Raw genomic sequence first — 82828 nt, forward strand, 5'->3', positions numbered from 1 at the left:
CCACTCAACCACTGCGTCTTGCTCGACAATGCAAAGACAATTGAGAAGCTAGGACTTTTGTCCCAGCCTCAATCATAAAAAGCGGACAAAACTAGTTTTCTGATAAACAGAATCTGGTCTTGTTCGCTTTTTTATGGGATTGATAATGAATCATGAAAAAAACCAGCGATTCAATCACTGGTTGTTATACTCAATGAAAATCAAAGAGCAAACTAGGAAGCTAGCCCGTAGGTTGCTCAAAACACTGTTTTGAGGTTGTGGATAGAACTGACGAAGGCAGTAACAAATATACGGTAAGACGAAGCTGACGTGGTTTGAAGAGATTTTTGAAGAGTATTAGATAGTTCTTTTAGGAAGCTCCATTAGTAGTAGACGTTTTTGTATCTGTTGTTTGAGCGCTAGAAGAAGGAACAGTCGGTTGTTCTTGTTTACTACTAGTCTCTTCTTTCTTGCTATCTTCACTGCTACTAGATTGAGTTGTTGTTTCTTCTTGTGTGTTGTCCTTTGTAGAAGTATTATCCTTGTTGGGAGTAGTGTTCTCTTGAGGGGATTCCTTTTGAATCTCTTTTATGACAGTTGTCTGGGTTGTCGTAGTTTCTTTTTTAGAGTTATTATTGTTGTTATTCATAGCATTCATAATGGTGATGCTTGCAGTAATCAGCCCTAGAATACTACCGATAGTAGCAATTGTTTTTTGAAAGACGGTAAAGCCTTTTTTGATATGTTCAGTTTTAGGTTTTGATTTTCTACGATAGTTAGACATAATTTCTCTCCTTTCCATGATTCATTATACCCAAAATCTTTAAAAAAAACTTAAATGAACCTGAACGGCATTTCTTGTCGCCTGAACTGTTTCGTGTTACAATAGAAGGAGTGATTTTAGAAAGTGTGAGAAACAATGATTTACTTTGATAATTCGGCTACGACCAAGCCTTATCCTGAAGTACTTGAAACTTACATGCAGGTGTCTGCAAAAATTATTGGTAACCCATCTAGCCTTCATCGTTTGGGTGATCAGTCTACCAGAATTTTAGAAGCTTCTCGTCAGCAGATCGCAGATTTAATTGGCAAGAAAAGTGAAGAAATCTTCTTTACCTCTGGTGGTACCGAAGGAGATAACTGGGTTATCAAAGGTGTCGCTTTTGAAAAAGCTCAGTTTGGTAAACACATCATCGTGTCAGAAATTGAGCATCCAGCGGTTAAGGAGTCTGCTCTTTGGCTTCAGACTCAAGGATTCGAGGTGGATTTTGCACCAGTTGATGAGCAAGGTTTTGTGGATTTGGAGGTATTAAAAAGTCTAATACGACCTGATACCACACTTATTTCTATTATGGCTGTTAACAATGAAATCGGGTCAATCCAACCTATTCAAGCTATCTCAGAACTATTAGCAGATAAACCAACGATTTCCTTCCATGTTGATGCTGTTCAAGCTTTAGCTAAGATTCCGACAGAAAAGTATTTGACTGACCGAGTGGATTTTGCGACCTTCTCTAGTCATAAATTTCACGGAGTTCGTGGTGTTGGATTTGTCTATATCAAGTCTGGCAAGAAAATCACCCCCCTATTAACTGGTGGTGGCCAAGAGCGTGACTATCGTTCAACTACTGAGAATGTAGCAGGAATTGCAGCAACAGCCAAGGCACTGCGTCTAGCTATGGAAAGATTGGAATTGTTTACAAGAAAAACAAGTCAGATGAAGGCAGTCATCCGTCAAGCTCTACTCGAATATCCAGATATTTTTGTTTTCTCAGGTGAGGATGACTTTGCTCCTCATATTCTGACCTTTGGGATTAAGGGTGTCCGTGGTGAAGTCATCGTTCATGCATTTGAAGACTATGATATTTTCATTTCCACAACCTCTGCTTGCTCGTCCAAGGCAGGAAAACCTGCTGGAACCTTGATTGCTATGGGCATCGAAAAGGATAAAGCCCAGTCAGCAGTTCGTCTCAGTCTGGATTTAGAAAATGACATGAGTCAAGTGGAGCAGTTCTTGACCAAGTTGAAATTAATCTACAATCAAACTAAAAAAGTAAGATAGGAGTATTCATGCAGTATTCAGAAATTATGATTCGCTATGGTGAGCTTTCAACCAAAGGCAAAAACCGTATGCGTTTCATCAATAAACTACGTAATAATATCTCAGACGTTTTATCCATCTATCCTCAAGTCAAAGTTACAGCAGACCGTGATCGTGCCCACGCTTATCTGAATGGGGCAGATTACGAACCAGTAGCTGAGTCTCTCAAACAGGTTTTCGGGATTCAAAACTTTTCTCCAGTATATAAGGTTGAAAAATCTGTAGAAGTTCTTAAATCTGCTGTCCAAGAGATTATGCGGGACATCTATAAGGAAGGCATGACCTTTAAGATCTCTAGCAAACGTAGTGATCACAACTTTGAACTAGATAGTCGGGAACTCAACCAGACACTTGGTGGAGCAGTATTTGAAGCTATTCCAAATGTCCAAGCACAAATGAAAAATCCTGACATTAATCTTCAGGTGGAGATTCGTGAGGAAGCGGCCTACCTTTCTTATGAAACTATTCGTGGTGCGGGTGGTTTGCCAGTTGGAACTTCTGGGAAAGGCATGCTTATGTTGTCAGGGGGAATTGATTCGCCAGTAGCTGGTTACCTAGCCCTGAAACGTGGGGTGGATATCGAGGCTGTTCACTTTGCTAGCCCTCCATACACAAGTCCAGGTGCTCTTAAGAAGGCCCAAGACTTGACTCGTAAATTGACTAAGTTCGGAGGAAATATCCAATTTATCGAGGTTCCCTTCACGGAGATTCAAGAAGAGATTAAAGCCAAGGCTCCAGAAGCCTACCTCATGACTCTGACTCGCCGCTTTATGATGCGGATTACCGACCGAATCCGTGAAGTGAGAAAAGGTTTGGTCATCATCAATGGTGAAAGTCTTGGTCAGGTGGCAAGCCAAACCCTAGAAAGTATGCAGGCTATCAATGCCGTAACCAATACACCGATTATCCGACCAGTTGTAACCATGGATAAGTTGGAAATCATTGACATTGCGCAGGAAATTGATACCTTTGAAATTTCTATCCAACCCTTTGAAGACTGTTGTACGATTTTTGCACCTGATCGTCCTAAAACAAATCCAAAGATTAAGAATGCGGAGCAGTATGAAGCCTGTATGGATGTTGAAGGATTGGTTGAGCGAGCAGTGGCAGGAATTATGATTACTGAAATTACCCCTCAAGCTGAGAAAGATGCGGTTGATGAGTTAATTGATAACCTCCTTTAATCAGAAAAACCAGAGGAAAAAATAAAATAAGTAAAAAAAGTTAGTTTATTGTCCTAAATTTGGACGGAAACTGACTTTTTTTCTATTTTTATGATATAATTAGGTAAAATTTTGAATATAGAGAGTTTTCTGACAATGAATCAATCCTACTTTTACCTGAAAATGCGAGAACATAAACTCAAGGTTCCATACACAGGCAAGGAGCGCCGTGTACGTGTTCTCCTCCCGAAGAACTACGAGAAAGACACGGATCGAACTTATCCAGTTGTCTATTTCCATGATGGTCAAAATGTCTTTTACAGTAAAGAATCTTACGTTGGACATTCCTGGAAGATTATCCCAGCCATCAAGCGAAATCCAGATATCAGCCGTATGATTGTTGTGGCTATTGACAATGATGGTCTTGGTCGAATGAACGAGTATGCGGCATGGAAATTCCAAGAGTCCAACATTCCTGGCCAACAATTTGGTGGTAAGGGAGTCGAGTACGCTGAGTTTGTCATGGAAGTGGTCAAACCCTTTATCGACGAAAACTATCGTACAAAGTCTGACCGCAAGCACACTGCTATGGTTGGATCTTCTCTAGGTGGCAATATTACCCAGTTTATTGGCTTGGAGTATCAGGATCAAATTGGATGTTTGGGAGTTTTCTCATCAGCTAACTGGCTTCACCAAGAGGCCTTTGATCGCTATATCGAGCGAAAAAAACTACTGTCTGACCAGCGTGTCTTTATCTATGTTGGTACGGAAGAAGCAGACGACACAGACAAGACTCTCATGGCTGGCAATATTAAGCAGGCCTATATCGACTCTTCCCTTCGCTATTATCATGATTTGATAGCGGGAGGAGTGCAGTTGGAGAATCTTTCACTTAAGGTTCAGGCTGGAGCCATTCACCATGAAGTGCCATGGTCAGAAAATCTCCCAGCTTGCCTACGCTTTTTTGCAGAAAATTGGTAAATAGTATAAAGGAGACAGGATATGAATATTGAACATCTTAGCCACTGGAGTGGTCATCTAAATCGTGAAATGTACGTCAATCGTTACGGACATGCAGGTATCCCAGTTGTTGTCTTTGCGTCCTCAGGTGGTAGCCACAATGAATATTATGATTTTGGCATGATTGATGCATGTGCATCTTTTATTGAGGAGGGCCGTGTTCAGTTCTTTACACTTTCAAGTGTTGATAGTGAAAGTTGGCTTGCGACATGGAAAAACGGTCATGACCAAGCTGAAATGCACCGTGCCTATGAACGATATGTTATTGAAGAAGCCATTCCTTTTATCAAGCATAAGACGGGCTGGTTCGATGGCATGATGACGACAGGTTGCTCTATGGGAGCTTACCATGCTCTCAACTTCTTCTTGCAACATCCGGATGTCTTCACCAAAGTAATTGCTCTTAGTGGTGTCTACGATGCACGTTTTTTTGTCGGTGATTACTACAATGATGATGCCATCTATCAAAATTCACCAGTAGACTATATTTGGAATCAAAATGACGGTTGGTTTATCGACCGTTACCGTCAAGCTGAAATTGTGGTTTGTACGGGACTAGGTGCTTGGGAACATGATGGCCTACCTTCTTACTACAAGCTCAAAGAAGCCTTCGACCAAAAACAAATTCCTGCTTGGTTTGCAGAATGGGGACACGATGTTGCCCACGATTGGGAATGGTGGCGCAAACAAATGCCTTATTTCCTCGGTCACATGAGTCTATAAAAGGAGTCGCTTATGAATTATCTTGTAATTTCACCCTATTACCCACAAAATTTCCAACAGTTTAGTATTGAGTTGGCTAATAAAGGAATCACCGTTCTAGGGATTGGGCAAGAACCCTATGAACAACTAGATGAACCATTGCGCAATAGCTTGACTGAGTATTTCCGAGTTGATAATCTTGAAAATATCGATGAGGTTAAACGTGCAGTTGCTTTTCTTTTCTACAAACATGGTCCAATTGATCGCATCGAATCACACAATGAATACTGGCTAGAGTTGGATGCTGCTCTTCGTGAACAATTTAATGTTTTTGGTGCCAAACCAGACGACCTCAAGAAGACCAAGTTCAAGTCTGAAATGAAGAAACTCTTCAAGAAAGCTGGAGTTCCCGTTGTGCCAGGTGCTGTTATTGAAACAGAAGCAGATGTGGATAAGGCAGTAAAAGAAATTGGACTTCCCATGATTGCCAAACCTGACAATGGAGTAGGAGCTGCCGCAACCTTCAAACTTGAAACAGAAGATGATGTCAATCACTTTAAGGCTGAATGGGATCACTCAACCGTTTATTTCTTTGAAAAATTTGTCACCTCTAGTGAAATCTGTACCTTTGATGGTTTGGTAGATAGAGATGGAAATATCGTCTTTTCTACGACCTTTGACTATGCACATACACCCCTTGATCTCATGATTTACAAGATGGACAATTCTTATTATGTTCTTAAAGATATGGATCCAAAATTGCGTAAATATGGTGAGGCTATTGTCAAGGAATTTGGCATGAAAGAACGTTTCTTCCATATCGAGTTCTTCCGTGAAGGTGATGATTATATTGCCATTGAGTACAATAACCGTCCAGCGGGTGGGTTCACCATTGATGTTTATAACTATGCCCATTCTTTTGATTTGTACAAGGGCTATGCAGCGATCGTTGCGGGTGAGCCATTCCCTGCTTCACAATTCGAGCCCCTGTATTGCTTGGCAACATCTCGTCGTGCCAACGCTAACTATGTTTATTCAGAAGAAGACTTGCTCGCCAAATACGGTCAGCAATTTAAGGTTAAGAAAATCATGCCTGCAGCCTTTGCTGAATTGCAAGGAGACTTTCTCTATATGCTAACGACACCAAGTCGTGAAGAAATGGATCAGATGATTAAGGACTTTGGTCAGCGTCAAGAATAATCAAAATTTTGACTTAACAAACTAGGTTTGTTAGGTCTTTTTTTAAGAACTAAAATAAAAGCGTTTTCCCGCAGTATTCTTTTAGAAAATCTGTTGCTAAAAGGCTTAAAAATTGATAGAATAGGGATTGTCTAAAAAATATTAAGGAGAATCTATCAATGGATTTCGCATGGGCAGTCAAATATGCCACTGAATTTTTGGGAACAGCCATCTTGATCATCTTGGGAAATGGTGCAGTTGCCAACGTTGAACTTAAAGGTACGAAAGGTCACCAAAGTGGCTGGCTCGTTATCGCTGTTGGCTACGGTATGGGGGTTATGATCCCTGCCTTGATGTTTGGTAATGTTTCTGGTAACCACATCAACCCAGCCTTCACTCTTGGTCTAGCAGTTAGCGGACTTTTCCCTTGGGCACAAGTAGTACCATACATCGTTGCACAAGTCTTGGGAGCAATCTTCGGACAAGCCTTGGTTGTTGCAACTCACCGTCCTTACTACTTGCAAACTGAAAAAGCAAACAATATCTTGGGAACATTCTCAACAATTTCAAGTATTGACCAAGGTACAAAAGAATCACGCTTTGCAGCAACAGTTAACGGTTTTATCAACGAGTTTGTTGGTTCATTCGTTCTCTTCTTTGCAGCACTTGGTATGACAAAGAACTTCTTTGGAGCTGAAGTCCTCCAATACATGAAACAAATGGCAACTCAAGCTGGTCAAAATGTTGACTTCTCTGATTTGGCAATTAAAGCTCAAGTAGCGCCTCATACAGCATCAGGCCTTGCTGTTGGTCACTTGGCACTTGGTTTCCTAGTAATGGCTTTGGTTACTTCACTTGGAGGACCTACAGGACCTGGTTTGAACCCAGCTCGTGACTTTGGACCACGTCTCCTTCATGCCTTCCTTCCAAAATCAATCCTTGGTCAACACAAGGGTGATTCAAAATGGTGGTATGCTTGGGTACCAGTAGTTGCACCGATTGCAGCTGGTATTGCAGCAGTAGCACTTTTCAAATTACTTTACCTATAATCACTCAAAACTGGGAAACCCCAGTTTTTTCTTGTCTACAAAAGTCGAATTTTTAGATAGAGATTCTTATACTCAATGAAAATCAAAGAGCAAACTAGGAAGCGAGCCGCAGGCTGCTCAAAGCACTGCTTTGAGGTTGTAGATAAAACTGACGAAGTCAGTCACATATATAATCTAAGACGAAGCTGACGTGGTTTGAATTTGATTTTTGAAGAGTATTAAATCGTCAGATTTTTTTCATTTTAATACTAAAGGTGAAAATGTGGCGAAAATATGGTAGAATAGAGTATTAAGTAATCGTTGAAAAAGGAAGATTATGCGTAAAGAAATTGCACCCGAATTATATAATTACAATAAATTCCCTGGTCCCGAATTTCAACTGACTGGAAACAGAGTGGAAGCTGAAGATTTTGTTTTTACTCTAGTTGAAAATAGCAAGGATGCTTTTGATGCAACAGCTTTTACTCAACGCTTTTCAGAAGTACTAACCAAGTTTGATTATATTGTTGGAGACTGGAGTAATGAGCAGTTACGCTTACGGGGATTTTATAAGAATGAACGAGCTGAAGAGTCTTTAGAAAAAATTAGTCGCTTGCAAGACTACCTACTAGAGTATTGTAGCTATGGTTGTGCCTATTTTGTTCTAGAAAATGAAGCTCCTAAACGAGCACCATTTGACCAAAAGATGCGCAAAAAAGAGGAAGAAAAGGACTCTCGCAAAGGGAAAAAGACTTCTCAAAGTAAGAAAAAAAATCATACGGATAAGAAAAATAGACGCCGTTCAAAAGAACAGAAATCTCAGAAAGAAGACAAGGGGCAGCGTCATTTCGTCATCCGTAAGAAGGACTAGAAAATAAGGAGAAAAGATGAAACCGTCAATTTATAGTTTAACACGCCAAGGCATGCAAGAGTGGGTCTTGGAGCAGGGAGAAAAGAAATTCCGTGCGGATCAAATCTGGGAATGGCTTTACCGTAAACGTGTTCAATCATTTGAAGAAATGACCAACTTGTCTAAGGATTTGATTACCAAACTCAACGACCAGTTTGTAGTCAATCCCTTAAAACAACGTATCGTTCAAGAATCAGCTGATGGAACAGTTAAGTACCTTTTTGAGTTGCCAGATGGTATGCTGATTGAAACGGTACTGATGCGTCAGCACTATGGTTTATCAGTCTGTGTAACCACTCAGGTAGGCTGCAATATTGGTTGTACCTTCTGTGCGTCAGGTTTGATCAAGAAGCAACGTGACCTCAATAACGGTGAAATCGTTGCTCAGATTATGTTGGTTCAAAAGTATTTTGACGAACGTGGACAAGATGAACGTGTTAGTCATATCGTTGTTATGGGGATTGGAGAACCATTTGATAACTACAATAATGTCTTGAACTTCATCCGTACTATCAATGATGATAAGGGAATGGCAATCGGTGCTCGTCATATCACAGTATCAACTTCTGGCTTGGCTCACAAGATTCGTGAGTTTGCCAATGAAGGAGTACAGGTTAACCTTGCTGTTTCTCTTCATGCTCCAAACAATGAACTGCGTTCAAGCATTATGAAGATTAACCGTGCCTTTCCAATTGAAAAACTCTTTGCAGCTATCGAGTATTACATCGAAACAACCAATCGCCGTGTAACTTTTGAGTATATCATGCTAAATGAAGTCAATGACGGAGTAGAACAAGCACTTGAGTTGGCAGAATTGCTTAAGAACATTAAGAAATTGTCATATGTTAACTTGATTCCTTACAACCCAGTTAGTGAGCATGACCAATACAGTCGCAGTCCTAAGGAGCGCGTGATGGCCTTCTACGATACGCTCAAGAAAAAAGGTGTCAACTGTGTTGTTCGTCAGGAACATGGTACTGATATCGATGCGGCTTGTGGACAATTGCGTTCAAATACCATGAAGCGTGATCGCCAAAAAGCAGTAGCAGAAGTAAATCCATAAGATGAAACGAAAAAAAATACTTAGCTTGGGAGTTCTTCTATACAGTTTTTGTATCGTCTGCTTTTGTTTTACTCCCCAGCCTCAACTTCCTACAGGAGTGGAAACTCCAGGTATTCAAACTTTTGGACGCCTGGTTTTTCTTTTGACGCCTTTTAACTCCCTATGGAAACTGGGAGAAGTAACAAGCCTTCTGCAGCTATTTTGGATATTTTTGCAAAATGCCTTAAATATTCTCTTGCTTTTCCCATTGATTTTCCAGCTTCTCTATCTCATCCCTAGTCTAAGAAAAACCAAGAGAGTGATTTTGTTTAGCTTTTTACTAAGCTTGAGCATCGAGTGCACACAGCTAGTGTTAGATTTTTTCTTTGATTTTAATCGGGTATTTGAGATTGATGATTTGTGGACCAACACACTAGGTGGCTACTTAGCCTGGGTCCTTTACAAACTACTACATAAAAACAAGATAAGGAATTAAAATGAGTATCTTAGAAGTAAAAAATTTAAGTCACGGTTTTGGTGACCGTGCGATTTTTGAAGACGTATCCTTCCGTCTCCTCAAGGGTGAACACATCGGACTAGTTGGTGCTAACGGTGAAGGAAAATCAACCTTCATGAGCATCGTAACTGGTAAAATGTTACCTGATGAAGGTAAGGTGGAATGGTCTAAATATGTGACAGCTGGCTACCTAGATCAGCATGCGGTGCTTAAAGAAGGCCAAACTGTTCGTGACGTTCTTCGTACAGCTTTTGACGAATTATTCAAAGCCGAAGCACGTATCAATGAACTCTACATGGAAATGGCAGAAGAGGGCGCTGATATTGATGCATTGATGGAAGAAGTTGGAGAACTCCAAGACCGTTTGGAAAGTCGTGACTTCTATACCTTGGATGCCAAGATTGATGAGGTAGCGCGTGCCCTTGGTGTCATGGACTTTGGGATGGATACAGATGTAACAGCCTTGTCAGGTGGACAAAGAACCAAGGTATTATTAGCGAAACTCCTCCTTGAAAAGCCAGATATCTTGCTTCTGGATGAGCCAACCAACTATCTCGATGCTGAGCATATCGACTGGCTCAAACGCTATCTCCAGAACTATGAGAATGCCTTTGTTCTTATTTCACACGATATTCCTTTCCTCAACGACGTTATCAATATCGTCTATCATGTAGAAAATCAGCAGTTGACACGCTACTCTGGAGATTACTACCAGTTCCAAGAAGTCTATGCCATGAAGAAATCGCAATTGGAAGCAGCCTATGAACGTCAACAGAAAGAAATTGCGGATCTCAAGGATTTTGTGGCTCGAAACAAGGCGCGTGTTGCAACACGAAACATGGCCATGTCTCGCCAAAAGAAATTAGACAAGATGGATATCATCGAACTCCAAAGCGAAAAGCCAAAGCCATCCTTTGAATTCAAAACAGCTCGTACACCTGGTCGCTTTATCTTCCAAGCTAAGGACTTGCAGATTGGTTATGATCGTCCTCTTACTAAACCCTTAAACCTCACCTTTGAGCGCAATCAAAAGGTTGCTATCATCGGTGCCAATGGTATCGGGAAAACAACCCTCTTGAAGAGTCTTTTGGGGATTATTCCACCTATTGCTGGGGAAGTTGAGCGTGGTGACTACCTAGAACTTGGCTACTTTGAGCAGGAAGTAGAAGGAGGCAATCGTCAGACACCACTGGAAGCAGTTTGGAATGCCTTTCCAGCCCTTAACCAAGCAGAAGTCCGTGCAGCCCTTGCTCGTTGTGGTCTGACGACTAAACATATCGAGAGTCAAATCCAAGTATTGTCAGGTGGAGAGCAAGCTAAGGTTCGTTTCTGTCTCTTGATGAACCGCGAGAATAATGTCCTTGTTCTTGACGAACCTACCAACCACTTGGATGTGGATGCCAAGGACGAACTCAAACGTGCTCTGAAAGAATACAAGGGTTCTATCCTCATGGTTTGTCACGAACCAGACTTTTACGAAGGCTGGATGGATCAAATCTGGGACTTCAATCAGCTGACATAAATAGTCATAAAAAAGCCAAGTCTGGGTGACTTGGCTTTTTGACTAGTAATTCAAATAGGTCTCAATATCAGATTTTTGGATTTCTTTCCCGTAGTGACAAATCGGGCAAGAGACGAAATAAGTTTTTCCGTAAGGAAAGAGTGGAATCCAGTAAAGGGTAAACTTACGTCCAGTTTCTGAAATTTCCCAAGTGTCGGTATTGTTACAGTGACCACACTCGATAGTGGTTTGAGTATGTCCTAAGACCTTTTGGTAACCTTTCGAACCCCAGAATAAAATCATTTTCACATCTCCTTATTTTAGGGTCATCCTATTTTTTACTGAAATCGTAGTCCTTAACAATTTCAATGCTGTCGATAGTGATAGCAGTGGTTGGTTTGTCTTTTTCGTCTTTTTCAGCCTTGGCAATCTTGTCCACAACATCCATACCGTCGATGACTTGACCAAAGACAGGGTGCTTACCGTCTAGACTAGGATTTCCACCTTCTTTGTAGGCTTCGATAATTTTCTTTGGATAACTACTTGTAGGAAGTTTGGCAGAAATGTCTGTCGTATTTTGGTTGATGAAGAACTGGCTACCATTTGAATTTGGTTGACCAGTATTGGCCATAGAGAGAGAACCACGAATGTTATAGAGGTAAGGAGAGATTTCGCTCTTGAAACCAGTTCCCTGGTCTTTAGTCTTGTCCTTATCATGCCAGATGGATTCACCACCAGTACCATCCCCTTTTGGATCACCAGTCTGGACCATGAAGCCATCGATCACTCGGTGGAAGGTAACGCCATTGTAGTAGCCTTCTTTTGCGTGAGTTAGGAAATTTTCAACCGCAAGTGGAGCTAGCTTTGGAAAGAGTTTGATGCGGATATCTCCTTGACTGGTGTGGAGAATGACTTCAGCTTCGTCTTCAGCAACTTCCTTAGAGAGTTGTGGGAAGTTAGCATTCTCATTTGTCAAGGCGTCTTTGAGATCCTTGGCAGATTGGGCAGCTGCTTTGGAACTTTCTTCAGCAGCCAAGCTAGAATCTACATAGTCATCCCCTCGCAGACTACGTTGGATACTGCTACATCCAGCAAGGGCAAAAGTTGAGATTAATAGAAGTGTTGCTATTTTTTTCATGGTAATCCTTTCAAAAATCATTTCTACCATTGTACCCTAATTGAAAGTGGATTTCAAATATTCAATTGTGATCATTCCGATAGTACATACAATTTTATGGCCTTACTTACCCCATTTTGATCATTAGAATCTGTTACTTTATTTGCACATACTTTAACATCTGTAGGAGCATTTCCCATTGCAACACCAAGTCCAGCGGTCTCAATCATTGGAATGTCGTTATAATTATCTCCAATACTCATAATTTCAGTGAGTGATAGTTGATAATAGTTGGCTAATTCTAACAGAGCTTGTTTTTTTGAGACTTGATTATGTGTGACTTCAAGATAGTTATCCTTCGAGAGGTAAAAGTCAGTTTGAGGGAAATCCATGGTTGCTAATGTCTCTTTAAGTTTCTGGATAGTAGCTGCGTTATCTATTAGTAAAAGTTTATGAATAAGATTCTTTTCTTCCTGAAGAAAATCTGCTAGTGAAGTAACTTTGGGGCTCTCTCCAGTAATCTGTGCTTCAATTTCTACCCATTTATCTAAAGTATTTACGTACCAATATTTTCCAGAATAAACATTAATTGAAACTGTCGGAAATTCTTTTGTTAAAAAATCATGTAGTAAGAGTAATTCTTTTTTATTAATAGTATGCTGACTCAGAATTTTATCTCCTGTACCAATGAGAGCACCATTATAACTTGCAATTGGAAAATCTGTGATTCCAAGTTCTTTCGAAATTGGAGCTATACCAAGAGGAGAGCGAGCAGAAGCTAGAACAAAAGGAATTTCACTTTGTTTCAAAAGTGGCATAAGCTCTAGTAAATGAGAGTCTAATTGGTGATTTTGGTCTAAAATGGTACCATCGATATCACTCATGATTAACTTTATTACTGACATATGTTTCTCCTTTTTAAAATAGAATAGTTGTTTTACCATCTAAAGATTGTTGAATTTCTATGTCGGGTTCTTTGTCTGTAATCCAATAATCAAAATCAGTAAGTTCGGAAAGAATATAATGAGAGTGTTTGTTTATCTTGCTGGTTTCAGCTAACAAGACGCGAATTTTACTGGTTTTAAATGCTCTTTTTTTCATTAGAACATCTTCTTGATCTTCAAAACTAACTTGTCCGTCTGAAAGACTAGCTGCACCAAAAAATGCTAAGTCAAATTTAATTCTATTCAAAGATTCGGATTCTTCTAATGAGTAATAGAAACGATTCTTTTTATGAAATCGTCCACCGATAATGTGAAAATCGACATTTTCATTTTCTCCTAAGACAAGTGCATTATCCAATGAATGGCTAAAAATAGTAACTTTTTTATCTGTTATTTTTGCTAACTCAAGTACAGTTGTTGAAACATCATAGAAAATTAATTGTGAATCAGAAATAAGTTGGGTAGCTAAATGAGCAATTTTCTCTTTTTCTTTAGAAGATTGTTCTGCTCGACCTTTATAACCAAGAATCCGTTGCTTTTGAATTGGCAATAAACCTCCATGAGTTCTTTTTGCTCGTTTCTCCTTTGCAAGAATGGAAAAATCTCTCCGGATGGTATCCTTGGATACTTGGAAATAGTCAACCATTTCTCTTGCCGATAGACTTCCTCTCTCTTCTAAAAGTTTTATGATTTCTTCTAATCGTTGTTCTTGGTACATAGGAATTCCCCCTTTTAATACTAATATACCTCTTTTGTAAGCGATTGTCAATAAATGTAATGATTTATAAGTGTTTCTAAATGATTTACAAAAAAATCAACCTGACTTGGTTGATTAAAAATTCTTCTTTGGATGGCGGTCAATGATTGCCTGATGGTCCTTGAGAGCCTGTTCTCCTTTTGGAGTTAGTTTATAACCGCGAATCGAAAAGAGACTAGCTAATTCCTCTTCTGAAAAATGGTCATGAAGGGTTTGATTCAAGTCAGAAGCCTTCATCTTGGAAAGTCCAGTAACTCCCTTCTTCTTCAGGATATTCTTTTTCATGGTACTATTTAGATGGTCAAGCGAGTCAAAAGCAGTTTCGACAAGAGCATATCCTTTTTCAATAAGTTTTTCTAAATGTTTTGGTGCATCAATTCCATAAGTATACTCGAAGTATTTCGGAAATCATGTTTCGGTGGTGAATGTTCTAAAGTTGATTCTCCAGAGGAGGATAATATCACCTGCTAGGAGACTGTCTTCTAATAATTCCATATTTCGTTTTGGGACAGGCTTGGGATTTAGTAGCCAAGTCTCGATATCACGATCAGGAGAGATGTAAGGCTTAACCTGATGGTCTTTGTAAATGTTCTCTATAGTAGTATTCATAAAGTTTCTCTTTCTAATTTATCCCTATTAGTCTAAAAAATTTAAAAATTTTAAAGTCTGTCAAGTTTTTTTCTTGACACCTGTTAGAAATCTGCTATAATGGAACATGTGGTAAATAGCCTAGCTATTTGACCGAACAAAAAAATAAAAGAAAAGAGATATTAAAAATGGCAGTAAAAATCCGTTTGACTCGTATGGGTTCTAAGAAAAAACCTTTCTACCGTATTAACGTTGCAGATTCACGTTCACCACGTGATGGACGTTTCATCGAAACAGTTGGAACTTACAACCCACTTGTTGAAGAAAACCAAGTAACTTTGAAAGAAGACCGCGTTCTTGCATGGTTGGCTGATGGAGCTCAACCTTCAGATACAGTTCGCAACATCCTTTCAAAAGAAGGCGTATTGAAAAAATTCCACGATTCTAAATTCTCTAAATAAGTTTAAAGTAGGTTGACAGATGGATACGATTGAAAATCTCATTATTGCAATTGTGAAACCTTTGATTTCACAACCAGATGCCTTAACTATCAAGATTGAAGATACACCGGAATTTTTGGAATATCATTTGGATCTTGACCAGAGCGATGTGGGTCGTGTAATCGGTCGTAAGGGTCGCACTATCTCTGCGATAAGAACGATTGTCTACTCTGTCCCAACTGAAGACAAAAAAGTAAGAATCGTTATTGATGAAAAATAAGAAAAGCGGGACGAGGTCTCGCTTTTTTTGCAAGGAGAAGGAATGAGAGATTTAACAGTTAGACAACTAGAGGAATACTTACTTGATCATTACCAACAATCTAGAACAGAAGAAGGACTTTTTATCAAACTAGTGGAAGAAGTTGGAGAAGTCGCTGAGGTTTTAAATGGACGTTCAGGTAGAAAAGAGGGTGTCCAAGATTCAAACGAGGAATTGGCAAAGGAGTTGGCAGATATCATTCACTACACAGTGGCAATTGCAGCTATCAACCATATCGACCTAACGAAGACCATTTTTGAAAAAGACAAAAAGGCAGCCATCAAGTATCAACATGAACAAGATTTGGAAGGCTTCTTAGCAGGAAACCATCCATAGTTGCTCTTTTCTCCAACTTGTGAAAATCCCTGGAACGTGATAAAATAAAGGGTAAGGGTATATAATAAATCATTGTATAGAATGAGTGGTTTCTTTATGAAGAGGTTTGAAGTATCTACAGAAATTGGTAGTCTCTCTGTTACTTATCAAAAGCAAAAGAAAGTGCTAGTTTGTTTAAGTGGCGCAGGTTTGCTACCTAGTTATGAAAATTTTTCACTTATACTTGAAAAACTTCCTCCCACAATTGGTTATTTGACAATTGATTTTCCAAACACAGGTAGGAGTCTGATTTATAACCAAGCTGGAAAAAATCTAGATAATCTTACAGATGCGGTTTATGAAGTACTTGAAGAGTTGGAGATTTCTGAATATATACTTTGTGTACATAGTTTGAGTGGAATTGTAGCTTGCAAATTACTCAACAAACCAATTAAGTGTCGGGCCTTAGTAGCGATTGAACCAACAACTAAAAAAGTAATGTTTGCTGATTTTTCAGAAAATCCTTATCCAGAAATGGAAGAGCAGACGAGACTGATTGAAGAATTCGGTCCTGAACTTTATTTTAAGAACTTAATTCAAGCCACATTTAGCCCTGAAACTAACAAAGAAATTTGGAAATTAATGCAAGAAAAAGGCTCAGAGTTGGAACATCAAGATCCAGAGTTTCAGGTATCTGTTGAGATCACCGAGGAAGATTTTGAGGATATGTCAATAGCAGATCGTATCCCTGTATTTATTTTTTGTCAGGCTTATAGAGAAAAAGAGTACAGAGAATCAGAATATTGGACTTCCAGTACCAAACTCATTTTAGGAGGGAATCACCATTATTTACAGTGGTCTGAATCAGAGAAAATTGTAGATATTATTAAAAAATTGTAAGAAGAAAATGGAGATAAGGAAATTACAGGAGATCAAATGAACTATTTTAACGTTGGGAAAATTGTCAATACCCAAGGCTTGCAAGGTGAGATGCGAGTCTTGTCAGTGACAGATTTTACTGAAGAACGCTTTAAAAAAGGGGCAGAGCTTGCCTTATTTGATGAAAAAGATCAATTTGTGCGAACAGTGGTCATTGCAAGCCACCGTAAACATAAAAACTTTGATATCATCAAGTTTAAAGATATGTACCATATCAATGACATCGAAAAATACAAGGGTCACAGTTTGAAGGTTGCTGAGGAAAATCTCAATGACCTCGATGATGGTGAGTTTTATTACCACGAGATTATCGGTTTAGAAGTCTATGAGGGAGATAACTTGATTGGAACTATCAAGGAAATCCTTCAGCCTGGAGCCAATGATGTTTGGGTAGTCAAACGCAAAGGCAAACGAGACCTACTCTTACCTTATATCCCGCCTGTAGTTCTCAATATAGATATTCCGAATAATCGTGTGGACGTTGAACTCTTAGAAGGGTTAGACGATGAAGATTGATATTTTAACCCTCTTTCCAGAAATGTTTTCACCCCTAGAACATTCCATCGTTGGAAAGGCTCGAGAAAAGGGTCTCTTAGATATCCACTATCATAATTTTCGTGACTACGCTGAAAAGGCCCGCCATGTGGATGACGAACCCTATGGCGGTGGTCAAGGGATGCTCCTACGAGCGCAACCCATCTTTGATGCCTTTGATGCGATTGAAAAAAAGAATCCGCGCGTGATCCTCTTAGATCCAGCTGGAAAACAGTTTGACCAATCTTATGCTGAGGATTTGGCGCAAGAAGAAGAGCTTATCTTTATCTGTGGTCACTATGAGGGCTATGACGAGCGGATTAAGGCCTTAGTAACTGATGAAATTTCTCTAGGAGATTATGTCCTTACTGGTGGAGAACTTGCAGCAATGACTATGATTGATGCGACGGTTCGCTTGATTCCAGAAGTTATCGGCAAGGAAGCTAGTCACCAGGATGATAGCTTTTCATCTGGGCTCCTTGAATATCCTCAGTACACTCGTCCCTATGATTATCGAGGTATGGTGGTTCCAGAAGTGCTTATGAGTGGACACCATGAAAACATACGTCAATGGCGACTCTATGAGAGTCTTAAGAAAACCTACCAACGTAGACCTGATTTGCTGGAAGAGTATGAACTGACAGCAGAAGAAGAGAAAATGTTAGCAGAAATTAAAGAAAATAACAATTAAAAGGAGAAAACTATGCAAGTAATTAAACGTGATGGACAAGTCGCTGATTTTGATCCAGATAAAATCTACCAAGCTATCCTTAAGGCGGCTCAGACAGTCTATGTTTTGACTGACGATTTGCGCCAAAACCTAGCTCAAGTTACTAAAAAAGTTGTGTTGGATTTAGAAGAAGCAAAAGTAGAACGTGCGACTATCAGTATGATTCAATCAATGGTTGAGCACCGCTTACTTGGTGCTGGCTACATTACAATCGCAGAACACTATATCTCTTACCGTTTGCAGCGGGATTTAGAGAGAAGTGGTTACGGAGAACATATTGCTGTTCACCTTCATTTTGAACAAATCCGTTAATAGAAAAGAGTGAGATGAAGAAAACTCATCTCACTCTTTCTTAAATCGATTTTTTTGGGCAGTTTGGACAGTTGAGGGAACAAAACTTATTTTTTGAATATCTGGGATTCGAATAATGCGGGTCACATTTTTTGCAAAATTTTTAACGATAATTTGCTGGCGGTCAGTATCATACTTGATAATATCGCCTGTAAAACTTGACTCAGCAAAAATAATGTGTACAGCTGTTTTTTTAGCTAGGGCTTCTTCAAGTCTAGCAATTAGGGGATCGCTTTTTTCAGGAATGGAATCTTCATGTCCATTAATAAAATCATGAACTTTTTGCAAAGCCTGTTTTAATAAATCTTTCATTCCGGCCTCCCTTCTTTTAATCATTATATAAAAATTTTATGAAATCTACAAGATTTTTCGAATAATCAATTGAGAACAAAAAGGAGAAAAACATGGCAGAATTTACATTTGAAATTGAAGAACATTTGCTAACTCTATCTGAAAATGAAAAAGGATGGACCAAAGAAATCAATCGTGTCAGCTTTAATGGTGCACCAGCGAAGTTTGACATTCGTAGCTGGAGTCCTGACCACACCAAGATGGGGAAAGGAATTACCCTCTCAAATGAAGAATTTCAAATCATGGTGGATGCTTTTAAGAATCAATAAACTTTCATCTAAGATTAATTAAAAAGAGGTTAGGGAAAATCCCTGCCTCTTTTATTTGCTTGAAAAATAAGCTTGTGTACGAAGACGTTGGAGTAGTGGTCGGCTGATGAAGCTAATGGCTACAATTTTGGCAAGATCAGGTATGATAAAGGGAATAACACCGACAGCCAGTGCTTTATCAAAAGGCATTCCAGCTAAGAAGTGGAGACTGAGAATACCACCAACAAAAACAAGTGAATCTCCCAAGAGATTTGCAAAGAAAATACGTAGGACACCACTATTGGTGTGAATGAGATAGGAAGCAAGCCCTGCATAGACAAGGTCGAACCAAAGATAACCAGCGCTTGGTCCAACTAAAACATGAAATCCAGCTCCACCGTTAGCAAATACCGGAAGACCAATAGCTCCAAGTAAGAGATAGAGTCCGACAGAGAGAACAGCTTCCCTTGGTCTAAAAACAGTAGCGATGAGTCCAATAGCAAAGTTTTGCAGAGTGAAAGGAACTGGACCAATCGGCATACTAATTTGGGCCAATACTGCAATAAGAGCCGCTCCAATAGCAGGAATAGCGTAAATGTGTGCTTTTTTCAAAATAGTTAACCTCTTCTATAAATTATAGTAACTATTATACTAAATGAGATATGAATGTCAACCTATTTTAAAATAAAAGGTTACAAATTTGTAACGGCCGATTTAGAGTAAAAAAGAGACCAAGGGGTCTCTCTTTTCTTTTAACGCATGGTCACAAATTCTTCTGAGCCAGTTGGGTGGATAGCGACAGTAGCATCAAAGTCAGCTTTTGTAGCTCCCATCTTGATAGCAACTGCGAAACCTTGAATCATTTCGTCAACGCCATAGCCGATTCCATGAAGGCCAACTACTTTTTCGTCTGCACCAGCTGTTACGAGCTTGAAGCGAGCTTCTTGGCGGTGACTAGTAACGGCAGAATACATAGATGCAAATTTTGAAGTATAGACTTTAACGTTTTCTTGGCCGTACTCTTTGATAGCTTCTTCCTCAGTCAGACCGACTGTTCCGATTGCTGGGTGTGAGAAAACTACAGTCGGAATAGTCGTGTAGTCCATTTTAGCATTGGTTTTACCGTTGAAAAGTCTTTCGGATAGGGTACGACCAGCCTTTATAGCGACAGGAGTCAGTTCCTTTTCACCTGTGACATCTCCAAGAGCGTAGATACCTTCAACGATAGTATTTTGGTATTCATCAACCTGGATAAAGCCGCGTTCATTGAGGGTAACACCAGCTTTTTCGAGTTGAAGTCCTTCAACATTTGGACGGCGACCAGTTGCCCAGATAACTTGACTGGCAGTATGAGAGCTGCCATCTTCGAAATGAATGGTAATACCTTGTTCAGTTTCTTCAAGTTTAGCAGGAACCTTATGGGTGTGGAGGTTTAGTCCTGTATTTTCCATTTCTTGAACTAGACTCTCAACGATATAGCCATCAAATCCACGTAGCGGACGTTCACGACGGACAAATAAATCTGTCTTTACACCAAGTGTATGGAGTACACCAGCTAATTCTACAGCAATGTAACCAGCACCTAGAATAGCTACCGATTCAGGTAACTCTTCCCAGGCGAAGATATCATCTGAGCTACCACCTAGTTCAGCACCAGGAATAGCAGGGATATGAGGATGAGCTCCAGTCGCAATTACAATATGCTTAGCACGGATCAATTCGCCATTAACACTGACAGTATGAGCATCAACGAACTCAGCACGTCCTTCAATCAAATCAACCCCGTTGCGCTTGAAGCTTCCATCGTAAGACGAGCGAGCACGATCAATATAAGCTTCACGATTCTTACGAAGTGTTGCGTAATCAAATTCGTTGTCAGTGCTTGTGAAACCATAGTCAGGTCCATATTTGTGGATACTCTCTGCAATTTGGGCTCCATACCACATGATTTTTTTAGGGACACAGCCGAGATTGACACAAGTTCCCCCTAATTTCTTTTCCTCAATAACTGCGGCTTTAGCACCATGTTCGCCAGCACGATTCATGGTAGCAATACCCCCGCTACCTCCTCCGATGGCGATAATATCATATTTTCTCATTGAAAGCTCCTTTACTTGTTTTCTAGTCATATTCTATCTTTTTTTGAAAGTCAATGCAAAAATCTGCTACGCTTAAATTTCTTAAGAAAATGCTTGCAAAAATAAAAAAGAAGTTGTATTATATAACTAACACAACAATAAAAGATTTGGCAATTATTTTTGGATGGGCAGAAAGCAATTGTCCAATTTTATGACTTGTGCTATAATCTTAATATATGTTTATAAAAGAGGTATGGATATGAAAAAGAAGTCAAAAGCTAAAAAATGGCCCCTATTTACAGCTATAGGAGTTACGTCAGTTCTTGTAGTAGGAGCAGCTGCTGTTCTTCTATTGAGACAACCAAATCAAGCTGCAACACAAGACGAAACTGCAAAAATCGTTCTTGCCAAAGAGGGATCAGTGGCTTCAACAGTTCTCTTATCTGGTACCGTAACAGCTCAAAATGAACAATATGTTTATTATGATGCTAGTAAAGGTGACTTGGATGAGGTTTCGGTCTCTGTCGGAGATAAGGTAAGTGAAGGCCAAGCTCTTGCTAAGTATAGTAGTACAGAAGCCCAGGCTGCCTATGATGCTGCCAGTCGTGCTGTGGCTAAGGCTGACCGTCATATCAATGAACTGAATGAGTCTCGAAATACCGCCGCAGCAACACCTAGCCTTCCACAAGCAGGTTTAGAAGGAGCAACTGGACAAGCACCAGCTCAGTCATCCGGTTCTGCCACAGCTGCTATTGATTCTCAAATCAGCGATGCTCGTGATGTGCGTGCAGATGCAGAAGCGCAACTCGAAAAAGCTCAAGCCCAGTTGAATTCTGCTACGGTATTGAGTACTGTAGAGGGAACAGTTGTCGAAGTCAATCGCAATGTTTCAAAATCTCCAACAGGAAATAGCCAAGTATTGGTACATATCGTTAGTAACGACAACTTGCAGGTCAAGGGAGAACTTTCTGAGTACAACCTTGCTAATCTATCTGTCGGCCAAGAGGTTACCTTTACTTCAAAGGTTTATCCAGATAAAACTTGGAATGGTAAGATTAGCTATATTTCAAATTATCCAAAGAACAGTAGTGAAGCAAGTAGTAGCTTAGCTGGTTCAAACACAGGTTCTAAATACCCATATACGGTCGATGTAACTAGTGAAATTGGTGATCTGAAACAAGGTTTTACTGTCAGTGTCGAAGTGAAAAGCATGAGTAAAGCATTGCTTGTTCCTATTACAAGTATCGTCATGGAAGAAGATAAAAACTATGTTTGGATTCTTGATGAAAATCAAAAGGCCAAAAAAGTTGAAGTTGGATTGGGCAATGCAGATGCAGAAAACCAAGAAATCACATCTGGTCTGACAGATGGAGCAAAAGTCATCAGTAATCCGACAGCTTCCTTGCAAGAAGGAAAAGAGGTGAAGACTGATGAAGCAACTAATTAGCCTCAAAAATATCTGCCGTAGTTATCGAAATGGTGATCAAGAGCTTCAAGTTCTCAAAGACATTAACCTTGAAGTTCACGAGGGAGAATTCGTGGCTATCATGGGACCATCTGGTTCTGGTAAGTCCACCCTCATGAATACCATCGGTATGTTGGATACCCCTACAAGTGGTCAGTATTTTCTAGATGGAAAAGAAGTAGCTGGTTTGGGTGAAAAACAATTAGCCAAGGTGCGAAATCAAGAGATTGGCTTTGTCTTTCAGCAATTCTTTCTCTTGTCCAAAATGAATGCTCTCCAGAATGTCGAACTTCCCTTGATTTATGCGGGAGTTTCAGCTTCAAAACGTCGCAAATTAGCAGAAGAGTATCTGGAAAAGGTTGAACTGACTGAGCGTAGCCATCACTTGCCATCGGAGTTGTCTGGGGGGCAGAAACAAAGGGTTGCCATTGCACGAGCTCTTGTCAACAATCCATCTATTATCTTGGCTGATGAGCCAACTGGAGCTCTGGATACCAAAACGGGTAATCAGATCATGCAACTCTTAGTTGAATTGAACAAAGAAGGAAAAACCATCATTATGGTAACGCATGAGCCTGAAATTGCCGCCTATGCCAAGCGTCAGATTGTCATCCGTGACGGTATCATTTCGTCTGACAGTGCTCAAGTAGAAAAGGAGGAAAACTAAGATGCAGAATCTGAAATTTGCCTTTTCATCCATTTTGGCCCACAAGATGCGTTCCTTCCTGACCATGATTGGGATTATCATCGGTGTTTCCTCAGTTGTCGTGATCATGGCCTTGGGTGACTCTATGTCTCGTCAGGTCAATAAAAACATGACCAAGTCTCAAAAAGACATCCATGTCTTTTTCTCACCTACCAAGAGTAAGGACGGTTCCTTTACACAAAGACAATCTGCACTGACCTTGTCTGGCGGTCAAGAAGATTTTGTTGAACCACCAAAACCTCAAGAATCTTGGGTTAAAGAAGCTGCCAAACTAAAAGGTGTGGACAGCTACTATGTAACCAACTCAGCCAATGTGACCTTGACTTATAAGGATAAAAAGGTCGAACACGCTAACATGACGGGTGGGAATGTCACCTATATGGATGCGGTCGAAAATGAAATTATTGCAGGTCGTGGACTTAAAGCACAAGATTATAAAGATTTTGCAAGTGTGATCATTTTAGATGAAGAGCTTGCCAATAGCCTTTTTGGTTCTGCAAAAGAAGCCCTCAACCAAATTGTTGAAGTAAATGAAATCAGTTACCGTGTTATTGGTGTTTACGCAAGTAAGGAAGCCAAGGCAGCCAAAGCATTTGGTGTTGGAGGACTACCAATCACTACCAATATTTCCTTGGCAGCTAATTTTAACACAGACGAGATTTCAAATATTGTCTTCCGTGTTAACGATACGAGCTTGACTCAGACTTTGGGTCCAGAGTTGGCAAGAAGAATGACAGAGATTGCAGGTCTTCAACAAGGGGAATATCAAGTTGCAGATGCGTCTGCTGCCTTCCAAGAAGTTCAACAACTCTTTGGCTTCATAACAACGATTATTAGTGCTATTGCAGGGATTTCCCTCTTTGTTGGTGGTACTGGTGTTATGAACATTATGCTTGTTTCTGTGACAGAGCGTACCCGTGAGATTGGTTTACGGAAAGCACTAGGAGCAACTCGGGGTAATATCCTAGTTCAGTTTTTGATTGAATCCATGATTTTAACCTTATTAGGTGGATTCGTTGGTCTACTGCTTGCTGCAGGGGTGACTATGCTTGCAGGGGTTCTTCTTCAAAACTTGATTGCAGGAATCGAAGTTGGTGTATCCATCCCAATCGCTCTCTTTAGTTTAGCTGTCTCAGCTAGTATCGGTATGATATTCGGTGTTCTACCAGCCAACAAAGCCTCTAAGCTTGATCCAATCGAAGCTCTTCGCTATGAATAATTTAAAAGATAAAAAAACGAGATAGACATTTGTCTGTCTTGTTTTTGTATGGATTTCTCTATCGAAAATCACTAAAAATGTGGTATAATGAAGTGTTAGAAAAACAGGTTTCATTAGCCTGGAAAGGAAATATTATGTCTGAAAAGAATTTTTATATTACAACACCGATTTACTATCCATCTGGTAAACTTCATATCGGTTCTGCCTACACAACTATCGCATGTGATGTCCTAGCACGTTACAAACGCCTGATGGGCTACGATGTCTTTTATCTGACTGGTCTTGATGAGCATGGTCAAAAGATTCAACAAAAAGCAGAAGAAGCTGGCATCACGCCTCAAGCCTATGTTGACGGAATGGCAGTTGGAGTTAAAGAACTCTGGAAATTGCTTGATATCTCATACGATAAATTCATCCGTACCACAGATGATTACCATGAAAAAGTAGTAGCACAAGTTTTTGAACGCTTGCTAGCTCAAGATGACATCTACTTAGGTGAATACTCTGGCTGGTACTCAGTATCCGATGAGGAATTCTTTACAGAAAGCCAACTTGCGGAAGTTTTCCGTGATGAAGATGGAAATGTGACGGGTGGTATCGCTCCATCAGGTCACGAGGTTGAATGGGTTTCAGAAGAGTCTTATTTCCTTCGCCTCAGCAAATACCAAGATCGCTTGGTCGAATTTTTCAAATCACATCCTGACTTCATCACTCCAGATGGTCGCCTTAATGAAATGTTGCGTAACTTCATTGAGCCAGGTTTGGAAGACTTAGCAGTATCTCGTACAACCTTTACCTGGGGTGTACCAGTCCCATCAAATCCGAAACACGTCGTCTACGTTTGGATCGATGCACTTCTTAACTATGCGACAGCTCTTGGTTATGGTCAAGATGAACATGGTAACTTTGATAAGTTCTGGAATGGAACAGTCTTCCATATGGTTGGGAAAGACATCCTTCGTTTCCACTCCATCTACTGGCCAATCCTTCTTATGATGTTGGATGTTAAATTGCCTGACCGTTTGATTGCCCACGGTTGGTTTGTCATGAAAGACGGCAAGATGTCTAAGTCTAAAGGGAATGTCGTTTATCCTGAAATGTTGGTAGAGCGCTATGGTCTCGATCCACTTCGTTACTACCTCATGCGTAGCCTTCCAGTTGGTTCAGATGGCACCTTCACTCCAGAGGACTATGTAGGTCGTATCAACTATGAATTGGCAAACGACCTTGGAAACCTCCTCAACCGTACGGTTTCAATGATTAACAAGTACTTTGATGGTCAAATCCCTGCCTATGTAGAAGGTGTAACAGACTTTGACAATGAACTTGCTCAAGTGGCAGAACAATCAATTGCTGACTACAATACCTACATGGAAGCAGTTGACTATCCACGTGCACTTGAAGCAGTCTGGACTCTTATCTCACGTACTAATAAATACATCGATGAGACAGCTCCATGGGTACTGGCTAAGGATGAAGCTCACCGTGACCAATTGGCAAGTGTGATGAGTCACTTGGCAGCTAGCCTTCGTGTCGTAGCTCACTTGATTGAGCCATTTATGATGGAAACCAGTCGTGCAGTCTTGACACAACTTGGTCTAGCAGAAGTTTCTAGCCTTGAGAACTTGAGCTTGGCTGATTTCCCTGCAGGTGTATCCGTAGTTGCCAAAGGAACACCAATCTTCCCACGTCTCGATATGGAAGAAGAAATCGCTTATATCAAGGAACAAATGGAAGGCAACAAGCCAGCAGTCGAAAAAGAATGGAATCCAGATGAAGTCGAACTCAAACTAAACAAGGAAGAAATCAAGTTTGAAGACTTTGACAAGGTTGAAATTCGTGTTGCTGAAGTAAAAGAAGTTTCTAAAGTAGAAGGTTCTGATAAGTTGCTTCAATTCCGCTTGGATGCTGGAGATGGTGAAGACCGTCAAATCCTTTCTGGTATTGCAAAATACTATCAAAACGAACAAGAATTGGTCGGTAAGAAAGTACAAATCGTTGCCAACCTCAAACCACGTAAAATGATGAAAAAATATGTCAGCCAAGGGATGATTCTCTCAGCTGAACATGATGGAAAATTAACCCTTCTAACAGTTGATCAAGCTGTACCAAACGGAAGTGTGATTGGCTAAGATTTAAAAAGAACCAGTTTAAACTGGTTCTTTTCTTTTGTAAGGTATCAGTTGATAAAAGTGGCATTCTACTTTATAATGAAGAAAAACGGAGGAAATTGCCATGAAATATATTCCATTTGGTCAAGAGAAAAGAGAATTGTCCGAAATCGTTCTAGGCATGATGCGAATCAGTGACAAGTCGGTTAAAGAGGTTGAGGAGTTGGTTGAAACAGCCCTATCTGTAGGAATCAATGCCTTTGACTTGGCAGATATCTACGGTGGAGGTCGTTGCGAAGAATTACTGGGTCAAGTGTTAAAGCATCGTCCTGACCTGCGAGAAAAGATGTGGATCCAGTCCAAGTGTGGCATTCGCATAGAAGAATTTACCTATTTTGATTTTTCAAAAGATTATATTTTAGAATCAGTAGACGGGATTCTAAAAAGATTGCAGGTTGATTATCTAGATAGCTTGCTTCTCCATCGTCCAGATGCTTTGATGGAAGCTGATCAAGTGGCCCAAGCCTTTGAAATTCTACACAAATCAGGTAAAGTTCGAGACTTCGGTGTGTCCAATCAAAATCCTATGATGATGGAATTACTGAAGAAAGAGGTCAAACAACCTTTATCTATCAATCAATTACAACTAAGCGCAGCTTTCACGCCAGGATTTGAATCAGGTTTCCATGTCAATATGGAAGGTGACAAGGCAGCTTTGCGTGATGGTAGCGTCTTTGAATACTGCAAATTAAATGACATGGTTATTCAGGCCTGGTCAGTCTTGCAGTTCGGATATTTCAAAGGGAATTTTGTCGGCAATGAGAAGTTTCAACAACTAAACCAAGTCCTAAATCGATTAGCCTTAAAATACGGTGTGAGCCCTTCAGCTATTGCTATCGCTTGGGTGTTACGCTATCCAGCTAAGATGCAGGCAGTAGTAGGAACAACTAACCCTAAACATTTGATAGAAGCAAGCCAAGCAAGTAATGTCAACCTAACTCGAAAAGAATGGTATGAGATTTACCTAGCAGCAGGGAATGATTTGCCATAGGAAAAAATGCATTTTAAGAAATCACAGTCAAAAAGCCGTTGAAAAACGGTTTTTTGTTATAATGAAATTAAGATTTATAGATAACAAAGGAAAAAAACATGACATTTGAAGAAATCTTGCCTGGACTGAAGGCAAAAAAGAAATATGTGCGTACGGGTTGGGGCGGAGCAGAGAACTATGTCCAGCTTTTCGATACCATAGAGCAAAATGGAGTGGCTCTAGAAGTGACGCCTTATTTTCTCATTAACGTATCTGGTGAAGGCGAAGGCTTTTCCATGTGGAGTCCAACTCCTTGTGATGTCCTAGCGACGGATTGGGTGGAAGTCCATGACTAAACGTGTCCTTGTTACAGGGGTTAGCTCAGGGATTGGTTTGGCTCAAGCTCGTCTATTTTTAGAAAAAGGTTATCAGGTTTATGGTGTGGATCAAGGAGAAAATCCAGTCTTAGATGGTGATTTCCACTTTTTACAACGTGATTTAACCCTTGACTTGGAACCAATTTTTGACTGGTGCCCGCAGGTTGATATTCTCTGCAATACGGCTGGAGTTTTGGATGATTACAAACCTTTACTAGAACAATCTGCCCAGGAAATCCAAGAGATTTTTGAAATCAACTATGTGACTCCAGTAGAGTTGACCCGCTATTATTTAACGCAAATGCTGGAGAATAAAAAAGGAATCATTATCAATATGTGTTCCATTGCCTCAAGTCTAGCAGGCGGGGGTGGTCACGCCTATACCTCGTCTAAACACGCCTTGGCAGGATTTACCAAGCAGTTGGCACTAGACTATGCTGAAGCTGGGATTCAGGTCTTTGGCATCGCTCCTGGTGCAGTTAAGACGGGTATGACCGCAGCTGACTTTGAGCCAGGTGGATTGGCAGATTGGGTTGCTAGTGAAACACCTATCAAACGCTGGATTGAGCCAGAAGAAGTGGCTGAAGTCAGTCTCTTTTTGGCCAGTGGGAAGGCATCTGCCATGCAAGGGCAAATTATGACAATTGACGGTGGATGGTCTTTGAAGTAGCATAGTTGGTATTCTGTGAATATCTGGAGGTAAGCTATGAAAAGAGATGAGTTTGGATTTGTTTTGCCCAATCTCTACTATCAGTTTTTAACGGACTGGAAAGAGATTGACCCCTATGAAATTGGAGATACAGGTATCTGTTTGTATGCCAAGGAGGATCTAGAGGAGCGTAATGAGACTTATCAGATTGAGGAAGTAGAGCCAGATTATTTTATGATTGGACAGGAAGGAGATTTGGCCTACTTTATCAAGAAAAATGCTGATGATTGCATTTATGAAAATGACTTGGGCGCTTTAGGATCCTTAGAAATGCAAAAAGTAGCTACAAACGTCTATGACTTTATTGATAAGGTATTGGAAGAAGAATTGTAAAAAAGGAAGAAATTAATCATGTTTAGAGTACTAGATGCAGATTCACCGATTTCAAAAGAAGATTTTTTACAATTTGAGGAGATTCTTGGGAAGAAATTACCGGAAGCCATGAAGGATTTTTACCTTAAGTACAACGGTGGTCAACCCCAAGTAAGGGGTGTCCACGATGAACATCATCTCTTTCCATTCAATTCCTTTGATTCACTTGATGAGATGAGGAAGGCTCTTACATGGTTTGACGATGAGGCGGTGCCTGCAGGATTTAAGGCAACAGACCTTCTTCATTTCGCCTATGATCCTGGTTCTGGCAACTATGCTCTTTCGCTAAGGGCAGAGGATTATGGCAAGATTTACTTCTATGTTCTAGAAGAAAAAGCTGAGTTGTATGGGCAATGGCCATCTTTTGAGAATTTTTTGAATTCCTTTGTTGAAGAGTGAGACTAAAAAGGAGAAGGGATGCGGAAATACCAAGAACTTTCACTAGAGCAGATAATCGAGCAGGTGCGCGTGAACGAGTATTCTTCAGATGATTTTTGCCTCTATGGCAAGGAGGATGGAGAACTGGCACTAGATAGGCTCTATTGGGTGTCAGATTATCCGGATGTCGTGGAAGACCGTGATATTTACCCTGCTGATGTAGTGGAGCAAGATCTCCAGCTAGTCTACTATGGAGAGCAATTGATTGATGTTCTTTCGGTTGCACTTGAAGAAAAACCAGAGGCTAGTCCCCAAGACTTGGTCGAGGCTTTAAATTATTATCAGCAGCATGATAGTTTTATGCCCTTTGAACCCTAGTTACAAAGCTAGAATGTTGCAGTTCCATTGACAATAAAAAAAGGAGTTAAGAAATGATAGATTACGAAAACATAAATGAAAAAATTGCCCCTTTTAGCCTGCTTGTATATGATGAGGATCCTAAAAATGTTCGAGGGTCGCTCATTTATTACCCTGATGGAGAATACAGACAGGAAGTGTTTGACACTCGAGAAGACGAAGGGTTCGAAGGAAATGGCTACGATTGGGCATCGCTAGCTTTGGTATTTTTGGAGGAAAAAATGCCTGAATTAAGCGATGCTATTGACTTTGATCCTGAAGGAAGTATGTTTTGTGCCTATTCTTCCAAGGTGGACGCCTTGGCTAAATTCGCTTTAGGATTTAAAGAATTTTGTGATGATATCGAATCTATGAAAGACTTGTTCAGTAGAGCAGAGTTGGATTAGTTGACTAAAATCTCTTTAAATTATTTTAAAAAAGAATAGAAAGGATTTCAGATGAAGCTATCAGAAGTAGTTGAGCTAGTGGAAAATCATCCAGACCTACATCCCTATTTAGATAAAATATTAAAAAAGAATAAGAAGACCCAAGTTAGTTATCTCGAATCACTGAATCATCTGGCCTATTTACTTTATCTGGATGGTCAAGAGGAAATGGCTAAGGAATTATTAGATCGTATCATACAAGTTCCATTTGAAGGGAATTATAACACTTGGACCTTTGTTGATAGCTCTCTGGGTTTATTGGCCTATCTGGAAAGAGAAAAAGAAAATCAGGTATTCGTCTATAAAAAACTCCTTTTATCTCCATTAGAACAAGGGGAGAAATCAACTCAAAAAATAAGAAGGAGAGTTCATCAGAGATTTTTGAATGGTGATAGCTTGGAGCAAAAGCTCGCAAAAATCAAGCAAGCTTCAAGTCCTGAATCAGAAATGGAACGTCGTCTGCTATACCTGACTGATTTATTAAAAATTCACCTCTTTATTGCTGATTCAACTTGTGAAGAGACAGATATTCAGACAAAAATCGAAGAGAATATGGAGATACTAAAGAAGTATATCAAGGAGCATGAAATCTATAGCCTCTTTCCTTTTAAGGGATAAGGTAAGTTATTGATCTTGGATTGTTAGAAAGAGTGGAAAATGGAAATCAAAAATCACTTTGGTGTATACGGAATCTGTCTTCAAGACGGGAAATTGCTTTGCATTGAGAAAACGAGAGGGCCTTATCAGCATCGTTTTGATTTACCTGGTGGTAGTCAGGAACTCGGTGAGGGGTTGACAGAAACCCTCAAGAGAGAAGTTCTGGAAGAGACAGGATATACACTTAACAGTTACTCAAATCCTAGGGTTTATGACGTACTGGTTCAAGAAGAGGGGAAAGATTTCGCTGTACATCATATCATGGCATTTTATGATATTGTACTTGATTTAGAACGTTCTCAAAAATCCCTTCCTCAGGAGGTTCTTGATGGAAGCAATGATTCAGCAAAGGCAATTTGGCTTCCTCTTGAGCAGATTACCGAAGAAAATGCCTCTCCCTTAGTATTAAAGGCTAAGGCAGAGTTACGAGGATTTCCAGAATTGGACAAGACCTCTTACATGAATTGGAAGGTGAAAGATGAGAAACCAACTGGCTCTTAGTGGAGAACAAATTGTTGAAAAGGTTTATCCTCAACTATTTCACCATATCGGTATGATTCGTGGCGAATACTTGTTGAGAGAGCTCAATCAAAACATCCTGTTAGCAAGTTGTCAGCAATTTGTAAAAGATTATCTAGACACTATTTGCCATTTATACTCAGATGAAGAAGTCTGGTATCGCTTTTCAGAGTTAACAAATGCAGAAGCAAATAGTCTAGACGGGACTAAAGAGTATTTTGACGAACGCCACCCCTTATTTGGATATAGAGGAACTAGGCGTTTACTGGCGTGTTTGGATGAATTTCAGGCTGAGGCACATGTCGTTACAGAAGTTTATCAAACCAATACCAATCTGTCTCTTATTTTTCCTTTTGTCAATGACGCTGAACAGTTAAAACAAGCTATTAGAGTATTGCGCCAGCATGGTTTTACCGGGAAAGTCGGCACGATGGTTGAATTACCGTCAGCGTATTTTGACTTGGATAGAATACTGGAAATTGGCATTTCAAAGATTGTAGTGGGAATGAATGATTTGACTTCTTTTGTTTTTGCAACTGTGAGAAATAGTCAATGGCATGATATGGAAAGTCCCATTATGTTAGAAATGCTGAGACAGATGCAGGATAAAGCAAGGATGAAAAAGATAGATTTCGCTGTAGCAGGTTATCTGAATCCTTCTTTCATACAAAAAATGAATCAGATGGGGATTGAGTGCATTATCCATTACAGTTCTATTCCGGAGATTTTTAATTTAGAGATTGACCATCCAGATCATCTCAAACGTGTAAAAGAAGAAAGTAAAAAAATACAAAGGAGCAACCTATGACACCTCAAGAAATGTGGAATGTCTACAAGAAAATCAATCCCTTGATCGGAGATGAAATCGACGCTTGGGCTTTTGGAGTAGAAGCCGATCTCTTGGCAGGCTTGGTTTTAAAAGGTGAAAAGACGGCAACCGCCTCAGCTTACGACCTTTACGCAGTAGAGGATGAACCTCTTCCACGAGAAGGGACCTTTGATGTCATTTTGGACAGTCAAAATCGGGCTATCTGCATTATCGAAATTACAAAGGTTTCCGTTCAGCCTTTTCATCAAGTGTCAGCTGATCATGCCTTCAAAGAAGGGGAAGGTGACAAATCTCTCGCCTATTGGCGTCAGGTTCATGAAGACTTTTTCAAAGACTGGTTAGGAGAAGCAGGTCTGACTTTTACACCTGACAGCAAGGTTGTTTTGGAAGAATTTCGCAAGGTCTACCCTTTGTAGACTATTAGAAGGAAGAAAGTTATGGAAATCACTGTCCAAAGCTTTTTTCTGACTTAAAATATGATAAAATAGGTATGTTTGAACTAGAGCATTTGCTCAGAAATATAGAATAGGAGAAAATGATGCAAGCAGTAGAACATTATATCGATACATTTGTTCCTGAACATTATGATTTGTTTTTAGACTTGAGTCGTGAGACTAAGACGTTTTCAGGAAAAGTAACCATTACTGGTCAAGCTAAAAGTGACCGTATTTCCCTCCACCAAAAAGACTTGGAAATCGCTTCAGTTGAAGTTGCAGGTCAAGATCGTCCATTTACAGTTGATAATGAAAACGAAGCTCTTCATATCGAATTGGCTGAGGCTGGTCAAGTTGAATTGGTTCTTGCCTTTTCTGGTAAAATCACAGATAACATGACAGGGATTTATCCTTCATACTACACAGTTGATGGTGTCAAGAAGGAAGTCTTGTCAACACAATTCGAGAGCCACTTTGCTCGTGAAGCCTTCCCATGTGTGGATGAGCCAGAAGCCAAAGCAACCTTTGACCTAGCTCTTCGATTTGACCAAGCGGAAGGCGAACTTGCCTTGTCTAACATGCCAGAGATTGACGTTGAAAACCGCAAGGAAACTGGTATCTGGAAATTTGAAACAACTCCACGTATGTCTTCGTACTTGCTGGCTTTCGTTGCTGGTGATTTGCAAGGGGTAACTGCTAAAACTAAAAACGGTACGCTGGTAGGTGTCTACTCAACAAAGGCACATCCACTTTCAAACCTTGATTTCTCACTAGATATCGCTGTTCGCTCAATCGAGTTTTACGAAGACTACTATGGGGTTAAATACCCAATTCCTCAATCTCTCCACATCGCCCTTCCTGACTTCTCAGCAGGTGCTATGGAAAACTGGGGTCTGGTAACTTATCGTGAAGTTTACTTGGTTGTGGATGAAAACTCAACCTTTGCCAGCCGTCAACAAGTTGCTCTAGTCATTGCCCATGAGCTTGCTCACCAATGGTTCGGTAACCTAGTAACTATGAAATGGTGGGATGACCTCTGGCTCAATGAAAGTTTCGCTAACATGATGGAATATGTCTGTGTGGATGCCATCGAACCAAGCTGGAATATTTTTGAGGACTTCCAAACAGGTGGAGTACCTCTTGCTCTTGAACGCGATGCGACGGATGGTGTTCAATCTGTTCACGTTGAAGTCAAACACCCAGATGAAATCAATACGCTCTTTGATGGAGCTATCGTCTATGCCAAAGGTAGCCGCCTTATGCACATGCTTCGTCGTTGGCTAGGAGATGCTGATTTTGCTAAAGGATTGCACGCTTACTTTGAAAAGCATCAATACGGAAACACCATTGGTCGTGACCTTTGGGATGCCCTTGGTCAAGCATCAGGCCGTGATGTGGCAGCCTTCATGGATTCTTGGTTGGAGCAACCTGGTTATCCAGTCCTTACTGCTACAGTTGAAAATGATGTGTTGAAGATTTCACAAAAACAATTCTTTATCGGTGAGCACGAAGACAAGAACCGTCTTTGGGTAGTGCCCCTTAACAGTAATTGGAAAGGAGTACCAGATACTCTCGAAACTGAAAGTATCGAAATCCCTGGCTATGCAGCACTTCTTGCTGAAAACAAGACAGCCCTTCGTCTTAACACTGAAAATACAGCCCACTACATTACTGACTATCAAGGTCAATTACTTGATGCTGTGCTTGCAGACCTAGTAGAACTTGATAACACAAGTAAACTTCAAATCGTCCAAGAACGTCGTTTACTTGCTGAAGCAGGGCACATTTCGTACGCAGACTTGCTTCCAGTAGTGGATCAATTGGCTAAAGAAGAATCTTATCTTGTTGTTTCAGCAGTTTCACAAGTTATCGGAGCGCTTGATCGCTTTATCGATGAAGGAACTGAGACAGAAAAAGCCTTTAAAACCCTTATTGCTAAACTGGCTCGTTATAACTATGACCGTCTTGGCTTTGAAGCTAAAGAGGGTGAATCTGATGAAGATGAATTGGTTCGTCAATTGACAATTTCCATGATGATTCGTTCAAATGACGAGGAAGCCAGTCAAGTTGCTAGCCAAATTTTCGCAGCCCACAAGGATAATCTTTCAGGACTTCCAGCAGCTATTCGTTCACAAGTTCTCATCAATGAAATGAAACACCATGAGACTAAGGAATTGGTCGCAACTTATCTCGATCTTTATACTCATGCGACAGATGCCGCCTTTAAACGCCAATTGGCAGCTGCTCTTGCCTACAGTACAGATGCGGATAATATCCAAACCTTGATTGCTTCTTGGAAGGACAAATTTGTGGTAAAACCACAAGACTTATCAGCTTGGTACTTCCAGTTCTTAGGTCATCAAGCAACCCAGGAAACAGCGTGGTCTTGGGCGCGTGAAAACTGGGCTTGGATTAAGGCGGCCCTTGGAGGAGATATGAGCTTTGATAGCTTTGTTATCCTTCCTGCCCATGTATTCAAGACAGAGCAACGCTTGGCGGAATACAAGGAATTCTTTGAGCCACAACTTTCTGACCTAGCTCTTAGCCGTAACATCGGTATGGGAATCAAGGAAATTGCAGCTCGCGTTGAATTGATTAAGTGTGAAAAAGCAGCAGTTGAAGCAGTTGTTGCTCAATATGGAAATGCTTAAAATTCAAAGGTTATAAAAGCTATAAAAACTCAACTTTCTCTTGGAAAAACAAGGGAAGTTGAGTTTTTTTTAAGATATTTTTGCTATAATAGGTATAATAAGGAGGAATTTTTGATGATCAAAATTCTATTAGTGGAAGATGACCTAGGCCTATCAAATTCAGTCTTTGATTTTTTGGATGATTTTGCGGATGTCATGCAGGTTTTTGATGGCGAAGAAGGTCTTTATGAGGCCGAAAGTGGTGTTTATGACTTGATTTTATTGGACTTGATGTTACCTGAGAAAAATGGGTTCCAAGTTTTAAAAGAATTGCGTGAAAAAGGGATTTCGACTCCTGTTCTGATCATGACAGCCAAGGAAAGTCTTGATGATAAGGGACATGGATTTGAGCTTGGGGCAGATGATTATCTAACAAAACCATTTTATCTAGAAGAGCTCAAGATGCGTATCCAAGCACTGCTCAAACGTTCTGGTAAGTTCAATGAAAATACCCTTTCCTATGGTGATTTGACTGTCAATCTCTCTACTAATGAGGTTAAAGTCAATGAGACTGCTGTTGAATTATTGGGTAAAGAATTTGATATCTTGGTTTATTTCCTCCAAAATCAAAATGTAATCTTACCCAAAACCCAGATTTTTGACCGTTTGTGGGGATTTGACAGTGACACAACCATCTCCGTGGTAGAAGTCTATGTATCAAAAGTTCGTAAGAAATTAAAGGGCTCAGTCTTTGCTGAAAACCTCCAGACCTTGCGTAGTGTTGGGTATATTTTAAAACATGTTTAAAAAAATTAAAAAGAATTGGTATGCGGAGGATTTTAGTTATTTTATCCGTAATTTTGGAGTATTTACTCTGATTTTCTCTGCTATGACCTTGATTATCTTGCAGGTTATGCACTCCAGTCTCTACACATCGGTGGATGAAAAACTCTTATCACTGAGCAAAAATCCTCAGGACGTTATTCAATTGGCGGTCAATCGTGCAACTGAGGACGTTAAGGATTTAGGTAGTGCCAATGTTGCTCCAGCTTCTGATAAAAAACCAACGGTTAGTTCCAATACGGAAGTGATATTGCTAGATTCAAATTTGAATCAATTAGTGACTGGCAACCGCTTTTTAGGTCTTGATAAGATTACTTTTAATAAAAAGGATTTGAATCATATTCGACAACTTCATGTTCAGAATAGTTATGGTCAGGACGAGATTTACCGAGTGATTCTATCTGAAATAAATATCGATTCTGTCTCGACCAATATTAAGTATGCAGCGGTTTTGATAAATACCAGTCAGATAGAGCAAATTAGTCAAAATCATGAGCAATTAATCGTGGTAGTCATGGCTAGCTTCTGGATTTTATCCATTATTGCCAGCCTTTATCTTGCGCGTGTCAGTGTTAAACCTTTACTTGAAAGCATGCAAAAGCAACAGAGTTTTGTGGAAAATGCCAGTCATGAGCTACGAACTCCATTAGCTGTTCTGCAAAATCGTCTAGAAACTCTTTTCAGAAAACCTGAGGCAACTATTATGGAGTCAAGTGAGAGTATTGCTTCCAGTCTAGAAGAAGTTCGGAATATGCGCTTTTTAACGACTAATCTTCTTAATTTAGCTCGTCGTGATGACGGCATTAAACCGGAATTAGGAGAGGTAGAGCCAGACTTCTTTAACACAACTTTTACCAACTATGAAATGATTGCGTCTGAAAATAACCGTGCTTTTCATTTTGAAAATCGCATCCATCGGACCATCATAACAGATAAGCTTCTTCTTAAACAACTGATGACTATCTTGTTTGACAATGCTGTCAAGTACACAGAAGAAGAAGGAGAAATTCATTTTGTAATCGCTGCGACAGAGCGTACCCTCTATTTGTCAGTGGCTGATGATGGAATCGGTATTTCTTCAGTAGATAAAAAGAAAATTTTTGATCGTTTTTACAGGGTTGATAAGGCTCGTACTCGGCAAAAAGGTGGTTTTGGGTTAGGCTTATCCTTAGCCAAACAGATTGTCGATGCTCTTAAAGGAACCATCAGTGTCAAAGATAACAAACCTCATGGTACTATTTTTGAAGTAAAAATTGCCATTCAAACACCATCCAAGCGTAAAAATAAATAAGAAAAGGCTGTGACTTAGAAAGCGGTAGACCAAGTATCGCTTTTCTAGTCGCAGCTCTTTAGCTATCGTAGAAAAAATAGGTAGGGACAAAAATCCCGACCTTTTGAATCTAATATAATTTCTTCTTAATTATCGAACGTTGAATGTTTGATGCTGCTAAACTCAAGGCAATTGCTAGGCTAAAAGCCAGAACTGTATTGAACTTGAGGGCTAAAAAGATAAAGCTAAACAAGGCTAAAAAGACGCAAAAACAAGCAATGTTTACAAAGAAAAGGACTTCCTTCAAACTAGCAACGGAAGTGGTTTCTGGAACATAGTCTTGGTATAGCGTTGTTTGAGTTTCCTCTTCTTCAAACTCATACGATTGATATTTTCTTACGGGCATGATTCTCTCCTTAACAGTACTCTTTCATTTTACCATTTTTCAAGAAAAAAATTATTACAGTAAGGTTACAAAAATAATAAGTAAATTTATCATTTTAGGGAATAGCTGATTCTTCAGAAATGTGGTATAATTTTTCTTATGGAAAAGATTATTATTACAGCAACTGCTGAAAGCATTGAACAAGTAAAAGAATTACTAGAAGCGGGAGTTGACCGCATCTATGTCGGTGAGAAAGATTTTGGACTTCGTTTGCCAAAGACTTTTTCTTATGATGAACTGAGAACCATCGCTGGTCTGGTTCATGATGCAGGTAAGGAACTGATTGTAGCGGCTAATGCCCTCATGCACCAAGATATGATGGATCGTATCAAACCCTTTCTTGATTTCTTGGAAGAAATTAAAACAGACTACATTACTGTTGGGGATGCGGGTGTCTTTTATGTTGTCAATCGTGATGGTTATTCTTTTAAAACTATCTATGATGCCTCAACGATGGTAACTAGCAGCCGTCAGATCAATTTCTGGGGGCAAAAGGCTGGCGCTTCTGAGGCAGTATTGGCTCGTGAAATTCCATCAGCTGAACTCTTTAAAATGCCTGAAATTTTGGAAATTCCTGCTGAAGTTTTGGTCTATGGAGCAAGTGTTATCCACCACTCTAAGCGTCCACTCTTGCAGAATTACTATAATTTTACTCAGATTGATGATGAAAAAACACGTCAACGCGACCTCTTCTTAGCAGAGCCTAGTGATCCAGATAGTCACTACTCAATTTTTGAAGATAATCATGGAACTCACATTTTTGCCAATAACGACCTTGATTTGATGACCAAATTGCCAGAGTTGGTAGAGCATGGTTTCACTCATTGGAAACTAGAAGGACTTTATACTCCAGGTCAAGATTTTGTTGAGATTGCAAAGCTCTTCATCCAAGCACGTAGCTTGATTCAAGAGGGAAGCTTTACGCATGACCAAGCCTTCTTGTTGGATGAGGAAGTCCGTAAACTTCATCCCAAAAATCGTTTCCTTGACACAGGATTTTATGACTACGATCCTGACATGGTTAAATAAGAATCAGAAACCCGAAATAAAATGTTCGGGTTTTTCTAGTGCAAGGATGAATTTAAAGCGTATTCATGTTATAATAGAAGTAACTTTTTGTTTGGAGGTGTTTAAGTGGAAAATCTGAAAAAAATAGCAGGCATCAAGGCTGCTGAGTTCGTAACCGATGGAATGGTTGTAGGACTTGGAACAGGCTCGACTGCCTATTATTTCGTAGAGGAGATTGGTCGTAGAATCAAGGAGGAAGGACTTCAAATTACAGCCGTAACGACTTCAAGTGTAACGACAAAACAGGCAAAAGGATTGAATATACCGCTTAAGTCTATTGATGATGTGGATGAAGTTGATGTGACTGTTGATGGAGCTGATGAGGTGGATCGTCAGTTTAATGGTATCAAAGGAGGCGGTGGCGCACTTCTAATGGAAAAAGTAGTTGCGACACCAACTAAACAGTATATCTGGGTGGTAGATGAGAGCAAGATGGTTGAGAAACTGGGCGCTTTCAAACTACCTGTCGAAGTTGTCCAATACGGAGCAGAACAGGTTTTCCGTCGTTTTGAAAAAGCTGGTTATAAGCCAAGTTTTCGTGAAAAAAATGGCCAACGCTTTGTGACGGATATGAAAAATTTCATCATTGACCTTGATTTAGGTGTTATTGAAGATCCGATCGCTTTTGGTCGTCAATTGGATCTTCAGGTTGGTGTTGTTGAGCACGGTTTATTTAATCAAATGGTTGATAAAGTGATCGTTGCAGGACAAGCTGGCGTTCAGGTTTTAACTTCAACAAAAGGGAAATAAAGGAGGCAAATGATGTCAAAATTTAAACGTATTCACTTGGTGGTACTCGATTCTGTAGGAATCGGTGCAGCACCAGATGCTAATAACTTTGTCAATGCAGGGGTTCCAGATGGAGCATCTGATACATTAGGACACATCTCTAAATCAGTTGGTTTGAATGTACCGAATATGGCTAAGATTGGTCTTGGGAACATCGAGCGTGAGACAGCACTAAAAACTGTTCCCGCAGAAGCAAATCCTAGTGGTTACTACACTAAACTTGAGGAAGTGTCATTAGGTAAAGACACCATGACAGGTCACTGGGAAATCATGGGCCTCAATATCACTGAACCTTTCGATACTTTCTGGAATGGATTCCCAGAAGAAATCCTTACAAAGATTGAAGAATTTTCAGGTCGTAAAGTAATCCGTGAAGCAAACAAACCTTACTCAGGAACTGCTGTTATCGATGATTTTGGACCACGTCAAATGGAAACAGGCGAGTTGATCATCTATACATCAGCTGACCCGGTTCTTCAAATAGCTGCTCACGAAGATATTATTCCTTTGGATGAACTTTACCGTATCTGTGAGTACGCTCGTTCGATTACATTGGAACGTCCATCTCTTCTAGGTCGTATCATTGCACGTCCTTATGTTGGGGAGCCTGGAAACTTCACACGTACTGCAAATCGTCGTGACTTGGCTGTATCACCATTTGCTCCAACAGTTTTGGACAAACTCAACGAAGCAGGTATTGATACTTACTCAGTAGGTAAGATTAGCGATATCTTTAATGGTGCTGGGGTGAACCATGATATGGGCCACAATAAGTCAAATAGCCATGGAATTGATACGCTTTTGACAACAATGGGACTTGCTGAGTTTGAAAAAGGATTTTCATTTACTAACTTGGTCGACTTTGATGCACTTTACGGTCACCGCCGTGATCCACATGGTTACCGCGACTGCTTGCACGAGTTTGATGAACGATTGCCAGAGCTTATCGCTGCTATGAGAGAAGATGATTTACTCATGATTACTGCTGATCATGGTAATGACCCTACTTATGCAGGTACAGACCATACTCGTGAATACATTCCACTTTTGGCCTACAGCCCATCACTAAAAGGAAATGGACACCTACCAATCGGTCATTTTGCTGATATTTCTGCGACAATCGCTGATAACTTTGGCGTAGATAAGGCTATGATTGGTGAAAGTTTCTTAGATAAATTGGTTTAAGATGACTCGCTTGGCATTACTGGTTAGAGGGATCAATGTCGGTGGAAAACATAAGGTGGTCATGGCCCAGATTCGGCAAGAATTGACAGAGTTGGGATTAGAAACTGTTGAAACCTACATCAATAGTGGCAATATTTTCTTTGACACAAGTATCTCGAAGACTCAACTAGTGGAGATCTTACAGGCTTTCTTTGACAAGCATTATCCATTTATCCAACATTTTTCCTTGTTAAGTCAAGAAGATTATGAAGAGGAGCTTAGAACTCTTCCGGAATGGTGGTTACAAGAAATGGCTCGAAAGGATGTTCTCTTTTATACTGAGGGACTGGATACCAAGCAAGTCATTGAGAAAGTCGAAAGTATGGAACTGGTAGATGAAGTGCTTCATTTCGGGAAACTGGGAATCTTCTGGGGCAAATTCTCAGAAGAAACCTATAGCAAAACAGCCTATCACAAGTACCTGCTAAAGATGCCTTTTTATCGTAATATTACGATTCGAAATGCAAAAACCTTTGACAAAATCGGTCAATTTTTAAAAGATTATGAAGGAGACAGACAATGACATTATTAGCAAAAATCAATGAAACAGCTGCTTTCTTAAAAGAAAAGGGAGTAGAAGCACCAGAGTTTGGCTTGATTCTTGGATCAGGACTGGGAGAACTTGCTGAAGAAATTGAAAATCCAGTTGTGGTAGACTATGCTGAGATTCCAAACTGGGGACGTTCGACTGTTGTTGGACACGCTGGAAAATTGGTGTACGGTGAACTTGCAGGACGTAAAGTCTTGGCCCTTCAAGGACGTTTCCATTTCTATGAAGGAAATCCGCTGGAAGTTGTTACTTTCCCAGTTCGTGTTATGAAAGTTTTGGGCTGTGAAGGTGTGATTGTTACCAATGCTGCTGGTGGTATCGGCTTTGGTCCTGGTACTTTGATGGCTATCACTGACCACATCAATATGACAGGCCAAAACCCTCTAATCGGTGAAAACTTAGATGACTTCGGTCCACGTTTCCCAGACATGTCAAAAGCCTACACTCCAGAATACCGTGCTACAGCTCATGCAGTTGCTGAAAAGCTTGGTGTTAAACTTGATGACGGTGTTTATATCGGTGTAACTGGTCCAACTTATGAAACTCCAGCTGAAATCCGTGCTTATAAGACACTTGGTGCAGACGCTGTCGGAATGTCAACCGTTCCTGAAGTTATCGTTGCAGTACACTCTGGCTTGAAGGTTCTTGGTATTTCATGTATTACCAACTTTGCGGCTGGTTTCCAAGAGGAACTTAACCACGAAGAAGTAGTAGAAGTTACCGAACGTGTCAAAGGAGACTTTAAAGGATTGCTTAAAGCTATTCTTGCAGAATTGTAAGACTATGAGAGTACGACTCCAAAGTATGCCCTATGGACTGAGAGTGCTTCTAGCCACTTTATCATTAGGAATAGGGACGGGTCTGGTCGGAATTGCCTGTCATTATCTACTAGAAGGGGTGCAAGGGCTGGCTTTTGGCCAAGATGAGTCGGATTTAATCCAGCAATTTCAAGAAGCTGGAGGTCTCCGTAGATTTTTGGTCTTATGTGTGACTGGGTGCTTGGCAGCTGGTTTTTGGTATGTCTTGCAAAAGCGTTATAAGATTCTGTCTATTCGCCAGCAAATTGACTTAGCTGGAGACAGGGAACCAGCGCTCTTAGTCCACCTCTTTCATGCAGGGATGCAGGTTGCGATTGTCGGAGCAGGTGCATCGGTCGGAAAAGAAGGAGCACCACGTGAGGTCGGGGCTCTTCTAGCTGGTCGCTTGGCGAAAGGTTTTTCTCTAGCCCTCAAAGAGCGAAAAGTCTTGGTCGCATGTGGTGCTGGAGCTGGTTTAGCTGCGGTCTATCAAGTTCCCTTTGCCAGTAGCTTGTTTGTCTTTGAGACCTTAGGGTTGGCCTATCACTGGAAAAATGTCTTACTGGTTTTGTCCAGTACTTATCTAGCGGCCTGGGTCGCTCAGTCCATCATTGGTCAGGAGGCTATTTATCACCTGTCCGCAGTCTCATGGTCGGCTAGCAGTTTCTTTCAGGCTATTGTGATTGCTTTCTTGGTTACTCCCTTGGCTCTGGTCTTTGCTTTCCTCGCCAAGCGGGCTAGTCACAAACGGCGGAAGGATGGGACGATTCTTTGGGCTCTTCCTCTAGCCTTTCTAGTGCTGGGGAGCCTAGTAGCCTTTTTCCCTATCTTTATGGGGAATGGCCAGGTACTAGCGCAAGCCCTCTTGTCTAGCCAGTCAATTCCTTATCTTCCACTGGCTCTTGCAGTGAAGGGGATTCTGGTTTATCTCCTCTTGCGCAATGGTGCTTATGGGGGAACTTTAACACCATCATTTGCCTTAGGTATTGGCTCTGGCTATCTAGTGACCTTGCTTTTGACAGCAGTTGGGATTCATCTAGATCCTGCTCTAGGGATGTTACTAGGAGCGACCGTCTTTTTGGGGGCGACCTTAAAAGCTCCTCTGACAGCCATTGCCCTGAGCCTTGGATTTACAGGCCAAACTTGAAGTTTGACAATTCCGCTTGTACTTGCGGCTGGTCTGTCTTACGTGATTCGAAAGAGATGGGAGAAGAAACGATGAAGGTACATTTTGTACTGCATGAAACCTTTGAAGTGCCGGGCGCTTATCTAAAATGGGCGCAGGAGCGTGGCCATCAAGTGACCACGACCAAAGTCTATGAGAATGAAGCATTACCAGAGACAGTGGATGAGATCGACTTTTTGATCGTAATGGGAGGACCTCAATCGCCAGATGAAGATCGGGAAACTTTTCCATACTACGATCCTCAGGCAGAGATTGAGCTGATTCAAAAGGCTATGAAGGCAGATCGTTATATTGTTGGTGTCTGTCTTGGTGCTCAACTCTTGTCTGTTGCTTATGGCGCAGAGTATGAACATAGTCCAGAACGTGAGATTGGTGTTTTTCCAATAACGCTAACTGAAGCTGGATTAAAAGACAATCATGTCAAAGTTTTTGGACCAACTCTAATTACTGGTCACTGGCATGGCGATATGCCAGGATTGACAGAGGATGCTATCGTCCTTGCGACCAGTCAAGGTTGTCCACGTCAGATTATTCGCTTCAGTCCTAAACATTATGCCTTCCAAGCTCATTTGGAATTTGATCCAGAAACAGTAGAGCTCTTAATTGCTGCGGATGGCGAAGAAGTTTTGGAAGAACAAAGCAAAAAATTGACTTATGTTCAAAAGCCTGAAGCTATTCGTAACTATGCTTATCGAGAAATGAATGCAAAACTCTTTGCATTTTTGGATTCATTAACAAATTAAAAATAATAGAAAGGTAGAGCATGTGTTCAGATTTGAACACGAGCGGAAAACTTTTCTAATTACTCAATTAAAAAAGAAAGGATGGGTTAACCGTATTAGTTGAACTGAATACGGGAGGAGAACTGTGTAAAAAAGATAAAATGTCTAGCATTTACAATGCGTCGCCAGTTTCCTATTTTTACTTTGTTCTCTGTCGCCTGTCTTGTATATCAAAAAGAAAGGTAGAGCGTGTGTTCAGATTTGAACACGAGCGGAAAGCTCGGAAAATAGATAATCTGACTGTGAAATCAGGATTTCTCGTCAGATTCCTAATTTTCAGTCGCTTTCTGGTCGCTCTTTGTATCATAAACTATGTCTATCCATATTGCTGCTAAGCAGGGTGAAATTGCTGATAAAATTCTTCTTCCTGGGGATCCTCTTCGTGCGAAGTTTATCGCTGAGAATTTTCTTGAAGACGCTGTATGCTTCAATGAAGTCCGTAACATGTTTGGTTACACTGGAACTTACAAGGGCCATCGTGTATCTGTCATGGGAACAGGGATGGGAATGCCATCAATCTCCATCTATGCGCGTGAATTGATTGTCGATTACGGTGTGAAGAAATTGATCCGTGTCGGAACTGCTGGTTCTTTGAATGAGGATGTTCATGTCCGTGAATTGGTCTTGGCGCAAGCAGCTGCAACCAACTCAAACATCATCCGCAATGACTGGCCTCAATATGATTTTCCACAAATCGCTAGCTTTGATTTACTTGATAAAGCCTACCATATTGCCAAAGACCTTGGCATGACCACTCACGTTGGTAATGTCTTGTCTTCAGATGTTTTCTACTCAAACTACTTTGAAAAAAATATCGAACTTGGTAAATGGGGAGTCAAGGCTGTAGAAATGGAAGCAGCGGCGCTGTACTATCTTGCTGCCCAACACCATGTTGATGCTCTTGCTATCATGACTATTTCAGATAGTTTGGTTAATCCAGATGAAGATACAACTGCAGAAGAGCGCCAAAATACTTTCACAGATATGATGAAAGTTGGTCTAGAAACCTTGATTGCAGACTAAAGTTAGATTCCATTCATGTGATTACTCTTGTTCTCAAAATGATAAGCATGTTCATTGCTTCAATCTTCTAATAGATGAGAATAAGGACTTTGAAGAAAGTCAAATTATGTCAAAGGACCAAAAGTAGTCAGTTTAACATTTAAATCATGATCAAATAAAGTTGAAAGCCTGGTTGACAATAGCTAGAGGTTTTCAACTTTTTTAGAACAAAAAACTTAAGGAGGGGTAAAATGGATAAGATTGAACAATTACAGGAACTGATAGATAAAAGTCAAAGGATTGTCTTTTTCGGTGGTGCGGGGGTTTCTACAGAGTCTAATATTCCAGATTTTCGAAGTTCTGATGGTGTTTATAGTCTTAAGTTGGGGCGCCATTTTACTGCCGAGCAATTGGTTTCACGCACGATGTTTGAACGCTATCCAGAGGATTTTTTTGATTTCTACAAAAAGTATCTCGTCTATCCAGATGCCAAGCCAAATTTAGCACATGATTATCTAGCGTCGTTAGAAAAAACAGGTAAATTAAAGGCGATTGTGACGCAAAATATTGATAGCTTGCATGAAATGGCGGGGTCTCAGAAAGTTTTGAAACTGCACGGTAGTGCAGATCGTAATTACTGTTTGGGCTGTCATCGATTTTATGATTTGAATGCATTTTTGGCACTTGAAGGTCCAGTTCCTCACTGCTTAGATTGTGGCAATGTGGTTAAACCTGACGTAACTCTTTATGAGGAATCGCTAGATATGGACGTATTTAGTCGAGCAGCCCGAGTCATTCAGCAAGCAGATTTGTTGATCATTGGTGGAACTTCCTTAGTCGTTTATCCTGCAGCTAGCCTCATCAATTATTTTTCAGGGTCAAATCTTGTCGTTATCAACAAGTCCAGCACTCCTCAAGACAGCCAAGCTGATTTAGTTATCGAAGGTAAGATTGGAGAAGTGTTTTCTAAATTGAGACAATAAAAAACTGAAAGAAGTAGGACTATACTTCCTTCAGTTTTTTGTATCACTAACTCAGAAACTATGAACACGATTCTCTTCATTTCTAGGGGAATATTATAGTGGATTGAAATAAGATGTGAACAGAGAGATTAGAAAAGTCAAACTAATTTCTAGAAATATTTTTAGCAGTTGTAGTGTACTGTTCTAGATTCAATCTATTATATTGTTGATTTATAAATTGCTCGAGTTATTTTTAATTGTTGAATAAAAGGAAAAAAGGAAGATTTTCTGGATGAAAATCTTCCTTTTTTAGTCAATCAGTACATGCTGATTTTAATGAAATGCTACTATATTGTTTACTTTTTTAAAGATCGCAAAAAACAATCAATCTCTGCTTGAGAATGGAGAATACGCATCTTTTCTGGGTAAGTATTGTTTAAGTATTGGTATCTATCCTTAGCATTTTTTGTTCGTCCATCCCAGAGAATCCAACGGATAAATTCCCAGTTGAATTGCTCGGGGCATCCTGCTGCCATACTTTCTCTGACTTTGCCTCTGTATTTTAAATAGCGCTTAAAGGCTCTTAGCAAACAAGTCCACGATGAGAAGTTTAAAAAGATGATCTGGTCAGCTTGCTCCATTCTTTCCTCATAGCAACACCAAGAGTAGTTGCCATCAATGACCCAATTTTTGTTTTGGGATAAAAAGTCCTTCATTTCCTTAAGCATCCAGTCACGGTCACTGTCCTGCCAACCAGGTTGAAATTGGAGAGTATCCATATGAAGTTTGGGGATGGAGTAGTGCTTAGCAAGTTTTTCTGCCAGAGTAGATTTACCTGATCCTGAATATCCGATGATAGCTATTTTCATAATGACCTCCAGAAAAATGTGCACAAAAAAAGCTCCGAAGAGCTCATTTTGTATGCAGTTAAAGATTAACCAAGTTTAGCTGCAAGACGTGCTTTATCACGGCTAGCTTTGTTTTTGTGGATCAAACCTTTAGTTTCTGCTTTATCGATAGCTGAGCTGGCAGCACGGTAAAGTTCTTCAGATGGGTTTGCTTCAAAAGCTTTGATAGCAGTACGCATAGCTGATTTTTGAGCTGAGTTCTTTTCGTTTTGTTTAACGTTCAATTCAGCGCGTTTGATAGCTGATTTAATGTTTGCCAATGTTCTTACCTCCATTTTTACTAACTATACCATTATATCTGAAAACTTACGTTTTGACAAGGGAAAATTATTTTTTTAAGTAAATTTCATCAATTTCGTGATTTTTAGATTTATGGAGAATGACCTCGGCACGATTTCGTGTCGGTTCAATGTAATTTTGGAGATTGGTGAGGTTGATACTGGTCCAAACTTGGTGAGCAAAATCCTTCACTTCGCTAAGAGGAAGTTGAGTGAAACGGTAGTAGTAGTTGCCTGGATCATCTTGAGCAAAGCTAAGGAGTTTTAAGAATCGATCCAAATACCAACTTTCAATGTCTTCGACAGCGGCATCGACATAGATTGAAAAGTCAAAGAAATCAGTAATATATAGACGACCATTATGAGGGTTTTGGAAAACATTGATTCCCTCAACAATGACAAAATCAGCAGCTTCTACTCGTTGTTTTTGACCCGGCACGATATCATAAATTTCATGGGAATAAACAGGTATATCAACATACTGACCATTTTTGAGTTGGTCTAGAAAATTAAGCAAAGCTTCCATATCGTAGCTCTCAGGAAAACCCTTGCGGTTAAGGATATCTTGCTCAATTAAGACACTATTTGAGTATAGAAAACCATCCGTAGTAACTAGTTCAACACTTGCTCCAGGAACGATACGAGACAGCAAAATTTGCAAGAGCCGACTAGTAGTTGATTTACCGACAGCGACACTTCCTGAAACTCCAATAATAAAGGGCTGTTTTTTGCTCTCTCTTTGAAGGAAAATGCCTTTTGAGAAGGCAAGGTCTTCTTTGGAACGTTTGTAAATCTGAATCAGATGTGCCAGTGGCAGATAGATATCTGTAACGTCTTGAAGGCTAATCTGGTCATTGAAACTCTTAATAGAATCTAACTCTTCCTCGGTCAAGGGAGGAGTTGTTTTGCGATGCAAGGATTGCCAAGTTTCGCGGTTTATCTTTTCAAAATGTAAAAATTCGTTGGTCATACTATATCCTCGTTTGATATCTTAGTATACCATATTTTAGAAAGAATAACCATCTGACCAATTGAGAAAAAGCGCTTTCTTTGTTAAAATATAATGGGGAAAACCTATAAAGGAGGTGTTAAGATGAAAGCTAGATTAAGAGAAAAGGCGCTGGTTTTTATCAGTCTATTTGTAGTTGTTTTATGGTTATCACCAAACTGGGTGAATTTCTCCTTTACGATAGGAACTCAGAACCATAACTGGACCACTTTTGTTCTGTTTATCTTATTGCCCCTCATAGGTCTTAGCTACCTTGTGCTCGCTTTCTTTAAAAGAAAGTGCTGGCTCTTCTTTTTTGGTCTTGCTTGCATTTTTGCTTTTCCGATTACCATGGCAGTAGGGAGCTTTTTACTAGGTCCCTAATGTTAATCCGAATTTATATTATTTTTGAGAAAATACAATGTGATTTAAGGGCTTGATACCTTTGTAAACGATTTACAAATAACTTATTTTTATGGTAAAATAGTATCATGAGTAAAATGTATTATGCAGAAAATCCAGATGCAGCCCATGATGTTCATGAGCTTAGAGTTGAGCTACTTGGGCAAAAGATGACCTTTTTGACAGATGCTGGTGTCTTTAGTAAAAAAATGATTGACTTTGGAAGTCAGTTGTTGTTAAGATGTTTAGATATTGAAAAAGGTGAAAAAATTCTTGATGTTGGTTGTGGCTATGGTCCGATAGGTTTGTCTTTGGTTAAAGCATATGGTGCCCAAGCAACTATGGTGGATATCAATAATCGTGCCCTGGATTTAGCCCAGCAAAATGCAATGAAAAACAAGGTTCAAGCGACTATCTTCCAGTCTAATATTTATGAGCAGGTAGAGGGACAATTTAACCATGTCATTTCGAATCCTCCTATACGTGCTGGTAAGCAAGTAGTCCACGAAATCATCGAAAAAAGTATAGACTTTTTAGTAGACGGTGGAGATTTGACTATTGTCATCCAAAAGAAACAAGGAGCCCCAAGTGCCAAAAGTAAGATGGAAGACGTATTTGGCAATTGTGAGGTTGTAAAGAAAGATAAGGGATATTACATCCTTAGAAGTGTAAAAGAATGAGAGCAGTAGATCTAATCCAGAAAAAAAGAGACGGGCAAGAACTCAGTTCGAACGAAATCCAATGGTTGATTGAAGGCTATGTCGCAGGAACTGTTCCTGACTACCAGATGTCAGCATTTGCCATGGCAGTTTACTTCCAAGGAATGACCACGAGAGAAATTTCTGATTTAACTATGAATATGGTTAAGACAGGTCAGGAGTTTGATTTGTCAGCTATAGATGGTGTCAAGGTTGATAAACACTCTACGGGTGGTGTCGGTGACAAGGTAACTTTAATCCTAGCACCCTTGGTAGCCAGTTTTGATGTCCCAGTGGCTAAGATGAGCGGTAGGGGCTTAGGCCACACGGGTGGTACTATCGATAAATTAGAATCCATCAAAGGTTTTCAGATTGAACGAAGTCAGGATGAATTTATCAAACAAGTTCAAGATATTGGTGTTTCAGTTATTGGGCAATCCGATCAACTGGTTAAGGCTGACAAACTTCTCTATGCCCTTCGTGATGTGACGGCAACAGTGGATACCATTCCCTTGATTGCTAGTTCGGTCATGAGTAAAAAAATTGCAGCTGGAGCTGATGCTATCTTACTTGATGTAACAGTGGGTGAAGGTGCCTTTATGAAGACAGTTGATGAGGCACGCCAACTGGCTCAAACCATGGTAAACCTTGGTAAGGCTGTAGGTCGTAAGACAGTAGCAGTTATTACTGATATGAGTCAACCTTTGGGACGTGCCATTGGTAATCGTTTAGAAATCCTAGAAGCTCTGGAAATTCTTCAAGGTAAAGGCCGTCAAGATATTAGCCACTTTATCTGTGAGTTGGCCCAGATTATGTTATCATTAGCAAATGTTGAAAAAACTATTGAGGAAGTAAGGCAACATCTTGAAAATGGTAAGGCTCTCAAGAAATTTGAAGAGATGGTTCTAGCTCAGGGTGGAGATCTAGAAGACCTCTATCGTCCAGTAAAAGTTGACCATGTAGTTGATATTCCTGCTCAAGAAGACGGACTTATCGCAGAACTTCCAGCCATGGAGTTTGGTCTTTTTGCTATGAGATTGGGTGCTGGTCGTGCCGTTAAAACAGATGCTCTCGACTATGAGACAGGGATTGTTTTTGAGAAGAAAGTTGGAGAATCAGTCAAAAAGGGTGAAATTGTTGCAAAAGTATATGCAAATGGCAAAATTTCTCCGGAACTAGTTACAGATTTCCAAAATTATGTTAAAATTAAGATAAGTGATGAAGCGATCAAAACGCGTGAAATCATAGAAATTATCTCCTAATTTAAGGAAAAACCGAAATGAAATTAAATAAATACATTGATCATACGCTTTTAAAGCAAGATGCTACTGAACAGCAAATCGATCGTTTGCTATCTGAAGCTAAAGACTATGATTTTGCTAGTGTTTGTGTCAATCCTTGCTGGGTTTCGCATGCAAAAACTGCACTCGTAGATACTGATGTCAAGGTTTGTACAGTAGTAGGATTCCCTCTTGGAGCTACAACTTCAGCTGTCAAAGCTTATGAAACCAAAGAAGCTATCCAAAATGGTGCTGACGAAATTGATATGGTTATCAATGTTGGTGCACTCAAGTCTGGGAATGCTGATTTAATTGAGTCAGATATTCGAGCTGTTGTTGAAGCAAGCGGAGACAAACTGGTTAAGGTTATTATCGAGACTTGTTTGTTAACTGATGAAGAAAAAGTTCTAGCTTGTCAGCTAGCTCAGAAAGCAGGAGCAGACTTTGTCAAGACGTCAACAGGTTTCTCAACAGGTGGTGCAACCCTACCGGATGTTCAATTAATGCGTCAGACAGTTGGTCCTGATATGGGGGTTAAGGCTGCTGGTGGAGCTCGTTCTTATGCAGATGCAGTTGCCTTTGTTGAAGCAGGAGCTACTCGTATCGGAACATCTGCTGGTGTAGTAATCTTAAAAGGAGAGTTAGCAGATGGCGACTACTGAGTTGATTGACTTAGCGATTGAGACTAGTAAAAATGCCTATGTTCCTTATTCACATTTTCCGATTGGTGCTGTTTTGGTTGCCAAGGACGGCAGTGTTTATACAGGATGCAATATTGAAAATGCTAGCTACCCCTTGACCAACTGTGGTGAGAGAACAGCTATTTTTAAAGCTATCTCCGAAGGACAACGTGAGTTTTCAGAGTTGATTGTTTATGGTCAAACTGAGAAACCAATTTCGCCTTGCGGTGCTTGTCGCCAAGTTATGGTCGAATTTTTTGAACAAGATCTAAAGGTGACTCTAGTTGCCAAAGATAAATCGACGGTCGAGATGACGGTCGGGGAATTACTTCCATACTCATTTACAGACTTGCAATAGTCTGTGTCACTCTTTGAGTGACAAGGGTCCTTGTGGCCAATCAATCCATACTTGCAACTTCGTTGCGCATCTTATTTAGGAGGTTCAGTAATGAACAAGAAACAATGGCTAGGCCTTGGTCTAGTTGCAGTAGCAGCATTTGGACTTGCTGCATGTGGTAATCGCTCTTCTCGTAACGCAGCTTCATCTTCTTCTGATGTGAAGACTAAAGCAGCTATCGTTACAGATACTGGTGGTGTTGACGACAAATCATTCAACCAGTCAGCTTGGGAAGGTCTTCAAGCTTGGGGTAAAGAGCACAATCTTGCAAAAGATAAAGGATACACATACTTCCAATCAACAAGTGAAGCTGACTACGCTAACAACTTGAACCAAGCAGCAGGAAGCTACAACTTGATCTTCGGTGTTGGTTTTGCCCTTCACAATGCAGTTGAAGAAGCAGCGAAAGAACATGCAGATTTGAACTATGTTTTGATCGACGATGTGATTAAAGATCAAAAGAACGTAGCAAGCGTAACATTTGCTGATAACGAAGCAGCTTACCTTGCAGGTGTAGCAGCAGCTAAAACTACTAAAACAAAACAAGTTGGTTTTGTAGGTGGTATGGAATCTGAAGTTATTTCTCGTTTCGCAGCTGGTTTCAAAGCTGGTGTTGAGTCAGTTGACCCATCTATCAAAGTACAAGTAGACTATGCTGGTTCATTTGGTGATGCCGCTAAAGGTAAAACAATCGCTGCAGCTCAATACGCTGCAGGTGCAGACGTAATCTACCAAGCAGCTGGTGGTACTGGTGCAGGTGTCTTCTCAGAAGCTAAATCTTTGAATGAAAGCAAAAACGAAGGCGAAAAAGTTTGGGTTATCGGTGTAGACCGTGACCAAGTTGACGAAGGTAAATATACTTCTAAAGACGGTAAAGAAGCAAACTTCGTACTTGCTTCTACTTTGAAACAAGTCGGAACAACAGTTCAAGATATCGCAAACAAAGCTGAAAAAGGTGAATTCCCTGGCGGTCAAGTGATCGTTTACTCACTGAAGGATAAAGGGGTTGATCTAGTAACAACTAACCTTTCTGAAGAAGGTAAAAAAGCTGTTGAAGATGCAAAAGCTAAAATCCTAGATGGCAGCATCAAAGTTCCTGAAAAATAATAGATAAAAGTCATTTCTTAGGGGAGCGGCCTGTGGCCGCTTCTTTAAGAATTGAGACAAATTGTTTTGTCTCAATAGAGCTTGCTAAATCTCTTTAGCAGGTTTTATTGAAATAAAATAAAACTCTGAAAGGAAGAGCACATGGCACACGAAAATGTCATTGAGATGCGTGAAATTACCAAAGTTTTCGGTGAATTTGTCGCTAACGACAAGATTAACCTTGAACTTCGTAAAGGTGAAATTCATGCACTTTTAGGAGAAAATGGAGCTGGGAAGTCCACTCTTATGAACATGCTAGCAGGGCTTCTAGAACCAACTAGTGGTGAAATTGTGGTCAACGGTCAAGTTGTAAAACTAGACTCGCCATCAAAAGCAGCTAGCTTAGGAATCGGGATGGTTCACCAGCACTTTATGTTGGTTGAAGCTTTCACAGTTGCTGAAAATATCATTTTGGGAAGTGAATTGACCAAAAATGGTGTCCTAGATATTGCTCGAGCAACTCGAGAAATTAACGAACTATCGGAGCGTTATGGTCTTGCTGTGGATCCTTCAGCCAAAGTAGCAGATATCTCTGTTGGTGCTCAACAACGTGTTGAAATCCTAAAGACACTTTATCGTGGTGCCGATATTCTTATCTTTGACGAACCAACGGCCGTTTTGACGCCATCAGAAATCGATGAGTTGATGGCCATCATGAAGAACCTGGTCAAAGAAGGTAAATCAATTATCTTGATTACCCATAAGTTGGATGAGATTCGCGCAGTATCTGATCGTGTTACAGTTATCCGTCGTGGTAAATCTATCGAAACAGTTGAGATTGCTGGTGCGACTAACGCTGACTTGGCAGAAATGATGGTAGGGCGTTCAGTTTCCTTCAAAACTGTGAAGCAGGCACCTCAACCAAAAGAAGTTGTACTGTCCATTAAAGACTTGGTTGTTAATGAAAACCGTGGCGTTCCTGCTGTTAAAAATCTCTCACTCGATGTTCGAGCTGGTGAAATTGTCGGAATTGCCGGTATTGATGGGAATGGTCAGTCTGAATTGATTCAAGCTATCACAGGACTTCGTAAGATTGAATCTGGTAGCGTAGAGTTGAAAGGCCAATCTATTGTAGGTTTGCATCCTCGCCAAATCACTGAACTAAGCGTAGGTCACGTTCCAGAAGACCGTCATCGTGATGGTTTGGTTTTGGAAATGATGATCTCTGAAAATATCGCTCTTCAAACCTACTATAAGGAACCTCTTAGCAAAAAGGGAATTTTAAATTATACGAATATCATTGACTATGCAAAAAAATTGATGCAAGAGTTTGATGTTCGCGCTGCTAACGAGATTGTTCCAGCTTCAGCCCTTTCTGGAGGAAATCAACAAAAAGCAATCATCGCTCGGGAGATTGATCGAAATCCGGATCTCCTCATCGTCAGCCAACCGACTCGTGGTTTGGACGTCGGTGCCATTGAGTACATTCACAAACGCTTGATTCAAGAACGTGATAATGGAAAAGCTGTCCTTGTAGTCAGCTTTGAACTAGACGAGATTCTAAATGTCTCAGATAGAATCGCTGTTATTCATGATGGTAAGATTCAAGGGATCGTAACACCAGAAACAACCAACAAGCAAGAACTTGGTGTCTTGATGGCTGGTGGTGAATTGGAAAAAGGAGAAGAGTGATGTCTAAAAAATTACAACAAATTTCGGTTCCCTTGATTTCTGTTATCCTTGGAATCTTGCTTGGAGCCATCGTCATGTGGATTTTTGGCTACGATGCTATTTGGGGTTATGAAGAGTTGTTCTACACAGCCTTCGGTAGTGTGCGTGGAATCGGTGAAATTTTCCGTGCCATGGGGCCATTAGTCTTGATTGCTCTTGGATTTGCAGTTGCCAGTCGTGCAGGCTTCTTTAACGTTGGTCTTCCAGGACAAGCACTCGCTGGTTGGGTTATGAGTGGCTGGTTCGCTCTTTCAAATCCAGATTTACCACGTCCATTGTTGATTCTTGCGACAGTTGTCATTGCGCTGGTTGCTGGAGGAATTGTTGGTGCCATTCCTGGTATTTTAAGAGCCTATCTTGGAACATCTGAAGTTATCGTAACCATCATGATGAACTACATTGTTCTCTATACAAGTAATGCCTTTATCCACTCTTTCCCTAAAGATATTATGCAAAGTACAGACTCATCAATCCGAGTAAGTGCAAACGCAACTTATCAAACACCTTGGCTTGCTGAGTTAACAGGAAACTCTCGTATGAATATTGGGATTTTCTTTGCCATCATTGCAGTTGCAGTTATCTGGTTCTTGCTTAAGAAGACAACTCTCGGTTTTGAAATCCGTGCAGTTGGTCTCAATCCAAATGCTTCTGAATACGCAGGTATTTCAGCTAAACGCACCATCATCCTATCAATGATTATCTCAGGTGCCCTTGCAGGTCTAGGTGGAGCAGTAGAAGGACTTGGGACCTTCCAAAACGTTTATGTCCAAGGTTCATCATTGGCGATTGGCTTTAACGGAATGGCGGTTAGTCTACTTGCTGCAAACTCACCAATTGGAATTCTCTTTGCAGCCTTCTTGTTCGGAGTGCTTCAAGTTGGAGCCCCTGGTATGAATGCAGCACAAGTACCATCAGAGCTTGTAAGTATCGTTACAGCCTCAATTATCTTCTTTGTCAGCGTTCACTACATCATCGAGCGCTTTGTCAAACCAAGAAAACAACTTAAAGGAGGTAAATAAGGATGTCGATTACAACAATGTTAACCCTTATGGTTTCTTCAATGTTGATTTATTCAGCACCACTTATTTTCACAAGTATCGGAGGCGTTTTCTCTGAACGTGGGGGAGTTGTTAACGTTGGACTTGAAGGAATCATGGTTATGGGTGCCTTTTCTGGAGTTGTGTTTAATCTTGAATTTGCACAGGATTTGGGAGCATTAACTCCTTGGTTGGCTTTGCTAGTTGGTGGATTAGTTGGAGCTATCTTCTCTCTCATTCACGCAGTGGCTACAGTTCATTTCCGTGCTGACCATGTTGTCAGTGGTACCGTACTTAACTTGATGGCGCCAGCCTTGGCTGTTTTCTTAGTCAAAGTGCTTTATAACAAGGGACAAACGGATAACTTAACGCAAACTTTTGGACGTTTTGATTTCCCTCTTTTGGCTAATATCCCAGTTATCGGAGATATCTTCTTCAAGTCAACAAGTTTACTTGGTTACCTAGCAATTGCCTTTTCATTCTTAGCGTGGTTTGTCCTTTTTAAAACTCGCTTTGGACTTCGCCTCCGTTCAGTTGGTGAACACCCACAAGCAGCAGATACTTTGGGGATTAATGTCTACAAGATGAGATATCTTGGAGTTGTGATTTCAGGTTTCCTTGGAGGAATCGGTGGAGCTATCTACGCTCAGTCAATTTCCGTTAACTTCTCAGTTACTACCATCGTTGGACCTGGATTTATCGCACTTGCTGCTATGATTTTCGGTAAGTGGAATCCTGTTGGAGCTATGCTTTCAAGTCTCTTCTTCGGACTATCACAAAGTTTGGCGGTTATCGGTTCTCAACTTCCTTTCTTGCAAGGAGTTCCAGCCGTTTACTTGCAAATTGCACCATATCTCTTGACCATCGTCGTCCTAGCAGCCTTCTTTGGTAAAGCAGTTGCACCGAAGGCAGATGGTATCAACTATATCAAATCTAAATAAACAAAAAAGCGTCAGTTTGAAACTGACGTTTTATTGTTTAGGTTCTTGGTGTGTGAGGTTTAAGCCCCAGGGAACAAGATTTTCTGTTTTATTACGAATACGATTGATATTATCTTTGTGGCGGATAATAATTAAACCTGCGAGAGCTAGGATAATCGCTACGAATAATAAATCGTAACTTGGCAGTAGGAAACCGATAAGCGGAAAGAGGATCACCCCAAGTACAGCTGCGAGAGCAGCAGTAACACTAGAGAGAGAAATCATGCTTCCTAGATATAGAGTTCCAAAGAAGACAACTGCTAGATAGAGGCAAAATAGAGGAGCAAATCCGAAAATGACTCCAGCACTAGTTGCGACAGCCTTTCCTCCTTTAAATCCTGCAAATACCGGGAAGGTATGCCCAATCACAGCTAAAAGGCCAAAGACTAGAGGTGAAACACCTTGAACATGAAAGATAAGTGGAAGCAAGGTTGCGATGGTTCCTTTGAAAAAGTCAATCACGAAGGTTGCCATACCCGCTTTCTTACCTAAAATACGAAAGGTATTGGTCGTTCCAGTATTACCTGAACCATGTTCTCTTAGATTGATCTTAAAGAAGATTTGCCCAATCCACAGTCCTGAAGGGATAGAACCCAATAAATAAGCTAAAATTAATAATACTATTGTCATCATGCTTCTATTATACCATGAAATATAAGAGAAACGGAAAGGAATCTTTTCTCAAATTGTGACATCTGATACTTTATGTAAGTAGATAAATTTTCTCATGAACACTATTGTTCGGAAATTAAGGCTAAAGTTTTAAAAATTCATGGTAACTTCTGAAAATCCTTGATTTTGTGTTTATTTATGCTATAATAGGAACAATTATTTTTAGGAGGTGGAATATGTCTTATTTATTCGAGATATTACCAAGTTTATTGAGCGGTGCTACAATGACTATACAAGTTTTTGCACTGGTCTTGCTCTTTTCAATCCCTTTAGGTATTTTGATTGCCTTTTGCTTACAGGTCCATTGGAAACCCCTCCATTACATAATTGATGTTTATATCTGGGTGATGCGTGGGACACCCTTACTTTTGCAACTAATTTTTATTTATTATGTCCTACCAAGTATCGGAATTCGATTGGACCGGGTGCCAGCAGCTATTATTGCTTTTACGCTTAATTATGCAGCCTACTTTGCAGAAATATTCCGTGGAGGAATTGCAACGATTCCTCAGGGGCAATACGAAGCAGCCAAGGTTTTGAAATTTAATCCTATCGATACCGTTCGCTATATCATCTTGCCACAGGTGACCAAGATTGTCTTACCAAGTGTATTTAACGAGGTTATGAGTTTGGTTAAGGATACTTCTCTGGTCTATGCACTCGGTATTTCAGATTTAATCCTAGCCAGTCGTACTGCAGCCAATCGTGATGCTAGCTTGATTCCAATGTTTCTAGCAGGAGCTATTTATCTGCTTATGATTGGTATCGTTACAATCCTAGCTAAGAAACTTGAGAAGAAGTTCAGCTACTATAGATAGGAGGTTAACCATGTTAGAGTTAAGAAATATCAGCAAAAAATTTGGAAAAAAAGAAATTTTATCCAATTTCAGTTTAACAATTCCTGAAAAGCAAATTTTGGCCATTGTTGGCCCTTCTGGTGGTGGGAAGACTACCTTGCTTAGAATGTTAGCTGGACTTGAGACCATTGATTCAGGAGAGATTTTTTATAATGGAGAATCCCTACCTTTGGATGAACTTGAAAAGCGCCACTTGTTAGGTTTTGTTTTTCAAGACTTTCAACTTTTTCCTCACTTATCCGTTATGGAGAACTTGATTTTGTCACCTATCAAGACTATGGGGATGTCTGAAGCAGATGCAAAGAAGAAGGCGGTCGACTTATTAACTCGTCTGGGACTCGAAGCTCATGCAGATGCCTATCCTTATTCCTTATCTGGTGGTCAAAAGCAACGGGTTGCCTTAGCACGTGCTATGATGATAGATCCTGAAGTGATTGGTTATGACGAACCAACTTCAGCCCTTGACCCAGAGTTGCGTCTCGAAGTTGAAAAACTGATCCTACAAAATCGAGAATTAGGCATGACTCAAATTGTCGTGACTCACGATCTCCAGTTTGCAGAGAATATTGCTGATCAGATTCTCAAAGTAGAGCCCAAGTAGGAGGTGTCTATGAATCTAAAGAAAATCAGTCTTGTTTTGGTATTCTTTCTGGCTTTTTTCCTAGTAGGATGTACGCAAAAAGCTAGTGATCCCAAAGTCGATAATTGGGACAAATACCAACAACAAGGAAGCATTACTATTGGATTTGACAATACCTTTGTTCCTATGGGGTTTGAAGAAAAGAATGGCCAATATGTCGGATTTGATATTGACTTAGCCCAGGCTGTTTCTGAGAAATTGGGGTTCAAGGTACAGTTTCAACCTATTGATTGGGATATGAAGGAAACAGAACTTCAAAACGGCACTATTGATGCTATCTGGAATGGATATTCAGCGACTGATGAACGCCGTGAAAAGGTTGCTTTTACCATTCCCTACATGGAGAATCAGCAGGTTCTAGTCTCAAAAAAATCGCAAAATATCCAGTCGGTTTCGGATATGAAAAATAAGATTTTGGGAGCCCAAGCAGGTTCTTCTGGTTATCTAGATTTTGAAGCTCAGCCTGAACTTCTAAAGAATATTGTTAAGGACCAAAGGCTAATCAGTATCAAAGTTTTAATGAAGCCTTGATTGACTTGCAAAATGATCGGATTGATGCCCTTTTGATTGACCGTGTTTACGCTAATTATTATCTTAAAACGGAAGGGATTATAGACCAGTATGAGATTTTCCCAGCTGGTTTTGAGAGTGAGTCTTTTGCAGTTGGAGTAAGACCAGCAGATAAGACCTTGTTAGCAAATTTAAATCAAGCTTTTGTGGAACTCTATCAAGAAGGTAAATTCCAAGAAATTAGCCAAAAATGGTTTGGTGAAGATATAGCAACAAGCCAAGTTAAAGGAAAAGAAAACTGAGACTCGCGTCTTGGTTTCTTTTTTTAGGGTGGAAATGAGTGCTTTTTTTACTAAAAAGAACTTGTGAATAGGCTTTTTAACTTGAAAATTTTGCAAAATCCCTAGAAAACCTGTAAAATAGTAAAGATGAACAAATAGGAGGTTCCTTGTGTCAAAAAAGGAAATCAATATTAACAATTATAATGATGACGCCATTCAGGTGCTAGAAGGGTTGGATGCGGTTCGGAAACGTCCAGGTATGTATATCGGATCGACTGACGGTGCTGGACTACATCACCTTGTTTGGGAAATAGTCGATAATGCGGTCGATGAGGCCTTATCTGGGTTTGGTGATCGTATTGATGTGACCATTAATAAAAACGGAAGTTTAACGGTTCAAGACCACGGACGTGGAATGCCGACTGGAATGCACGCTATGGGAATTCCAACGGTTGAGGTTATCTTTACTATCCTTCACGCCGGAGGGAAATTCGGTCAGGGTGGTTATAAGACATCAGGAGGTCTCCACGGGGTTGGATCTTCTGTCGTCAATGCCCTCTCTAGTTGGTTAGAGGTAGAAATTACTCGTGATGGTGCAGTCTACAAGCAGCGTTTTGAAAATGGTGGGAAGCCAGTAACAACTCTTGAAAAGGTTGGTACAGCACCTAAGTCTAAAACAGGTACCAAAGTGACCTTCATGCCGGATGCTAGTATCTTTTCCACGACAGACTTTAAGTACCATACCATTTCAGAGCGTCTCAATGAGTCAGCCTTTCTTCTGAAAAATGTAACCTTGTCATTAACGGATAAGCGAACAGACGAAGCAATTGAATTCCATTATGAGAATGGTGTGCAGGATTTTGTTTCTTATCTCAATGAAGACAAGGAAACCTTGACGCCAGTTCTTTACTTTGAAGGTGAAGACAACGGTTTCCAAGTGGAAGTAGCCCTCCAGTACAATGATGGATTTTCAGATAACATCTTGTCCTTTGTCAATAACGTCCGTACCAAAGATGGTGGAACGCATGAGACAGGACTTAAGTCTGCTATTACCAAAGTCATGAATGACTATGCGCGAAAAACTGGCCTTCTCAAAGAAAAAGATAAAAACCTAGAAGGTTCGGATTACCGTGAAGGATTAGCGGCAGTTCTTTCCATCCTTGTTCCTGAAGAACATTTGCAATTTGAAGGACAGACTAAGGACAAACTGGGAAGTCCACTAGCTCGTCCCGTTGTAGATGGGATTGTAGCTGATAAGTTGACCTTCTTCCTCATGGAAAATGGGGAGTTGGCTTCAAATCTGATTCGTAAAGCTATCAAGGCTCGTGATGCCCGTGAAGCAGCACGTAAAGCGCGTGACGAGAGCCGAAATGGCAAAAAGAATAAGAAAGATAAGGGCTTGCTTTCTGGTAAATTGACCCCAGCCCAGTCTAAAAATCCAGCTAAGAATGAACTCTATCTGGTCGAGGGGGACTCTGCCGGTGGCTCTGCCAAACAAGGTCGTGACCGCAAGTTCCAGGCTATCTTGCCTCTTCGTGGTAAGGTCATCAATACAGCCAAGGCCAAGATGGCAGATATCCTCAAAAACGAAGAAATCAACACCATGATTTATACCATCGGTGCTGGTGTTGGGGCAGATTTCTCCCTTGAAGATGCCAACTATGACAAGATCATTATTATGACCGATGCGGACACCGATGGTGCCCACATTCAAACCCTTCTCTTAACCTTCTTTTATCGCTACATGCGTCCACTAGTCGAGGCGGGACATGTGTATATCGCCCTTCCGCCTCTTTACAAGATGTCCAAAGGTAAAGGAAAGAAAGAAGAAGTGGCTTATGCTTGGACAGACGGAGAACTGGAAGAACTCCGTAAGCAGTTTGGCAAAGGAGCTACCCTCCAACGCTACAAGGGGCTTGGTGAGATGAATGCGGACCAACTCTGGGAGACAACCATGAATCCAGAAACTCGAACCCTCATTCGTGTCACGATTGAAGACTTAGCACGCGCAGAACGTCGCGTCAATGTCCTTATGGGTGACAAGGTTGAACCACGTCGTAAGTGGATCGAAGACAATGTCAAGTTTACGCTGGAAGAAGCGACAGTGTTTTAAAAACTGTCAAGAAATACAAATGGAGGACAAGATATGTCTGAAAATCTAAGTGAAGAGCAAGTGAAAGAAGCTCTTGAAAGTGGTTATGCGCAATCTGAGGCCCTATTAAACGATAAAGATGAATTAGATGATTTTTTGTACCGTTTGGAGCAAAAAATTAAAGAGATGCCATTGGTTGGTAAGAAATTTACAATGATCCCAGTCATGATTTCTTTAGTGAAAAATTATGCTCAAGGGAAATACACAACGGTTCCTTATGGAACTATTTTAGCCGTTTTAAGCGCACTTATTTATTTCCTTTCCCCAATTGACATTATTCCAGATTTTATTCCGTTAGCAGGCTACTTGGATGATATGGCTGTTGTAGGACTTTGTATGAATATGGTCAAAACAGACATTGAAACCTATGATAAATGGCGTCAGTCTCAAGGATTGATCTGAAAAATCGTCTATATTTCTTAATTTTAGCTCTCTAAAAGAGGTATAAATCATGATCAGTTTATTGTTTGATAGTTCATTTCTTTTCATAGTCTTAGCTTTAGGTGCAATTATGTATATAGTTGCCAAACAAGGTAAACCTGAGCAAAGTCGCTTTCTTGAATTTTTACTACTAACCATAGTAACAACAGGTGTCTTTTTATTTGATAATCCTTTAAGGTCTAATCCTTATGCAGGATTGCTCTTCTATGTTTTTGACTTCTATATTTTCACACCAGTGAGCCTTGCTTTTGGATTCACAGCTATTTATAAAAGCAATAAACATCTCAAGCATTATCCTAATAGTTACTCAAAACTTCTTAGGATAAATGCCTGGTTTTTAGCAATATTTTCGATTATTAACTTCCTCTTTTTAATGCTGACTCAAGAAATGGGAATTATTTTATTACTACCACTTTTTGGAATCAGTTCAATTATCCAATTTATAGTCGGAGAGCTTGAAAGAAAAAGAGTTCAGAAACTGCTTAAGCAAAGAAATGAAGATGTTGTTATTCAGAACATAGAGGCAACTGAGGATGAACCGCATGAGAACTGACCAAGAGATGCTTGACCAGATTTTACAAACAGCTAATGCTTTGAATGTGAATGCTGTGGCTCTATCTGGTTCAAGAGCAGAGGATCGAGCTCCAAAAGATGAATTTCAAGACTATGATGTTGTTTATCTTGTTGAGAACTTTGAAGAACTAATTTCAGATTTATCTTGGTTGGATCAGTTCGGCAAACGTATCATTGTGCAAGAGGTTACTCTGGGACATCGCCGTCTTTATCTCATGCTTTTTGAAGATGGGAATCGCATTGATCTAACCCTCTGTTCCAAAGACCACATGCAAGAATGGGTGGATAGTGAGGCAGGCTTCACAGTTTTAGAAGATAAGAAGGGGATTTTTGAGACTTATTCTCCAAATCCAGAGCGTTTTTGGATACATCCAGCTAGTGAGACGGATTTTGAAAAATCTTGTAATGAATTTTGGTGGGTGTCAGCTTACGTGGTTAAAGGGATTTATCGAAAACAAGTCATCTATGCGACCGACTGAGCTCAAGGGCAAGGCTCCCAGCCAGAATAAGACCGTCCGCCTCAAGCTGTAGGAAATCTATGATTTCCTTGTGAACTTTACTGCCATCGGTGCTTATGCTTATCCCGAAAGAACTCACATGGTCAATCTTCGCGACGACCTCAACACCATCCGCAGCCACTATAAAAAACGCAAGCCACCTAAGAAGACGAGGGAAGAAGCGACGGAGAGCAACTAGAATATAACTAAATTTGAGTTGAAAAATTGTTAGTGGTCGCATCGGATTTGAAAGGAGTAGAGAATGATAATCAGACCTGCAAGCACAAAAGATTGTCAAGCTATTTATGCCCTTTATCAAAATGAAAAATGGATTTCTTTTACAGAGGAAAAAGTGACATCATTATTTTCAACAAATCTGTCCCATTACTTGGTAGTTGAAGAGAACCAGAAAATCCTTGGTTTTGCCCGCTACTTGACAGATGAAGTGATGACGACCTTTTTAGCTGAGATAATTATTGATAAATCCCACCGTAGAAAAAGACTGGGACAGCAGCTGATTGAGGAGATCCACAAAAAATATCCTTTGACACGGATTGAATTAATATCTGAAGCAGATGGATTTTATCGGTCAATAAGTTTTAAGCCTGTTGGTACAGGATTTAGAAAATCTGAATGAAAGGAGACAGCCAATGACGCTTGACAACAAACTGGGTCTGACAGATTCGCTTGAACTAGCCAAGATGGTTATGCGAAGGAGGCTGCCCAAGCCTGTCTAGACTTTGCTTTTCAGCAAGCTGGCTTGTCAGAAGTTTACTCTTTTACATCCTTACTCAATCAACTTTCGCAAAAAGTCATGCAAAAACTGAGCATGGAATTTGTCAAAGAATTTGATAATGAAAAAGTTCCAGCAGACAGTCCGCTTTATAGACATGTCCTCTACAGAATCAAGAGTTTCCACTAAAAAGGCAGGTATTCCCATGAGAACTGAAACCGAGATGTTTGATGTGATTTTGCAAACCGCAAAAGTGCTACAGGTCGATGCAGTCGCCATGTCCGGCTCGCGGACAAATCCAAAGGCTCCCAAGGACGAGTTCCAAGACTATGATGTTGTCTATGTCGTGGATGATTTAGACACTCTAACAAGAGATCTTGCTTGGTTGAACCAGTTTGGCACACGTAACATTGAGCAACATAATATCCTAGGCAACCGTCGTCTCTACCTCATGCTTTTCGAAGATGGGAATCGCATTGATCTAACCCTCTGTCCTAAAGATCACATCAACGAATGGGTGGATAGTGAGGCAGGATTCACAGTTTTAGTAGATGAGAAGGGTTTGTTTGAGTCTTATTCTCCAAGTCCAGAGCGTTTCTGGATACATCCAGCTAGTAATTCGGATTTTGAAAAAACTTGCAATGAATTTTGGTGGGTGTCAACTTACGTGGTTAAAGGGATATGTCGCAAGCAACTTTTCTATGCCACTGACCATCTCTACGGCATTTGTCAGCAAGAACTCTTGAAAATCTTAGCTTGGCAGGTCGCAGGTGATCGAGGGACAGTCGATATCGGCAAGAACTACAAATATCTTTTCCAGTATTTACCTACAGAGAAAGAGAAGGAATTCTCTGCTCTACTTGATTTCGCAAGTTTAGACAAAATCACTCAGTCTTTATTGGCTACCATGCAACTTTTCCACCAAGAAGCTCAATATCTTGCTCAAAAGATGGGATTTAAGTATGAAAAAGGAGTGGCTGAGAAGATGATTGAGTATGCTAAGGAAAAACTTCCTGATCACTAAGTAAATAAAGAACACAATTTAAAAGATTAAACTACGGAAAGGGCCGTTTGGTTACTGAAGGTAACTAAATTCCTTTATTCTGTAAAATCTACTCTACATTTTTTGAAAGGAGTTGAACACGCCCTAAATGCTGTGTGAAAAAGATAAATTCTCTTGTGAGCATCGCTCACTGTAAGAATTTCCTATTTTCACTTTGCATTTTACGGGCTTTGTATCCTATATGAGTAATATCCAAAATATGTCCTTAGAGGATATCATGGGAGAGCGCTTTGGTCGCTACTCCAAGTACATCATTCAAGACCGGGCCTTGCCAGACATTCGGGATGGATTGAAGCCGGTTCAGCGTCGCATTCTTTATTCGATGAATAAGGATGGCAATACTTTTGACAAGAGCTACCGTAAGTCGGCCAAGTCTGTCGGTAACATTATGGGGAATTTCCACCCACACGGGGATTCTTCGATTTATGATGCCATGGTTCGTATGTCCCAGGACTGGAAAAACCGTGAGATTCTAGTTGAAATGCACGGTAATAATGGTTCGATGGACGGAGATCCGCCTGCGGCTATGCGTTATACAGAGGCTCGTTTGTCTGAGATTGCAGGCTATCTCCTTCAAGATATCGAGAAAAAGACAGTTCCCTTTGCTTGGAACTTTGATGATACCGAGAAAGAACCAACTGTCTTACCAGCAGCCTTTCCAAACCTCTTAGTCAACGGTTCAACTGGGATTTCAGCTGGGTATGCCACAGATATTCCACCTCATAATTTGGCTGAAGTTATTGATGCGACAGTCTACATGATTGATCACCCAACTGCCAAGGTTGATAAGTTGATGGAATTCTTGCCTGGACCAGACTTCCCTACAGGAGCCATTATTCAAGGACGAGACGAAATCAAAAAGGCCTATGAAACTGGTAAAGGGCGCGTGGTTGTTCGTTCTAAGACTGAAATCGAGAAACTGAAAGGTGGTAAGGAGCAAATCGTTATCACTGAGATTCCCTATGAGATTAATAAGGCTAACTTGGTCAAGAAAATTGATGAAGTCCGTGTCAATAACAAGGTGGCAGGTATCGCTGAGGTTCGGGATGAGTCTGACCGTGACGGTCTTCGTATCGCTATCGAGCTAAAAAAAGATGCCAATACCGAGCTTGTTCTCAACTACCTTTTCAAGTACACTGACTTGCAAATCAATTACAACTTCAACATGGTTGCAATTGACAATTTCACCCCTCGTCAGGTTGGAATTGTGCCTATCTTATCTAGCTATATTGCCCACCGTCGTGAGGTCATCTTGGCACGTTCTCGCTTTGACAAGGAAAAGGCCGAAAAACGTCTCCATATCGTGGAAGGTTTAATTCGTGTCATCTCTATTTTAGATGAAGTCATTGCTCTTATCCGTGCTTCTGAAAATAAGGCTGATGCCAAGGAGAACCTCAAGGTCAGTTATGATTTTACTGAAGAGCAGGCTGAAGCTATTGTTACCTTGCAACTATACCGTTTGACCAATACAGACGTAGTTGTCTTGCAAGAAGAAGAAGCTGAACTACGTGAAAAGATTGCTATGCTTGCGGCTATCATCGGTGACGAACGAACCATGTACAATCTCATGAAGAAAGAACTCCGTGAAGTCAAGAAGAAATTTGCGACTCCACGTTTGAGTTCTTTAGAAGATACAGCAAAAGTGATTGAGATTGATACAGCTAGTCTTATCGCTGAAGAAGATACTTACGTCAGCGTGACTAAGGCAGGCTATATCAAACGTACTAGCCCTCGTTCCTTTGCAGCTTCAACACTGGAAGAGATTGGTAAACGGGATGACGACCGATTGCTATTCGTTCAATCTGTCAAAACTACTCAACACCTTTTAATTTTTACAACGCTTGGGAATGTCATTTACCGACCAGTCCATGAGTTGGCAGATATTCGTTGGAAGGATATCGGAGAGCATCTAAGCCAGTCTATTACAAACTTTGAAACCAATGAAGAAGTGCTCTATGTTGAAGTTGTGGATCAGTTTGATGATGCGACAACCTACTTTGCAGCGACTCGCCTTGGTCAAATCAAACGTGTCGAACGCAAAGAATTTTCTCCATGGAGAACCTATCGCTCTAAGTCTGTCAAATATGCTAAGTTGAAAGATGATACTGATCAGATTGTAGCAGTAGCTCCGATTAAATTGGATGATGTCCTGTTGATTAGTCGAAACGGCTATTCCCTCCGCTTTAACATCGAAGAAGTGCCAGTTATCGGTGCCAAAGCTGCAGGGGTGAAAGCCATGAATCTCAAAGCAGATGATGTGATACAAGCAGCCTTTATCTGCAACACTTCATCTTTCTATCTTTTGACGCATCGTGGAAGTCTTAAGCGCGTTTCGATTGAGGAAATTCCAGTAACCAGTCGTGCTAATCGTGGTCTTCAAGTCCTTAGAGAATTAAAGAGCAAACCACATCGTGTCTTCCTTGCTGGTGCAGTTTCTGAACAAGGATTTGTTGGAGATCTCTTTAGTACAGAAGTAGAAGATGGAGAGCAAACGCTTGTCATCCAATCAAATAATGGAACGATTTACGAAGCAATCCTACAAGATTTGAATCTATCGGAACGCACAAGCAATGGAAGCTTCATTTCAGATAGCATTTCTGATGAAGAAGTTTTTGATGCTTATCTCAAAGAAATCTTTAAAGAAGACAAAGAAAATTAAAAATCGGTCTTAGTGACTGATTTTTTATAAGTAAAATTTTCAGAAAATTACAAATAATACTTGAATTTTTAGGAGAATAGTGTAGAATAGAACACAAAGCTTGATTAGAATAAAGGAGATTGTCATGACAGTTACGATCGATTGGGAAAATCTCGGTTTTTCCTATATGAAACTACCTTATCGTTATATCGCTTATTTTAAAGATGGACAATGGTCTCAAGGAGAATTAACAGAAGATGCAACCTTGCATATTTCAGAATCATCTCCAAGCCTTCACTATGGACAGCAAGCATTTGAAGGATTGAAAGCCTATCGTACAAAGGATGGCAGTATTCAACTCTTCCGTCCAGATGAAAATGCTAAACGTCTGCAACGTACCTGTGATCGTCTCTTGATGCCACAAGTTCCAACAGAAATGTTTGTAGAAGCTTGTAAAGCCGTTGTTCGTGCTAATGAAGAATACGTACCCCCTTATGGAACTGGTGGAACTCTTTACCTTCGTCCGCTCTTGATTGGTGTTGGAGATATCATTGGGGTAAAACCAGCTGAGGAGTATATTTTTACCATCTTTGCTATGCCAGTTGGAAATTATTTTAAAGGTGGATTGGTTCCAACAAACTTCTTGATTCAAGACGAGTATGACCGTGCTGCACCAAATGGAACAGGAGCTGCCAAGGTTGGTGGGAACTATGCAGCTAGTCTTTTGCCAGGAAAAATGGCTAAATCCCGTCATTTTTCAGATGTTATTTATCTAGACCCATCAACCCACACCAAGATTGAAGAAGTTGGTTCAGCAAACTTCTTTGGAATTACAGCTGATAATGAGTTTGTAACCCCACTGAGTCCATCAATCTTGCCATCGATTACCAAGTACTCATTACTTTATTTGGCAGAGCATCGTCTGGGCTTGAAGCCTGTTGAGGGAGATGTACCAATTGATAGTCTGGATCGATTTGTAGAAGCAGGTGCCTGCGGTACTGCGGCAGTTATCTCACCAATTGGAGGAATCCAACATGGTGATGACTTCCACGTTTTCTACAGTGAGACAGAGGTTGGTCCAGTGACTCGTAAACTATACGATGAATTGACAGGTATTCAATTTGGTGACATTGAAGCACCAGAAGGTTGGATTGTAAAAGTAGATTAAAAATTATTAAAGGAGATCTTTATGAAAACGAAAAAGTGGATGTTAACAGCAGGAGTGGTCCTGAGTACAGCAGTTCTTCTTGTAGCTTGTGGTAAGGCTGACAAGGAAGCAGATGCGCCTACAACTTTCTCTTATGTCTATGGAGTAGACCCATCATCTTTGGACTACAGTATCGCAACTCGTACTTCAACAACTGATATCATCGGTAACGTCGTTGATGGTTTGTTGGAAAACGATGAATATGGGAATTTGATTCCTTCCCTCGCTGAGGATTGGAGTGTCTCACAAGACGGTTTGACTTATACTTATAAACTTCGCAAAGGGGTTAAATGGTACACGTCAGAAGGTGAAGAATACGCTGAAGTAACTGCGCATGACTTTGTTACTGGGTTGAAACACGTAGCTGATGGCAAATCAGACGGTGTCACTCTTATTCAAAACTCAATCAAGGGTTTGAATGAGTATATGACTGGTGAGACTAACGACTTCTCAACAGTTGGAGTTAAGGCAGTGGATGATTATACTGTTGAGTACACTCTAAATGCACCTGAAACTTTCTGGAATTCCAAAGTAACTTCAGCAACTATGTTGCCAGTAAATGAAGAATTCCTCAAAGCTTCTGGTAAAAATTATGGAACGGTCAGTCCAGCTGGTATTCTTTATAACGGTCCATATATTTTGAAGACATTGACTTCCAAATCTTTAATCGAATATGAAAAGAACCCAAATTATTGGGATAAAGAGAAGGTTAAAATCGAGAAAGTTAAATTAACTTACTATGATGGATCAGATCAAGAATCCTTGATCCGTAGCTTCTCTTCGGGTGTTTACACAACAGCTCGCCTCTTCCCAAGTAGCTCAAACTTTGCTTCTACTTTGGAACAATACGGGGATAAAATTACATATAGTCCACAGGATTCAACTAGTTACTACTTTACCTTTAACGTAAACCGTCAATCTTTCAATAAGACAGCGAAAACAAGTGAAGAACAGAAAACTTCTACAAAAGAAGCAATGTTGAACAAGGACTTCCGTCAAGCCATCAACTTTGCCTTCAACCGTCATTCTTATGCTGCCCAACTCAATGGTGAAGATGGTGCGGACAAGATTATTCGTAATAGCCTAGTACCAGACAATTTCGTTCAATCTGGTGGCAAAAACTTTGGTGATATCGCTCAAAAAGAATTGGTCAACTATGGGGACCAATGGAAAGGTGTTGAGCTCGTTGACGGAAAAGATACCATCTACAATCCTGACAAAGCCAAAGCTTCATTTGAAAAAGCTAAGAAAGAATTGGAATCAAAAGGTGTAACCTTCCCAATTCACTTGGATGTCCCAGTTGAACAGACAAATACAATTGCTGTTCAGCAAAGCAATTCCTTCAAGCAATCAATCGAATCAACTCTTGGTTCTGAAAATGTCGTCATCGATGTCCTTCAAATGACTGACAATGAAAAGGAAAGTATTACATCACAAGCGCGTGTTCCTGCTCAAAAAGACTATGATTTGAATAATACTGGATGGGCTCCAAGTTATCAAGACCCAGCAAGTTATCTCAATATCATGGATCCTAAGACCGGTTCTGCTATGAAACACCTTGGTATTACTAAAGGAAAAGACAAGGAAGTAGTAGCTCAACTTGGTTTAGACCAATATAAGAAACTCCTAGATGATGCAGTTTCTGAGACAAACGATTTGAATAAGAGATATGAAAAATATGCTAAAGCGCAAGCTTGGCTCACAGATAGCTCTCTCTTGATACCGACAGCCTCATCAGGTGGTTCACCAGTTGTCAGCAACATCGTTCCTTTCTCAAAACCATACTCACAAGTTGGTATTAAGGGTGATCCATACATCTTCAAGGGAATGAAATTGCAAAAAGAGATTGTAACTGCTAAAGAATATCAAGCAGCTCTTGAAAAATGGCAAAAAGAAAAATTGGAATCAAACAATAAATACCAAAAAGAATTAGAAAGTCATGTCAAATAAAACAGACTAGTACTTTTGGAATAAAGGGGCCTATATGGAATGGATTAAACTAATAGGGATACTTATCATTGTGGTTGGTTTTATCTATAAGTTAGATACAATCGCAACGGTAGTCTTAGCTAGTTTAGTTACAGCTCTAGTTTCTGGAGTTTCTCTTGTTGAATTCTTGGAAATTTTGGGAAAAGAATTTAGTAATCAACGAGTTCTTACGATTTTTATGGTAACCTTGCCACTGGTAGGTTTATCTGAAACTTTTGGCCTCAAGCAACGTTCGATTGACTTGATTCAAAAGATTAAAGGTCTGACCGTAGGAAGTTTTTATACAGTGTATTTCTTTTTTCGGGAACTCGATAGCTTCTTTGCTATCCGTCTAGGAGGACATCCGCAGTTTGTAAGGCCTTTGGTTCAACCCATGGGACAAGCAGCAGCAGAGTCTCAATTAGGTAGAAAATTAACGGAGCAGGAGAGCGAAGCGCTAAAAGCGCGTGCAGCAGCAAATGATAATTTTGCAAATTTCTTTGCTCAGAACACTTTCGTTGGTGCAGGTGGTGTCCTCTTGGTGGGGGGCACTCTGGACCAATTGGGTTATGAAAGTAATTATGCAGGAATCGCTTCGGCTTCGCTTATTGTTGCAGGAGTGGCCCTACTTGTGGTAGGAATTTACAATTACCTGTTTGATAGAAAACTGCTAGTGAAAAAGCTTAGTAAAGGAAAAGAAGAATGAGCAATCTAGCAAGACAGTTATTAGAGTTAACCTATATTGTGATTGGTTGTCAATTCCTTCATACGGCTTATTGTAGCTATAAAGATAAAACAAACCCAGTTCGCTTTGGAACAGCTGGTTTTTGGGCTTTATTGGGCATCAGTTTTATCGGTGGTTCTTATCTACCTTCTATCTGTATTGGAGTTATCGTAGTGCTATTAGCACTACTAACTCTCTTTAAACAGGTTCGTATCGGAACCTTACCGTCTCTGGATGAAGTCAAGGCAAACATTGAAGCTAAACGACTAAAGAATAAAATTTTTATTCCGGTCATGTTAATGGCTTTGATTGCTTTGGTATTAGCAAAAATGATCCCTGAGTTTAGTAAGATTGCTATCAGCCTTGCAGCATTTTTTGCAACCATCTCTCTTTTATTGGTTACTAAGAGTTCTCCTAAAAGCTTGTTAGCAGAAAATAATCGCATGGTTCAGCAAGTCTCAACTAGTGGGATTGTGCCTCAACTTTTAGGGGCTTTGGGAGCAATTTTTACCGTTGCAGGTGTTGGAGACTTGATTTCGCATTTAATCAGCGGTCTAGTTCCTTCGGGTAGTCGTTTTATGGGTGTAGTGGCTTATGTCCTTGGGATGGTTCTATTCTCCATGATAATGGGGAACGCATTTGCTACCTTCACGGTTATTACTGCTGGAATTGGTGTTCCCTTTGTATTTGCCTTGGGAGCTGATCCAATCGTGGCTGCAGCTCTAGCAATGACGGCAGGGTGCTGTGGAACCTTATTGACTCCAATGGCGGCTAACTTTAATGCTTTACCGGCAGCTCTCCTGGATATGAAAGATCCAAATGGGGTTATCAAAGCGCAGGTAGGAGTAGCTATTGTCATGATTATCATCCATGTATTTTTGATGTACTTTTTGGCATTTTAGCAAAGGAAATAAAATGAAAATATTAGTAACAGGTTTTGATCCTTTCGGTGGTGAAAAGGTCAATCCAGCCTTGGAAGCTGTTAAATCATTACCGTCAGAGATTCATGACGCAGAGGTTCATTGGGTAGCAATCCCAACGGTCTTTTATCAATCAGCAGAGGTTTTAGAAGCAGAAATAAATCGATACCATCCAGATGCTGTGCTTTGCATCGGACAGGCAGGAGGAAGAGCTAGTCTAACTCCTGAGCGAGTTGCCATCAACCAAGATGATGCTAGAATTCCTGATAACCAAGGGAATCAGCCGATTGATACTCCTATTCGCCTAGACGGTCAAGCAGCTTATTTCAGCACTCTACCGATCAAAGCAATGGTTCAAGCGATTAAAGAGGAAGGGTTACCAGCTACAGTGTCCAATACAGCAGGAACCTTTGTTTGCAATCATTTGATGTATCAGGCTCTCTATTTAGCGGATAAAAAATTTCCACATATGAGAGCAGGCTTTATGCATATTCCCTATATGACAGAACAGGTGATCAATAAACCTAATACAGCATCTATGAATTTAACTGATATCGTCAGAGGTATCGAAGCTGCGATTGGTGCTATCGTAGATTATAAAGATAAGGACATAAAATTAGTGGGTGGGACAACTCACTAACAATGAGTCTTCCCTAGATTAAAAAATTAGATTCTCTCACAAAAACTCTTTATCAAGGCTGCCCTTATAAAGAGTTTTTTCTTGCCAGTTTTTTAAATTTCTTGTACAATAGGAAGAGTGAAAAGAGGTATGGTATGAGTAAAAAAGATAAAAAAATTGAAATTCAATTAACAGACGCAACTGTTTTAGTTGGTCAGGAAAAGTTTGAAGGCTACACATTAACCATTGGGAAAAAGATTATCGGTGAAATTGCCGAATTAGACAATCAATTTGCGATTATAAAGAATGGAAATGTCGATAGTTTTTATAAAAAACTTGAAAAAGCTGTGGAAATTTTGATTGAAAACTATAATTTAGCAAAATAAAGCTTGTTTTTTGTAAATTTTCATGATATAATAGTTTTTGTTGAACATTGGAGAGATAGCGAAGAGGCTAAACGCGGCGGACTGTAAATCCGCTCCTTCGGGTTCGGGGGTTCGAATCCCTCTCTCTCCATTTCACTTTTGGGGTATAGCCAAGCGGTAAGGCAAGGGACTTTGACTCCCTCATGCGTTGGTTCGAATCCAGCTACCCCAGTTCTTAGGTAATAAATTCAAGATAAAAAGAAAAATATCTTAGGGTATTTTATTTTTATAATTGAAGGACGTGAACGATATAACATGTCTTTGCGGGTGCTTGGGAAAAAATTATAAGTATGTCAAGTTTAAGAAAAACTTGATTGTTGGAGGATTTTTTAGATGAACGAATTTGAAGATTTGCTAAATAGCGTTAGCCAAGTTGAGCCAGGTGATGTTGTTAGTGCTGAAGTATTGACAGTTGATGCTACTCAAGCTAATGTTGCAATCTCTGGAACTGGTGTTGAAGGTGTCTTGACTCTTCGCGAATTGACAAACGATCGCGATGCAGATATCAATGACTTTGTAAAAGTAGGTGAAGTATTGGATGTTCTTGTACTTCGTCAAGTAGTTGGTAAAGATACTGATACAGTAACATACCTTGTATCTAAAAAACGCCTTGAAGCTCGCAAAGCATGGGACAAACTTGTAGGACGTGAAGAAGAAGTTGTTACAGTTAAAGGAACTCGCGCTGTTAAGGGTGGACTTTCAGTAGAATTTGAAGGTGTACGTGGATTTATCCCAGCTTCAATGTTGGATACTCGTTTTGTACGTAACACTGAGCGTTTTGTAGGTCAAGAGTTTGATGCTAAAATCAAAGAAGTTGATCCTAAAGAAAACCGCTTCATCCTTTCACGTCGTGAAGTTGTAGAAGCAGCGACTGCAGCAGCTCGTGCTGAAGTATTCGGTAAATTGGCTGTTGGTGATGTTGTAACTGGTAAAGTTGCACGTATCACAAGCTTCGGTGCTTTCATCGACCTTGGTGGTGTTGACGGATTGGTTCACTTGACTGAATTGTCACACGAACGTAACGTTTCACCAAAATCAGTTGTAACTGTTGGTGAAGAAGTTGAAGTGAAAATCCTTGATCTTAACGAAGAAGAAGGACGTGTATCACTTTCACTTAAAGCTACAACACCTGGACCATGGGATGGCGTTGAGCAAAAATTGGCTAAAGGTGATGTTGTAGAAGGTACAGTTAAACGTTTGACTGACTTCGGTGCATTTGTTGAAGTATTGCCAGGTATCGATGGACTTGTTCACGTATCACAAATTTCACACAAACGTATTGAAAATCCAAAAGAAGCTCTTAAAGTTGGTCAAGAAGTTACTGTTAAAGTTCTTGAAGTTAACGCTGATGCAGAACGTGTATCTCTTTCTATCAAAGCTCTTGAAGAACGTCCAGCTCAAGAAGAAGGACAAAAAGAAGAAAAACGCGCTCCACGTCCACGTCGTCCAAAACGTCAAGAAAAACGTGATTTTGAACTTCCTGAAACTCAAACAGGATTCTCAATGGCTGACTTGTTCGGAGACATCGAACTTTAATCCATTCGAATTTGAATAAAATCCTTTGTTTTTAAAACAAGGGATTTTTCTTTTTTCTACTAGCATTTTTTGATATAATGGTTTTATGTTATATTCAGAAAAAGAATCACTTTATCAAACAATAAATGAACAGCTCTCTTATCTTTTAGAAGGAGAGCCCAATGTGTTGGCTAATCTATCAAATGCCAGTGCTCTGCTAAAAACAAGTTTTCCCAATACTGTTTTTGCAGGTTTCTATCTATTTGATGGGAATGAACTGATTTTGGGACCCTTTCAAGGTGGAGTTTCATGTGTACGAATCGCTCTTGGAAAAGGTGTTTGTGGAGAGTCTGCAGCTAGTCGTCAAACAGTGATTGTTGGTGATGTTAAAACCTATCCAAACTATATTTCTTGTGATAGTAGTGCTCGTAGTGAAATTGTTGTGCCGATGGTTAAAGAGGGACGTCTTCTGGGCGTTCTAGATTTAGATTCATCTCTTGTTGATGATTATGATGATTTGGATCTGAAATATCTAGAAGAGTTTGTTTCTATTTTGTTAGAGAAAACCGAATGGAATTTTTCAATGTTTGAGGAGAAAGCGTAATGTATCAGGCCCTTTATCGAAAATATAGAAGTCAAACATTTTCACAGTTAGTAGGCCAGGAAATTGTTGCAAAAACTCTGAAACAAGCCGTAGAGCAGGAAAAGATTAGCCATGCCTATCTATTTTCAGGGCCTCGTGGAACTGGAAAAACCAGTGTAGCCAAAATTTTTGCCAAGGCTATGAACTGCCCTAATCAAGAGGGAGGAGAACCTTGCAATAACTGTTATATCTGTCAAGCTGTAACAGACGGTAGCTTGGAAGACGTTATCGAAATGGACGCGGCCTCTAACAATGGAGTGGATGAAATTCGTGATATCCGTGATAAATCAACCTATGCTCCAAGTATAGCTCAGTATAAGGTCTATATCATTGATGAGGTTCATATGCTTTCAACTGGAGCCTTCAATGCCCTTTTGAAAACTCTTGAAGAACCCACTCCTAATGTTGTTTTTATCTTAGCAACGACAGAGCTTCATAAGATTCCTGCAACCATTTTGTCTCGTGTTCAACGCTTTGAGTTTAAATCTATTAGAACTCAGGATATTCGAGATCATATCTTCCATATTTTAGAGAAGGAAGGGATTGCTTATGAAACTGAAGCTGTTGAGATTATCGCTCGTAGGGCCGAAGGTGGTATGCGGGATGCTTTGTCCATTTTAGACCAAGCATTGAGCTTGACTCAAGATGCTAGATTAACAACAGCTGTTTCTGAGGAAATTACTGGGACTATTAGTCTAAGTGCTTTGGATAATTATGTGGCTGCCTTGGCACAAAAAGATGTGACTCGTGCTTTGGAAAATCTTAATTTGATTTTTGATAACGGAAAAAGCATGACACGATTTGTAACGGATTTGTTGCAGTATCTAAGGGATATTTTGATTGTCCAAACTGGTGGGGAGAATACTCACCATAGTGATCTCTTCAAGGATAACCTAGGACTTTCACAGGCTATTTTGTTTGAGATGATCGGAATTGCAACTAGTAGTTTAGCTGATATCAAGGCTAGCTTACAGCCTAAGATTTATGCTGAAATGATGACCATTCGTTTGGCAGAGATAGATTCAAAACCAACATTATCAGATGATACAAGTGGAGAATTAGCCTCACTTAGAGAAGAAGTTGCGCGATTGAAACAGGCTCTGGCAAATGTTAACATGAGTCCTAAGCAGACTACACCAACACCGAGTCGTCCAGTTAACAGCAAGTCAGTTTATCGCGTAGATCGCAATAAGGTTCAGTCTATTCTTCAAGAAGCTATTGAAAATCCTGATTTAGCCCGTCAAAATCTAATACGTCTTCAAAATGCTTGGGGAGAAGTTATTGAAAGCTTGTCAGGTCCTGATAAGGCACTTTTAGTTGGTTCTCAACCTGTTGCGGCTAATGAACATCATGCCATTCTTGCATTTGAGTCTAACTTCAATGCTGGTCAGACCATGAAACGTGATAATCTCAACACCATGTTTGGTAATATACTCAGTCAAGCAGCGGGATTTTCACCAGAGATTCTTGCTATTTCCATGGAAGAGTGGAAAGAAGTCAGAGCTGATTTCTCAGCGAAGGCTAAATCGTCTCAAGGTCAACCGGTTAAGGAAGAAGTTGAAGAATCTGTCCTTCCTCAGGGATTTGAATTCCTAGCGGATAAAGTGACCATTGCAGAAGATTAAAAGGATTTTGTGAAATAATACGATGAACAGACAACAATTTATAATTATGGCCTTATTTACTGCTGCCGAGACTTATTTCTTTAATGAATCCATCATGGAGCAACGGTATATCGTGGCCTTGCTTTGGGCTATTTTAATCCTAAGAAATTTTAGAGTCAGCTATATTATGGGTAAAATTGTCAACGCTATAGATGACCATTTTCGTGGAAAGAAGTAACCCTCAGCTTCTAGACAAAATTAAAGCCTTTTAGGCTTTTTTTTGTTATACTATTAAAGTATATTTATTGATATTTTATCGTTTTTTACTAGAAAACTAAGGACAATTTTCTAGCGAAAATGATAAAACGGATTGAAAAGAAAGGAATTATCATGTCAGTATTAGAGATCAAAGATCTTCACGTTGAAATTGAAGGAAAAGAAATTTTAAAAGGGGTTAACCTGACCCTGAAAACAGGCGAAATCGCCGCTATCATGGGGCCAAATGGAACTGGGAAATCAACTCTTTCTGCCGCTATCATGGGAAATCCTAACTATGAAGTAACCAAGGGTGAGGTTCTATTTGACGGCGTAAACATCCTTGAATTGGAAGTGGATGAGCGTGCGCGTATGGGGCTTTTCCTGGCTATGCAATACCCATCAGAAATTCCAGGAATTACCAATGCAGAATTCCTTCGTGCAGCTATAAATGCTGGTAAAGAAGATGACGAAAAAATTTCAGTTCGCGAGTTCATTACTAAGCTAGACGAAAAAATGGAATTGCTTAACATGAAAGAAGAAATGGCAGAGCGTTACCTCAACGAAGGTTTCTCTGGTGGTGAGAAAAAACGCAATGAGATTCTTCAACTTTTGATGTTGGAGCCAACATTTGCTCTTTTGGATGAGATTGACTCTGGTCTTGATATTGACGCTCTTAAAGTTGTTTCTAAAGGTGTCAATGCTATGCGTGGTGAAGGCTTTGGTGCTATGATTATTACTCACTACCAACGTCTTTTGAACTATATCACACCAGACGTGGTACACGTTATGATGGAAGGTCGTGTTGTTCTTTCTGGTGGTCCAGAATTGGCGGCACGTTTGGAACGTGAAGGATACGCAAAATTAGCTGAAGAACTTGGCTACGACTACAAGGAAGAATTGTAATTCCCTCGTATCTTTTAGGAGAAGTAAATGACTAAAGAAACTATTAAACTTTTTTCAGAAATGCACGCTGAACCAAGCTGGTTGTCAGACCTCCGTCAAAAAGCTTTTGATAAGATTGAGAGTTTGGAATTGCCAGTCATTGAGCGTGTAAAATTTCACCGTTGGAATCTTGGTGACGGAACTATCACAGAAAGCGAACCCTCAGCAAATGTTCCTGATTTCACTGCTTTAGATAATCACTTGAAATTGGTGCAGGTTGGAACTCAAACAGTTTTTGAGCAAATTCCAGTTGAGTTGGCTGAACAGGGTGTTGTCTTCACAGACTTTCATTCAGCTTTAGAAGAAATTCCAGAGCTGATCGAAGAATTCTTCATGTCATCTGTTAAGTATGACGATGATAAGTTGGCGGCCTACCACACAGCTTACTTCAATAGTGGTGCTGTTCTCTGCATTCCTGATAACGTGGAAATTGCTGAACCAATCGAAGGAATTTTCTACCAAGACAGCGATAGCGATGTGCCATTTAACAAGCATATTCTGATCATTGCAGGTAAAAACTCTAAAATCAGCTACCTCGAACGTTTAGAATCACGCGGTGAGGGTAGTGCTAAGGCGACTGCTAATATCACAGTAGAAGTCATCGCTCGTTCTGGCGCACAAGTAAAGTTTGCGGCGATTGACCGTCTAGGTGAAAACGTCACTGCCTACATTAGCCGTCGTGGTAAATTAGGCAACGATGCAAGTATTGACTGGGCCATCGGTGTTATGAACGAAGGGAACGTCGTTGCGGACTTTGATAGCGACTTGATTGGAAATGGTAGCCATGCAGATCTCAAGGTTGTAGCTCTTTCAAGTGGCCGTCAGGTACAGGGGATTGATACTCGAGTGACTAACTATGGTTGCAACTCTATCGGTAATATCCTTCAACATGGGGTTATCCTTGAAAAAGCAACTTTGACTTTCAATGGTATTGGCCACATCATCAAGGGTGCTAAGGGAGCAGATGCCCAACAAGAAAGTCGTGTTCTCATGCTTTCAGATCAGGCTCGTTCAGACGCCAACCCAATTCTTTTGATTGATGAAAATGATGTCACTGCAGGACACGCAGCGTCTATCGGACAAGTTGATCCAGAAGACATGTATTACCTCATGAGTCGTGGATTGGATAAGGTAACTGCAGAACGTTTGGTTGTTCGTGGTTTCCTTGGATCAGTAATCGTTGAGATTCCAGTCAAGGAAGTTCGTGATGAAATGATTGCGACAATTGAAGAAAAATTGTCAAAACGCTAAGGGGAAGCCTATGTTAGATGTAGAAGCAATTCGCAAGGATTTTCCGATTTTAGACCAGATTGTCAATGACGAACCTCTGGTTTATTTGGATAATGCTGCGACGACACAAAAACCACTAGCTGTTCTTGAAGCGATTAATCATTACTATGAGCAGGACAATGCCAATGTTCACCGTGGGGTTCATACCTTGGCTGAAAGGGCGACAGCATCTTATGAAGCTGCTCGCGAAACCATTCGCAAGTTCATCAACGCAGGTTCGACAAAGGAAGTACTCCTCACTAGAGGAACTACGACTAGTCTCAACTGGGTGGCGCGTTTTGCTGAAGAAATTTTAACTGAGGGAGATCAAGTTTTGATTTCTGTCATGGAACACCATTCCAATATTATTCCATGGCAGGAAGCTTGCCGAAAGACTGGGGCAGAGCTTGTTTATGTCTATCTCAAAGATGGAGCTCTGGATATGGATGACTTGCGTTCTATATTGACTGACAAAGTTAAATTTGTTTCACTAGCTCACGCATCAAACGTTCTTGGAGTGGTTAATCCTATCAAAGAAATCACACAAATGGCTCACGAAGTTGGAGCCATCATGGTGGTGGATGGCGCTCAGTCTACACCTCATATGAAGATTGATGTACAGGATTTGGATGTGGACTTCTTTGCCTTTTCAGGTCACAAGATGGCTGGTCCAACTGGTATCGGTGTTCTTTATGGCAAAGAAAAGCATCTGGAGCAAATGTCACCAGTAGAATTTGGTGGCGAAATGATTGATTTCGTCTATGAGCAATCTGCTAGCTGGAAGGAATTTCCTTGGAAATTCGAGGCTGGAACTCCTAATATGGCAGGAGCTATTGGACTTGCAGCTGCCGTGGATTATCTCGAAAACATTGGTATGGATGCCATTGAATCTCATGAACAAGAACTTATTGCATATGTCTTTCCAAAATTGCAGGAAATTGAAGGTTTGACCATTTACGGTTCGCAAGATTTGGCTCAGCGTTCAGGTGTTATTGCCTTTAATCTAGGGGATCTTCATCCTCACGACCTTGCGACAGCTCTGGATTATGAAGGAGTGGCTGTTCGTGCTGGTCACCATTGTGCTCAACCCTTGCTCCAATATTTGGACGTTCCAGCAACAGCTCGCGCTAGTTTTTATATCTACAATACCAAGGCAGATTGCGACAAGCTGGTCGATGCCTTACAAAAGACAAAGGAGTTTTTCAATGGCACTTTCTAAACTAGATAGCCTTTATATGGCAGTGGTAGCAGACCATTCGAAAAATCCGCATCATCAAGGGAAGTTAGAAGACGCTGAACAAATCAGTCTCAACAATCCGACCTGTGGGGATGTGATCAATCTCTCCGTCAAGTTTGATGCAGATGACCGCTTGGAGGATATCGCTTTTCTAAACTCAGGTTGTACTATCTCAACTGCCTCTGCAAGCATGATGACGGACGCAGTTTTAGGAAAAACCAAACAAGAAATCTTAGAACTTGCGACTATTTTTTCTGAAATGGTTCAAGGGCAAAAAGATGACAGACAAGATAGTCTTGGCGATGCAGCTTTCTTGTCAGGTGTTGCCAAATTCCCTCAACGAATCAAGTGTGCAACCCTAGCCTGGAATGCCCTGAAGAAAACAATTGAAAATCAAGAAAACAAGTAAGGCAAGTTTATTTGTCTTATGAATCAGTAGAAATGAAGAATGAAAGAAAGGATATTATGGCTGAAGAAAGAGTAGAACCAAAACCAATTGACCTTGGTGAATATAAATTTGGTTTCCATGATGATGTAGAGCCTGTCCTATCGACAGGAAAAGGATTGAACGAAGATGTCATTCGTGAACTATCAGCTGCTAAGGGAGAACCAGAGTGGATGTTAGAATTCCGTTTGAAGTCTTATGAAACCTTCAAAAAAATGCCTATGCAAACTTGGGGAGCAGACTTGTCAGAGATTGATTTTGATGACTTGATCTACTACCAAAAACCATCTGACAAACCAGCACGTTCTTGGGATGATGTACCTGAAAAGATTAAAGAAACCTTTGAACGTATTGGGATTCCAGAAGCTGAGCGTGCCTATCTAGCTGGAGCTTCTGCCCAGTATGAGTCAGAAGTGGTTTACCACAACATGAAGGAAGAATTTGAGAAGTTAGGTATCATCTTTACAGATACGGATTCTGCCCTCAAGGAATACCCAGACTTATTTAAACAATACTTTGCGAAATTGGTACCGCCGACAGATAACAAGTTAGCTGCCCTCAATTCAGCAGTGTGGTCAGGTGGAACCTTTATCTATGTACCAAAAGGTGTCAAGGTAGATATTCCACTTCAAACTTACTTCCGTATCAACAACGAAAATACAGGTCAGTTTGAACGTACCTTGATCATCGTTGATGAGGGAGCAAGTGTCCACTACGTAGAAGGATGTACAGCGCCAACTTATTCAAGCAACAGCTTGCATGCGGCCATTGTAGAAATCTTTGCTTTGGACGGAGCTTATATGCGCTATACGACCATCCAAAACTGGTCTGATAACGTCTATAACTTGGTAACAAAACGTGCAAAAGCCTTGAAAGATGCGACTGTTGAGTGGATTGATGGGAACTTGGGTGCCAAAACGACTATGAAATATCCATCTGTATACCTAGATGGAGAAGGAGCACGTGGTACCATGCTTTCGATTGCCTTTGCTAATGCAGGGCAACACCAAGATACTGGTGCTAAGATGATCCACAATGCTCCACATACAAGCTCGTCTATCGTATCTAAATCTATCGCTAAAGGCGGTGGTAAGGTAGACTACCGTGGACAAGTAACCTTTAATAAAAACTCTAAGAAATCTGTCTCTCACATCGAGTGTGATACCATTATCATGGATGACTTGTCAGCGTCAGATACCATTCCATTTAATGAAATCCATAACTCGCAAGTTGCTTTGGAACACGAAGCCAAGGTTTCTAAGATTTCTGAAGAACAACTCTATTATCTCATGAGCCGTGGATTGTCAGAATCTGAGGCAACAGAGATGATTGTCATGGGATTTGTCGAACCCTTCACTAAAGAACTTCCAATGGAATACGCAGTTGAGCTCAACCGCTTGATTAGCTACGAAATGGAAGGATCAGTCGGATAAACTTTATGAACAGAAACTGAGGCTGGGACAAAAGTCCTAGCCTCTCAA

Annotated in this window: 90 protein-coding genes, 2 tRNA genes and 6 pseudogenes; 83 read left to right on the forward strand and 15 right to left on the reverse strand. The window is 40.3% G+C overall.

Annotation, left to right across the window (positions count from 1 at the left end):
• Positions 1-349: 349 nt before the first annotated feature.
• Entirely contained in the window at positions 350-763 is a 414-nt protein-coding gene (locus tag HMPREF2619_RS09320) for a DUF6556 family protein (RefSeq protein WP_070460877.1), read from the reverse strand.
• A gap of 135 nt (positions 764-898) precedes the next feature.
• Here HMPREF2619_RS09320 and HMPREF2619_RS09325 point away from each other — a divergent pair, with 135 nt between their 5' ends.
• The 10 genes from HMPREF2619_RS09325 (at position 899) to abc-f (ending at position 11163) form a co-directional block, all read left to right on the forward strand.
• Entirely contained in the window at positions 899-2041 is a 1143-nt protein-coding gene (locus tag HMPREF2619_RS09325) for a cysteine desulfurase family protein (protein ID WP_070460879.1), read from the forward strand.
• 8 nt (positions 2042-2049) lie between these two features.
• Entirely contained in the window at positions 2050-3264 is a 1215-nt protein-coding gene (gene thiI / locus HMPREF2619_RS09330; RefSeq protein ID WP_070460881.1) for a tRNA uracil 4-sulfurtransferase ThiI, read from the forward strand.
• A 135-nt stretch (positions 3265-3399) separates the two neighbouring features.
• Positions 3400-4224 carry an alpha/beta hydrolase gene (locus tag HMPREF2619_RS09335; protein ID WP_070460883.1) on the forward strand — a complete coding sequence of 275 codons (825 nt, stop codon included), beginning with the start codon at positions 3400-3402 and terminating at the stop codon, positions 4222-4224.
• A gap of 21 nt (positions 4225-4245) precedes the next feature.
• Positions 4246-4986, forward strand: coding sequence for an esterase family protein (locus tag HMPREF2619_RS09340; protein ID WP_001019250.1), 741 nt, complete (start codon positions 4246-4248; stop codon positions 4984-4986).
• Between the two features lie 12 nt (positions 4987-4998).
• Positions 4999-6165, forward strand: coding sequence for an ATP-grasp domain-containing protein (locus HMPREF2619_RS09345; RefSeq protein WP_070460887.1), 1167 nt, complete (start codon positions 4999-5001; stop codon positions 6163-6165).
• Between the two features lie 158 nt (positions 6166-6323).
• A complete protein-coding gene (gla, locus tag HMPREF2619_RS09350) occupies positions 6324-7193 on the forward strand; it encodes an aquaglyceroporin Gla (protein WP_049503004.1) in 870 nt (289 codons plus the stop codon).
• A 316-nt stretch (positions 7194-7509) separates the two neighbouring features.
• Entirely contained in the window at positions 7510-8043 is a 534-nt protein-coding gene (locus tag HMPREF2619_RS09355) for a YutD family protein (protein WP_045763789.1), read from the forward strand.
• Positions 8044-8059: 16 nt separating this feature from the next.
• Positions 8060-9145: a dual-specificity RNA methyltransferase RlmN gene (gene rlmN, locus HMPREF2619_RS09360; protein ID WP_070460889.1), complete on the forward strand. Its 1086-nt coding sequence runs from the start codon at positions 8060-8062 to the stop codon at positions 9143-9145.
• Position 9146: 1 nt separating this feature from the next.
• Complete coding sequence (locus HMPREF2619_RS09365) at positions 9147-9620, forward strand: VanZ family protein (RefSeq protein WP_070460891.1); 474 nt, start codon at positions 9147-9149, stop codon at positions 9618-9620.
• 1 nt (position 9621) lies between these two features.
• Positions 9622-11163: a ribosomal protection-like ABC-F family protein gene (gene abc-f / locus HMPREF2619_RS09370; protein ID WP_045763786.1), complete on the forward strand. Its 1542-nt coding sequence runs from the start codon at positions 9622-9624 to the stop codon at positions 11161-11163.
• A 42-nt stretch (positions 11164-11205) separates the two neighbouring features.
• Here the strand turns inward: abc-f and HMPREF2619_RS09375 are convergent, their stop codons facing one another.
• The 6 genes from HMPREF2619_RS09375 to HMPREF2619_RS09400 all read right to left on the reverse strand — a co-directional run bounded on the left by HMPREF2619_RS09375 (position 11206) and on the right by HMPREF2619_RS09400 (position 14569).
• Positions 11206-11445 carry a zinc-ribbon domain-containing protein gene (locus tag HMPREF2619_RS09375; protein WP_080979303.1) on the reverse strand — a complete coding sequence of 80 codons (240 nt, stop codon included), beginning with the start codon at positions 11443-11445 and terminating at the stop codon, positions 11206-11208.
• 28 nt (positions 11446-11473) lie between these two features.
• The gene (locus HMPREF2619_RS09380) at positions 11474-12280 is read right to left on the reverse strand and encodes a peptidylprolyl isomerase (protein WP_000717397.1); all 807 of its coding nucleotides are present in this window, start codon (positions 12278-12280) and stop codon (positions 11474-11476) included.
• A gap of 71 nt (positions 12281-12351) precedes the next feature.
• Positions 12352-13164 carry a Cof-type HAD-IIB family hydrolase gene (locus tag HMPREF2619_RS09385; RefSeq protein ID WP_070460893.1) on the reverse strand — a complete coding sequence of 271 codons (813 nt, stop codon included), beginning with the start codon at positions 13162-13164 and terminating at the stop codon, positions 12352-12354.
• Between the two features lie 13 nt (positions 13165-13177).
• The gene (locus HMPREF2619_RS09390) at positions 13178-13921 is read right to left on the reverse strand and encodes a DeoR/GlpR family DNA-binding transcription regulator (protein ID WP_070460896.1); all 744 of its coding nucleotides are present in this window, start codon (positions 13919-13921) and stop codon (positions 13178-13180) included.
• A gap of 114 nt (positions 13922-14035) precedes the next feature.
• The gene (locus HMPREF2619_RS09395; RefSeq protein WP_083279646.1) at positions 14036-14245 is read right to left on the reverse strand and encodes a hypothetical protein; all 210 of its coding nucleotides are present in this window, start codon (positions 14243-14245) and stop codon (positions 14036-14038) included.
• Between the two features lie 123 nt (positions 14246-14368).
• Positions 14369-14569 carry a hypothetical protein gene (locus HMPREF2619_RS09400; RefSeq protein WP_070460900.1) on the reverse strand — a complete coding sequence of 67 codons (201 nt, stop codon included), beginning with the start codon at positions 14567-14569 and terminating at the stop codon, positions 14369-14371.
• Positions 14570-14736: 167 nt separating this feature from the next.
• Between HMPREF2619_RS09400 and rpsP the strand changes: the two genes are divergently transcribed.
• The 7 genes from rpsP to HMPREF2619_RS09435 all read left to right on the forward strand — a co-directional run bounded on the left by rpsP (position 14737) and on the right by HMPREF2619_RS09435 (position 18137).
• Entirely contained in the window at positions 14737-15009 is a 273-nt protein-coding gene (gene rpsP, locus HMPREF2619_RS09405; protein WP_070460902.1) for a 30S ribosomal protein S16, read from the forward strand.
• Positions 15010-15028: 19 nt separating this feature from the next.
• Positions 15029-15268 carry an RNA-binding protein KphA gene (gene kphA, locus HMPREF2619_RS09410; protein WP_000379617.1) on the forward strand — a complete coding sequence of 80 codons (240 nt, stop codon included), beginning with the start codon at positions 15029-15031 and terminating at the stop codon, positions 15266-15268.
• Positions 15269-15310: 42 nt separating this feature from the next.
• Positions 15311-15643: a MazG nucleotide pyrophosphohydrolase domain-containing protein gene (locus tag HMPREF2619_RS09415; protein WP_070460904.1), complete on the forward strand. Its 333-nt coding sequence runs from the start codon at positions 15311-15313 to the stop codon at positions 15641-15643.
• A gap of 96 nt (positions 15644-15739) precedes the next feature.
• On the forward strand, positions 15740-16522 hold the full coding sequence (locus tag HMPREF2619_RS09420) for an alpha/beta fold hydrolase (RefSeq protein WP_070460906.1): 783 nt from the start codon (positions 15740-15742) through the stop codon (positions 16520-16522).
• A gap of 36 nt (positions 16523-16558) precedes the next feature.
• A complete protein-coding gene (gene rimM, locus HMPREF2619_RS09425; RefSeq protein ID WP_070460908.1) occupies positions 16559-17077 on the forward strand; it encodes a ribosome maturation factor RimM in 519 nt (172 codons plus the stop codon).
• Positions 17067-17786: a tRNA (guanosine(37)-N1)-methyltransferase TrmD gene (trmD, locus tag HMPREF2619_RS09430; RefSeq protein WP_070460910.1), complete on the forward strand. Its 720-nt coding sequence runs from the start codon at positions 17067-17069 to the stop codon at positions 17784-17786. Before rimM ends, trmD begins: the two co-directional genes overlap by 11 nt.
• A 12-nt stretch (positions 17787-17798) precedes the next feature.
• Positions 17799-18137: an ATP cone domain-containing protein gene (locus HMPREF2619_RS09435; protein ID WP_001196044.1), complete on the forward strand. Its 339-nt coding sequence runs from the start codon at positions 17799-17801 to the stop codon at positions 18135-18137.
• A 30-nt stretch (positions 18138-18167) separates the two neighbouring features.
• Here HMPREF2619_RS09435 and HMPREF2619_RS09440 read toward each other — a convergent pair whose 3' ends face one another.
• Positions 18168-18488 (reverse strand): hypothetical protein, encoded by a 321-nt coding sequence (locus tag HMPREF2619_RS09440; protein ID WP_070460912.1) that lies wholly within the window; start codon positions 18486-18488, stop codon positions 18168-18170.
• Positions 18489-18580: 92 nt separating this feature from the next.
• Between HMPREF2619_RS09440 and HMPREF2619_RS09445 the strand changes: the two genes are divergently transcribed.
• On the forward strand, positions 18581-18796 hold the full coding sequence (locus HMPREF2619_RS09445; protein WP_004253080.1) for a YdbC family protein: 216 nt from the start codon (positions 18581-18583) through the stop codon (positions 18794-18796).
• Between the two features lie 51 nt (positions 18797-18847).
• On the opposite strand, the gene HMPREF2619_RS09450 is transcribed toward HMPREF2619_RS09445, so the two are convergent.
• Together HMPREF2619_RS09450 and gor are read right to left on the reverse strand one after the other, a co-directional pair.
• Positions 18848-19387: a biotin transporter BioY gene (locus HMPREF2619_RS09450; RefSeq protein WP_004253081.1), complete on the reverse strand. Its 540-nt coding sequence runs from the start codon at positions 19385-19387 to the stop codon at positions 18848-18850.
• 140 nt (positions 19388-19527) lie between these two features.
• Complete coding sequence (gene gor / locus HMPREF2619_RS09455; RefSeq protein WP_004253083.1) at positions 19528-20874, reverse strand: glutathione-disulfide reductase; 1347 nt, start codon at positions 20872-20874, stop codon at positions 19528-19530.
• Positions 20875-21112: 238 nt separating this feature from the next.
• On the opposite strand from gor, the gene HMPREF2619_RS09460 reads away from it, so the two are divergent.
• The 18 genes from HMPREF2619_RS09460 to HMPREF2619_RS09545 all read left to right on the forward strand — a co-directional run bounded on the left by HMPREF2619_RS09460 (position 21113) and on the right by HMPREF2619_RS09545 (position 37265).
• Complete coding sequence (locus HMPREF2619_RS09460; protein WP_070460913.1) at positions 21113-22300, forward strand: efflux RND transporter periplasmic adaptor subunit; 1188 nt, start codon at positions 21113-21115, stop codon at positions 22298-22300.
• Positions 22284-22985: an ABC transporter ATP-binding protein gene (locus HMPREF2619_RS09465; protein WP_004253086.1), complete on the forward strand. Its 702-nt coding sequence runs from the start codon at positions 22284-22286 to the stop codon at positions 22983-22985. The genes HMPREF2619_RS09460 and HMPREF2619_RS09465 overlap by 17 nt, the downstream gene beginning before the upstream one ends.
• Position 22986: 1 nt before the next feature.
• Positions 22987-24243, forward strand: a complete 1257-nt coding sequence (locus tag HMPREF2619_RS09470) for an ABC transporter permease (protein ID WP_004253087.1) — start codon at positions 22987-22989, stop codon at positions 24241-24243.
• Between the two features lie 134 nt (positions 24244-24377).
• On the forward strand, positions 24378-26375 hold the full coding sequence (metG, locus tag HMPREF2619_RS09475; RefSeq protein ID WP_004253089.1) for a methionine--tRNA ligase: 1998 nt from the start codon (positions 24378-24380) through the stop codon (positions 26373-26375).
• Between the two features lie 103 nt (positions 26376-26478).
• Complete coding sequence (locus HMPREF2619_RS09480) at positions 26479-27405, forward strand: aldo/keto reductase (protein WP_004253092.1); 927 nt, start codon at positions 26479-26481, stop codon at positions 27403-27405.
• Positions 27406-27503: 98 nt separating this feature from the next.
• Positions 27504-27740: a DUF2829 domain-containing protein gene (locus HMPREF2619_RS09485; RefSeq protein WP_000141913.1), complete on the forward strand. Its 237-nt coding sequence runs from the start codon at positions 27504-27506 to the stop codon at positions 27738-27740.
• Entirely contained in the window at positions 27733-28431 is a 699-nt protein-coding gene (locus HMPREF2619_RS09490; RefSeq protein ID WP_070460914.1) for a 3-oxoacyl-ACP reductase, read from the forward strand. Before HMPREF2619_RS09485 ends, HMPREF2619_RS09490 begins: the two co-directional genes overlap by 8 nt.
• 36 nt (positions 28432-28467) lie before the next feature.
• A complete protein-coding gene (locus HMPREF2619_RS09495; protein WP_070460915.1) occupies positions 28468-28803 on the forward strand; it encodes a hypothetical protein in 336 nt (111 codons plus the stop codon).
• Positions 28804-28821: 18 nt separating this feature from the next.
• Entirely contained in the window at positions 28822-29241 is a 420-nt protein-coding gene (locus HMPREF2619_RS09500; RefSeq protein ID WP_070460917.1) for an SMI1/KNR4 family protein, read from the forward strand.
• A gap of 18 nt (positions 29242-29259) precedes the next feature.
• Positions 29260-29598, forward strand: coding sequence for a DUF7716 domain-containing protein (locus HMPREF2619_RS09505; RefSeq protein ID WP_070460918.1), 339 nt, complete (start codon positions 29260-29262; stop codon positions 29596-29598).
• Between the two features lie 53 nt (positions 29599-29651).
• The gene (locus HMPREF2619_RS09510) at positions 29652-30023 is read left to right on the forward strand and encodes an Imm51 family immunity protein (RefSeq protein WP_070460919.1); all 372 of its coding nucleotides are present in this window, start codon (positions 29652-29654) and stop codon (positions 30021-30023) included.
• Between the two features lie 51 nt (positions 30024-30074).
• Positions 30075-30680, forward strand: a complete 606-nt coding sequence (locus HMPREF2619_RS09515; RefSeq protein ID WP_061862928.1) for a DUF6707 family protein — start codon at positions 30075-30077, stop codon at positions 30678-30680.
• Between the two features lie 39 nt (positions 30681-30719).
• Positions 30720-31220, forward strand: coding sequence for an NUDIX hydrolase (locus HMPREF2619_RS09520; RefSeq protein WP_070460921.1), 501 nt, complete (start codon positions 30720-30722; stop codon positions 31218-31220).
• Positions 31198-32046 carry a putative PEP-binding protein gene (locus HMPREF2619_RS09525; RefSeq protein WP_070460922.1) on the forward strand — a complete coding sequence of 283 codons (849 nt, stop codon included), beginning with the start codon at positions 31198-31200 and terminating at the stop codon, positions 32044-32046. Before HMPREF2619_RS09520 ends, HMPREF2619_RS09525 begins: the two co-directional genes overlap by 23 nt.
• Complete coding sequence (locus tag HMPREF2619_RS09530; RefSeq protein ID WP_070460924.1) at positions 32043-32483, forward strand: ASCH domain-containing protein; 441 nt, start codon at positions 32043-32045, stop codon at positions 32481-32483. The genes HMPREF2619_RS09525 and HMPREF2619_RS09530 overlap by 4 nt, the downstream gene beginning before the upstream one ends.
• 122 nt (positions 32484-32605) lie before the next feature.
• Positions 32606-35152, forward strand: a complete 2547-nt coding sequence (locus HMPREF2619_RS09535) for a M1 family metallopeptidase (protein ID WP_070460926.1) — start codon at positions 32606-32608, stop codon at positions 35150-35152.
• 114 nt (positions 35153-35266) lie between these two features.
• A complete protein-coding gene (locus HMPREF2619_RS09540; protein WP_070460929.1) occupies positions 35267-35938 on the forward strand; it encodes a response regulator transcription factor in 672 nt (223 codons plus the stop codon).
• Complete coding sequence (locus tag HMPREF2619_RS09545; protein WP_070460930.1) at positions 35931-37265, forward strand: sensor histidine kinase; 1335 nt, start codon at positions 35931-35933, stop codon at positions 37263-37265. The genes HMPREF2619_RS09540 and HMPREF2619_RS09545 overlap by 8 nt, the downstream gene beginning before the upstream one ends.
• A gap of 109 nt (positions 37266-37374) precedes the next feature.
• Here the strand turns inward: HMPREF2619_RS09545 and HMPREF2619_RS09550 are convergent, their stop codons facing one another.
• Positions 37375-37650, reverse strand: coding sequence for a DUF3270 family protein (locus HMPREF2619_RS09550; protein WP_070460932.1), 276 nt, complete (start codon positions 37648-37650; stop codon positions 37375-37377).
• 138 nt (positions 37651-37788) lie between these two features.
• On the opposite strand from HMPREF2619_RS09550, the gene HMPREF2619_RS09555 reads away from it, so the two are divergent.
• From HMPREF2619_RS09555 to HMPREF2619_RS09595, 9 genes and pseudogenes are all read left to right on the forward strand, one after another.
• Positions 37789-38718, forward strand: coding sequence for a peptidase U32 family protein (locus tag HMPREF2619_RS09555; RefSeq protein ID WP_070460936.1), 930 nt, complete (start codon positions 37789-37791; stop codon positions 38716-38718).
• A gap of 105 nt (positions 38719-38823) precedes the next feature.
• Entirely contained in the window at positions 38824-39507 is a 684-nt protein-coding gene (gene rpiA / locus HMPREF2619_RS09560) for a ribose-5-phosphate isomerase RpiA (RefSeq protein ID WP_070460938.1), read from the forward strand.
• 12 nt (positions 39508-39519) lie between these two features.
• Complete coding sequence (locus tag HMPREF2619_RS09565) at positions 39520-40731, forward strand: phosphopentomutase (protein WP_070460941.1); 1212 nt, start codon at positions 39520-39522, stop codon at positions 40729-40731.
• A 1-nt stretch (position 40732) separates the two neighbouring features.
• The gene (locus HMPREF2619_RS09570; RefSeq protein ID WP_070460943.1) at positions 40733-41293 is read left to right on the forward strand and encodes a DUF1697 domain-containing protein; all 561 of its coding nucleotides are present in this window, start codon (positions 40733-40735) and stop codon (positions 41291-41293) included.
• The gene (locus HMPREF2619_RS09575) at positions 41290-42099 is read left to right on the forward strand and encodes a purine-nucleoside phosphorylase (RefSeq protein ID WP_070460944.1); all 810 of its coding nucleotides are present in this window, start codon (positions 41290-41292) and stop codon (positions 42097-42099) included. The genes HMPREF2619_RS09570 and HMPREF2619_RS09575 overlap by 4 nt, the downstream gene beginning before the upstream one ends.
• A 4-nt stretch (positions 42100-42103) precedes the next feature.
• A pseudogene (locus HMPREF2619_RS09580) lies at positions 42104-43339 on the forward strand (chloride channel protein).
• Positions 43336-44046, forward strand: a complete 711-nt coding sequence (locus HMPREF2619_RS09585; protein WP_070460949.1) for a type 1 glutamine amidotransferase — start codon at positions 43336-43338, stop codon at positions 44044-44046. Before HMPREF2619_RS09580 ends, HMPREF2619_RS09585 begins: the two are co-directional and overlap by 4 nt.
• Positions 44047-44397: 351 nt before the next feature.
• Positions 44398-45108, forward strand: a complete 711-nt coding sequence (gene deoD, locus HMPREF2619_RS09590) for a purine-nucleoside phosphorylase (RefSeq protein WP_045763751.1) — start codon at positions 44398-44400, stop codon at positions 45106-45108.
• Positions 45109-45338: 230 nt separating this feature from the next.
• Complete coding sequence (locus tag HMPREF2619_RS09595) at positions 45339-46070, forward strand: NAD-dependent protein deacylase (RefSeq protein ID WP_070460951.1); 732 nt, start codon at positions 45339-45341, stop codon at positions 46068-46070.
• 335 nt (positions 46071-46405) lie between these two features.
• On the opposite strand, the gene HMPREF2619_RS09600 is transcribed toward HMPREF2619_RS09595, so the two are convergent.
• The 3 genes from HMPREF2619_RS09600 to coaA form a co-directional block, all read right to left on the reverse strand.
• Positions 46406-46918, reverse strand: coding sequence for a DNA topology modulation protein (locus HMPREF2619_RS09600; RefSeq protein ID WP_070460953.1), 513 nt, complete (start codon positions 46916-46918; stop codon positions 46406-46408).
• Positions 46919-46983: 65 nt separating this feature from the next.
• Positions 46984-47232: a 30S ribosomal protein S20 gene (gene rpsT, locus HMPREF2619_RS09605; RefSeq protein ID WP_029689628.1), complete on the reverse strand. Its 249-nt coding sequence runs from the start codon at positions 47230-47232 to the stop codon at positions 46984-46986.
• Between the two features lie 52 nt (positions 47233-47284).
• A complete protein-coding gene (gene coaA, locus HMPREF2619_RS09610; protein ID WP_070460954.1) occupies positions 47285-48205 on the reverse strand; it encodes a type I pantothenate kinase in 921 nt (306 codons plus the stop codon).
• A gap of 123 nt (positions 48206-48328) precedes the next feature.
• On the opposite strand from coaA, the gene HMPREF2619_RS09615 reads away from it, so the two are divergent.
• The 9 genes from HMPREF2619_RS09615 to HMPREF2619_RS09655 all read left to right on the forward strand — a co-directional run bounded on the left by HMPREF2619_RS09615 (position 48329) and on the right by HMPREF2619_RS09655 (position 56475).
• On the forward strand, positions 48329-48607 hold the full coding sequence (locus HMPREF2619_RS09615; protein ID WP_070460956.1) for a 1,4-dihydroxy-2-naphthoate prenyltransferase: 279 nt from the start codon (positions 48329-48331) through the stop codon (positions 48605-48607).
• Positions 48608-48714: 107 nt separating this feature from the next.
• Entirely contained in the window at positions 48715-49305 is a 591-nt protein-coding gene (locus tag HMPREF2619_RS09620; protein WP_083279648.1) for a class I SAM-dependent methyltransferase, read from the forward strand.
• A complete protein-coding gene (locus HMPREF2619_RS09625) occupies positions 49302-50585 on the forward strand; it encodes a pyrimidine-nucleoside phosphorylase (protein WP_070460958.1) in 1284 nt (427 codons plus the stop codon). Before HMPREF2619_RS09620 ends, HMPREF2619_RS09625 begins: the two co-directional genes overlap by 4 nt.
• Before the next feature lie 17 nt (positions 50586-50602).
• The gene (gene deoC / locus HMPREF2619_RS09630; protein ID WP_070460960.1) at positions 50603-51265 is read left to right on the forward strand and encodes a deoxyribose-phosphate aldolase; all 663 of its coding nucleotides are present in this window, start codon (positions 50603-50605) and stop codon (positions 51263-51265) included.
• The gene (locus tag HMPREF2619_RS09635; RefSeq protein WP_049502784.1) at positions 51252-51641 is read left to right on the forward strand and encodes a cytidine deaminase; all 390 of its coding nucleotides are present in this window, start codon (positions 51252-51254) and stop codon (positions 51639-51641) included. Before deoC ends, HMPREF2619_RS09635 begins: the two co-directional genes overlap by 14 nt.
• 90 nt (positions 51642-51731) lie before the next feature.
• The gene (locus tag HMPREF2619_RS09640; protein WP_070460962.1) at positions 51732-52787 is read left to right on the forward strand and encodes a BMP family lipoprotein; all 1056 of its coding nucleotides are present in this window, start codon (positions 51732-51734) and stop codon (positions 52785-52787) included.
• A gap of 141 nt (positions 52788-52928) precedes the next feature.
• Positions 52929-54458: an ABC transporter ATP-binding protein gene (locus tag HMPREF2619_RS09645; RefSeq protein WP_070460964.1), complete on the forward strand. Its 1530-nt coding sequence runs from the start codon at positions 52929-52931 to the stop codon at positions 54456-54458.
• On the forward strand, positions 54458-55516 hold the full coding sequence (locus tag HMPREF2619_RS09650; protein ID WP_000038693.1) for an ABC transporter permease: 1059 nt from the start codon (positions 54458-54460) through the stop codon (positions 55514-55516). Before HMPREF2619_RS09645 ends, HMPREF2619_RS09650 begins: the two co-directional genes overlap by 1 nt.
• Positions 55517-55518: 2 nt before the next feature.
• Positions 55519-56475 carry an ABC transporter permease gene (locus HMPREF2619_RS09655; RefSeq protein WP_049509105.1) on the forward strand — a complete coding sequence of 319 codons (957 nt, stop codon included), beginning with the start codon at positions 55519-55521 and terminating at the stop codon, positions 56473-56475.
• Positions 56476-56505: 30 nt separating this feature from the next.
• Here HMPREF2619_RS09655 and plsY read toward each other — a convergent pair whose 3' ends face one another.
• Positions 56506-57147, reverse strand: a complete 642-nt coding sequence (plsY, locus tag HMPREF2619_RS09660) for a glycerol-3-phosphate 1-O-acyltransferase PlsY (RefSeq protein ID WP_049504383.1) — start codon at positions 57145-57147, stop codon at positions 56506-56508.
• Positions 57148-57362: 215 nt separating this feature from the next.
• On the opposite strand from plsY, the gene HMPREF2619_RS09665 reads away from it, so the two are divergent.
• From HMPREF2619_RS09665 to sufB, 29 genes and pseudogenes are all read left to right on the forward strand, one after another.
• Positions 57363-58004 (forward strand): amino acid ABC transporter permease, encoded by a 642-nt coding sequence (locus HMPREF2619_RS09665; protein WP_060955895.1) that lies wholly within the window; start codon positions 57363-57365, stop codon positions 58002-58004.
• Positions 58005-58014: 10 nt separating this feature from the next.
• On the forward strand, positions 58015-58644 hold the full coding sequence (locus HMPREF2619_RS09670; protein WP_049504388.1) for an amino acid ABC transporter ATP-binding protein: 630 nt from the start codon (positions 58015-58017) through the stop codon (positions 58642-58644).
• Positions 58645-58653: 9 nt separating this feature from the next.
• Positions 58654-59495 (forward strand): annotated as a pseudogene (locus tag HMPREF2619_RS09675) (amino acid ABC transporter substrate-binding protein).
• Between the two features lie 148 nt (positions 59496-59643).
• Entirely contained in the window at positions 59644-61587 is a 1944-nt protein-coding gene (gene parE / locus HMPREF2619_RS09680) for a DNA topoisomerase IV subunit B (protein WP_070460965.1), read from the forward strand.
• A 273-nt stretch (positions 61588-61860) separates the two neighbouring features.
• Positions 61861-61959 (forward strand): annotated as a pseudogene (locus HMPREF2619_RS11835) (YkvA family protein); the annotation flags it as partial.
• 118 nt (positions 61960-62077) lie between these two features.
• Positions 62078-62620, forward strand: a complete 543-nt coding sequence (locus tag HMPREF2619_RS09690; protein WP_070460968.1) for a hypothetical protein — start codon at positions 62078-62080, stop codon at positions 62618-62620.
• Positions 62610-63116 (forward strand): annotated as a pseudogene (locus tag HMPREF2619_RS09695) (aminoglycoside 6-adenylyltransferase); the annotation flags it as partial. The gene HMPREF2619_RS09690 and the pseudogene HMPREF2619_RS09695, both read left to right, overlap by 11 nt.
• Positions 63109-63336, forward strand: a pseudogene (locus tag HMPREF2619_RS11720) (hypothetical protein); the annotation flags it as partial. The pseudogenes HMPREF2619_RS09695 and HMPREF2619_RS11720, both read left to right, overlap by 8 nt.
• Before the next feature lie 63 nt (positions 63337-63399).
• Entirely contained in the window at positions 63400-63774 is a 375-nt protein-coding gene (locus tag HMPREF2619_RS09705) for a GNAT family N-acetyltransferase (RefSeq protein ID WP_070460971.1), read from the forward strand.
• A gap of 66 nt (positions 63775-63840) precedes the next feature.
• A pseudogene (locus HMPREF2619_RS11035) lies at positions 63841-64059 on the forward strand (GNAT family N-acetyltransferase); the annotation flags it as partial.
• Between the two features lie 16 nt (positions 64060-64075).
• Positions 64076-64894, forward strand: a complete 819-nt coding sequence (locus HMPREF2619_RS09710; protein WP_148130398.1) for an aminoglycoside 6-adenylyltransferase — start codon at positions 64076-64078, stop codon at positions 64892-64894.
• A 220-nt stretch (positions 64895-65114) separates the two neighbouring features.
• Positions 65115-67592: a DNA topoisomerase IV subunit A gene (gene parC / locus HMPREF2619_RS09715; RefSeq protein WP_083279651.1), complete on the forward strand. Its 2478-nt coding sequence runs from the start codon at positions 65115-65117 to the stop codon at positions 67590-67592.
• Positions 67593-67716: 124 nt separating this feature from the next.
• Complete coding sequence (locus tag HMPREF2619_RS09720; RefSeq protein WP_070460978.1) at positions 67717-68739, forward strand: branched-chain amino acid aminotransferase; 1023 nt, start codon at positions 67717-67719, stop codon at positions 68737-68739.
• A gap of 21 nt (positions 68740-68760) precedes the next feature.
• Entirely contained in the window at positions 68761-70728 is a 1968-nt protein-coding gene (locus tag HMPREF2619_RS09725) for a peptide ABC transporter substrate-binding protein (RefSeq protein WP_070460980.1), read from the forward strand.
• Between the two features lie 34 nt (positions 70729-70762).
• Complete coding sequence (locus HMPREF2619_RS09730) at positions 70763-71452, forward strand: DUF969 domain-containing protein (protein ID WP_049503896.1); 690 nt, start codon at positions 70763-70765, stop codon at positions 71450-71452.
• A complete protein-coding gene (locus HMPREF2619_RS09735) occupies positions 71449-72372 on the forward strand; it encodes a DUF979 domain-containing protein (protein ID WP_070460982.1) in 924 nt (307 codons plus the stop codon). Before HMPREF2619_RS09730 ends, HMPREF2619_RS09735 begins: the two co-directional genes overlap by 4 nt.
• Before the next feature lie 13 nt (positions 72373-72385).
• Positions 72386-73030 (forward strand): pyroglutamyl-peptidase I, encoded by a 645-nt coding sequence (gene pcp / locus HMPREF2619_RS09740; protein WP_070460984.1) that lies wholly within the window; start codon positions 72386-72388, stop codon positions 73028-73030.
• A 134-nt stretch (positions 73031-73164) separates the two neighbouring features.
• Positions 73165-73395 (forward strand): DUF2969 domain-containing protein, encoded by a 231-nt coding sequence (locus tag HMPREF2619_RS09745; protein ID WP_000037109.1) that lies wholly within the window; start codon positions 73165-73167, stop codon positions 73393-73395.
• Between the two features lie 49 nt (positions 73396-73444).
• Positions 73445-73525, forward strand: a tRNA-Tyr gene (locus HMPREF2619_RS09750).
• A 9-nt stretch (positions 73526-73534) separates the two neighbouring features.
• Positions 73535-73606, forward strand: a tRNA-Gln gene (locus HMPREF2619_RS09755).
• 161 nt (positions 73607-73767) lie between these two features.
• Entirely contained in the window at positions 73768-74970 is a 1203-nt protein-coding gene (rpsA, locus tag HMPREF2619_RS09760; RefSeq protein WP_001001618.1) for a 30S ribosomal protein S1, read from the forward strand.
• A gap of 85 nt (positions 74971-75055) precedes the next feature.
• Positions 75056-75553, forward strand: a complete 498-nt coding sequence (locus HMPREF2619_RS09765) for a GAF domain-containing protein (protein WP_070460986.1) — start codon at positions 75056-75058, stop codon at positions 75551-75553.
• Complete coding sequence (gene dnaX / locus HMPREF2619_RS09770; protein WP_070460988.1) at positions 75553-77217, forward strand: DNA polymerase III subunit gamma/tau; 1665 nt, start codon at positions 75553-75555, stop codon at positions 77215-77217. The genes HMPREF2619_RS09765 and dnaX overlap by 1 nt, the downstream gene beginning before the upstream one ends.
• A gap of 22 nt (positions 77218-77239) precedes the next feature.
• Entirely contained in the window at positions 77240-77434 is a 195-nt protein-coding gene (locus HMPREF2619_RS09775) for a DUF3272 family protein (RefSeq protein WP_001081607.1), read from the forward strand.
• Between the two features lie 152 nt (positions 77435-77586).
• Positions 77587-78357: a Fe-S cluster assembly ATPase SufC gene (gene sufC, locus HMPREF2619_RS09780; protein WP_049503774.1), complete on the forward strand. Its 771-nt coding sequence runs from the start codon at positions 77587-77589 to the stop codon at positions 78355-78357.
• A gap of 27 nt (positions 78358-78384) precedes the next feature.
• The gene (gene sufD, locus HMPREF2619_RS09785; protein ID WP_070460990.1) at positions 78385-79647 is read left to right on the forward strand and encodes a Fe-S cluster assembly protein SufD; all 1263 of its coding nucleotides are present in this window, start codon (positions 78385-78387) and stop codon (positions 79645-79647) included.
• Between the two features lie 10 nt (positions 79648-79657).
• Positions 79658-80884 carry a cysteine desulfurase gene (locus HMPREF2619_RS09790; RefSeq protein ID WP_070460992.1) on the forward strand — a complete coding sequence of 409 codons (1227 nt, stop codon included), beginning with the start codon at positions 79658-79660 and terminating at the stop codon, positions 80882-80884.
• Positions 80871-81311, forward strand: a complete 441-nt coding sequence (gene sufU / locus HMPREF2619_RS09795; RefSeq protein WP_004261446.1) for a Fe-S cluster assembly sulfur transfer protein SufU — start codon at positions 80871-80873, stop codon at positions 81309-81311. The genes HMPREF2619_RS09790 and sufU overlap by 14 nt, the downstream gene beginning before the upstream one ends.
• A 56-nt stretch (positions 81312-81367) precedes the next feature.
• The gene (sufB, locus tag HMPREF2619_RS09800; protein ID WP_000797046.1) at positions 81368-82780 is read left to right on the forward strand and encodes a Fe-S cluster assembly protein SufB; all 1413 of its coding nucleotides are present in this window, start codon (positions 81368-81370) and stop codon (positions 82778-82780) included.
• Positions 82781-82828: the final 48 nt, after the last annotated feature.

Origin of the sequence: Streptococcus sp. HMSC074B11 (assembly GCF_001808705.1) — a bacterium.
Classification (GTDB): domain Bacteria; phylum Bacillota; class Bacilli; order Lactobacillales; family Streptococcaceae; genus Streptococcus.

Coding starts and splice junctions, on each gene's coding strand:
- HMPREF2619_RS09480 (WP_004253092.1), top strand. CDS start 26,479: ATGAAATATATTCCATTTGGTCAAGAGAAAAGAGAATTGTCCGAAATC.
- HMPREF2619_RS09765 (WP_070460986.1), top strand. CDS start 75,056: ATGTTATATTCAGAAAAAGAATCACTTTATCAAACAATAAATGAACAG.
- HMPREF2619_RS09730 (WP_049503896.1), top strand. CDS start 70,763: ATGGAATGGATTAAACTAATAGGGATACTTATCATTGTGGTTGGTTTT.
- HMPREF2619_RS09335 (WP_070460883.1), top strand. CDS start 3,400: ATGAATCAATCCTACTTTTACCTGAAAATGCGAGAACATAAACTCAAG.
- HMPREF2619_RS09495 (WP_070460915.1), top strand. CDS start 28,468: ATGAAAAGAGATGAGTTTGGATTTGTTTTGCCCAATCTCTACTATCAG.
- HMPREF2619_RS09345 (WP_070460887.1), top strand. CDS start 4,999: ATGAATTATCTTGTAATTTCACCCTATTACCCACAAAATTTCCAACAG.
- HMPREF2619_RS09340 (WP_001019250.1), top strand. CDS start 4,246: ATGAATATTGAACATCTTAGCCACTGGAGTGGTCATCTAAATCGTGAA.
- rimM (WP_070460908.1), top strand. CDS start 16,559: ATGAACTATTTTAACGTTGGGAAAATTGTCAATACCCAAGGCTTGCAA.
- HMPREF2619_RS09395 (WP_083279646.1), bottom strand. CDS start 14,245: ATGAAAAAGAATATCCTGAAGAAGAAGGGAGTTACTGGACTTTCCAAG.
- dnaX (WP_070460988.1), top strand. CDS start 75,553: ATGTATCAGGCCCTTTATCGAAAATATAGAAGTCAAACATTTTCACAG.
- HMPREF2619_RS09485 (WP_000141913.1), top strand. CDS start 27,504: ATGACATTTGAAGAAATCTTGCCTGGACTGAAGGCAAAAAAGAAATAT.
- HMPREF2619_RS09625 (WP_070460958.1), top strand. CDS start 49,302: ATGAGAGCAGTAGATCTAATCCAGAAAAAAAGAGACGGGCAAGAACTC.
- HMPREF2619_RS09540 (WP_070460929.1), top strand. CDS start 35,267: ATGATCAAAATTCTATTAGTGGAAGATGACCTAGGCCTATCAAATTCA.
- gla (WP_049503004.1), top strand. CDS start 6,324: ATGGATTTCGCATGGGCAGTCAAATATGCCACTGAATTTTTGGGAACA.
- HMPREF2619_RS09445 (WP_004253080.1), top strand. CDS start 18,581: ATGGCAGAATTTACATTTGAAATTGAAGAACATTTGCTAACTCTATCT.
- HMPREF2619_RS09500 (WP_070460917.1), top strand. CDS start 28,822: ATGTTTAGAGTACTAGATGCAGATTCACCGATTTCAAAAGAAGATTTT.
- HMPREF2619_RS09435 (WP_001196044.1), top strand. CDS start 17,799: ATGCAAGTAATTAAACGTGATGGACAAGTCGCTGATTTTGATCCAGAT.
- HMPREF2619_RS09415 (WP_070460904.1), top strand. CDS start 15,311: ATGAGAGATTTAACAGTTAGACAACTAGAGGAATACTTACTTGATCAT.
- HMPREF2619_RS09535 (WP_070460926.1), top strand. CDS start 32,606: ATGCAAGCAGTAGAACATTATATCGATACATTTGTTCCTGAACATTAT.
- HMPREF2619_RS09515 (WP_061862928.1), top strand. CDS start 30,075: ATGAAGCTATCAGAAGTAGTTGAGCTAGTGGAAAATCATCCAGACCTA.
- sufC (WP_049503774.1), top strand. CDS start 77,587: ATGTCAGTATTAGAGATCAAAGATCTTCACGTTGAAATTGAAGGAAAA.
- HMPREF2619_RS09600 (WP_070460953.1), bottom strand. CDS start 46,918: ATGAAAATAGCTATCATCGGATATTCAGGATCAGGTAAATCTACTCTG.
- metG (WP_004253089.1), top strand. CDS start 24,378: ATGTCTGAAAAGAATTTTTATATTACAACACCGATTTACTATCCATCT.
- HMPREF2619_RS09505 (WP_070460918.1), top strand. CDS start 29,260: ATGCGGAAATACCAAGAACTTTCACTAGAGCAGATAATCGAGCAGGTG.
- HMPREF2619_RS09585 (WP_070460949.1), top strand. CDS start 43,336: ATGAAGGTACATTTTGTACTGCATGAAACCTTTGAAGTGCCGGGCGCT.
- pcp (WP_070460984.1), top strand. CDS start 72,386: ATGAAAATATTAGTAACAGGTTTTGATCCTTTCGGTGGTGAAAAGGTC.
- HMPREF2619_RS09635 (WP_049502784.1), top strand. CDS start 51,252: ATGGCGACTACTGAGTTGATTGACTTAGCGATTGAGACTAGTAAAAAT.
- HMPREF2619_RS09525 (WP_070460922.1), top strand. CDS start 31,198: ATGAGAAACCAACTGGCTCTTAGTGGAGAACAAATTGTTGAAAAGGTT.
- HMPREF2619_RS09710 (WP_148130398.1), top strand. CDS start 64,076: ATGAGAACTGAAACCGAGATGTTTGATGTGATTTTGCAAACCGCAAAA.
- HMPREF2619_RS09620 (WP_083279648.1), top strand. CDS start 48,715: ATGAGTAAAATGTATTATGCAGAAAATCCAGATGCAGCCCATGATGTT.
- HMPREF2619_RS09420 (WP_070460906.1), top strand. CDS start 15,740: ATGAAGAGGTTTGAAGTATCTACAGAAATTGGTAGTCTCTCTGTTACT.
- HMPREF2619_RS09465 (WP_004253086.1), top strand. CDS start 22,284: ATGAAGCAACTAATTAGCCTCAAAAATATCTGCCGTAGTTATCGAAAT.
- HMPREF2619_RS09530 (WP_070460924.1), top strand. CDS start 32,043: ATGACACCTCAAGAAATGTGGAATGTCTACAAGAAAATCAATCCCTTG.
- HMPREF2619_RS09460 (WP_070460913.1), top strand. CDS start 21,113: ATGAAAAAGAAGTCAAAAGCTAAAAAATGGCCCCTATTTACAGCTATA.
- trmD (WP_070460910.1), top strand. CDS start 17,067: ATGAAGATTGATATTTTAACCCTCTTTCCAGAAATGTTTTCACCCCTA.
- plsY (WP_049504383.1), bottom strand. CDS start 57,147: ATGATGACAATAGTATTATTAATTTTAGCTTATTTATTGGGTTCTATC.
- rpsT (WP_029689628.1), bottom strand. CDS start 47,232: ATGGAGGTAAGAACATTGGCAAACATTAAATCAGCTATCAAACGCGCT.
- HMPREF2619_RS09440 (WP_070460912.1), bottom strand. CDS start 18,488: ATGAAAGATTTATTAAAACAGGCTTTGCAAAAAGTTCATGATTTTATT.
- HMPREF2619_RS09595 (WP_070460951.1), top strand. CDS start 45,339: ATGGATAAGATTGAACAATTACAGGAACTGATAGATAAAAGTCAAAGG.
- HMPREF2619_RS09615 (WP_070460956.1), top strand. CDS start 48,329: ATGAAAGCTAGATTAAGAGAAAAGGCGCTGGTTTTTATCAGTCTATTT.
- HMPREF2619_RS09790 (WP_070460992.1), top strand. CDS start 79,658: ATGTTAGATGTAGAAGCAATTCGCAAGGATTTTCCGATTTTAGACCAG.
- HMPREF2619_RS09510 (WP_070460919.1), top strand. CDS start 29,652: ATGATAGATTACGAAAACATAAATGAAAAAATTGCCCCTTTTAGCCTG.
- gor (WP_004253083.1), bottom strand. CDS start 20,874: ATGAGAAAATATGATATTATCGCCATCGGAGGAGGTAGCGGGGGTATT.
- HMPREF2619_RS09555 (WP_070460936.1), top strand. CDS start 37,789: ATGGAAAAGATTATTATTACAGCAACTGCTGAAAGCATTGAACAAGTA.
- HMPREF2619_RS09775 (WP_001081607.1), top strand. CDS start 77,240: ATGAACAGACAACAATTTATAATTATGGCCTTATTTACTGCTGCCGAG.
- rlmN (WP_070460889.1), top strand. CDS start 8,060: ATGAAACCGTCAATTTATAGTTTAACACGCCAAGGCATGCAAGAGTGG.
- HMPREF2619_RS09690 (WP_070460968.1), top strand. CDS start 62,078: ATGATCAGTTTATTGTTTGATAGTTCATTTCTTTTCATAGTCTTAGCT.
- HMPREF2619_RS09570 (WP_070460943.1), top strand. CDS start 40,733: ATGACTCGCTTGGCATTACTGGTTAGAGGGATCAATGTCGGTGGAAAA.
- HMPREF2619_RS09650 (WP_000038693.1), top strand. CDS start 54,458: ATGTCTAAAAAATTACAACAAATTTCGGTTCCCTTGATTTCTGTTATC.
- parC (WP_083279651.1), top strand. CDS start 65,115: ATGAGTAATATCCAAAATATGTCCTTAGAGGATATCATGGGAGAGCGC.
- HMPREF2619_RS09365 (WP_070460891.1), top strand. CDS start 9,147: ATGAAACGAAAAAAAATACTTAGCTTGGGAGTTCTTCTATACAGTTTT.
- sufD (WP_070460990.1), top strand. CDS start 78,385: ATGACTAAAGAAACTATTAAACTTTTTTCAGAAATGCACGCTGAACCA.
- HMPREF2619_RS09665 (WP_060955895.1), top strand. CDS start 57,363: ATGTCTTATTTATTCGAGATATTACCAAGTTTATTGAGCGGTGCTACA.
- HMPREF2619_RS09575 (WP_070460944.1), top strand. CDS start 41,290: ATGACATTATTAGCAAAAATCAATGAAACAGCTGCTTTCTTAAAAGAA.
- rpsP (WP_070460902.1), top strand. CDS start 14,737: ATGGCAGTAAAAATCCGTTTGACTCGTATGGGTTCTAAGAAAAAACCT.
- HMPREF2619_RS09385 (WP_070460893.1), bottom strand. CDS start 13,164: ATGTCAGTAATAAAGTTAATCATGAGTGATATCGATGGTACCATTTTA.
- HMPREF2619_RS09735 (WP_070460982.1), top strand. CDS start 71,449: ATGAGCAATCTAGCAAGACAGTTATTAGAGTTAACCTATATTGTGATT.
- HMPREF2619_RS09400 (WP_070460900.1), bottom strand. CDS start 14,569: ATGAATACTACTATAGAGAACATTTACAAAGACCATCAGGTTAAGCCT.
- HMPREF2619_RS09375 (WP_080979303.1), bottom strand. CDS start 11,445: ATGATTTTATTCTGGGGTTCGAAAGGTTACCAAAAGGTCTTAGGACAT.
- HMPREF2619_RS09655 (WP_049509105.1), top strand. CDS start 55,519: ATGTCGATTACAACAATGTTAACCCTTATGGTTTCTTCAATGTTGATT.
- HMPREF2619_RS09390 (WP_070460896.1), bottom strand. CDS start 13,921: ATGTACCAAGAACAACGATTAGAAGAAATCATAAAACTTTTAGAAGAG.
- HMPREF2619_RS09720 (WP_070460978.1), top strand. CDS start 67,717: ATGACAGTTACGATCGATTGGGAAAATCTCGGTTTTTCCTATATGAAA.
- abc-f (WP_045763786.1), top strand. CDS start 9,622: ATGAGTATCTTAGAAGTAAAAAATTTAAGTCACGGTTTTGGTGACCGT.
- HMPREF2619_RS09325 (WP_070460879.1), top strand. CDS start 899: ATGATTTACTTTGATAATTCGGCTACGACCAAGCCTTATCCTGAAGTA.
- HMPREF2619_RS09640 (WP_070460962.1), top strand. CDS start 51,732: ATGAACAAGAAACAATGGCTAGGCCTTGGTCTAGTTGCAGTAGCAGCA.
- HMPREF2619_RS09645 (WP_070460964.1), top strand. CDS start 52,929: ATGGCACACGAAAATGTCATTGAGATGCGTGAAATTACCAAAGTTTTC.
- sufB (WP_000797046.1), top strand. CDS start 81,368: ATGGCTGAAGAAAGAGTAGAACCAAAACCAATTGACCTTGGTGAATAT.
- HMPREF2619_RS09725 (WP_070460980.1), top strand. CDS start 68,761: ATGAAAACGAAAAAGTGGATGTTAACAGCAGGAGTGGTCCTGAGTACA.
- sufU (WP_004261446.1), top strand. CDS start 80,871: ATGGCACTTTCTAAACTAGATAGCCTTTATATGGCAGTGGTAGCAGAC.
- HMPREF2619_RS09565 (WP_070460941.1), top strand. CDS start 39,520: ATGTCAAAATTTAAACGTATTCACTTGGTGGTACTCGATTCTGTAGGA.
- deoC (WP_070460960.1), top strand. CDS start 50,603: ATGAAATTAAATAAATACATTGATCATACGCTTTTAAAGCAAGATGCT.
- HMPREF2619_RS09550 (WP_070460932.1), bottom strand. CDS start 37,650: ATGCCCGTAAGAAAATATCAATCGTATGAGTTTGAAGAAGAGGAAACT.
- coaA (WP_070460954.1), bottom strand. CDS start 48,205: ATGACCAACGAATTTTTACATTTTGAAAAGATAAACCGCGAAACTTGG.
- HMPREF2619_RS09380 (WP_000717397.1), bottom strand. CDS start 12,280: ATGAAAAAAATAGCAACACTTCTATTAATCTCAACTTTTGCCCTTGCT.
- thiI (WP_070460881.1), top strand. CDS start 2,050: ATGCAGTATTCAGAAATTATGATTCGCTATGGTGAGCTTTCAACCAAA.
- deoD (WP_045763751.1), top strand. CDS start 44,398: ATGTCTATCCATATTGCTGCTAAGCAGGGTGAAATTGCTGATAAAATT.
- HMPREF2619_RS09320 (WP_070460877.1), bottom strand. CDS start 763: ATGTCTAACTATCGTAGAAAATCAAAACCTAAAACTGAACATATCAAA.
- HMPREF2619_RS09520 (WP_070460921.1), top strand. CDS start 30,720: ATGGAAATCAAAAATCACTTTGGTGTATACGGAATCTGTCTTCAAGAC.
- HMPREF2619_RS09355 (WP_045763789.1), top strand. CDS start 7,510: ATGCGTAAAGAAATTGCACCCGAATTATATAATTACAATAAATTCCCT.
- HMPREF2619_RS09470 (WP_004253087.1), top strand. CDS start 22,987: ATGCAGAATCTGAAATTTGCCTTTTCATCCATTTTGGCCCACAAGATG.
- HMPREF2619_RS09670 (WP_049504388.1), top strand. CDS start 58,015: ATGTTAGAGTTAAGAAATATCAGCAAAAAATTTGGAAAAAAAGAAATT.
- HMPREF2619_RS09745 (WP_000037109.1), top strand. CDS start 73,165: ATGAGTAAAAAAGATAAAAAAATTGAAATTCAATTAACAGACGCAACT.
- HMPREF2619_RS09705 (WP_070460971.1), top strand. CDS start 63,400: ATGATAATCAGACCTGCAAGCACAAAAGATTGTCAAGCTATTTATGCC.
- rpsA (WP_001001618.1), top strand. CDS start 73,768: ATGAACGAATTTGAAGATTTGCTAAATAGCGTTAGCCAAGTTGAGCCA.
- kphA (WP_000379617.1), top strand. CDS start 15,029: ATGGATACGATTGAAAATCTCATTATTGCAATTGTGAAACCTTTGATT.
- HMPREF2619_RS09490 (WP_070460914.1), top strand. CDS start 27,733: ATGACTAAACGTGTCCTTGTTACAGGGGTTAGCTCAGGGATTGGTTTG.
- HMPREF2619_RS09545 (WP_070460930.1), top strand. CDS start 35,931: ATGTTTAAAAAAATTAAAAAGAATTGGTATGCGGAGGATTTTAGTTAT.